Raw genomic sequence first — 81,566 nt, 5'->3', positions numbered from 1 at the left:
CGCGCATCCGACAACCGCTCCAGCACCACCACCCCCACACCCTCAGCCCACCCCGTACCATCCGCCGCATCCGAGAACGCCCTGCACCGCCCGTCCGGGGAGAGCCCGCCCTGCCGGGCGAACTCGACGAACATCCCGGCGGTCGACATCACCGTGGCCCCGCCGGTGAGGGCCAGCGAGCACTCCCCCGAACGCAGCGACTGCACCGCCAGGTGCAGAGACACCAACGACGACGAACACGCCGTGTCCACCGTCACCGCCGGCCCCTCGAACCCGAAGGTGTACGAGATCCGCCCCGACGCCACACCCGGCGTGCCTCCGGTCAGGGCGTAGCCGCCGAAGCTCTCCGTGGTCCGGTCCAGCGGGGGGACGTAGTCCTGGTTCATGACGCCCATGAAGACGGCCGTCCGGCTGCCGCGCAGCGAGGCCGGGGCGATGCCCGCGCGCTCCAGCGCCTCCCAGGAGACTTCGAGCAGGAGCCGCTGCTGCGGGTCCATCGCCCGCGCCTCGCGCGGGCTGATCCGGAAGAAGTCTGCGTCGAGGTCCAGGGCTCCGGCGAGGAAGCCGCCGCTGCGGACCTCACCGGTGCGCTCCGGGTCGAGGCTCCAGCCGCGGTCCTCGGGGAACGCCGTGACGGCGTCCACCTCCTCGTGGACCAGGCGCCACAGGTCCTCGGGCGAGGCCACGCCGCCCGGGAAGCGGCAGCCCATGCCCACGATCGCGATCGGGTCGTCGTCCGGGGCGGGGCCGGCGGCGGCCGGCTGCTCCTCCGGGGCCGACCCGGAAAGCTCCTCGTGGAGGTGGCCGACCAGCGCGGTGATCGTCGGGTGGTCGTACAGCAGGGTGACGGGCAGTCGCAGCCCGGTCGCCTTCCCGAGCCGGACGCTGAACTCCACGGAGGTCACGGAGTCGAAGCCGAGCTCCGGGAACGCGTGGTCGGCCGCCAGCGCGCCCGGGTCGGTGCGGCCGAGCACGGCCGCCGCCTGGGCCCGGACCAGGGCCTGCAGGTCCGCCGGCCCCCGCGCCGCCCGCCGCGGCGGGGCGACGGGTTCGGCCCCGGACACCGACGACGGCACGGGCGGTGCGGGCAGCGCGGCGCCGGTACCGGAGAGCCAGTAGGGCCGGCGCTGGAAGGCGTAGCCGGGCAGCTCCACGGTACGAGCGCCGGTACCTTCGAACATCGGCCGCCAGTCCAGCTCGACGCCCTGGACGTACAGTTCGGCCATGGACAGCAGCAGCCGCCGCAGCCCGCCCTCGCCGCGGCGCAGGGTGCCCTGGACCGCCGCGCCCGAGTCCTCGCCCAGGGTCTCCCGGACGGCCGTGGTCAGCACCGGGTGCGGGCTGGCCTCCACGAACACCCCGTGTCCGTCCGCGGCCAGCGCCCGGACGGCCGTCATCCAGCTCACCCGCTCGCGCAGGTTGCGGTACCAGTACCCGGCGTCCAGGTCGTCCGCGTCGAGGAGGCCGCCGGTGACGGTCGAGTAGAACGCGGTGTCGCCGGCCCGGGTGGTGACTCCGGCGGCCGCCCGCAGGACCTCCTCGCGGACGGGTTCGACGTGCAGCGAGTGCGAGGCGTAGTCGATCGGGACCGTACGGGCCCGGACCCCCCTGGCCTCGCACTCGGCCATCACCGCTCGCACGACCTCGACCGGGCCGGAGACGACGACCGAGTTCGGCCCGTTCACCGCGCCGATCGCGACCCGCTCCTGGTCCACCTCCTCGGCCGGCATCGCCAGCAGGGCCATCGCGCCGTGGCCGGACAGCCGGGTGGCGATGGCCCGACTGCGCTCGACCATCAGCCGCAGGCCGTCCTCGAGCGGGACGATCCCCGCCGCGCAGGCCGCGGTGATCTCCCCCTGGGAGTGGCCGACCACGGCGGACGGCCGCAGGCCGACGGCCCGCCACACCTCGGCGAGCGACACCTGCACCGCGAAGAGCGCGGGCTGCATGACGTCCATCCGCCGCAGCGCCGCCTCGTCCGCGAGCACCTCCCGCAGCGACCAGTCGACCTGACCGTCCAGCAGCCGCGCGCACTCGGCCATCCCGGCGGCGAACACCGGCGAGGAGTCCCACAGCTCCAGGGCCATCCCGGCCCACTGCGGGCCCTGTCCGGGGAACATCCACACGGCCTTGGCGTGCGGGCCGGCCACGCCGGCCGCCACGTGCGGGGACGGCTCGCCCTGCGCCAACGCCTCGAGTCCGGCCAGGAGTTCGGCCCGGTTCGCGGCGACGACGACCCCGCGGTGCGCCAGGACCGTACGGGTGGTGGCGCCGGCGTACCCGACGTCGCGCGGGCGCAGGCCCGGGTCGGCCTCGAGGTGTTCCAGCAGCCGGCGGGCCTGGGCGCGCAGTGCCGCCTCGCTCCGGCCGGACACCAGCACCGGCACGGCCGGCCCGGTCTCGTTCCCGCTCTCGGTCTCCACCTCGGTCCCGGCCGACTCGGACGCACCGGGGGCATCGCCGACCACGACGTGGCAGTTGGTGCCGCCGATGCCGAAGGAGCTGACGCCGGCCAGCCGGGCGCCTTCGGGCCAGGGGCCGACGGTGTCGTTGACCCGGAGCGCGAGCCGCTCGAACCGGATCGACGGGTTGGGCTCGGCGTAGTTGAGGCTGGCCGGCAGGACCCGGTGCCCGAGGGAGAGCGCGACCTTGATCAGCCCGACCACGCCGGAGGCCCCGTCGAGGTGCCCGATGTTGGTCTTCACCGAGCCGACCAGCAGCGGCCGGTCGGCGGGCCGGTCCCGGCCGAGGACCTCGCCGAGCGCCGCCGCCTCGATCGGGTCGCCCGTCCTGGTCCCGGTTCCGTGCAGTTCGACGTACCCCACCTGCGCTGCGGGCGTCCCGGCCCGCTCGTAGGCCTCGCGCAGCAGTTCCTGCTGGGCCGCGCCGTCCGGGGTGGTGAAGGAGTCGCCCCCGCCGTCGTTGTTGACCGCGCTGCCGAGCAGGACGCAGTGGATCCGGTCGCCGTCGGCGACGGCGTCGGCCAGGCGCTTGAGCACGACCAGACCGCCGCCCTCGCCGCGGACGGTGCCGTTGGCGCGCGCGTCGAAGGTGTAGCAGCGGCCGTCCGGGGAGAGGGCTCCGGCCCGGGCGAAGGCGAGCGCGCCGTCCGGGGTCAGGTTGAGGTGGACGCCGCCGGCCAGCGCCAGGTCGGTGGCGCCGGAGCGCAGGCTCTCGCAGGCGAGGTGTACGGCGACCAGCGAGGAGGACTGAGCGGCGTCGACGGTGAGGCTCGGACCGCGCAGGCCGAGGTGGTAGGAGATCCGGTTGGCGATCACGCCCCGGCTCAGGCCGGTCAGCGTGTAGGGGGAGACGGCCTCCTCGCCGTGCCGGTGGACGATGGTGGCGTAGTCGTCGCCGGTGGCGCCGAGGAACACCGCTGTGGAGCCGCCGCGCAGGCTCCCGGGCACCACGCCCGCGTGCTCCAGGGCAGTCCAGCCCAGCTCCAGGGCGAGCCGCTGGCGAGGGTCCATCGCCACGGCCTCGCGTGCGGTGATGCCGAAGAACTCCGGGTCGAAGTCGGCGACCCGGTCGAGGAATCCGCCGCGCCCGAACCCGGCCGGCCGGAGGTCCGCCGGGACGGCGCCGAGGTCCCAGCGCCCCTCGGGGAGGTCGCCGATCGCGTCGATGCCGTCGCGCAGCAGCCGCCAGAAGGCACCGAGGTCCTCCGCCCCGGGAACGCGACAGGCCATGCCGACGACGGCGATCTCGGACCGGCTCGGGTGACGCGTGGGCATGAGGGGGTGTTCCTTTCTGGCGGCTCTGCTCCGGGCGGCCGGGTACGCGGACCCGCCTCGTCCCGGGCAGCCGGAGACGAGCGGGACCGTCGGCGAAACGTCCGGACGGACCCGCGGCGGCTCCCGCGAAAACGACCGACGTGACTCCGCGCGAGCGGAATGGAATGCACGCAACAAGAACGTGCACGGAGAATGAACATTCGGCGTGCACTGGAAACCGGGGGCGACGAGCGCTACACCCGCGAAATACCTTCACATCCGACACACCGCCGGCGAATACGCCCGGCGGATGTCACCGTCGCAGAACCCCCAGAAGAGACCCCCGTCACTTCCGCTCCCCTCGTGATCATCCGTCACACTATAGGACTCCCATAGCGAGATCAATGCACAGAGAGTCATCAGCCAACGGGTCCGGCAAGCAGAGCGTGACATTCGCCGGGTGTTCCCCGGGCGCCTTCGGCCGGGTCCGGCCGATCGGGTCACCCCGCTCCGCCGGACCCGGCCGAACCGGCCGCCGCCTCAGACGCCGAGGCGCTCCTTGACTTCCGCGAAGAACGGAATGTGCCGGTAGTCCTTGGCGTCCTCGTCGTAGTCCGTGTACTCGTTGGTGAATTCCAGCAGCCGCTGCTTGACGTCGTCGACCGGAACGCCGGTCGTTACCTCCCGTTCGATCCGCTGGATGGCGCCGAGGAATTCGGCCAGGACCTCGGGGAGTTCGTCGTGGAGCCGGATCCGGTCCCCGCGCAGTTCGATTCCGCCGTGCTTGACGAGGTAGTTGAAGAGCAGTTGGGAGGCGACCGCGTCGTAGTTGGGGCGCGGAATCCCCTCCACCGCGTAGCGGAGCAGCCGCTCGGACAGGATGTATTCGTACGCCAGCCGCGCCTCCCGGCCGGGCAGCTGCGGGTCGTTCAGGCACACCAGCATCGCGGAGACATCGACCCGCAACTCCTCCAGGCCGGCCAGCGGCTTCAGCTTCTTGACCGGCAGGTAGTCCGGGATGGGCATGTCGCCCTGCCGGTGGTGGTACTCGTGCAGCCGCACCCACCACGAGGAGGCCTGCTCGACCGTCTTGTCGTCGACGCCCCGGAGCAGCGGGAAAGCGTCCTCGGCCATCACCGCGTCGATCATCTTCCGGGTGATCCGGTTGTGCCGCTCGACGAACTTGTTGATGAAGTAGAAGATCAGGTCGTCGCCGTGCTGGATGCCGTCGACGTGGTTCTCCGGGAACAGCGCCACGACGACCCGCGACTCGAACCCCTTCGAGCTGCCCGTGATGTTCACCGGCATGGTGTTGCTGGCGTACCGGGTGGCCAGGTGCGGGTCGGTGGGCAGCGTCTCGTACGTCAAGTACTCCAGCGACAGGGCGGGGAAGTACGAGGCATCGAACAGCGAGAAGACATGGTTGTCGCTCTTCTCGTTGATGTGCGTCTTGACGGCGTCCAGGCGGGCTCCGGGCGTGTAGGTCCGGAGGTCCTCGATCAGGGCCCGGGCGGCCGGCTGCCGGCCCAGGGTCGGAGCGTCGGCGATTCGCTGCGCCAACTCGTCCAGGAATTCGCGGTCCCGGAATGCGTCGCGCGATCCCCGGACCTTCTCACGGATTTCGTCGACCTCGCCGAAGACCGCCGACGGCATGCTGTTCGACATTGCTCACCTTCTTTACAGGCGTGGTTTCGTTGCTTCACCGGGGCCGGGGCCGCAGTGGCCGTCTGCGCCCCGCCCCGGAATGTACGGATTCGGATCTTCTTCGCGCTTTCCGGCCGGACCGGCCGAATTCTCCGCAACAGCGCTTGCGCCTTTACGGCCGAGCTGGCTAGCGTGACGGCCGGGGCTTTTGCAGGAATGTCCGCGAGCCTTTCGGGCGCCTGGTTCCCCCGGTGCGCCGGCCGACAGAACTGGAGCAGCACGTGCGAATAGAAGGAAGCGTTGCGCTGGTCACCGGCGGAACGTCCGGCCTCGGCCTGGCAACGGTACGGAAACTGCGCGAGCGGGGTGCTTCCGTGGTCATCCTGAACCGGCCTTCCGTGCGGAGTGAAAAGGTCGCGGCGGAACTGGGCGAGGGAGTCGTCCTCTCCCCCGGCGACGTCACCAGCGAGGCGGACGTCACCGCCGCCGTCGACCGCGCCATGGAACTCGGCCGGCTGCGGATCGTGGTCAACTGCGCGGGGATCGGCAACGCCCACCGGACGGCCGGCCGCAGCGGCCCGTTCCCACTCGAGGCCTTCAGCGAAGTCGTCCGGACCAATCTGATCGGCAGTTTCAACGTGATCCGCCTCGCCGCGGCCCGGATGCTCCGGCTGGAGGAGGACGGCGACGAACGCGGAGTCATCGTCAACACCGCCTCGATCGCCGCCTTCGACGGCCAGATCGGGCAGGCCGCCTACGCGGCCGCCAAGGGCGGCATCGTCGGCATGACCCTGCCGATCGCCCGCGACCTCGCCCAGTCGCGGATCCGCGTGGTCACCATCGCCCCGGGTCTCTTCCGCACCCCGATGTTCGACGGCTTCCCGCCGTCCGCGATCGAGGCACTCGGCCGGCAGGTGCCGCATCCGCAACGCCTCGGCGAGGCCGAGGAGTTCGCCTCGCTCGTGGCCCACGTCGTGGACAATCCGATGCTCAACGGCGAGACGATCCGGCTCGACGGCGCCCTGCGGATGGGGCCGAGGTGACGGTCCGCCCGCCCCGGTGAGCCGGTCGGCCCGCCCCGCCGGAGCGGGCGGGCCGACCGGGCACGTGCCACGCCGACCCACCCGGCCCCCGGTCACGGCGAACCGTCAGGCCGACTGCGGGGCGACCCAGGAGAGGCCGTCCGCCGAGGGGATCAGGCCGCCCTCGAAGAGCGGCAGCTCCTCCTCGGCGTCCTCCCCCAGCGCCACGTGCATCTGCATCTTCGAGCTCTCGGTCATCGCCTCGCGCGCCACCGACGAGCCCAGCAGCGGGGCCCAGTTCTCGTTGCCGCCCGCCGAGATGGTCTCGACCGCGGCGGCGAACTCCTCGGTCTGCGCGTGCAGGCGTGCGGCGACCGACTCGGCGTCCGTGAGCGCCGCCTCCCCGGAGGAGACACCGCCCACCAGCTCCACGAACGACTCCAGTTCGGAGTTGCTGTTCCGGGTGAGCTTCTTGGCCTCCCAGAAGTAGGAGCCCTCGACGCGGTGCATGTCGTAGAAGGACATCAGGAACTCGTAGAACACGCCGTACTCGCGGCGGTAGCGCGCCTCGAACTCCTTCATCGCCACCTCCTCCTCGACCTCGCCGGCCAGCGTGCTGTTGATCGACCTCGCGGCCAGCAACGCGCTGTAGGTGGCCAGATGGACGCCAGAGGAGAAGACCGGGTCGACGAAGCATGCGGCGTCGCCGACGAGCATCATGCCCGGCCGCCAGAAGGCGGTGTGGTGGTACGAGTAGTCCTTGCGGACCCGGATCTGGCCGTACTGGCCCTCGGTGACCCGGGTGGCGGGGGCGAGGAAGTCCGAGATCATCGGGCACTCGTCGATCAGCGCCTGGAGCGCCTTCTCCGGATCGCCCTGGACCTTCTCGGCCAGCTCCCGCCGGACCACGGCGCCGACGCTGGTCAGGGTGTCGCTCAGCGGGATGTACCAGAACCAGCCACTCTCGAAGGCGACGCACAGGATGTTGTAGCGGGTCGGCTCCGGCAGCCGCTTGCCGCCCTCGAAGTAGCCGAACAGCGCCAGGTTGCGGAAGAAGTCCGAGTACTCCCGGCGGCCGCCTATGCTCTGGTTGAGTCGGCTCTGGTTGCCGGAGGCGTCCACCACGAACCGGGCCGACACCTCCCGCTGCACCCCCTGGTCGTCGGTGTAGCGCACGCCCGTGACCCGATCGCCGTCCTCCACGATCTCCGACACCGCACTGCCCTCACGGACCACGGCGCCGACCCGGCGGGCGTTGTCCAGCAGGATCTTGTCGAACTTGGAGCGCTCCACCTGGTAGGCGGTGGAGGTCGGGCCGGCCATCTGGGGGGAGACCGAGAAGGAGAAGGTCCACGGCTCCGGGTTGGCGCCCCAGCGGAAGGTTCCGCCGCGCTTCAGCGGGAAGCCCGCCTTCGCCAGCTCGTCCGCCGCGCCGGTCAGCCGGCAGACGCCGTGGATCGTGGACGGCAGCAGCGACTCCCCGATCTGGTAGCGCGGGAAGAACTCCTTCTCCAGAACGAGCACCGAGTGCCCCTTCTTGGCGACGAGTGCGGCCAGCGTCGAGCCGCCAGGGCCGCCGCCGACAACCACGACATCGAATGCTTCGGTGTTGCTCACGCTGATTTCTCTCCCGCTTCCTCGCCGCCGACGCCGACGGTCTGTACTGGATGTGCAGTTGGTGCAGTAGGTGAAGTTGGTGCAGTGGGGGACGTACCGGTCCCGATGCGGCCCGCCCGCCGCCCGCCCTTGGGGCCGTCGCCGATCAGCTGGAGCAGCGGGCCCGTCATCACGGTGGTGACCAGCGCCACCAGGACCAGGACGGCGTAGAGTTTCTGGCCGATGAGTCCCGCGGACTTGCCGACCTCCAGCACGATGAGCTCGGTCAGACCGCGGGTGTTCACCATGACGGCGACCAGGGCGGACTGCCGGGGTTCCATGCCGTGCAGGCGGGCCACGCCGTAGGTGGGGACGATCTTGCCGGCGATCGCCACCAGCAGGAGCAGGCCGAGCAGGGCCAGACCGTCCGCCCCCACCGTGGCGAGGTTGACGGACAGTCCGGTGGTGACGAAGAACAGCGGCAGGAGCAGGTTGGCGGTCTGCTCCATCGGCCCCAGGACGTCGGCGTCCGGGGCGCCGTCGCGCCGCGGCATGGCCATCCCGGCGAGGAACCCGCCGAAGACGGCGTGCAGCCCGAGCGACTCGGTGACCCAGGCACTGCCCAGGGCGAGGACCAGCGCCACCGGCACCGGGTTGCTCAGCAGGGTGGCCGGCCGGGCCAGCCACCAGCACAGCACGGGCCGGACGCACCCGAACAGGAACACCGCGAACGCCACCAGCAGCGCCAGGGCCACCGGCCAGGACCAGCGGGTGGCGTGGCCCGAGTCGCTGAGCACCGCGGCCAGTACCAGCCAGGCGGCCACGTCCATGAGTCCGGCCGCCGCGATCGCCACCGTTCCGGCCCTGGTGCCCGCCGCGCGCTCGCGCACGACGGCCGCCAGGACCGGCAGCGCCGTGATCGAGATCGCCACCGCCAGGAACACCGCGAACGACCTCCGGCCCGCGTGCGCCGGGTCCACCGCGGAGAAGACCCCGCCGCACAGGGAGACGGTCGCCAGGGCCAGCCCCATCGGGACCAGGAGGGCCGCCAGCGCGACGTTCACCGCGGTGCGTCCCGCCCGGAAGGTGCGAAAGTCGATCTCGTAGCCCGCTACGAAGAGGAACAGGACGATCGCGACCTGGGCAAGCACCGAGAGGAACGGCCGGGCCGCGGCGGGGAAGAGGAAGGTGGTCGGATCGCCCGGAAGCCGGCCCAGCAGGGTCGGCCCCAGGGCGATGCCGCCCAGGATCTGACCGATCACCGTGGGCTGGTTGAGCCTGCGGGCGAGGCCGCCGGACAGCCAGGACACCAGGACCACCAGGGCCACGTCGCCGAGGACGACGGCCGTCGGAGCACTCATGAGCACTCCTCCTCGCGCCACTCGCCGGCCTCGGCGCGCAGCCCGGCCAGGTCCGCCTCCGGGCGCCGGACGATCCGCTCCAGCAGGCGCAGGTAGTCCCCGGACAGCCGCTCGGCGGTCCCGCGGGCGAACAGGTCGGTGCTGTACTCCAGGTAGCCCTCCAGGCCCTTGTCCGTCTCACGCAGCGACAGGTTCAGGTCGAAGGTCGCCGTCCCGGGAGCGGTGGAGAGCGTTTCCCCGGTCAGGCCGTCGACGTGGTCGGTGTCCTGCGCCGCACCGCCCGTCGCCAGGGCCGGCGCCAGGTTGAACATCACCTGGAACAGCGGAGAGTGGGCCGGATCGGGGCGCGGGACCAGGGTGCGGACGAGGTCCGCGAAGGGCAGGTCCCGGTGCGCCTGCGCCTCGGCCACCACCTCCCTGGCCTGGGCCAGCAATGCGGTGAAGGCCTGCCGCGGCGCCACGTCCAGGCGCATCACCAGCGCGTTCACGAAGTAGCCGACCACGTCGTCCAGTTCGGCGGCCGGCCGGTTGGTCACCGGCGAGCCGATCGCCAGCTCGCGGTCGTCGGTGCGCCCGCCCAGGAGCGCCGCGTAGGCCGCCAGCATGGTCATGTAGAGCGAGGCGCCGTGCTGCGCGGCGAGCGTGCGCAGCCGCTCCACCAGATCGGCCGGGACGGCGAACTCCACCGCCGCGCCCTGGTAGGACTTCACCGGGCAGCGCGGGTAGTCGGTGCGCAGGGCGAGGCACTCGGGCAGTCCGTCGAGCCGCTTGCGCCAGAAGTCGCGCTGCCGGTCGAGCTCGGCGGCGTCCACGGTGCGGCGCTGCCAGCGGGCGAAGTCGGCGTACTGCAGCGGCAGCGGCGCCTGGCCCGGCCGGCCCACGCCCGACCCGCGGTAGGTCTCGACCAGTTCCCGCATCAGGATGCCGGTGGACCAGCCGTCCACGACGCCCCACGGGCGGGTGAGGACGAGGACGTGCTCCTCCTCGCCGACGACCAGCAGGTGGGCGCGGAGCATGTGCCGGTCCTGCGGCGCGAAGGGCCGCAGCCGCTCGGCCCGCAGCCATTCGGCGAGCGCACTCTCGCCGCCGGTGGACTCCGGGAGCTCCAGGACGGCCGTCTCGAAGCCGTCGGCGCCGTTCACGCGCTGGACGACGGTCCCGTCGCGGTCCGGGTAGCTGGTGCGCAGGATCGCGTGCCGCGCCACCAGGGCGTGCACGGCCCGCGCCAGGGCGTCCGGGTCGAGCCGGCCGCGCAGCCGTACGGCCAGTTGGGCGTTGTCGTGCGCGGTGCCCAGGTGCGCGGGGGCGCGCAGGAACCACAGGTCTTGCTGGGCGAGGGACAGCGGTGCCTCGTCGCCCTCCGCCGCGGGCGCGGCAGGCAGCAGGTCGGCGGACGGCTGCGGCTGCGGCTGCGGCTGTGCGGCCTCACCCCCGTCGCGCTCCGCCCCGGCTGCCGGGGACGCGTCGGCTCCGTCGCCTGGGTCGCCGGGCTCGCCGGCCACGGCGGCGGCCGGCTCCGCCTTCCGGGTACCCGCTTCCAGGGCCGCCGCCAGGTCCTCGACGGTGGCAGCCGTGAGGATGAGCTGCAGCGGCAGGTCCGCGCCGGTCTCCTTCTTGACTCGCAGGTTGAGGCGGGTGGCGAGCAGGGAGTGGCCGCCCAGGTTGAAGAAGTTGTCCTGGAGGCCGACCCGGTCGAGCCCGAGGATCGCACCGATGTGCCGGCACAGGAGGTGCTGGGCCTCGGTGCGGGGCGCGACGTAGACCTCTATGGCGAGGTCCTCCTCGTCCGGTGCCGGCAGCGCCCGCTTGTCGACCTTGCCCTGCGGGGTGACCGGCAGTTCCTCCAGGACGACGAAGGCACCGGGGACCATGTAGTCCGGCAGCCGGCCGGAGAGGTGGTCCCGCAGCTCCCGGACCAGGCCGGGGCCGACCCGGTCGATCTGCGGCGCGTTGGCCAGGCGCCGGGCCCGGTACGGGCTGCGGGCCAGCACCTGGGGCCGCTCGCCCCAGCCCAGCACCAGGTCGAGGCCGTCCGGCCGGTCCTGGGACCAGGTCGCCGCAATGCGGTAGCCGAGCTCCTCGGCGTGCCGCAGCACCGCCTCCAGCTCGCGCACCTCCTCCCGGGCCCGCGCCGAGAGGCGCTCGCCGCCGGGCAGCGGCTCGACCTGGCGGGACGGGGCCAGCCGGGCCAGCGAGGCGAGGACGCGCACGTCCTCCGCGATCCGGGGGTTGGTCAGTCCGGTGACGCCGAACCGCTCGGGGACGTCGCCGACCAGCAGGGCGCGCAGCTCGGCCGGGCCGGAGACCTCCAGCCAGGGCAGGTCGGGCGTCGTGGCGGCCCGGCCCTTCGTCAGGACCACGTCGTAGCGGTAGGCGAGCATCTCGTTGCCGCCGGTCCCTTGCTTGACCACGATGTCGACGGCGCCCAGGTCCTCGAACCGCTCCGGGAGCCGGGCGAAGAAGCTTGGGCTGACCAGGAGTTCGGTCTCCTGCCGGCGGCGGCGCTGCACCTGCGCGGCCAGCGCGCCGGCCGTGCTCGGGACGCCGGAGCGGCTGCGCTCGATGGCGCAGACGTGCTCGGAGAACAGGTCCAGGTTCCGGATGTCGCCCAGCAGGATCCGGCCGCCGTCCTCGAGCCGGGGCAGGATCCGGGCGATCACCTCCTGGAGGTAGTGGCGGCTCGGGAAGTACTGCGCCACGGAGTTGAGCACGACCACGTCGAAGGTCTCGTCGCCGAGGTCCGCCACCGACAGCGCGTCGCCCTGCCGCAGGGTGACGTGGGACCAGCCGCGGCGCTCGGCGCCCCGGCGCACGTCCGCGAGGGCCGCGGCGGAGATGTCGATGCCGTGTACCCGCTCGCACTCCTGGGCGTAGCGGAAGAGCAGCAGTCCGGTGCCGCAGCCGATCTCCAGCAGCCGCTTGGGCCGCAGCGCGTGGATCCGCTCGACGGTGCCGTCGATCCACTCCCGCATCTCGGCCTCGGGGATCGGCTCCCCGCTGTAACTGCTCTGCCAGCCCGCCAGGTTGAGGTCGTCGGGGACGGCCTCCTCGGTTTCCCGGGAGTACTGGTCCTCGAAGAGCTGGCGCCACTGGACCAGGTGCTCGGCGGTCTGTTCCGCGGCGGCCTGCTCCAGCCACTCCTCGGCCGGGCGCACGTAGGCGCTCAGAGTACCGGCCTCGCCGTCGGCGCGGGGCACGACCACCGCGCTGTGCACGGACGGGTGCGCGTTCAGCGCCGCCTCGATCTCGCCGGGCTCGACCCGGAAGCCGCGGACCTTGACCTGCTCGTCCACCCGGCCGCGGAACTCCAGGGTGCCATCGGGCAGCCGGCGCACAAGGTCGCCGGTGCGGTACAGGCGGCAGCCGGGGCCGTCGCCGAAGGGGTCGTCGACGAACCGCCGGGCCGTCAGCTCCGGGTCGCCGAGGTAGCCGCGGGCGACGCCGGCGCCGCCCAGGCAGAGCTCTCCGATCACCCCGTCCGGAACCAGCCGCAGCCGCTCGTCGGTGACGTAGGCGGTGGTGTGCGGGACGGGCACGCCGATCGGCACCCGGCTGTCCTCGGCGAGACCGCGCGGGATCACGTGGTAGGTGGAGGCGATGCTGTTCTCGGTCGGGCCGTAGCCGTTGGTCACGGTCAGCCTCGGGTGGGCCGCGTACAGGCGCCGGACGTCCCGGGCCGAGAAGGTGTCGCCGACGACCGCGAGTTCGCGCAGCGGCAGCTCGCTGCGGGTCTCGGCGGCTTCGGCGAAGGCCGGCAGGAAGGCGGCCGACAGCAGCATCGTGGTGACGCCGGCCCGTTCGACGCAGTCGAGCAGCTGGGCCGGGTCCTTGGAGTCGCCGTCGTGCAGCACCAGGAGGCCGCCGCAGACGAGCGGGGTGAGCACCTCCTGGGAGCCGGCGTCGAAGGAGATCGAGGAGTGGTGCAGCACCGCCGTGGACTCGTCGGCGGCGAAGTAGTCCGGGTTGCGCACCAGTCGGACCACACCGCGCTGCTCCACCAGCACGCCCTTGGGGCGGCCGGTGGACCCGGAGGTGAAGACGGCGTAGGCGAGGTGGTCCGGTGTCAGGCCCTGCCCGGCGCGGTCGGGATCGTGCGTGGGCAGGGTCTCGAGCACCTGGGTCCGGTCGCCGGCGCGCTCGCCGGTGTCGAGGTTGAGCACCTCGTCGACCTGTTCGAAGAGCGCGCCCGGCAGCCCGGACTGGCCCAGCACGATGCGCACTCCGGAGCCGTCGAGCAGGGCCTGGATACGCTGCTCGGGGTAGCCGGGGTCGATAGGGACGTAGGCGCCGCCCGCCTTGAGGACGCCCAGCAGTCCGACCACCAGCTCCGGCGACCGGTCGGCGCACACGCCGACCAGGACGTCGGGGCCGACCCCGAGGCCGCGCAGGTGGTGGGCGACCTGGTTCGCCCGCGCGTTGAGCTGCGCGTAGGTCAGCCGGCGTTCGCCGTGGCGCACCGCGGGCGCCTCGGGGCGATCGGCCGCCTGCTGCTCGAACAGCTCGGCGAGGCAGGAGTCCTGCGGGTACGGGGGGCGGGCACCGCGGGCCACGGTGAGCAGCCGCTCCCGCTCGGCCGGGGGCAGCACGTCGATGTCGAGTGCCCGGGTGCCGTGTCCGTCGTCGGCGGCGAGTGCGTCGACGATGCCCGCGAGCGCGGTCTCCACGTAGGAGAGCAGGGTCTCGGGTTCGACCGTGTCCTCGATCTGGACGGTGAGGGAGAGTTCGTCGCCGAGGTCGTCGAGCGACATGCCCATGGGGTAGTTGGTGCGGTCCATGACGGCCAGCCAGCGGATGCCCTGCTCCTCCAAGGCCGGCGCCGGGGCGTCGTCCCGCGCGGGCTCGAAGTGCCGAAAGTTGATCGCCGCGCTGAACAACGGGGTGTCGCCGTCCAGTCCGCTGCACCGCTGGGCCAGGCTCAGCGAGGACTGCTCGCGGACGATCAGCTCGCGCAGGTCGCCGGCGACGTCGTCGACCAGCTCCCGTACGGTGCGGCCGGCCAGTCGCACCCGCAGCGGGAGGGTGTTGATGAAGTTGCCCAGCATCCGCTCCACTCCGGGCACGCCCTGGAGGCGCCCGGACATGACGGTGCCGAAGACCACGTCGTCGCGCCCGCTGCCGGCGGCCACCACGCGGGCGCAGGCCGCGTGGAAGAGCCACGCCGGGCTGAGGCCGAGCCGCCCGGCCTCGGCCCGCAGCCGCCGGGTGAGGTCGGCGGGCAGCGAGCGGCGCGGCTTGCGGGTGCGGCGGCCGTCGCCGTGCACGTCGTTCAGGCCGAACGGCACCGTCGGTTCGGTGACGTCGCCGAAGGTGGCGCGGAAGTACTGCTCCACGTCGCCGGTGGCCAGCTGGTGCAGCGTGTGGGCGACGAAGTCGCGGTAGGGCGCGGGCTGGGTGAGCAGGTCGGCGCGCCCGGCCATGTGGGCAGCCAGCTCGTCGGCGATCAGACGCATCGAGGTGGCGTCCTCGATGAGGTGGTGGAAGTTCATCAGAACGAAGCGCCGGGGCGATCCGGGGTCCCGCGCGATCCGGACGCTGAGCATCGGCGCCCGGTCCGGCGGCAGCTCGGCCGGCAGGCCGGCCAGTGCGCGGGCCCGCTCCTCGGCGTCCGCGCCGGTCCCGGGCGCCTCGGTCCCGGGCAGGTCGATGTGCTCCACCGGGAGCGTCGCCGAGCGGTACACCACCTGCACCGGCTCAGGCAGGCCTTCGGTGAGGACGGCGGTGCGCATCACGTCATGGCGGTCGATCAGGGCCTGGAGTGCGTCGAGGAACGCCGTGCACGCGGCTTCGTCGTCCGCGGCGAACACCGCGGACATCACGTACGGGTCGTTCTCCGGGTCCATCAGGTGGTGGAAGAGGATGCCTTCCTGGGAGGGCACCAGGGGGTAGACGTCCTGGACGTTGGGGGCGCCGCCGGGGACCCGGTCGGCGATGGCGTCCAGGTGCTCCTGGCCCAGCCGGACCAGCGGCAGCAGCTCGGGGGTGAGCCGCTCGCAGCCCTTGGGGACGGCGTGGGGCGGCACCGAGTAGCCGGGCTCGGCCGGCTCGCCCGCCGGGTCCTCGCCGGTGCCGGTGCCGCCCGTGCCGACGGTGGCCGCGTCGATGCGCGCCGCCAGGCCGCTCAGGGTGGCGTCGTCGAACAGGTCGCGCACGGTGAGTCGCAGCCCGGCAGCCCGCAGCCGGGCCACCAGGACCGTGATGAGCAGGGAGTGGCCGCCCAGGGTGAAGAAGTTGTCGTTCGCGCCGATCCGGTCTGCCTCGAAGCCGAGCAGGTCGGCCCAGACCTCGGCCAGCGCCCGCTCGGTGCCGTCGGCCGGGGCCACGTACGCGTGGTCCTGACGCTGGGCGTAGGCGTCGATGCCGGGGGCCGGGAGCGCGGCGCGGTCGAGCTTTCCGTTGGTGGTCAGCGGCAGGTCCGGCAGAAGCACGTAGGCGCCAGGGAGCATGTACTCGGGCAGGACGCGGCGGGCGAGCCGGTCCAGTTCGGCGCGCAGCCCCGCCTCGTCCTGGTCGACCGCCGGCACCACGTAGGCGACGAGCTGCCGGTTGCCGGGCCGGTCCTCGCGCACCACGACGGCGCACGAGCGCACCCCGGGGTGCTCGTTGAGGCGGGCGGAGACCTCGCCCGGTTCGATGCGGTAGCCGCGGATCTTGACCTGGTCATCGTTGCGCCCGCGGTACTCCAGCGAGCCGTCCGCCAGCTGCCGGGCGAGGTCCCCGGTTCGGTACATCCGGGCACCGGGCACCCCCCGGAACGGGTCGTCGAGGAAGCGCTCGGCGGTCAGCTCCGGCCGGTTCAGGTAGCCGCGGGCGACGCCCTCGCCGCCCACGTACATCTCGCCGACCGCCCCGGTCGGCACCGGGTTGAGGTGCCGGTCCAGCACGTAGACGTTCAGGTCCGGCAGCGGCCCGCCGATCGGGCTGACGGCGGAGGCGGTGTCGGCCTCGGTGACCACCCGGTGGGTCACGTGCACCGTCGTCTCGGTGATGCCGTACATGTTCACCAGCTCGGTCGCCGCGTTGAGCGGCCGGGCGAACCAGGGGCGCAGCGCCGTGGGGTCCAGGGCCTCGCCGCCGAACACCACGGTGCGCAGCCGGTGCCGGGCGCCGTCCTCGCCCTGGGCCGCGATCAGCTGCCCGAAGGCGCTGGGCGTCTGGTTCAGGACGGTCACGCCCTCCGCGCACAGCAGCGCGTAGAACTCCCGGGGGCTGCGGGCCACTTCGTGCGGGACGACGACGAGCCGGCCGCCGTGCAGCAGGGCGCCCCACGTCTCCCAGACGGTGAAGTCGAAGGCGAAGGAGTGGAACAGCGTCCACACGTCCTCGGGGCCGAAGCCGAAGGACTCCCGGGTCGTGGTGAACAGCCGGGTCGCGTTGCGGTGTTCGACCAGGACGCCCTTGGGCAGGCCGGTCGAGCCCGAGGTGTAGATGACGTAGGCGAGGTCCTTCGGTGAGGCGCCGGTCACCGGCTCCAGGTCGTCGGCGGGCAGCCACTCCCAGTTGCCCCGCACGTCCACCACCTGGGCGCCGCCGGCGTTGAGCCCCTCGGGCAGCGCGCCGTCCACCAGCACCACCTTCGGGGCGCTGTCCGACAGCACGTGGGCGAGCCGCTCGACCGGCGCGGTCAGGTCCAGCGGCACGTACGCGCCGCCCGCCTTCAGCACCGCCAGCGCGCCCACCACCAGCCACTCGCCGCGCGGCAGGCAGAGCGCCGCCGGGGTGTCCCGGACCACGCCCGAGGCGCGCAGGTACCGGGCCAGGCGGTTCGCCCGTGCGTTCAGCTCGGCGTAGGTCAGGGAGCGGCCCTCGCAGGTCACCGCCACCGCGTTCGGCGTGCGGCGCACCACCTCCTGGAACCAGTCGTCGATCCGGCGGGCCGGCTCGGGCGCCGGGCCCGACGGGGCCCGCCACTGCCGGGTCACGGCGCCGAGCTCGGCGTCGTCCAGCAGGGCCAGCCGGGAGACCGGCTCCTGCGGCGCCTCGACGACGGCGGCGAGGAGGGTGGTGAAGTGGCGCACGAAGCGCTGGACGGTCTCCCGGTCGAACAGGGCGGTGCTGTACTCCACGGCGCCGGCCAGGCCCTGCGGGGTCTCCCGCAGGTCGAGGGTGAGGTCGAACTTGGCGATGGTGAAGTCGACGTCGACCGGGGTCACCTCCAGCCCGCCCAGGGTGAGCCGGGGCTCCGCCTGCTCCTCCTGGAGCACCAGCACGGTCTGGAAGACCGGTGAGTGGCTGAGGGCGCGCTCGACCTGGAGGGCGTCCACCACCGCCTCGAAGGGCACGTCCTGGTGGTCGTAGGCCTCCAGCGCGGTCCGCTTCACCCGGGCCAGCAGCTCCGTGAAGGCCGGGTCGCCGTCCAGGCTGTTGCGCATCACCAGGGTGTTGGCGAACAGGCCGATGAGCCCCTCCGTCTCGACCCGGTTGCGGTTGGCGATGACGGTGCCGACGGCGATGTCGGTCTGCTGCGTGTAGCGGTGCAGCACGACGGAGTAGGCGGCCAGCAGCGTCATGTACAGCGTGGCGCCGTGCCGCTCGCCGAGCTCGCGGAGCCGCTCCAGCAGCTCCGGCGGGCACTGGAAGAACTCCCGGGTGCCCTCGTAGCCGCGCACCGGCGGGCGCGGGCGGTCCGCTGGCAGCGTCAGGCCCGTGTCAACCCCGGCGAGCCGGCCCTTCCAGTAGTCGACCTGACGGGCCTGCACCTCGCCGGCCAGCCACTGGCGCTGCCAGTGCGCGAAGTCGGCGTACTGCACCGGCAGCGGCTCCAGGGCGGCGTCCCGGCCCTGGCGGGCCGCCTCGTACAGCTCGGTCGCCTCGCGGAAGAACACCCCGACCGACCAGCCGTCCGAGACGGTGTGGTGCATCGTCACCATCAGGACGTGCTCGGTCTCCGACACCCGCAGCAACAGCGCCCGGATCAGCGCGTCCTTCGCCAGGTCGAAGGGCGTGAGCATCTCCTGCTGGCAGATCCCGGCCACCTGCGCCGGGTCTGCGACGTCCTGCTCGCGCACCGTGAAGCCGGTGCCGTCGTCGATGCACTGGTACGGGACGCCGTCGCGCTCCTCGAACCGGGTGCGCAGGGCCTCGTGCCGCAGCACCAGCCCGGTCAGCGCCCGGCGCATCGCCGCGCGGTCCAGCGGACCGTGCAGCCGCATCGCCATCGGGACGTTGTAGTAGGCGCTGGTGCCCTCCAGCTGGGCGAGGAACCAGAGCCGCTGCTGGGCGAAGGAGAGCGGGAGCGGCTGGTCCTGGGAGCGGGGCAGGCGCGGGATGATGTCCAGCGCGGAGAGGTCGACGCCCCGCTTGGTCAGCAGCGCGATCACGGCGCGCTGCCGCTTGGCGGGCATCGCCTGGATCTTGCGGATCAGTTCCGGTCCGCTGTCCGGGTACGGCGTGCTCATCGTCGGCCTCTCTAGCTCTCGATGCCGGGAACGGCGTCGTCGATGTCCAGGGCGTCCAGCTCGGCGTCGGTCAGGCTCTCGATCAGGCTGATGCTCTCCGTGATCGCGTCCAGGTCGAGTGCGGCGGCGGCCCCGGGGTCGGGCAGGGCGCGTTCCAGCGCGGCCGCCAGGTCGCCCAGCCGGTTCGCCTCGAAGACCGTCTGGACCGTCAGCTCGACGCCCGTACGCTGCTTGATCAGGTTGATCAGCCGGGTCACCAGCAGCGAGTTGCCGCCGAACTCGAAGAAGCCGCTCTGCGCGTCGAGCACTCCCGCGTCGGTGTGCAGCAGTTCGGCCCACACCTCGGAGACGATCCGCTCGGTGTCGGTGAGCGCGGCCGCCGGCCCGCTGCGCGCGGAGCGCACCGGGGCCTCGGGCTCGGGCAGCGCGGCGGTGTCGAGCTTGCCGTTGCCGGTCAGCGGCAGCGCGTCCAGCAGGACGTAGGCGGAGGGCACCATGTACGGCGGGAGCGCGGCCCGCAGCGCGGTGTCCAGCTGCTCCCGCAGCTCGTGCTCCCGCGGCCCGCCGGGCTCGCCCTGGCGGCCGTTCGCCGGGACGACGTAGCCGACCAGGCACCGTCCGTCGCCCTGGCCGCGGACCACCACGCGGGCCTCCGCGACGGCGGGGTGCTCGTTGAGCCGGGTGGAGATCTCGCCCAGTTCGATCCGGTAGCCGCGGATCTTGACCTGGCCGTCGTTGCGCCCGAGGAACTCCAGCGAGCCGTCCGCCAGTCGGCGTCCCAGGTCGCCGGTGCGGTACATCCGGGCGCCCGGCGCCCCGACGAACGGGTCCGCGACGAAGCGCCGGGCGGTCAGCTCCGCACGGTTCAGGTAGCCGCGCGAGACCGCCTCGCCGCCGATCACCAGCTCGCCCACCGCCCCGGTCGGCATCGGGTTGCCGTGCCGGTCCAGCACGTACACGCTCATGCCCGGCATCGCGCCGCCGATCGGCCTGGTGGTCAGGCGGGTGTCCGGCTCGGTGACCACGCGGTAGGTGGTGACCACCGTCGTCTCGGTGGTCCCCCACATGTTCACCAGCTCGGTCCCGTCGTTGACGGCCCGGGTGAACCACGGCGCCAGCGGCGCGGCGTCCAGCTCCTCGCCGCCGAGCAGCACCACGCGCACCCGGTGCGGGGCACCGTCGTCGCCCTGCGCCGCGATCAACTGCCCGAAGCCGGTGGGCGTCTGGCCGAGCACGGTGACGCCCTCGGCGCACAGCAGGCGGTAGAAGTCGCGCGGGCTGCGCGCCACGTCCCGCGTCACCACGACCAGCCGGCCCCGGTGCAGCAGCGCGCCCCACATCTCCCACACCGTGAAGTCGAAGGCGAAGGAGTGGAACAGCGTCCACACGTCGCCCTCCCGGTAGCGGAACCACTCCTGGGCCGCGACGAAGAACCGGGCGACGTTGCGGTGCTCGACCATCACCCCCTTGGGCAGGCCGGTCGAACCGGAGGTGTAGATCACGTACGCCAGGTCCTTCGGCGAGGCGCCGGCCACCGGCTCCAGGTCGCCGTCCGACAGCGCCCCCCAGCGGGCCGTGTGCCCCGGGACGTCCACCACCTGGGCGCCGCCGATGTCGAGCCCCTCCGGCACCGCGCCGTCCACCAGCACCACCGTCGGGGCGCTGTCCGACAGCACGTGGCCGAGCCGCTCGACCGGCGCCGACGGGTCCAGCGGCACGTACGCGCCGCCCGCCTTCAGCACCGCCAGCGCGCCCACCACCAGCCACTCGCTGCGCGGCAGGCAGAGCGCGACCAACGACTCGTGCCCCACGCCCAGCGCCCGCAGGTACCGGGCCAGGCGGTTCGCCCGCGCGTTCAGCTCGGCGTAGGTCAGGGAGCGGTCCTCGCAGGTCACCGCCACCGCGTTCGGAACGGCCCGGGCCTCCTGCTCGAACCACTCGTGCAGGTGGCGCTCCGACCTGGCGTCGGCCGCCTCCGCCGTCACCGGCTCCCAGGCGTACCCGACCAGTTCGCGCTGCCGCATCGCGGCCGGCAGCACGGACAGGTCGAGCGCCGGGGCGAGCGCGCGCTCCTCGTCGCGCAGCGCCTCGACCAGGGAGGCCATGGCGGCCTCCAGGCAGTCGATCACGACGTCGGCGTCCTGGGCCCGGTGGATCAGCGCGTCGATCCGGAACGCGCGGCCGAGGTCGTCGACCGAGACGGTCACCGGGAAGTTGCTGCGCTCGAAGACGTCCGACAGCGGCGTGACGCCCACCCGCTGCAGCCGGGCGGCGATGCCGTCGTCGCTCGGCAGGTGGCGGTAGTTGAAGATCGCGTTGAACAGCGGCAGTTCGCGGCCGGGCAGGCCGCTGTGCGCCCTGGCCTCGGTGAGCGGCAGCTGCTCGTGGCGGACCAGCTCGTGCAGCAGCTCCCCGGTCCGCCGGACCAGGTCGCGCACGCTCCGGCCGGCCAGGTCGAGCCGCAGGGGCAGGGTGTTGATGAAGCTGCCGAGCATCCGGTCCGTGCCCGCGGGCCCCTGGAGGCGGCCCGACAGCACCGTGCCGAACACCACGTCGTCGCGGTCCGCGCAGGCCGCCACGGTCAGCGCCCAGCCGACGTGGAACAGCGTCGCGGGGCTGGTCCGCAGCTCGGCCGCCAGCTCGCGGACGCGTCGGCCCAGGCCGTCGTCCAGCGACCGGCGCGCCTCGACGACCTGCCGCCCGTCACCGTGCACGTCGTGCAGGCCGAACACCACGGTCGGCTCCGTGACGTCACCGAGCAGCTCGGTGAAGAAGGCCGCGGCCTCGGGCCCGGCGGGCCGCCGACGGGTGTGGGCGACGAAGTCGCGGTACTGCGCCGGCTCCGGCAGGGCGTCCGCCCGGCCGTCCATGTGCGCCGCGAGCTCGGCGAACAGCAGACCGAGCGACGACGCGTCGTGCAGCACATTGTGCAGGCTCAGCGCCGCGTGCCACACCCCGGTGTCCGGCTCCAGACCGGTCTGGAGCCGGATCAGCGGGCCCCGGTCCAGCGGCATCCGCGGGGCGTTGCGCACCAGCTCGGCCAGCTGGTCCACGGCCGGCGTTCCGGCCCGGAGCTCCGTTTCCGCCGGCTCGAACTCCACGTGGCGCAGCACGGCCTGGACCGGCTCGCCGAGGCCGTCGGAGAGGATCACGGTGCGCAGCGCGTCGTGCCGGGCGATCACCGCCCGCAGTGCCTCGGTGAACCGGTCCAGGTGGTCGCGGTCCGCGAAGGAGAGCAGGCCCGAGGAGACGTACGGGTCGTGCGCGCCGTCCCGTACGTGGTGGAAGAGCATGCCCTCCTGCATCCCGGCGAGGGGGTACACGTCCTGGAGGTTCGCGGCCCCGCCGGGCACGGCGGCGACGACCGTGGCGAGCTCCTGCTCGGTCAGGGTGATCAGGGGCAGCAGGTCGGAGGTGATCCGGGTGGTACCGGCCGGGATCCCGGCCGGTACGGGTGAGGTGCCGGAGCGGGCGGGGACGGGGGTCACCGGGGCGGGTTCGATGGGGGTGGGCTCGGTGAGCGCGGGCGTCTGCATCGGCTGGGCCGCCCGGGCGATGGCCGCGAGGTCGCGGGCGCGCAGGATGCTCGGCGGGTCGCAGAGCAGGCCGCGTTCGCGCAGCCGGTCGGCGAAGTGGTGGGCGAGCAGCGAGTGGCCGCCCAGGGCGAAGAAGCTTTCCTCAGGGCCGAGTTCACCTGCGGGGAAGCCGAGCAGCTCGGCGCAGACCTCGATGACCACGCGCTCAGGGCCGACCAGTGCCCGGACGGGCTCAGGGGCCGGGGTCGCGACTGCCGAAACGAGTACGGTGTCGGCGGACGCGGGCTCCGCGGACGCGGGCTCCGGGCTCGCCTGGGCAGGGGCCACGGGCGTGGGCCGGGCCGGCGTCCCGCCGAGCCAGTGGCTCGCCCGCTCGAAGACGGTGGCCGGCAGCGCCACCAGGCGCCTGCGCCGTGTGTACAGCCCGCTCCACGGGATCCTGGCGCCGCACACCCACAGCTCGGCGAGCCGCTCCAGATCGCGGTCGGCGACCAGCGCGGAGACGAAGGCCTCGCCCCGGGCCCCGTCGAGCACCGCCATGAGGGGCAGCGACCCGTCGTCGGTGTTGCCCGTGTGCAGCACGGTCCCCGACGATGCCTCAGTTTCCGTGGCACCGTCCGCCCCGGCCAGGAAGGCGGCGAGCGACGCCCGCAGCTCCTGCACGCTCGCGGCCACCACGGCGAGCCGCGCCGACATCGCCTCACGGCCCAGCTGCAGGGTGTGCGCGACGTCCGCCAGACTCACCGCGTCGCGTCGGCCGAGGAACTCCAGCAGTCGGCCTGCGGCCGTCCGCAGCCGCGCCGGGTCGGCGGCCGACACGACCAGCAGCTGCGGCCCGGCGTCCTCCGGTTCCGCCCGCCCGACCGCCGCCCGCGGCGGCGCCTCGACCACCAGGCTGACGTGGCTTCCGCCCGCCGCAACGGAGTTGATCAGCGCGCGCCGGGCCAGCGGGCGCCCGTCCGCGTCCTCGCGCTCCTCCCAGAGGATCAGCCGCTCGCAGAGCGTCAGCGGCCCGCTGTCCAGGGCGAGGTTGGGGTTGGTCTCGCCGGCGGCGACGAGCGGGGCCAGCTCCCGGTGCCGGAACTGGAGGGCGACCTTGGTGAGCTGCGCGACGCCCGAGGCCGCCTCCGGGTGCCCGAGGTTGGACTTCACCGAGCCGACCACCACGGGCTCGGCCACCCCGTCGAACACCTCCCGCAGGGCGCTCACCTCGATCTCGTCGGACAGCGCCGTGCCGTTCGCCGACGCCTCGACGTACCCGACCGACGCGGCCTCGACACCGGAGCGCTCCAACGCCCGGCGCATGACCGTCACTTGGGCCCGACGGCTCGGCGTGAGGAAGCCGTTGGCGCGACCGCTGTGCAGCGTGGCGGTCCCCTTGATGACGGCGTGCACCTCGTCCCCGTCATGCAGTGCGGCATCCAGCGGCTTGAGCAGGACCGCGCCCACGGCCTCGGCGGGGAGGTAGCCGTCCCCGTCGCGGAAGCTCCGGCTGTCCGGGCCGCTGCCCAGCATCCGCATCTCGGACAGCCCGAGGAACTTGTCCGGACGGGGGGCCAGGTTCACCCCGCCGGCGACGGCGACCTCGCACTCCCCGCGCTGGAGGTCCACGCAGGCCAGGTGGATGGCCATGGCCGAGGAGGTGCACATGCTGTCGACCGCCAGGCTCGGCCCCTCCAGCCCGAAGAAGTGCGAGACCCGGTTGGCGATCATGTTGTACGACGCCGTCGAGGTGAGCGCCGCGAGCGCGGGGTCGGAGGCGTCCGCCCGGTACTGCAGGTAGGAGGCGCCGACGTAGACGCCGACGCTCCGCCGGTACCGGCGCTCGATCACCTCCTGGGTGACGCCGCAGCCCTCCAGCAGTTCCCAGACCGTCTCCAGGAACAGCCGCTGCTGCGGGTCCATCGCCGCCGCCTCGCGGGGCGACACGCCGAACAGCGCCGCGTCGAACCCGTCGATGCCGTCGAGGAATCCGCCCCAGAGCCCCGACCGCGCCGCCTCGTCCCAGCGGTCGGCGGGCGGCTCGGTGACGCAGTCCTTCCCGTCCCGCAGGTGCGTCCACAGCGTGTCCAGGTCCGCCGACTGCGGATAGCGGCCGGCGATGCCGATGACGGCGACGTCCATGAACTTCCCTCTGGGCTCGGTGGACCGGAGCGCTGCGCGGTCCGGTGCGGGTGTGGTCTTCGCGTCCCCGGCGGGGTCGGCTCCCGGTTCGGGTTCGAGCCGGCGCTCGGGTTCGCGGCGGGGTTTGGATTCGGGTTCGCGAACGGGGTGGGGTACGGGGTGGAGCTCGCCCAGCAGGGCGCGCAGGGCCGCCGGGTGCTCGGCCGCGAAGTACCGCGCCAGCTCCCGCAGGGTCGGCAGTTCCAGCAGCAGGGTCCTGGCCAGCGGGCCGAACGCCTTCTCCAGCCGGGTCACGGCCTCGACCGCCAGGACGGAGTCCATGCCGTACCGCTCCAGCTCGGCGTCCGGGTGCAGCCGCTCCGGACCGAGCTTGAGGACCTCGGCGAGCAGCCTCCTCAGGTAGCCGACGGCCCGGTCCTCCAGCAGCCGGTCGCCGTCCCGCCCAGCCTCGGGCGCCGGGGCCCGATCCCCATCCCGCGCGGCCCCGGACGCCGGGTCTGCCGCGGCCGTCGCGCCCGGACTGATCGCCCCGCCGGTGATCCGGGCCAGCGCCTCGCGCCGACCCGCGAGCACGGTCAGCCGGCCGTCCCCGGTGGCGTCCGGGTCGGTCAGCGCCCACCGCAGCACGGCGAGCCCCTGGGCGGATTCGAGCGGGACCAGGTCCAGGTCGCGCAGCCGCTGCGCGACGGCCCGGTCCGCTCCCATCCCGCCGTCGGCCCAGAGCGGCCAGCCGACGGAAACGGCCCTGCCGGTCCGCTCCCCCGCCGCGACCAGGCGGTTGCGGTACACCGTGTAGGCGTCCAGGAAGGCGTTGGCGGCGGCGTAGTCGGCCTGGCCGACGTTGCCGAAGGCGCCACTGGCCGAGGAGAAGCAGACGAAGAACTCCAGCGGCTGGTCACGGGTCAGCTCGTCGAGGTGTACCAGCCCCTCGACCTTCGGCGCCAGGACCCGCGCCAGCTCGTCCGGTACCTTGCCGACGACGAGCCGGTCCGCGAGGACGCCGGCACCGTGCAGGACGCCGGTCAGCGGCCCGTGCTCGCGGACCACGTCGGCCAGCAGCCGGGCGGCGGCCGCCCGGTCGGCGATGTCCGCACGCCGGTACTCCACGGTCAGCCCCGCGGCGCACAGCTCGTCCACCGCGGCCTGCTGCTCCCCGGAGAGGGCGGAACGGCCGACCAGGACCACCGTGGCCCGGCGGACCGAGGCCGCGATGTCCCCCGCCACGATCCGGCCCAGCGCACCGGCGCCACCGGTGACGAGGTAGACGCCGTCCTCCCGCCAGGGCGCGGTGGCGGCGCCGCCGAGCTCTGTCTCCTGCAGCACCGCCGTGTACCGGCGGCCGTCGCGGTACCGCACCTCGGGCTCGGGCCCGGGTCCGGTCTCGGCCGTCAGCCGGGCGCCGACAGCGGCGGGGGAGGCTCCGTCGAGGCAGTCCACGAGCTGCGCGTGCAGCCGGGGGTTCTCCAGGCCGGCCGTCCGCAGCAGCCCGGACAGGCCGCCCAGGCAGGCGAGCCGGTCCCGCTCCGGGCCGGTGGCCGCCGGCCGGGCCAGCGCGACCTGGAACAGCGCCGGGCCCGGCAGGCCGGGCCGCAGGACCTCCTGGAGCCGCGCGAGCACCTCCCGGGCGGCCTCGGTGTACTGCCGGTCCAGCGGACCGTCCGCCAGAGCGACGAACCGGCACTCGGCGCCCAGCGGCAGGGCGGCTCGCAGCTCCTCGCGCTCGGCCGCGGAGAGGGTGCCGATCACCGTCACGTGGTGAGCGGTGAACCCGTTCGCTCCGCCGGCCCCGCCGGCCTTCTCGCCGGGCGCCCAGCCCGGAACCAGCAACACCTCGCCGTCCGGCCCGTTCCCGTCCCGACCGCTCGCCGCCAACGGGGTCCGGTCCGGCAGGTTCCCGCCGGGCGCCGGCCCGCCGAGCTCGATCCAGCAGCGCTCGCGGGCGAACGGGTAGCCGGGCAGCGGCACCCGGCGCGGCCTCGGTTCCGGAGCGCCCGGGTGGCCGGGGCCGTTCGTCCGGGAGCCCGTCGGCAGCGTCTCCCACGGCACCGGGGTGCCCGCGGCCCACCGCCTCAGCAGCCGGTCGCCCGCGCCCTCCCGGGTCCAGTCGTCGAGGGCGCCCGCCAGCTCCGCCTCGTCCGGTGCGACCTCCGTGAGCACCGTGCCGCGTACCCAGTCGCCCGGCCGGTCCGGCTCGGCCGCGAACCGCGCGAGCACGGCCCTGGCCTGGGCCAGCGATTCCGCCGCGAACGCCAGACGTTCCTCCAGGACCACCCGGCCGGTCTGCAGCGTCCAGGCGACGCCGGGCAGCTCGGCCTCGGTCAGCTCGGCCAGTCGCACCTCCAGCCGCCGTGCCTGCTCGACCAGTTGGGCCTCTGTCCGGGCCGAGAGCACGAGCAACGCGGGCCGGTCGACCGGGCCCGGTTGCGGCTGCGGCAGCTCGTACTCGGTGAGGACGACGTGCGCGTTCGAGCCGCCCGCGCCGAAGCTGGACACCCCCGCCGTCCGGGGAAGGGAGTGGCTCCGCCCGCCGTCCACCACCGTGGGCCGCTGCCACGGTTCCAGGCTCCGCTGCACGCGCAGCGGCGTCCGCGGGAAGTCGATGTGCGGGTTGAGCGTGGTCGCGTGCAAGCTGGGCACGAGCTCGCGGTGCCGCAGCTGGAGCAGCACCTTGGTGACGCCGGCGATGCCGGCCGCGCTCTCGGCGTGCCCGATGTTGGACTTGACCGAGCCGATCGCGCACTGCTCCGGTTCTGCGCCGGCGTCCTGGAAGGCCTTGACCAGCCCGGCGATCTCGATCGGGTCGCCCAACGCGGTGCCCGTGCCGTGAGCCTCGATGTAGCCGAGCGACCGGGGGTCGACACCGGACGCGGCCAGCGCGCGGCCCACGACCCTGCCCTGGGCCGCCGGGCTGGGCACCGTGTAGCCGTTGGTCCGCCCGCCGTGGTTCAGCGCGGTGCCCTTGATCACGGCATGGATGTGGTCGCCGTCCGCCAGCGCCCGGTCCAGCGGCTTGAGCAGGACGGCGCCGACCCCCTCGCCGGGCACGTAGCCGTCGCCGCCGGCCCCGAAGCTGCGGCAACGACCGTCGCTGGAGAGGTAGTTGCGCTGCTCCAGCATCAGGTACTTGTTGGGGTGCGCGGTGACGTTGACGCCGCCCGCGAGCGCCACCCCGCACTGGCCGCCGCGGATCGCCTCACAGGCCAGGTGGATCGCGGTCAGCGAGGACGAGCACATGGTGTCCACGCTCATGCTCGGCCCGGTGAACCCGTGGACGAAGGACACCCGGTTCGCGACCGACGACGCGCTCCCGGACAGCGCCACCGCCTGACCCCGGTCCTGGGCCTGCGCGCCGTAGAGCTGGTAGTCCTGGTACATCACACCGGTGAAGACGCCGACGCCGCCACTGGTGCGCTCCAGCAGGTCCCCGGTGTACCCGGCGTCCTCCAGGACGTGGTGCGCGCACTCCAGGAACAGCCGCTCGTGGGGGTCGAGGTGCTCGGCCTCCCGCTGCGAGATCCGGAAGAACAGCGGGTCGAACAGGTCGATGCCGTCGAGGAAGCCACCCCAGAGGTCGGCCTCCGCCGCCCACTGCGGCCGCGTCCACCGCTCGGCCGGGGCCCGGCGCACCGAGTCGCGGCCGGACCTGAGGTTCTCCCAGAACTCGTCCAGGTCCGCCGCCTCCGGGTAGCGGCCGGCGACGCCGATGACGGCGATGTCGATCCCGGCGCCCGCGTCGGACGACTCCTGCGGGGGCGCGGCCGGAAGCTCGGGCAGGGCGCGCGTGCTCAGACCGGACAGCTCGGCGCACACCCGGCCCCGCTCGTCGAAGACCGTGACGTCCAGCAGCGGCCGCGCCGCTGCCGGACCGCTGCCCGACCGGTACCGGACCCAGGCGGAGCCCCGAGCGGGGGTCGCGCGGCGCACGTCCACCCGCTCGATCGCGAACGGCAGGGCGGGCTTGGCCGACCGGTCCGCCTCCCCGTCCGCCCCGAGCCAGAGCCCCGCGGTGGCCTGCAGTGCCCCGTCCAGGACGGCCGGGTGCAGCAGGCACCCGGCGAGCGGGTCGGCGGAGGCCGGGAGCCGAAGCTCGGCCAGCGCCTGCGGGCGCCCCGCCGCGTCGGTGCCGGTCCGCAGGCCGGTCAGCGAGCGCTGGGCGGGGCCGTACTCCTGGCCGAAACGGGCGAAGAGCTCGTAGATCCGCGCCGCCGGCACCTCCGCTCCGGTGCAGCCGGCCCGCGCCGCCTCCAGGGCGTCCGGCTCGTCCTCGCCGCCGCCGTCGCGGTCTTCGACCACGCTCGCCCGGCCCTGGCAGCACGGCCTGTCGCCGTCGTTCGGGGCCGTGATCTCGAACTCCGCACCGCTGACCGCCTGCCGCACGGTGACCCGCAGTTCCAGCCCGTCGGGTCCGCAGGACGCGGGGCGCAGCCAGACGACGTCCTCCAGCCGCACCCGCTGTGCGGTCGGCGCGTCGAACCAGGCGGCCGCGGCCGCCCGCGCCAGCTCCAGGTGGGCGACCCCGGGCAGCACGCGGGCGCCGCGCACCAGGTGGTCCCTCAGGTACGGCTCGCGCCCGTCGAATCGGGTCTCGTACGCCGCGCCGAACTCGAGCGGGACGGCCCGGTGCAACATCGGGTGCGGGTCCGTCTCCGCCTTCGCCGCTGGGGCGTTCGGCTGTTCGCCCGGTCGGGCGAGGACGTGCTCGGCCAGCTCCCGCACGGTTGGCCGCGCGACCAGCACGGCCGTGGTGAGCGCCAGGCCGTAGCGGTCGTTCAGACGCTCCACGAGAGCGGCCAGGGTGACCGGATCGAACCCGAGCTCCGTCCAGTCGGCTTCCGGGGCGACCTGCCAGGCCGGCACACCGAGCAGCGCCCCGATCTCGTCCGCCAGTTCGCCGCACAGGACGGCTGTCGAATCGGCCGGCCCGTCGCCGACCCGCGCGGGAGCGTCAGCGGAGGGCGCGGCCCCCGCCGGGCGGCCGGCCTGCGCGAGGCGTTCGTCCAGCCAGGCCGCCAGCTCCGCGATCGTGGTGTACTCGAAGACGACGATCGGGGAGAGTTCGATGCCGAACCGGTCCTCCAACTCCCCCACCAGAGCGACCAGGGAGGCGGAGGTCAGCCCGAGCTGGTAGTAGCCGGTGTGCGACCCGACCTCGGCCGGCGGTACTCCGAGCCGCGCGGCGACCAGTTCGCGCAGCACGGCCACCACGTCCCGCCCCGCTGCGGCGTTCCGGGTCACGGCGGCCTGCGGGACGGCGGCCTGCGGGGCGGGCTCGCCCCGGACGTCGAGGGCCGCCACGGTCCGGACTCGCTTGGCCGCGAGTCGGCCGACCTCGGCGATCTTCACCCCGCTCGCGTCGTAGAACTCGGCTCCCAACCGGATTAGTTCGTCGTCCCTGCTGGTCGAGTCGGCCGAGACCCTGACGAAGCAGTGCGGGCCCAGCGGAGCGGTCGCCCGGAACGACTCGAGCACGATCGGCAGGTAGAGGGCTTCGCCCGGGTCGCCCCCGCTGCCCTCGTGCAGCATGTGGCTGTTCACGCTGCCGCCGAGCAGCCCCGCCTCGAACAGCGCCGGATGGAAGAGGAAGCCGTCCGCGCCGGCCTGCGACGCCGGGGGGAGTTCCAGCTCCACGACCAGGTCCTCATGGCGGTGGTGCACCACGCCGTCGACCCTCATCAGCCCCGAGTGGACCAGTTCGTGCTCGCGGAGCCAGCCGTAGATGTCGGCGAGCGACGTCTGCCGTTCCACTCCGGCGAGCGGCATCGACAGCCGCTCCGGGAAGGCGCCCGGCCGAGCTTGACGCACCGTCACCGACGCGTGCAGCACGTCCGCTTCCCGCCCGCGCCGACTGCGGACCTCGATCCGCCAGCCTCCCGCGGGCGCGGGACGCCCCTCGACGGTGGCCAGGACCTGCTCGCCCGGCTCCGCGACGAGCGGCGCCAGGATGGTCAGGTTCCGGAACTCGACGTCAGCCATGGCGTGGCCGTGCCTGGCCAGCACCTGGAGCACCAGATCCACGTAACCGACACCCGGCAGCAGGGTCCGACCATAGACGACGTGGCCCCGCAGCAACGGGTTCTCGGACGTAATGGTGAATGTCTCGCTAAACATCAAGGATTCAGCCATCGGTATCCACCCCAGGGCAGCGTCGAACCGGCATTGGCACCCGACCTGGGTCCAATCATGGAAATTGCCAGGCTCTTATGGAAAAGCCCGGATCAATACACGTCGCAAATTCACAGGACGAAAATCAAACGGACGACAAGATCCGTCCGACCGCATGGCAGTACGGACACCCCTCGCTGCAGCAAGGGGTGTCGAAAAGCCGCACCGGACAGGTGTGAAGACGGCGGCCTCGCACCGTCAGAATTCGGAAAGCATCAATGCCAGGCCCGTCGAGGACCGGCAGATTCCTTGCGCCACCGCCATCTTCGGCCAGCCGACTCAGCAGTCACATTCACCTCAGAAGAGACCCCCGTCACTCCTGCCCCCTTCGTGATCATCCGTCACGCTATAGGACACGCACAACGAACGCAATGAACGCAGCGTCACCGTCCCGCCGCCCCGCCGGACGGAGCGTAACAATTACCCGGTACGGGCTGCGCAGGATCCGGTCAATCGCCGCCGATCCGTTCCTGTGGTGAGATCGTGAATCCACGGCCCCCCTTTCGGTAACCTTTCGGCCCCGCGAATGGCCGTCCACACCGGCCCGACCCGGCCCTGCTGCCGTCGGGGGCTACCGGCCGTTGCGGAGGGTCTTCACCAGGGGCGGCCGCTCGGACAAACTCGCGCAGCCGCGGCCGCACTCCCAGTCCCGCGAGGGCGAGCGCGGCCACCAGAGCCGCCGCGCCCAGGCCCGCGGCGGTGGCGTCCAGATCGTCGTCGATGGTGGCGACCGCACTTTCGAAGGCACGCTGGTTGATGGCCTGGTTGCCATCGAGGGCGGCACTGAGCACGCCGAAGTCGGCGTTGGACCGGCCCGGGTGCCGGCGGTCGTTCCGGTGCGCGGCCGTTGGGGGTTGGTGGGGAGGTCGGCGATGCGGCGGATGCGCCGGACGAGGGCCTCGGCCGAGCCCCAAAGACCTGACGGACTCTGAGGGACGCCCGGAGCACACCGGCCAGCACGCGCCAGAATAGTCCCGCGAGCGGCGTCTCCGCAGGTCAGCGCACCCGCCCACGCGCCTTCAGCGGGATCGACGGGACCTCTGGGGCCCGCAACCGGGCGCCGTCGTAGCCGTGCACCTCGCCGAATCGCGAGCTCTTCTCCCAGTCGTTCCGCGCCTGTACGATCTCCTCGCCGGATCGGCCGGTGAAGTTCCACCACATATCACGCGATCCACGGTTCTTCCCAGGTCAGGGGCCTGGTGGACCATCTGCGGTCAGCAAATCGTCAGCATTGGACGGGACGGAGACCGCACGCGATGGCACCCAGGACCCTGGCCCACGGCATGGGCACCTTCTTCAAGGACTGCGAGCACCCGCAGGCGCGGTGGTCGAAGTGCCCCCACGAGTACAAGATCCGCTACCGCAGCACGACCGGCAAGCAGACCGAGGAGTCCGGCTTCTCCGCCCAGGAGAAGGCGATCGAGCGGCTCACCGAGATCTACCGGGCGAAGCGCAACTCTTGATCCGCGCCACTCCTGCACTGCGCAGTTCGGTGATTCGCCCAGACATTCGCGGTACATCGACGGCAGTGTGAGCCTCGCGTAGACGCGCTACGCAGGCTCGGCCGCGCGCCGTCAGAGTGACGGTTCGCACGTCGCCGTCGGATGCAAGCCGAGCCGTTCAAACCAGTCTGAGGCTCCACCTGTCGCTCTCGCACAACCCGCACCTCCTGCGCCCCTTCGCCCCCCATCCGGCAGGCACTGCGGTCATCGAGCAGGCAGCAGGCGCGTGGGCCGCTTCGTTCGGTGACCCACTGGCCGGGGTCAAGCCTTCGAGGTAGGCCAGGACGGCCAGTACCCGGCGACTGTCGTCCTCGGGCCGTTTGAGTCCGAGCTTGGCGAAGATGCGGGTGCCGTGGTTGCGAACGGCCCTCGCCGCCGGGCTTCGTGCGGCTCACGCACCGTACGCTCCGTCCGCGACCGAGCCGGGAGCGTCAGCGGCCGGAAGTCCCACCAGGGCCGCGGTCCGGCGCTGCTCGCGGACGTAGCGGTCCGCCTGTTGGTCCGTCACGTTCAGGCCGCCCCGCAGGACGGCGTGCAGGTTGGACCTGACCAGCGCGCAGTGCACCCAGAGCAGGAGGTCGGGGGCGTCCAGCCGGTGGCTCTTGCCGCTCTTCGGATCGCGGATGCGCAGCCGCTCGTGCACGGCCCGGACCCGGGCGCCGGCCCGCTCCGCCTGGTCCCGGGTGCCCCACGTGGTCGCGACGATGAAGGAACCGGTGCCCACGAGTCGACCGAACGGATCTTCCTCGAAGGAGGAGTTCTGCGCTATGCCCAGCGCCGCGATCGGATGCAGGGCCTGGAGATGCAGCGCGCTGATACCGCCGATCCACATCGCAGGGTCCGCGTGGAGGTGCCAGGTGACCGAGGACGGACCGAAAAGCCCTGCATCGGTGGGGTTCTGGCCACCGGGGTGGATGAGGGCACGCATGGCCGGCCTTTCCTGCTCTGCTACGGCGTGGACTTCCTGCAAGGCGGACGAACACGGCGATGTCCGGGTCGATGTCCTGCAGCACATGCAGGGCACTGAAGTGCTCATTGACACCGCGAATCGACACCAACGTCATCGCCGCCCCGCTTCCAAGGTCGCCGCTTCCTGATCCTGTGCCCCCTTACGGCCCCGGCGACGGGTTGGTTCACGTCCGAGTCGTACGTTCCCGGCGGGCGCGGACTGCCGGTCGCCCCGACTACGGCGCCGGCTGGCGGACCGCGCTGCACGGTCTGCTGCGGACGGTCCGAAAATCGCTGACGCCGGGTTGAACCTCAGCGAGCGGTCAGCCGTAAACGCGGTCGGTCCGGCCGGATCACACTGTGAGGGCCCGGCCGGACCGAATCCGACCCGAACTGCCCGGAGGCTGCCCGCATGTCGTCAGAAGTCCCTTGGATGGAAAGGGAGTCGGGCTCGCAACCGGTGCCTCAGCTCACGCCGGAGCGCTTCCTCGCAGGCCTCGCGCTGGCCGTACCCGTGGTCGCGTTGCTGTGGGTCCCCTCGTACAGCAAGTCCGCACCGGCGCTCGGCGGAGTGCCGTTCTTCTACTGGTACCAGCTGATGTGGGTACCGCTGTCCGCCCTCTTCACCGTTGCCGCTCATCTGCTGCTCTCCCGGGACGAGAAGCACCGCGCGGCACTGAACGGCGGTGACGCCCGATGACCCGCCTCGCCGACGGGGTGAACGCCCCCGCGCTCACGGTGTTCCTGCTGCTGCTCGCCCTGGTGACCGTGCTCGGGTTCCTGGCCGCACGCTGGCGACGCGCGGACAACGCTCTCGACCTGCACGAATGGGGCCTCGGCGGCCGATCGTTCGGCACCTGGGTGACCTGGTTCCTGCTCGGCGGCGACGTGTACACCGCCTACACCTTCATCGCGGTGCCGGCGGCCGTGTATGCCACCGGGTCGGCCGGCTTCTGGTCGGTGCCGTACGCGGCCGTGGTCTACCCGTTGGTGTTCCTGCTGCTGCCCAGGCTGTGGTCGGTGGCCCGGGTGCACGGCTACGTCACCCCGGCCGACTTCGTGCGGGGCCGCTACGGCTCCCGGGCGCTGAGCCTGGCCGTGGCACTCACCGGCATTCTCGCCACCATGCCCTACATCGCCCTGCAACTGGTAGGCCTGGAAACGGTGTTGGACGTGCTGGGGATCGGCGGCAGCCAAGCCGCCAACCCACTGGTCCGGGATCTGCCACTGCTGATCGCCTTCGCGGTGCTGGCCGCGTACACCTATTCCTCCGGCTTGCGGGCGCCGGCCGTGATCGCCTTCGTCAAGGACACCCTGGTCTATCTCGTCATCATCGTCGCGGTGGTCTACCTCCCGATGCGGCTGGGCGGCTACGGGCACATCTTCGACACTGCCGCGGCCAAGTTCCAGGCGGTGAACCCCGTCACCCACCAGCCGACCGGCTCGCTGGTGCCGGGGCCCAAGGCCCAGTGGGCCTACGCCACGCTGGCACTCGGCTCGGCGCTCGGCCTGTTCCTGTACCCGCACACCCTCACCGGCGTGCTCGCCGCGAAGTCCCGGAGGACGGTGCGGCGCAACATGGCCATCCTGCCGGCCTACTCACTGATGCTCGGCCTGCTGGCGCTGCTCGGCTTCCTGGCCGTCACCGCCGGCATCGGTCAGGGCGTGAAGGGCTACAACGCCCAGCTGGCCATTCCCCAGTTGTTCGACAAGTTCTTCCCCGGCTGGTTCGCCGGCGTGGCCTTCGCGGCCATCGGCATCGGTGCGCTCGTCCCGGCGGCGATCATGTCCATCGGCGCGGCCAACCTCTTCACCCGCAACGTCTACAAGGAGTTCCTGAAGCCGGACGCCACGCCGGAGCAGCAGACCAAGGTCGCCAAACTCGCCTCCCTGTTGGTCAAGTTCGGCGCACTGGCGTTCGTCGTCGGCATGGACAAGCAGTTCGCGATCAACCTGCAGCTGCTGGGCGGCCTGTGGATCCTGCAGACCCTGCCGACCGTCGCGGCGGGCCTGTTCACCCGTTGGTTCCACCGGTGGGCGCTGCTGGCGGGCTGGGCCGTGGGCATGGCGTACGGCACCTGGCAGGCGTACGGGATCGCCACCCCGGCCACCAGGCACTTCGGCGGCAGCACCGCGGTGATCCCGTTCATCGGCCAGACCGGGTACCTCGGCCTGACCGCCCTCGTCCTCAACCTGCTCGTCGCGCTCGCCCTCACCGTGCTGCTGCGGGCCCTCGGCGCCCCGCAGGGCAAGGACGAGACCAGCCCGGAGGACTACCGTGCCGAGGCCGAGGAAGAGGTAGCGGCGGACACCCTCGAGCCCGCGCCGGTCCCGGCGCTGACCGCTGCGAGCTGACGCCCCCTGACGGCCGGAAGGGGTGGCGCCGTTCGGCGCCGCCCCTCGAACCGGGCGGAGAACGCCCGGACGAGCTCAGGCGCGTGGGCCGGGCGGTGGCGAAATCCGCACACCCGGTTGGTACTTGGGGATCCGTACGGTGATCTTCATGCCGGCATCCACCCCGGTCTCGATCACCAGGCCGTATCCGTCGCCGTAGACATGGCGCAGGCGCTCGTCCACGTTGCCCAGGCCGATGCCGTGGGACGGCCCGCCCTCGCCGCGCAGGATCGCCCGCAGCCGGTCCGGGTCCATGCCCACGCCGTCGTCCTCGATCACCACCCGCGCCTCCGCGCCCGCGTCGTCGGCCGCGATGGTGATCCGGCCGCGTTCCGGGCGTCCTTCGATGCCGTGCTTGACCGCGTTCTCCACCAGTGGCTGGAGGCAGAGGAAGGGCAGCGCGACCGGCAGCACCTCGGGTGCCACCCGCAGGGCGACCTCCAGCCGGTCGCCGAACCGCGCCCGGACCAGGTTGAGGTACTGGTCGATGGAGCGCAGTTCGTCGGCGAGGCTCGTGAAGTCACCGTGCTGGCGGAACGAGTACCGGGTGAACTCGGCAAACTCCAACAACAGTTCACGGGCCCGGTCGGGGTCGGTGCGGACGAAGGAGGCGATGGCGGCCAGCGAGTTGAAGATGAAGTGCGGGGAGATCTGTGCCCGCAGGGTGCGGATCTCCGCCTCGATCAGGTCCCGGCGCGAGCGGTCGAGCTCGGCCAGCTCCAGCTGCACGGCCACCCAGCGCGCGACCTCGCCGGTGGCCCGCACCAGCACCGGCGAGTCCTCCGGTCCGTAGGCCGCCAGCGTGCCGAGCACCCGGCCGTCGACCTCCAGCGCTGCGACGGCGGCCCAGCGGACCGGGCAGGAGGGATCCGGGCAGTCGACCTCGACGAGCTGTGGGCGGCCGCTCGCCAGCACCTGGGCCGCCTTGCTCATCGCCTCGGGCCGGTGGTGCTCGCCCGCGCCGTCCCAGGCGAGCGCGGTGTGCTCGTCGGTGAGACACATCGCCGGGGTACCGAGCAGCGGGCGCAGTCGGCGGACGGCCTTGCGGGCGGTGTCCTCGGTCAGCCCGGCGCGCAGCGGCGGGGCGGCCAGCGAGGCGGTGTGCAGGGTCCGGAAGGTGGCCAGTTCGACGTCCGTGCCCCGGTGGCGCTCCCGGCGCGAGCGGCGGGCCAGGGCCCAGTGTGCTCCCGCGCCGAGCGGCACACCGGCGAGGAGGGTGAGGAGTTGCACCATCAACTGGCATCTCCTCGGGCAGGGGTCGCGGCGACGGTCTCCGGCAGGTGCAGCCGGGCCAGGACGACGGCCGTACCGGGCGGTATCCGACCGGGTGTCGCGAGCGAGACCGCGACCATCACCAGGAAGCCGAGCGGCACGCTCCAGACTGCCGGCCAGGCGAGCAGGACGTGCGGCCAGCCGTTCGGGAAGACGTCGGCCATGGTGAGCAGGGCGGCGGCCAGCGCGGTACCACCACCGGTGAGCGCCCCGGCGATGGCGCCGGGCGGGGTGAGCCGGGGCCACCAGATGCCCAGCACCAGCAGCGGGCAGAGCGATGAGGCAGCCACGGCGAAGGCCAGCCCCACCGCGTCCGCCACCGGCAGGTCGGCGGCCACCAGGGTGCAGACGGTCGGCGTGGCGACCGCCAGCACGGCGGCCTGGCGGAAGCCGCGGATGCCCATCGGGGGCAGCACGTCCTGGTGCAGCACACCGGCCACCGAGACGGCCAGGCCGGAGCAGGTGGAGAGGAAGGCGGCGAACGCGCCGCCCGCCAGCAGTGCCCCGAGCAGGGCGCCAGCCGTGCCGCCGACCAGCCGCTCGGGCAGCACCAGCACGGCCACGTCGGTGTCGCCCGTGAGCACCAGGTCGGGGGCGTAGATCCGGGCGAGCGCACCGTACAGCGACGGGAGCAGGTAGAACGTGCCGAGCAGGCCGAGCACCACCAGCGTGGTCCGGCGGGCGGCGCGGCCCTGCGGGCTGGTGTAGAAGCGGACCACCACGTGCGGCAGGCCCATCGCGCCGAGGAAGGTGGCCAGGATCAGCCCGTACACGGTGTAGAGCGGATGGGGCTGGGTGCGGTCGGACAGCGGGCGGCCCCAGGCCGAGCCCGTCGGGTCGTCCGCCTTCGCCGGGACCTCCGCGCCGGGCGGGAAGTCCAGCGTGGTGGCGGTGTCGAGCGCGTGGATGCCCGGGGCGAGCGCGAGCGGCGCCGCCGCGTACGTACGGCCGTCGACCGTACCGCTCACGGTGACCCGCTCGGGAGTGCCGATGGCGATGCGGACCGCGGTGTCGGTCCGCACGACGGTCGAGCGGTGGAAGACCGGGCGCGCGGCGTCGGCGCCGGGCGAGCCGTCCGAATGCCAGGCGAGCCCGAGGAAGAGCAGCGGGACGAGCAGCGCGGTCAGCTTCAGCCAGTACTGGAACGCCTGCACGAAGGTGATGCTGCGCATGCCGCCAGCCGTGACGTTGGCGGTGACCACCAGGGCGACCACCACGCCGCCGACCCAGCGCGGCGCGCCGGTGACGGTCTGCAGGGTCAGCCCGGCGCCCTGGAGCTGGGGCAGTAGATAGAGCCAGCCGATGCCGGCCACCAGCGCGCCGGCGGTCCGCCGCACGGCCCGGGACTCCAACCGGGCCTCGGCGAAGTCCGGCACCGTGTACGCCCCCGAGCGGCGCAGCGGAGCCGCGACGAAGAGCAGCAGGACCAGGAACCCGGCGGTGTACCCCACCGGGTACCAGAGCGTGTCCACGCCGTGCGCCAGGATCAGCCCGGCGATGCCGAGGAAGGAGGCGGCCGACAGGTACTCGCCGCTGATCGCCGCGCCGTTCAGCCGGGCGTCGACGGTCCGGGAGGCGACGTAGAAGTCCGAGGTGGTCCGGGAGACCCGCAGGCCGAGCGCGCCGATCAGTACGGTCGCCAGCGCCACCACGATCACCGCGCCGATCGCGTACGGGTGGCTCACGGCCGGTCTCCAGTTCCCGGGAGCCGCGCCTCGTTCCGTTCGACCTGGCGTACGTACCAACGGCCGATCAGCCACATCACGGGGTACGCCGCCACGCCGAGCAGCAGCCAGACCAGACCGAGGCCACCGATCCGGGCCGTGGCCGCGCCGGGCACGAAGGCCATGACCAGCGGTAGCGTGCCGATCAGCAGCACCAGCGCTCCCGCGGCGCGCAGCGCCACGGACAGCTGGCGGCGGATCAGCCCGGCAGCCTCGGGATCGAGCGGTGCGGGCGGCCGGGCCGCGGGCGGGACGGGGGGCGCCGGACGCGCCGTCCGGGTACGCGGCTCGCCGGTGACCACCTCACGGCGTGGCCGGGGCTGTGCCGCCGTCACCGCACCACTCCCTCCGACCTCACCGGGCACCCCCGCGGCGGCCCGGACTGCTGTTCGCGGGGCAGTCTACGGAGATCGGGCCGAACGGGTTATCCGGTGGTCCCGCGGGCGTGGTCCATGGCCTGCCGCACCAGCAGGTCGCGTACCTCGCGCGCGTTGCGCCGGCTCACGGCGAGCAGTTCCCCGCCGACCCGGACGCTCAGCGCGCCCGCGTCCAGCCGGAGCTCCTCGACGGCGCCGAGGGCGACCAGGTACCGGCGGTGGATCCGTACGAAACCCCGGCCCTGCCAGCGCTCCTCCAGTGCGGAGATCGGGATCCGCACCAGGTGGTCCGCTCCGCCGACGGTGTGCAGGCGGGCGTAGTCGCCCTGCGCCTCGACATGGGTGACCTGGTCCGCCCCGAGGAAACGGACCGCTCCCCCGGTGTCGACCGGCACTGCGTCCCGGCCCGAGGGCTCCGGCGCCTCGGCGGATCCGGCCGGCGGCGCGGTTCGGCTCACCCGCTCCGCCTCGACCAACGCTCGGACCCGCCGGACGGCCTCCGCCAGGCGCTCCCGGCGCACCGGCTTGAGCACGTAGTCGACCGCCCGCAGGTCGAACGCCTGGACGGCGAAGCCCTCGTGCGCGGTGACGAAGACCACGGCCGGCGGTCTGGCGAACCCGGCCAGCAGGCGGGCCGTGTCCAGACCGCTGAGCCCGGGCATGTTGATGTCCAGGAACACCACGTCGAGCCGGTCCTCGCCGTCCGGCCCGGCCTCCAGCGCCCGGCCGATCCGCCGCAGCGCCTCGGTCGCGTCGGCGGCACCCTCGGCCCGCTCCACCCCGGGGTCGGAGCGGAGCAGGTACAGCAGTTCCTCCAGGGCCGGCGGCTCGTCGTCCACCGCCAATACGCGCAGCATGGCGAAGGAGTCTAGCCAGGCCGTCCGGACCGGCCCCGCGGGCGGGCCGGCCGGCAGCCGCCGGGCGCGGTGTCGACCACAGCGGCCCGGCCGGCGGGTACGGTGCGGCAGCGGGGTGCCACCGAGCAGCAGGGCCACGGCGGCAGCTGCCGCGGCCTTCATGGCTGCTGTCACGGTCAGGCTCCCGTCGATCAGGCTGTCGTCACGCCCTCGGGCGCACGCCCTGACTCACGGAGCGGGGGTGCCAAAGCCCGCCCGTGCCGTCAGGCGGCGCGCGGCAGTTCCCCGGGCATCCGGCGCCACCGGTCGGCGGCCCGGTCCGCGCGCCGGCCGGGGTCCACACCGAGGTGCTCAGCGGGTTCCAGCGGTACCGGGGTCGGTCCGCCCACCAGGTCGAGCACCCAGAGCACCTGACGGGCCGTGTGCAGCGCGGCCCGGATGGCGGTCGGGTCGAGACACAGGGCGCGGCAGATCCGCTGCTCGCTCCAGCCGGCCCGGGCGAGCAGGGCGACGACGGCGGGCCGGTCCCGGATTCTCACCTCCACCGGATCGCCGTGCTGGATCCGGGCCGGCACGCCCGAGGGCAGGTTGCGGAAGTGCTGGACCTGCTTCCGCAGGGCGCGTCGCTCCGGTGCGGTCAGCCCGCCCCAGACGCCGTACTGCTCACCGTCCTGGACAGCGCGGCGCAGGCACTCCCGGCGGGCCGGGCAGGCCCGGCAGACCGACTTGGCCTGGATCGCCCGGGATTCGGCGGCAGTCCCACCACCACGGTTGTCGGGGAAGAACAGCTCCGGGTCGACGTAGCGGCAGGCCGCGTCGACCATCGGCTCGTCGAGGCCGGCCCAGTCGTTCGGCCCGGCCTCCAGTGCAGCTGCGGACATCGAACACACCCTTTCCTGAGGACTCCCGGTCGGAGGGTGCGGCGCCGTTCGCTCGCGCGCACCCGCAGCCCTGCTTACGGCCGGGATGGCTCCGGGATTCAATCCGGCTCGGAAATTCCTGCTCCGAAGTCGCGACCGCGGTCAGGCGTCAGGGCACCAGGCCGTGCTCGCGCAGCGCCAGGCGCAGCGCACGGATGGCGTAGAAGCAGCGGGACTTGACGGTTCCTTCGGGCACGCCGAGCAGTTCGGCGGTCTCGGAGAGCGGGCGGTGGTTGAAGTAGATCTCGGTGAGCACCGCCCGGTGCGCCTCGGTCAGCGAGGACAGTGCCTGGCGCACCGACCAGTTGTTGAGCAGCCGGTCGATCTCGTTGCCGAGCGCGGGCTCCTCGGCGAAGACCGTGAGGTCGGGTGAGCCCACCTCGGTGGGCCGGCTGCCGCGCGCCCGCAGATGGTCGATCAGCAGGTTGCGGGCGACGCGGTAGAGCCAGGGCAGCGGCGTGCCCTGCTGGGCGGAGAGGATCTCCGGGTGGTGCCAGGCACGCACGAAGGTCTCCTGGGTGAGATCCTCCGCGAGCTGAGCGTCGCCAAGGGTGCGCTTGGCGAGATAGCCGTGCACGGCCCGGCGGTGTGTGGTGAGCAGGCTCCAGAACTCTGCGTCGGCCATCCGCGGCCGGTCGGCGGGGGCGGATGGGGTCTGGGTGGCGGAGTCCTGGGCGTGCTCGGTCATGAGGGTCCTCTGGTCGGGTGAAGGCGTCGCTGCTCTGACGAGGTGATCCGAGCCTCTCGGCCGGCCAGGTCACGGACATCCGCCAACTGGCTCCGGACCTGCGCGGATCCGGCACTGCCCGCCGGCAACCGGGCCATTCGTCGTGCCGACGCCGCACCGCCGGCGCCGGAAGGTGCGACGAACGGTCGAATTCACCGGTCGAACGGTCGAGCGGCGACCGTCTCCGACCCGCCACCGATCCACCGCCACGCCGCTGACCTGCGGGTTCTCGCCAGTTGGCGGGTGTTCGTGACAGCGCGGACGGGCGGCCGGCCGCACTGCGCCGAACGGCGGGCCGAGAAAGACGGAAACGGCCCGGTCAGCATGACCGGGCCGTCCCCTTCCGCGAGGTCGGAGGTGATCAGACGGGTACCGAAACCAGCTCCCGCCCGTCCGCGGTGCGCACCTCGAAGTGGTCGAGCTGCTGCCGGGACAGCGAGGTGCCGCCGTGCACCAGCAGCGGATCCGGGTGCCCGGGCACGCCGTACCCGGCGGCCGGCACGGACCAACTGGTCACCGACTCCCGTTGCCCGCTCTTGGAGACCGCCACCAGCGAGCAGACCAGCGGCCCGTCGACACCACCGAGCTGGAGCGCGACATGCGTGCCCCAGGCCTTGTCCTCCAGCCCGACCACCCCGGCCACGCCGGTCGCCGGGTCGGTGGCGCCGTGCTGCTCACCGGTCATCATCAGCATGGCGGCCGGGCTCGGCGTGGGGCCGGCGGGCCTGCTCGCCACCGCCCGGCCTGAGCCCAGGCGCAGCGAGACGAAGGGCGCGGCCACCAGCAGCGCGGCGGCAGCGGTCAGCGCCGCCGCCGTCCGCCAGGTGCGGCGGTGCCGGTCCCGGGCCACGTCCCGGAGCAGTTGGTCCAGCAGTTCGTCGTCCGCTCCGGCGGTGGAGCGGACGTCATCCGCCTCCGGCGGCTCCCCCACGAGCGGGAGCAGCAGCTCGCGGACCGACTGGAAGGAACCGATCTCGCTCAGGCACTGGTCGCATTCGAGCAGGTGCTCCTCGAACCGGTCGGACTCCGGACCGTCCAGTCCGCCGAGCACGTAGGCGCCGAGGTCGGCACAGTCGGGGCTACGGTTCACCAGGCCGATTCCTGTTCTTCGATGGCGAGGGCCAGGCGGTGCAGCCCGTAGTAGAGACGGGACTTCACCGCCTCGGGCGGAAGACCGAGGACCTCGGCCGCCTGCTGAACCGTCCGGCCCTTCAGGAACGTTTCGACCAGCGCCGCCCGGTGCTCGGGCGGCAGTCCGGCCAGCTTATCGGCGATGGGCAGCTCGTTGCCGGGCCGGGCCGGCGGCTGGCCGGGCGCCGGTGCGGCCGCGACGCCGCGCCACCGACGCCGCAGGCCGAAACGCGGACGCCTGACCGACAGTCGGCGCATCTCGTCGGCCAGCCAACCCGTCAGGTCGGCACCGACCGGACCGGCCGGCCGGCGGACGGCGTTCAGCAGCGCGGTGCGGAGCAAGGCATGAGCCCGCGTCCGGTCGCCGCCCGTGAGGGTGAGGGCATGCGGATACACCCCGGCTGCGTGCCGCGCGTACAGCTCACGCGCCAGCCGCTCCTGCACACGCTTCGTCAACCCACGATCTCCCCGCCTCGGCTCCCCACTCCACGTACGGAGCGACCCGCAGGTTCAGCGTGATCCACGCCACAGCCCGAGGGTCCAGGTCCGCCATCGGGTAGCCTCCTGACCGGAATCGGGAGCGATCGGCCGATCGGCTCCTTTCCTGGTCAGCGGGGGCGAAACGGGCGGATGACGGGCGGCGGGCAGAAGACGATGACGGCAACCGACGAGCCGCTGTTCGGCCGTGACGCGGAGTTGGCCCGCCTGGCGGACCTGCTGTCCGAGGCCCGCCGGGGCTACGGCGCGGCCGTGCTGGTCGAGGGCGAGCCCGGGAGCGGCAAGACCTCGCTGGTGGGGGCGCTGGAAGCGCAGGCGCTGGCGGCCGGCTGCACGGTGCTGCGCGGCTGCTGCGACGAGGCCGCCAGCGACTTTCCGCTGCTGCCGGTGCTCGACGCGCTGGGCGTACACCGCCGCGGCGAGGACGTCGCCCGCGCGGAGATCCGCCAGTTGCTGCGCCTGGGTGCGGGAGCGAACCAGGACGCCATCCCCGCGCTGATCGAGCGGCTGCTCGACCTGGTGGAGACCGCCTGCGCCGCCGGGCCGGTGGTGCTCACGGTCGACGACCTCCAGTGGGCCGACGACACCACCGCCGTCTGGTGGCAGCGGCTGGCGCGCTGTGCCGACGAGCTGCCGCTGCTGCTGATCGGCGCGGTGCGCGCCCGGAGCGACTCCCCCGCCGTGGACGTGCTGCGCCGCAGCCACGCCAGGCGTCAGAGCCCGACGCTGCGGCTGGGCCCGCTCGACCCGGCCGCGCTGACCGCACTCGCCGCCCACCGGCTGGGCGCCGTCCCCGGCCCGAAGCTCTCCCAGTTGCTGCTCAGTACGGGCGGCAGCCCGTTGTGCGCGGTCGAGTTCCTCGCCCACGTCAGGCGGGAGCGCCTGCTCCAGCCGGCCGTGGACGGCCGGGCCCTCGACCTCGCCGAGGAGCTGGTCGGCGCCACCCTGGCCGGCGCGGTCCGCAACCGGATCAGCCATCTCAGCCCGGAGCAGCGCGAGTTCCTGCAGGCCCTCAGCGTGCTCGGCCCGGAGTTCGGCACCGAGCAGGCGCTGGCCGTGCTGGACGGCTCGGCCCGCGAGCTGGCCCCGCTGTTCGCCGAGACGCAGGCCGCCGGCCTGCTCGCCCAGCACGGCACCGTGACCGCGTTCCGCAACCCGCTGCTCCAGGAGCAGCTGTACGAGGAGATCCCGCTCCCGCTGCGGGCTCCCCTGCACACCCGGGCGGCCGAGCGGCTGGAGGCGGCCGGCGCCCCGCTCGACCGCGTGCTGCAACAGCTGACCAAGGCCGCCGCCGGGTCGGACTCCTTCGCCCCGCAGGGCAGTTGGGCCTACGGCTGGCTGCACGAGCACACCGAGGCGCTGGTCAACCGCACCCCCGCGGTCGCCGTCGAGCTGCTCTCGCCGCTGGTCGATCCGGCGGCACCGGGCGGCACCGTGCACCTGGCCGTCCTCACGGCGCTGCAACGCCTCCAGCGGCACGACGAGGTGGAGGCGCACTGCCGACGGCTGCTGGACTCCGGTACCGACCCCGAGACGATCGGCCAGGCCGGCTACCAGCTCGCGGTCTGCCTTCAGCGCGGGGCGCGATTCGCCGAGGCGAACGACCTCACCGACCGGCTCTTCGCCCGCAGCGACCTCCCGCCGAAGTGGCGCGCGGCGCTCCACGCCGTCCGCAGCACGACCGAGGACAACGTGGGCCACCAGGAGGCGGCGGAGCGCCACGCCGAGCTGGCGATCTCGCTGGGCCGGTCCTGCGAGGCCTGGTTCGCCGTCGGTCTCGGCGGCTGGTACAGCGCGCAGTTCGCGGTATCGGCCGACCCGCACCTGGCGCTGCGCCGGTTCGACGAAGCCGTCGACGCGCTGCGCCGCGACCCGTCGCAGCGGTTCATGCTGACCATCGCGCTGGGCGGCCGGCTCGGTGTGCTCCACGGGCTCGACCGCACCGCCGATCTCGCCGACACCGTCGACTCGATGCGCCGCCTGATCGGTGCCAACGGCGGCGTCGCGCCGTTCGTCACCACCATGGTCCTGGCCGAACTCCGGTACCACCAAGGCCGCTGGGACGAACTCCAGGCGGACACCGAGCACCTGACCGAGCAGAGCCCGGCCGAGAACTGGCAGCTCTACACGCTGCACGGGATGCTGGCCGTGGTCGCGGCCCACCGCGGCGACGAGGCGGCGCTGCGCAGGCACCTCGACAAGTGCGCGGACATGCCGCAGGAGGAGGGCTACCTGCTCGACTTCGGGCAGTGGACGAGGCTGGCGCGGGCGGTGGCGGCGGACCGGGCCGGAGAGCCCGGCCGGGCGGTGGCCGCTCTGCTGGAGTTCCACCACCCCGAGCTGATGCACCGCCAGCGACTGCGTTTCCACCTGCTGCCCCACCTGGTGCGGTTCGCGCTGGCCGCCGGAGACCGGGCCACCGCCGCCGAGGCCGCCCGGCTGTGCCGGGCCCAGGCGGAGCCCCGCCCGGTCACGCACTGGGACCAGGCCGCCGCGCACTGCGCGGCCATGCTCGCCGACGACGCGGCCGCCCTGCTCGACGTGGCGGCGTACTACCAGCGCACCGAGCGGCCGTTGGAACACACCCAGACCCTGCACGACGCGGCGCGCGCGTTCACGGCCGCCGGCGACCACCAGGCGGCCGAGGCCGCCACGGCCCAGGCGGTCGCCGCCTGCCACCGGCTCGGCATCCCGGGCGGCGCGGACACCCCGGCGCAGCAGCCCGACCGCGGCTGGGAGTCCCTGACCGCCACCGAGCAGCGGATCGCCCGGCTGGCCGCGCAGGCCAGGTCGAACCCGCAGATCGCGGCGGAGCTCAACCTGCCGCGCCGGACCGTCCAGACCCACGTCTCTCGGATCCTCGCCAAGCTCCAGCTGCGCTCGCGGGTGGAGATCCCGTTGCACGTCCCGGCCGACGCCCGGTAGTCAGCCGACGCCCGGGTCCTCGGACCGGCGGGCGAGTTCCTGGGCGATGGCGACCCGGGAGGTGGCACCGAGCTTCGCCAGGATGCTGGACACGTGGGTCTGCACCGTCCGCACGGAGATGCCCAGCCGGGCCGCGGTCTCCGGGTTGGACAGCCCCTGGCCGACCAGCCGGGCCACCGTCAGCTCGGCGGGCGTCAGCGCCTCCCAGCCGCTCGCGGCCCGCCGGCGGCCGGCACGGCGCCGGACGAGCGCGTCGACGCCTGCCGCGCGCAGCCGCTGCTCCGTCCGCCGGGCCTCGGCCAGGGCGCCCATCCCCCGGTACAGCTCCAGTGCCTCGGCCAGGACCGGCCGCGCCTCGGCCATCCGTCCGGCGGCCGCCTCAGCCGCCGCCAGATCCTCCAGCACCCAGGCCAGTTGAGTTCGCCGCTGCACCGACCGGAAGTACTTCGTGACGGCGCCCAGCCCGGTCGTGTCCGCCGCGAGCAGTGCCTCGCACCAGGCCAGCACCCAGGCCCGGTGCGGCACCGGCTGCACGGCCGCCGCCTGCCGGGCGAACTCGACGAACCGCTCGGCGAGTTCGCGATGGCCGCAGTCGAGCGCGTGCCGTACCGCCCGGGGGCACCAGATCAGCCGGTACGCCGCCCCCTGGACGCGCTCCGCGGTCAGCTCACCCTCCAGCGCCCGCAGTGCCCGGTCGGGTGCGCCCGCGCGCTCGGCCGCCATCGCCTCGGCCACCCGGAGCAGCGTGGCGGCCCGGCCCACCGCCCGGCCGCCGGCGAGCTGCTGGGCCCGGCGCAGCTGCTCGGACGCGGGCTCCGGCTCGGCGCAGACGGCCTGCTGCACGGCGAAGGCGCAGTGCGCGCTGAGCATCGGCTGCGGCTCGTCCGGGCGGCACAGCTCGGCGAGCTCGTCCCCGCCGAGGGACCAGTCGCCGTTGCGCAGGTGGAGGGCGAAGCCTGCCACCGCCGTCCACCGCCCGTCATGGGTGCGTGAGCGGGCCGCCGAGGCCTTGGCGCGTGCCTGGGCTGCGTCCGAGTCGGTCCGCCGGTCCAGCTCGCCCAGCAGGTCGGCCAGTTCGGAGAGCACCACCGCGTGCAGCTCGGGCCGGCCACCCGCGATGCCGCCCAGCAGACCACTGGCCTCCTCCAGCAGCGCCAGGGCACGCTCGGCCGCGCCGCCCGCCCGGGCCGCGACGGCCCGGCACAGCGCCAGCCCGGCCAGCGCCCACTGGTCGCCGGACTCGCGCGCCGCAGCCTCGGCAGCGGCCTCGGCCGTGGCGAGCCGGGCCCGGACGGGTTCACCGAGCACCACCAGCGCGTAGACCAGGCAGGCCCCGAGTCGGGCGCGCAGCGCGAGCGGAACGCCGTCCCTGGCGAGCTGCTCCTCGCACAGGCGGCCCGCCTCGGTGTGGCCGCCGACCAGGTGGAGGCTGCGAGCGAGGTCCCAGGCCAGCTCGGAGGTCAGCACCGGGTCGTCGGTCGAGGCGAGGATGTTCCGGGCCAGCTCCAGCGCCTGGGTGTAGCGCCGGGTGCGCAGCATGGCCCGGGCCAGCGCGGCCTGCAGCGCCTTGTCCCGGCCGTCGAGCTGCTCCCCGCCGGCCGCCGCGCGCAGCACCGGTACGGCGAGCTTCGGCGCCTGCTCGACCAGCGCGGACGCCTGCTGCCGGACCCAGCCAACAGCCCACCGGCTCAGCACCGGCCCGGCCTGCTCCAGGTGTTCGGCGACCTGGACGGCGTCGGCGCCGGACTCCGCCAGCCGGTGCGCCGCGTCGGCGTGCATCGACCAGCGCAGCACCGCCGGGACGCTCTCCCGGATGCCACGCCAGAGCACCGGGTGACAGAAGCTCAGGCCGGTCTCGGTCTCCGCCAGCAGCCCGGTCGAGACGGCCTCCCGTACGCCGGCCAGCAGGGCGGTGGCAGGCTGCCCGGTGACGGTTGCGAGGTCCGGGACCCGGAAACGCTGCCCGAGCAGCGCCGCCTCCCGGACGGCCTGCGCGGCGCCCGGCGACAGCTCCGCGAGCCGAAGTTCGGCCAGCTCGGTGAAGGCCGGCTCGGCCGCGCCCTCGGCGACCTCGACCGCGGTGTCGGTGCGGCGCAGCAGGCCCTGCCGGTCCAGCACGTCGAGGAGTTCCAGCAGATAGCGGGGGTTGCCGCCGACCTGCGACAGCAGCCGTACGAGGCTCTCGCCGGACGGGGCACCCAGCCGGTGACGGGCCAGCGCCAGGGTGGCGTCCGGCGCGAGCGGGCCGAGTTCGATCACCTCGTCGTCCAGCCGGCCCGCCACCACCAGGGACTCCACCGGCCGGGACCACTGCCCGTACCGCACGCACGCCAGCAGTAGCAGCGGCAGGTCCACGGCCGCCCGGGCCAGCCGGCGCCAGAGCGCGACCGAGGCGTCGTCCAGCCACTGCGCGTGGTCGATCACCAGGACCAGCGGCCCTTGGGCGCACTGCTCCTCGACCGCTTCCAGCAGCAGCCCGCTGGTCGCGGCCACCGACACCGCGCCGCCCGCGCTGCGGGCCAGCTCGGCCAGGTCCGGGCTGGAGCGGTAGAGCGCCTGGCCGCTCGACGTACGGCACTCCAGGAAAGGCAGCAGCGGCAGCCGCCGACCGAGCTCGTCCGCCTCGCCGCGCCAGACCTGCAGGCCGGCCCGGACCGGCTCGGCCAGGCAGTGCTCCACCAGACCGGTCACGCCCGCGCCGGCCTCGCCGGTCACGAGCACTCCTCCGCCTGCGCCGTTCCGGGCCCGGGTCAGCCGGTCCCGCAGACCGGCCGTCTCGTGCTCACGACCGAACAGGGCGGCGACGTCGGCTGCGCTGCCCGGCCGGCGCCCCGAGGCGGTGAAGACGGCATCCAAGCGGAACTCCTCAGCGGTACGGTGGTCGGTCCGGCGCGCCATCGGTCGTCAGGTGCGATCCGGTTTCCCGGGCCTCATTCTCCGCTGGAGGACGGCCCGCCCACATCCGGGAAAACACGTAACCGGCGCCCGCCGGACTACGTGGTCAGCCGTCCCGGCGGACCACCCAGACCGCGAGCTGGGCCCGCGAGCCGAGGTCCAGCTTGGTCATGATCCGGCTGACATGGGTCTCGACCGTGCGCTGCGAGAGCACCAGCCGGTCGGCGATCTCCCGGTTGGTGAGTCCTTCCGCCACCAGGCCGGCGACCTGCTGCTCGCGCCGGCTCAGCTCCGACCGGCCGGCGGCCGGCGGCTGCTCGGCGCTCAGGGCGAGCCGGACGGACTCCTCCAGATCCAACCGGGTGCCCGCGTGGAACGCCTCGGCGAACCGCCGCTCGCCCAGCTGGGCGCGCGAGCACCGGACCGCCTCCTCGTAGTACGCGACCATGTCCTGGAACCCGAACTCCAGCGCGCCGACGGACTGCCAGATCGGCTCGGTGGAGCCCAGCAGCCGGGCCGCGAACTCCGCCGGCGTCCGACGAAGCTGGTGAGGTCCGCCGGAAGATTGCCGTTCATACGTTCGCCGTGCGCTTCCATACAGCAGAGTTATCCCGCCTGTCGACCGTCTGTCCAATCTCGCCGGCCGACACCCGTCAGGAGGCGGTGCACTCGGCCCGGACGGCCGCCGCCGCGTGGTGCGCGTGGCTCTTCCCGCCGCCGGGAGGAGCATCCTGCGGGCTGGGCCCGACCGCGTTGAACCGGACGGGCCGTCGATACGTCAGGTTCTCCGTGCGTCGGCGCGGCCGCCCGTGGCGGCGCACCGTGTCGGTACCGCGAGCCGGGCCTGCCCGAGATCCGGCCGTTCCACCTGTCCTCAGGAGCTGATTGCCGTGACGACGAACCCCGCCACCGAGCGCTACCGAGCCGCGCGGGACGTGTTGTTGCAGATGTCGGGAGACCACCGGACCGCGCTGGAGGAGTTCCGCTGGCCGGTGATCGACGGACCGTTCAACTGGGCGGTGGACTGGTTCGACGTGATCGCGCGGGGCAACCGGCGGACCGCGCTGTGGATCGCGGAGGAGGACGGCGGCGAGGCGAAGTACAGCTTCGACGAGCTGGCCCGGCGCTCGGACCGGGTCGCGCACTGGCTGGCCGATCAGGGAGTGCGGAAGGGCGACCGGGTGCTGCTGATGCTCGGCAACCAGGTCGAGCTGTGGGAGGCCATGCTCGCGGTGATGAAGCTCGGCGCGGTCATCATGCCCACCACCACCGCGCTGGGCGGCGCCGACCTGGTGGACCGGATCGAGCGCGGCGGCGCCCGGCACGTGCTCGCGAACTCCGCCGACACCGGCAAGTTCGCCGAGGTGCCCGGCGACTACACCCGCGTGGTGATCGGCGAGCCGGTGGCGGGCTGGGCCTCGTACACCGACGCCTACCGGTTCGAGGCGCCGAAGCCGTTCACCGCGGTGACCGCCGCCGATGACCCGCTGCTGGTCTACTTCACCTCCGGCACCACCAGCCGCCCGAAGATGGTCGAGCACACCCAGCTGTCCTACCCGGTGGGGCACCTGACCACCATGTACTGGACCGGGCTGCGGCCGGGGGACGTGCACTGCAACATCAGCTCGCCCGGCTGGGCGAAGCACGCATGGAGCTGCTTCTTCGCGCCGTGGATCGCCGAGGCGACGATCTTCGTCCACAACTACTCGCGGTTCGACGCCACCCGGCTGGTGGAGCAGCTGCACCGGGCCGAGGTCACCACCTTCTGCGCGCCGCCGACGGTCTGGCGGATGCTGATCCAGACCGACCTGTCGGCCGGCCCCGGCGCGCTGCGCGAACTGCTCGCTGCCGGGGAGCCGCTCAACCCCGAGGTGATCGCGCAGATCGAGCGGGCCTGGGGGCGGACCATCCGGGACGGCTTCGGGCAGACCGAGACCACCCTGCTGGTCGGTAACACGCCTGGCTCCCCGCTCAAGCCCGGATCCATGGGACGGCCGCTGCCCGGCGTACCGGTGGTGCTGGTCGACCCGGTCACCGGCAGGCTCGCCGACGAGGGCGAGATCTGCCTCGACCTGGCCGGGCGCCCCGTGAACCTGATGACCGGCTATCTCGGCGACCCCGAACGCAACGCCGAGGTGACGGCCGGCGGCTACTACCGGACCGGCGATGTCGCGGTCCGCGACTCCGACGGGCACATCACCTACATCGGGCGCAGCGACGACGTCTTCAAGGCCTCCGACTACAAGGTCTCCCCGTTCGAGCTGGAGAGCGTCCTGATCGAGCACCCGGCCGTGGCCGAGGCCGCCGTGGTGCCCGCGCCGGACCCGGTCCGGCTCGCCGTCCCCAAGGCGTACATCGCCCTCGCCCCCGGCTGGGCACCCGACCGCGACACCGCCCTGGCCATCCTGCGGCACGCCCGCGAGCACCTCCCGCCGTACCTCCGGGTCCGCCGGGTCGAGTTCTTCCCGTTGCCCAAGACCATCTCCGGCAAGATCCGCCGCGTCGAGCTGCGCGAGCGCGAACAGCGGGCGGCCGGGTCCGAACACGATTGGCGCGACGAGCAGTTCCCGGAACTCCGCGGCCCGGCACGCTGAACTCGGCGTCCACGACGTGCGTAAGACGCTGCGTCAGGACGACACCAACAGAAGGAGAGAACCGTGCGCGCAGCGTACATCGAGGCGTTCGGTGCCATTGAGGACGTCGTGCGGGTCGGCGTCCGGCCGGACCCGGCCATCCGCGCCACCGAGGTGGTCATCCGGGTCCGCAGCGCCAGCGTGAATCCGATCGACCACATCGTGGCGTCCGGGGCTCTGCAGACGGTGCACCCGGTCGCGCTGCCCCTGACGCTGGGCAACGACGCGGCCGGAGTCGTCGTCGGGAAGGGCGCGGCGGTGACCCGGTTCAACGTCGGCGACGAGGTCTACACCCGGGTCGACCCGGCCACCTCCGGGGCGTTCGCCGACTACGTCGCGGTCGATCAGAACCTCGTCGCGCTGAAGCCCGAGACCATCGGCTTCGACGCCGCCGCGTCGCTCCCGCTGGTCGCCCTGACCGCCTGGCAGGGCCTGGTGGAGCGCGCGGGCCTGAGCGAGGGCCAGAAGGTGCTGATCCACGCCGGCTCGGGCGGAGTGGGCTCCATCGCCATCCAGCTGGCCCGGCACCTGGGAGCGCACATCACCACCACGGTGTCCGCCGACGGCGCGGCACAGGCCCGTGAGCACGGCGCCCACCAGGTCGTGGACTACCGGACCGAGAAGTTCGAGGACGTCGACGGCGACTTCGACGTGGTGCTGGACACCCTGGGCGGTGAGGTGCAGGAGCGCTCCTACGGCGTGCTGAAGCCCGGCGGCGTCCTGGTCTCCACCGTGTGGGTCCCCGCGGCCCAGGAGGCGGCCGAGCGCCACGGCATCCGGGTCGAGCCGTTCTTCATGCACCCCAGCGGCAAGCAGCTGGAGACGCTCGCGCGCCTCGTCGACGCCGGCACGGTCCGGCCCTTCATCGACCGTGCGTACGGCCTCGACGAGACCGCCGACGCCCTGCGCCACAGCGCTTCGAAGCACGCCAAGGGGAAGATCGTCATCCGCGTCTCCTGACCAGCCCACGGCTCCCCTGCAACGACCGCCCGGCACCACGCCGGGCGGTCGTCCGCATTCGCCCACTGCCGCTCGGCCCGTGCCCATGCGGAACGCCCGTCGGCTCTCGGGGAGAACCGACGGGCGTCGGTGCCCTCGCGGCGGAGATCAGAGCTCGCCGGCCTTCTGCCTGCCGGGGATCAGTGCCGCCCGGCGATCGGTACCTGGAAAGCCGAGCGGGACCCCGGCCGGGCCACAAGGCCCGTTGCCGGAGTCCCGCTCGATCGGCCCGCCGGGGCCCCGGTGCTCGGGACCACTCAGTCCCCGAAGCGGATTGAGGCGATCTTCATGGCGAAGCCGATCACACTGAGATCCGGGATGCTGGCGGTCACCACCGCCGAGGTGCCGGTGCAGTCGGGGCCCGTCCAGATCTTGACCGGCCCGCCGCTGAGGTCCAGCGAGGCAGCCTGGCTCCCCTTCTGGACGTTCTTGCAGCCGGGACCGCTGACGGCCTCCGAACCGTTCGGCTCGCTGAACTTGACGCCGGTGTCGATCGTGACCACCCCGTTGCCGAGGGCCACCGGGGTCCCGGGTGCGCTCGGCGCGGTGGCGGACGCGCTCGGCGAAGCGGGTGCGCTCGGCGCGGTGGCGGCGGCCGAGGCCGTCGGCGCGGCGGACGCGGTGGACGCGGTGGACGCGGTGGGCGCACCGCTCCCGGCGGCCGGGCGCAGCACCTTCCCGCCGTGCGGCGACACCGCGAACCAGGTACCGCCGACCCCCTCACCGTTCGTCTGCCCCGGGGCGGTGTCCTTGCCGAAGCGGTACACCGGCCAGCCGCCGACGGTCACCTGACGCGTGCCGTCGGCCCGGGTCACGATGCCGATCTCCGAGGTCGGCACACCGGCGACGAAGATCCGCGAGCCGGGCTGGACCAGGACCGGCGGCCACGTCGTGGCACAGGCGTCATTGCAGGTGGACTTCGACGGCTTCGCCGTGTCCCTGTCGAACCGGTACAGCGTGAACCCGGCGCCGTCGTGCACGATCGGGGTCAGGCCGCCGGCCGAACCCGCCGTCAGTTGCACCCACTTCATCGCCTCCGGGCTGTTGCGCGGCCCCGAGTACTGGTCGCCGGTGTTCGGCGGCGCGTTGTTCTCCTTCGCGGTGCCGTTCTTGTAGTCCAGGCCGGTATCGGCGTCCGTACCCTGCTGGGACTGGCCCGCCTTGCCGCCCTCCGGTGTCACGGCGAACCAAGTGCCGCCCACGCCCTGGCCGTTGGCCTGCCCGGAGGCGGTGTCCTTGCTGAACCGGTAGACCGGCCAGCCGCCGACGGTCGCCTGGAGCGTTCCGTCGTCGCGCTTGACGACACCCACGTCGGCCTGCGCCACGCCGTCCAGGAAGATCCGCGAGCCTGGCTGGACCAGGACCGGCGGCCACGTCGCGGCACAGGCGTCATTGCAGGTGGACTTCGACGGCTTCGCCGTGTCCTTGTCGAACCGGTACAGCGTGAACCCGGCGGCGTTGCGGACGACCGGATTGAGCGGACCGGCCGCGCCCACGCTGAGCTGCACCCACTTCATCGCAGCCTGCGTGTTCGTCGCACCGGCGGCGAAGTCCCCGGTGTCGGCAGGCGCGTTGTTCTCCTGCGCCGTGCCGGGCACATAACTGACGGGCGAGGACGCCGTCGTGCTCTCGGAGGGCTTGGGCTCCGCCTCCGTGCCGCTCGGAGAGCAACCCGTCAATGCCGCCAGCCCCGTGGCCAGGGCGGCCGAAAGTATCGCGGTGCGTGCTCGGATCATGTCGATTCCCCAGATGGTTCCACCGGCTGCCCGTTCCTCCGTCAGCCGTCCGACCCCCTTGACGGACCGAACCGGTGAACTCCTCAACCCCGCCCCGATCAACGCGCGTGATTCGCCTCACACCCCGCTCACGGAAGCCACCCGCCCTCGACCGCCTCTCCAGAGCTGCTCGGGGCGGTGCCTCCCTCGACAGCAGCGAAACCCGGTCCGAACGCGACTGAACCGGGCACCGCGATCACCCGTGAAGCGGGCCGACGGCTTCCCTGTCCGCACTCTCCCTCCCCGCCGCGAAAGGCAGTCTCATGAGCACCTCGGAAACCTACTCCCGCGTCGCCGTCGTCGGCGCCGGCACCATCGGCGCATCCTGGGCCGCCCTCTTCCTCGCCCACGGCCTGCACGTGACGGTCAGCGACCCGCGCCCAGACCTGGAGGAGTACGTCACCGCCCAACTCGCCGCATTCACCCCGACGCTGGCCGCGCTCGGCCTGCCGACCGAGGACCTCACCGCGCGACTCGTCTTCGAGCCGGAGTTGGAGAAGGCCGTCGCCGACGCCGACGTGGTCCAGGAGAGCGGCCCGGACGACCTGAACCTCAAGCAGGAGCTGTTCGCCCGGCTGGGGGCGGCCACCCGCCCCGGCACCCTTCTGCTCTCCTCCACCTCCGGCATCCGCGCCACCGACTTCACCGCGCGGATGGCCGCCCCCGGCCGAGTCGCGGTCGGCCACCCGTTCAACCCGCCGCACCTGATCCCGCTGGTCGAGATCGTGCCCGGCGAACAGACCGAGGCCGGCGCCCTGGAGGACGCCGCCGCGTTCTACCGCCAGGTCGGCAAGCAGCCGCTGATCCTGCGCCGGGAGATTCCAGGCTTCGTCGCCAACCGCCTGCAGTCCGCGCTGTTCCGCGAGGCCGTCCACCTGGTCACCGCCGGGGTCGTCAGCCTCAAGGACCTGGACACCATCGTCACCAGCTCGATCGGCCCGCGCTGGGCGGCCGGTGGCCCGTTCCTCACCTTCAACCTCGGCGGCGGCCCCGGCGGCTTGGAGCACTTCCTGAAGCACCTCGGCCCCGGCATGGAGATGCTGTGGCAGCTGCTTGGCAAGCCGTCCTTCGACGAGACCACCATCGCCACCCTGGACGCCCAAGTGCGCGAGGCCTACGGCGACCGGACCTACGACCAGCTGAGCACGGTCCGCGACCGCAACCAGCTGGCCCTGATGGCCACCCTGCACAACGCCGACTGAACGACCCGAACTCGACCACGCGATGGCGCTCGGCACCGCCTCGCTGCGGATGACCAATCCGGTGAGAAGGCGTTTTCAGTTCCCGACGGCCGCCCCGGCTCGCTGCCGTCGGTGTTGCGCTCCGGTGGTGCGGCTGTTACGCCCCCGGGACGGAACGCGGTGAACTGGGGAGCGAGAAGGGACGTCATCTGGGGTGATCGGACGCACGACCTGGTGCCGTCCGCAAAACCGGAGGGGTGGAACATGCGGGTTGGTAGGGGAGTGGCAGCGGCCGCGACGGTGCTGGCGCTGGGGCTGGGGGCGGCGGCGTGCAACGACGACGTGTCGTCGGCGCCCGCGTCCGCGTCCTCGTCCTCGTCGGCAACCCCGGGGGGTGTCGGGGCCGCAGCGTCCGGCACTTCCGCCTCCGGCGGCACGGTCTCCACCCGCTGTCACACCGCCGATCTCAAGGCCGACGTCCAACTGCAGCCGGATCACCCCGGGTCCGCGATGGTCATGCTCACCAACAAGAGCCCGCGCACCTGCACGGTCCACGGCTACCTCGGCTACGGCGGGCTTCAGGCCGACAACAGCCCGGTGATAACCGGCAGTTCGCGGGTCGCGCACCCCGGGAAGCCGGTCGAGGTCAGCCTCAAGCCGGGCGTCTCGGCGTTCTCCGGCCTCAAGTGGACGTCCTGCGACAAGGCCGACCCGACGTGCAAGGTACTGGCCGGCATCACGATCACCCCGCCCGACGAGACCACCCAGCTCACCGCGAACCTCCTCGGTGTCGACGCCAAGCCGGTCCTGCAACTGACCGTCTCGCATGCCGGTTTCACGGTCGGCTCTCTCCAACCGGTCAGCCAGGGCGTGGTCTTCACCTCCTGAGGCCTCCACGGATCGAAGGCCTCAGGTCGGACTCCCCGGCTCAGGCCTGCTGGTGCACGGGAGCGGACGTGCGCGCCGGGTTTCGGTCACAGCGGTAGAAGACCTGCCGACCGCATCGGCTCGGCCAGGTGCGGGTTGGCGCCGTAGAGCGGCCGGCCCGTCCCGGTCCGGCACTCCAGGAACGGCAGCAGCGGCATCCGCCGCCCCAACTCGGCCGCAACGCCGCGGCAGACCTGCGCGTCGGCGCGAGCCGCCTCCGCCATGCCGAGCCTCAGCAGGCTGGTCACCCCCGAGCTGTCCTCGCCGACCACGAGCATGCTGCCACCGCGCCCGGCCGGCGTGCGGTCCAGCCGCTCCCGCAGCCAGGCCGCCTCGCGGCCGGCGGAACGGACGACTTCGGTGCGCCGACGGGTCAAATCCCGAAGTTCCCGGATCTCCCGGTCCGGGCCGAAGGAGCCCAGCGCCATACCGGACGCGCCGGCACGGGCCAGGAACGCCGCATCGCTCGGGTCGCTCTTACGGCCACGTATCCCCTTGAGATGCGCGGGGTTGACCAGGCGCAAGTTCAGATGCGGCTGAAGCATGTGGTAGACGCTCCGCCAGTAGTCCGAGGTTGCCTCCATGACGACCACTTCGACTCGAGCATCCGTCAGCCAGGCCAGCAGGGATCGCCACCCCGACCACCCGGCACTTCGGCGGCAGCACCGCCGTGATCCCGTTCATCGGCCAGACCGGGTACATCGGCCTGACCGCCTTCGTCCTCAACCTGCTCGTCGCGCTCGCCCTCACCGTGCTGCTGCGGGCCCTCGGCGCCCCGCAGGGCAAGGACGAGACCAGCCCGGAGGACTACCGCGCCGAGGCAGCAGAAGAGGCAGCGGGCGCCCCCGAGTCCGCGCCGGCCCCGGCGCTGACCGCTGCGAGCTGACGCCCGAGGAGACGACAGAGGGGGCGGCGTCGTACGGCGTCGCCCCCTTCAGCATTCGATACCGCCGGCCACCACCCTCGCAGCCTCGGCCGGATATCCGCCAGCTGACACATAACTGCAGGTCAGAGGGCCCGTACGACCGGAAATCCTCGCATACGGCAACGCCCTGGGCGGCCGACCGGGGGCGGCGATCCCCGTCTCCGGGCCGCCCGAACGTACTCAGCTAACGGATATTCCCCTCCCGCCCCCCGTGCAAACCTCGATCGTCGGCCCGACCGGCACAGCCACCCCTCATCGAAATCGAACGCGCGAGGATCCTCATGAGAACACTCACCCCGACCGTGCCGACGCAGGTGACCGACTCCCCCGCCGCCGCCCGGATGTCCGAGGCCAAGTTCCGCCGCCTGAGCGCCATGCACCGCCCTGCGGTCCTGTCCTACCTCGCCAAGCGGACCTTCGGAGATCCGCAGCTCGCCGAGGACCTCACGCAGGAGACCTTCATACGCGCCCTGCACCACCCCGAGATCCTGTCCGCCGACCACCGGACGGCGCTGCCCTGGCTCTACCGGGTGGCCCGGAACCTGCTCATCGACCAGTTGCGCTCACGCGGGCGCAGGCCCGTCGAGGTCGGCTCCGACGACCTCGACCTGCTCTTCGGCGAGAGTGCGGTCGCGGACGAGACCGACGCGCTCCTGACGAGCTGGTCGGTCCGCTCGGCGCTGGAGTCCCTGAGTGATCGTCATCGCGCTGTGGTCACCCAGGTCTACTTCGAGAACCGCTCCATCAACGCCGCCGCCGAGATCCTCGGCGTGCCCCCGGGCACCGTCAAATCCCGGTGCCACTACGCCCTCCGCTCGCTGAGGTCGACCTTGCGCGAGCACCAGCTGGTCGCGTAGTCGACGCGCTCCGTCCGGCGTCGCGACCGGCCCCCCCTGCCCACAGCTGCCACCCTTGGAGACCCGCATGACAACGAATGATCACCTTCACGCTCCGCACGACGGCCCGGCGGTGTCCGGGAATCCCCGCGAAACAGAGGGCGGGCCTGGGAGCCGTCGTCCCGAACGGAACGGACCGCCAGGCCTGCTGGGCCGTCTCGGCCTCTGGGCGGCGGGCCGACTGCGGCTGGTCACCGTGCTCTGGCTCGTCGTGGTCGCCGGGCTCGGCGCCTTCGCCCCGCAAGTGACCTCCTCGCTGGCCGGCGCGGGCTGGCAGGCCAACGGCTCGGAGTCGGTTCGCGTCCGCGAGCTCGCTCGGCAGCACTTCGACGGCAACGCCTCCTCCGCTCTTCAGGTCGTCATCGCCGCCGACCGGCCGGTGACCGACCCCGCCGTCCAGCAGGTCATCGGCCAGGTGACGGCACTGCTGAAGGCCGACCCTCGCATCGGCGAGGTGGTGTCGCCTCAACCCGGCGCCACGATAAGCCTCGACGGGCGCACCGCAGTCGTGCTGGCCGGTGCGAAGGCCGACACCAACGCCATGGTCCGTGCGGCAGACGACCTGAAGGGCCCGCTCAGGGCGCTGTCCGGAGCCGGTGTCCAGGTGAGCGCCACGGGCGCCTCCGTCCTGTGGAGCGACTTCAATGCCGCCAACCACGACGCGATGATGCAGTCGGAAATGCTGTCCTGGCCGGTGACGCTCGCGATCCTGGTGCTGGCGTTCGGGTCGCTGATCGCCGCCGGGCTGCCGCTGCTGCTCACCATGGCAGGGCTGGCGGCCTCGGCCGGCGCGCTGGTGCTGCTCAACCACCTGACGCCGACGTCGATCTGGGCGATGAACTTCGCGATGATGTTCGCCCTCGCCCTGGGCATCGACTATGCCCTGTTCATCGTCGTCCGGTTCCGTGGGGCGCTCACCCACCACGGCGACGCCCGGCGCGCGGTCGGCGAGACCATGGACACCGCCGGCAAGGCCGTCGCGCTGTCCGGTGCCACGGTCCTGGTCAGCCTCTCGGCCGTCCTGCTCGTCCCGTCACCCGCGTTCCGGTCGATGGCGCTGGGCATCATGATCGCGGTCACCTTCGTCCTGGCGGCAACCCTGACGCTGCTGCCCGCCGTCCTCGGCAAGCTCGGCGCCCGGGTCGACGCGGCGGCGCTGCCGTTCACCCGCCGCCAGGACGCCGCCGGCTCGCCCCGCTTCGCCGCCTGGGCCGACCGGCTGTGGGCGCACCCGCTGCGGTACGGCCTCCCCGCCCTGCTCGCCCTGCTGGCACTGGCCACGCCCGTGATCGGGCTCCGGACCGCCATGCCGTCGATCACCGTCATCCCGGCGGACTCCTCCGCCCGGACGGGCTACGTCTCCGTTCAGAAGGCGTTCGGCGCCGGTGCTCCCGGCGCCCTCCAGATCGTCACGCCCCTGGCCCAGGCCGGGGACGCCGCCGCCGTCCTCAAGCACACCCCAGGGATCGCGGTTGTGCTGCCGACTGCGAACGCGGCCGACCGGTCCGGCCTGGCTCTCATCCAGGCAGTCCCGGCCGCCGACCCCTCGGACCCCGCCCTGCGGACAACCGTTGCCGAACTGCGCGAGCACCTGCCCGGGCAGACGCTGGTCGGTGGCGCGGCCGTCGAGAACATCGACCTGCAGGACGTCCTGAACGCCAAGACCCCCCTGGTCGTCGGAGTCATCCTGGCGCTCGGTTTCGTCCTGCTCCTGCTGGCCCTGCAGGCGCCGCTGGTCGCCCTGCTCGGCACCGTCACCAACCTGCTCGCCACTGCCGCTGCCTTCGGCGCGGCCCGGCTCGTCTTCCAGGACGGGCACGGAGCAGGACTGATCGGTTTCACTCCGCAGGGCTTCCTCGACGGGTGGGCCCCGGTCTTCTTCTTCGCGATGATCTTCGCGATCGCGATGGACTACACCGTCTTCCTGCTCGCCTCGGCCAAGGAGCACTACGAACGCAGCGGTGACCCGCGCACGGCCGTGACCGCCGCGCTCACCCACTCGGGCCGGGTCGTTCTCGCGGCCGCCGCGGTCATGGTCGCGGTCTTCTTCACCTTCGCGCTCTCCGGCCCGCTGCCACCCAAGGAGATGGGCATCGTCCTGGGCCTGGCCGTGCTGCTCGACGCGGCCCTCGTCCGCCTGGTCCTGCTGCCCGTCCTGCTGCGGCTGACCGGACGCGCCGCCTGGTGGACTCCGGCCTGGCTCGGCCGGCTGCTGCCGACTCTCCGGTTCTCCCACGACTAGCGACGGAGGCGGCGGGTGCAGCGCCGACGCCCCCGACCGGGACACCCCGGCGCTGCACCCCGGGGCTCACCCCTGCGGCAGCAGAGTCGCCGTCACGGCGAGCCCCACCCGCGAGGACTCGCCCAGCTTGGCCATGATGCGCGACACGTGCAACTGCGCCGTCCGCCGGGAGATGTACAGGCGCTCGGCGATCTGCGGGTTGGAGCAGCCCTCCGCGACCATGGCCAGCACCGCGCGCTCGGTCTCGCTCAGCGCCTCCCAGCCCGTCGCGCTCTTGGCGGCTGCCTTCCGGCTTCGGATGGTGACCCCCTCCGCCCGCAGGCGCTGCCGGGTACGGCGGGCGTCCCACGAGGCGCCGAGTGCGAGGTAGCCGTCGACGGCCTCGGCCGAGGCGGCGGCGGCCCGGTCCACCGAGCCGGCGCGGGCCAGCAGGACAGCCTCGTTCTCGCGGGCGAACGCCAGGAACAGCGGGCGCCCCGCCACCTGGTACGCCGTGGCGGACTCGGCCAGCAGAGCGCTGTCCGCCTCGGCCAGCCCCCGGCAGAGCGCGGCGGTGCCGAGCTTGTTCGGGGACGGCTGGAACTCGGCGAGCTCCTGCGCGGACGCGGCGAGCGCGGCCAGCCGGTCCGAGCGGCCCAGGCTGAAGGCCATCCGGGCGGCGTCCGGAAAGAGGTGATCGAGGGTCACCACCTCACGTAGCTCGCCCGTCTTCCACAGAAACGGTTCGAGGAGGCCGAAGGCCCGTCCTAGGTCGCCCTCGGCGTCCAACACCATGGCTCGCACCCACCAGTGCAGGTACTCCGTGTAGGAGTGCGCGCGCAGGTCATCAGCCTCGGCCATGATCACGTCGGTGTGTTCGCTCCGCTGCTCTCGGCGCACGTGGATCAGCGCGGCGATCGCGCGCAGATCGGGTCCCACATCCAAGGGATCGACGGTGTCCAACCCACTCTGGACGGCGACCAGGGCGTCGTCCCAGTTTCCGCGCAAGAACTCGAGGTTGGCCATGGCGGACTGGTACCAGGGCAGCAGCGCCACTCCGGCCTGCTCGCTCTCCCTGGCCCCTGCGCGGAAGTCCGCGTGGGCCTCTGCCATTCGGTCGAGTTCGGCCAGACAGTAGCCCCGGGCCAGGAGCGGGGAGAGTTGGACATCGGATGAGGTCCCGGCCTCCCCCAACCGGTCAAGGGCTTCGGTGGCAAGGACAAGGGCCTCATCGACTCGCCTGGTGACCAGCAGGACCGCGGCCTGGGTCGTGAGACCGTATGCCGTCGCGAAGCCGTCGCCGCTCTCCCGCCCGTTCTGCACCGCGAGGAGGGCGGCACGTTCGGCCTCCGCCGGGCGGATCATGAGGTGAAGAGTCTGAGCCTCCAGGGCATGGAGGAGTGCAGCCTGGTTCAGGGGGAGACTTTTCAGGGCAAGCGCCGAACGCACCTCGGCCACCATCTCCTCCAGCCGCCCCTGCTGCAGGAGCGCCTGCGCGAGCCAACCACGCACCATGCCCTCCCACTCGACCGGGACGGGGTGCGCGAGTACGGCTCTGGCGGCGTGTTCGGCTTCGGCCGGCAGTCCGGCCCAGAGCAGGGCCCGGACAAGTTCGAGGTCCAGGTCCTGGAAGCCGGCGCTCGCGGTGGCACTGGCCCGGCGCAGCAGCTCGACCGCGAGCACCGGCGCTCGCACCAGCAGCGGATCCAGCGAGGCGCGCAGCCAGGCCAGGTCCCGCGGTCCCAGCCGGCCGGCCTCCAGCACGTGCTCCGCGACCCGTTCGACGGGCGCGCCCGCGCCGGCCAGCGAGACCCCGATCTGCTCGTGCAGAGCCGTGCGAACCGCCTGGGAGTGGCTCTCCACCACAGCTCGGCGGATCAGGTCATGCCGGAAGGCGAAGCCGCCGCCGCGCTCCTCCAACACTCCTGCCGCGAGCGCCTCCAGCACCGGCTCCACCAGGTCGGTGGCCGGGAGTTGGAGGACGGTGGTCATCTCGGCCGCACTGAATGCGCGGCCGAGCAGTGCCACCAGACGGAGCATCTCGCGGGTGGGCGCACTCAGGGCGTCGACCCGGTGGAGGATGGTGGCGCTCAGCGGAGCCGGCATGAGGGAGGTCTCCGGGCCGATCTCGGCCGTCGCTCCCTGCAGCTCGATCCGGCCCTCGCCCGACAGTGCCCGGACCAGCTCCGCCACGTAGAGCGGGTTGCCGGCCGCACCCGCGATCAGAGACCGCAGCCGCTTGCCCGGCCGGCCACCGGCGAGGTCGGCGACCAGCGCGGCGATCTCGGCCTCGGCCAGCGGCGCGAGGTCCGTGATCGGCACACCGGACTCGGCCAGGTCACGCAACAGCCCGGTGACGGTGGCGGTGTCCGGCGCGGGCCGACAGGTGACCACCACGAGCAGGGGCAGTTGGTCCAGTGCGCGTGCCAGCCGGCGGAGAACCGCCAGGCTGGCCGGATCCGCCCAGTGCAGGTCGTCCACCAGCAGCGCCAGCGGCCCGGCCGAGCACCAGTCGTCGAGGGTCGACAGGATGGCCTCGGCGATCAGGAACTCCTGGCCCACAGCCCCCGCCGGTGCCCCGACCCGCTCGTCACCACGCAGCAGACCACGGATCCGGATGACTCCCGGGTGTTCGGCGGCACCCGCCTCAAGGCACTCGCTGAGGACGGCGAACGGCACCGACCGGTCGATCTCATCCGCCGCACCGCGCAGGACCGTAATTCCGGCGGACCGGCACAGGGCCTCGACGACGTCGAGCACCGCCGACTTCCCGATACCCGGCTCACCGCGGAGCACCATCGCCTGGCCTCGGCCCCCCGTCAGTTGCCGAACCATGAGTTCAAGGTGCGCCCGCTCGGTCTCACGGCCCTGCACTGTTACTACCATCAAGATCCACTTCACCATCGCCCGACCATCACAGCTGCTCAGCGCCTCGGGCTCACGCCTGCCGGGCTGTCTCGGCACTCGGGCCAGTCTCCCAGACCCACGGATACGGGTTTTCGGGTACTGACACTCGAAACTGGATGAAAGGTTGCCAATGCGATAATTGCCAGAATGAGAACCAGCCGAGCGACCGCAACTCTGATCGGTCGGACGGCCGAGTCCTCGCAGCTCAACGACGTCCTGTCCACCGCCGCAGCCGGCCGAGGGGGCGCTGTCCTGCTCCGGGGTGAAGCCGGGATCGGGAAGTCCACCCTGCTGAGGGCCTGCGCCGACCGGGCCCAGGAGTCGGGCTTCGCGGTGCTCTGGAGCACGGCGAACGAGTCGGAGCGGCATTTCCCGCTCGGGACGTTCCTGGATCTGCTGGAACGTGACCAGCCGTGCTCCGGGCAGCTGCGGGCGGAGTACCGAGCCGCCGTAGAAGCCTCGGCCCGGCACACGGCCGCAGACATGACCGACCCGATGTCGGCCACCGCCGAGCGGCTCTTCCAGGTGGTAGAGCAGCAGTGCGCCAGCAGCCCGGTGCTCGTCGTGGTGGACGACCTCCACCGGGCGGACGAGGCTTCGGCGACGCTCTGGCTGCGTCTGGCCCGCCAAGCCGAGCAGTTTCCGCTCATGGTGGCGGCGTCCGTGACGCCCGGCACCGGCGCCGGCACCGAGGCCCTCGTGCTGCACACGCTGCAGCGCGGCGGTGGCCTCGTGATGGATCTGGAACCGCTGGCCCCGCCCGAGGCGGCCGCTCTGGTGGCCGCCTCGCTGGGCGGCCCGGTGGGGCCGTCCCTGCTGGGGGCGCTCGACCGGGCCAGCGGCAATCCGCTCCACCTCACCGAGCTGACGGCTCTGCTCCGCCGGCAGGGCGGACTGACGAAGGGGCAGCACGGGTTCGAGGTCACCCCCGGCCGTCACGACCTCTCGCTCGGGGCGGCGATCACCGACCGGGTCCAGCGGCTGTCCGCCGAGCTCCGCGCGGCCCTTCGGATCGCCGCCGTGCTGGGCATCGAGTTCCGGCCCGCCGATCTCGCCGCGGTGTCGCGCCGTTCGCTGATCGCTCTCGTTCCGGTGCTCGAGGAGGCACTCGCCGCCGCCGTACTGGACCCGGCCGGCGAGCGGCTCAGATTCCGTCACCACATGATGTGGCAGGCGCTCGTGGAGAGCACCCCCAAGGCCATGCGCGGTGCGCTGCACCGGCAGACGGCGGAGGCGCTCGATCTGGCCGGTGCGCCGCTCGACCAGGTGGCCGGCCATCTGATCCGGGCGGTCCCCATGGCCACCGACGCGTGGCTGCACGGCTGGGTCACCCGGCACGCCCGCGAACTGGTCACCCGCTCACCGGCCGTAGCGCTGGAGCTGCTGACGCAGGCCGTCGACGGGGACCGTCAGGCAACAGATCGGACCGGCCTGCAGCTGCGCACGGTCGAGGCACTCAACGCGCTGGGCCGGCCCGACGAAGCCGAGGTGACCGCACGTCAGCTGCTGGCCGCGCCGTCCTGCGCGCCCGATGTCGCGGCCGAGGCATCCTGGCTGCTCAGCGAGACGCTCTACGGCCGTTCCTCCACCGGTGCCGGGGCTCGGGAGGCCGCCGAGCTGCTTACCGCCGCTACCGCGATCGAGGGCATCAGCGAGCGGTCAAGGGCACGGTTGCAGGCCGAGAAGTCCTTCTACCTGTTCCGGTCGGGCCGACCCGACCGGGCCGCCGAGGCGGCAGCCGACGCGGTGGCCGGTGGTGAACGCTCGTGCGAGACCTTCGCCGTCGCCTACGCCTCCTGGATGCAGGCAGTGCTGGCCCGGATCGAGGACGGCGACCTGGGCTGCGCCTTCGAACTGAGCAGTCGCGGCCTGGCGCTCTCCGCCGGTGGCGCGCATCCCCGGGTCGAGACTCTGCTCCGGACCCAACGGCTGGTGATCACGGGCCTTCAGGACAGGCTCCCCGAGGCTGAGCAGGAGATCACCGAGCTCCGCCGCTTCGGCGAACCCACCCAGACGTACGGCCAGGGCGCGGCGCTCGCGATCGCGGCCCACCGCTTCCGCACCGGGCAGTGGAACGAGGCCCTCGCCGAGATCGAGCACCTGGGCGGGGAGGAGTTCCAGCACGCGGCCATCCAGGCGCGCGGCCTGGCCGCGCTGGTGGCCGGCCTCCAGGACGACGCGTCCGCGTGCGAGGCGCAGCTGGGGCTCCTGCGGGACCACCCGCTGCGGACTCCCGCCGACGGTGGAGCCGCTCACTGGCTCCTGATGGCGCGTGCGATCTCCTCGGAACGCGCCGGGCGACCGGACCAGGCTCTGGCTGCCCTGCTGCCTGTCCTCGACCAGCAGCTCGCGGCCGGCCCGGAGGACCCGTTCGAATGGCTGCCCGCGGTCGTCCGGCTGGCCCTGACGGTCGGTGACCACGCGACCGCCGAGGCCGCCGCCGCCCTCGCCGGCACTGCGCCGTCCCAAGGGCCCGGCATCGCCTCCTGGCAGCACACCGCCCTGCACGCCGCCGCGCTGCTCGAAGCCGATCCGGCACCGCTGCTGGCGGCCGCCGACCACTACGCGGCCTCGGCCCGTCCGCTGCGACAGGCGAACGCCTTGGAGGACGCGGCCGAGCTGCTCGCCCGGCAGGGGCGTCCGGCGGAGGCCAGACGCCGGCTGGAGCAGGCGGCGACCGCCTACACCGCGCTCGGTGCCGGCTGGGGGCTCCGCCGAGCCCAGGCCCGACTGCGAGCGGCCGGGGTCCGCCTCGGCGCGCGTGGCCCCCGGGCGCGGGCCACCTCCGGCTGGCAGAGCCTGACCCCGACGGAGCTGCGCGTCGCCCGCCGGATCGCCGACAGCCGGTCCAACCCGGAGATCGCCGCAGAACTGATGCTCTCCACCCGGACGGTCCAGACCCACGTCTCCCACATCCTCGCCAAGCTCTCCTTCCGGTCGAGGGTCGAGATCGCCGCCGAGGCCGCCCGGCAGGACCGCGTCCATGAGGAAGGCCGGTGATCGCGGCCGTGTGTGACCACGGTCACGCTGAACCTTCGCCCGGCACTCGTCGTAAGGCGGTCCGTGGAAGAAAGCACGGAAGCAGGCGCTGTCCTCACGACCCTCAGGAAGCCGTTCGGACTGATCCGTCAGCCCCGCCCCGGCACCCGGGCCACCAGCCCGGCCACGGCACTGCTGGCCCGGATCCGGGGCGGCCTCATCGGTGACGGCGACGTACTGCAGGGCCCGTACGGGCCCCGGCGGATCACCTACGCCGACTACACGGCTTCCGGGCGTTCGCTGGACTTCGTCGAGGACTGGCTCCGCTCGGCGGTCCTCCCCCACTACGCCAACACACACACCGAGAGCTCCGCCACCGGGCTGCAGACCTCCCGCCTGCGCGAGGACGCCCGCCGGCTGATCCACCGCGCGGTCGGCGGCACCGACGACCACGTCGTGCTCTTCTGCGGGTCGGGGACCACGGCGGCCGTGAACAAGCTCATCGGCCTCCTGGAGCTGCAGAGCCCGGTCGGGCTGGCCGAGTTGTACGGCCCGGTGCACGCCATTCCCGCGGATCAGCGGCCGGTCGTCTTCGTCGGCCCCTACGAACACCACTCGAACGAACTGCCCTGGCGGGAGTCGATCGCCGACGTCGTGGTCATCAAGCTGGATGCGGACGGCCGGATCGACGAGGACGATCTGCGCACCCAGCTCGCCCGCTACGCGGACCGGCCACTGCTCATCGGCAGCTTCTCGGCCGCCTCCAACGTGACCGGCGTCCTCACCGACACCGACCGCATCGCCTCCCTGCTGCATGCTCACGGAGCGCTGTCCTTCTGGGACTTCGCCACGGCCGGGCCGTACGTGCCCATCCGGGTCGCCGAGTCGGCGCCGGGCCGTATCGATCACAAGGACGCCGTCTTCCTGTCACCCCACAAGTTCGTCGGAGGCCCGCAGTCCCCGGGCGTGCTCATCGTCCGGCGGAGCCTCGTCCGCAATCGCGTACCCACCGTGCCGGGCGGCGGCACCGTGGCCTTCGTGGACCCCCAGCACCAGTACTACCTGGACGACGTGGTCGCCCGGGAGGAGGGCGGTACCCCCGCCATCGTCGAGTCGATCCGTGCCGGTCTCGCCTTCGGGGTCAAGGAGGCGGTCGGCACCGAGCTGATCCACGCGCGGGAGGAGCGAGCCCGGGAGGCGGTGCTGGCCCGCTGGCAGCAGAACCCGAACATCGTCATCCTCGGCCCAACCCACGTACGACGCCTGCCACTGGTCTCGTTCCTGATCCGGCACCAGGACCGCTACCTGCACCACAACTTCGTGGTCGCGCTGCTCAACGACCTGTTCGGCATCCAGGCCCGCGGCGGCTGCTCGTGCGCCGGCCCGTACGGGCACCGGCTGCTGGACATCGGTGACGACCATTCGGCGGCCCTGCGCGAGGAGATCGTCGAGCAGGGGCACGAAGGCATCAAGCCCGGCTGGACCCGGGTCAGCTTCCCGTACTTCATGTCCGAGACCGTCCGGGATTTCGTCATCGAGGCGGTCGATCTCATCGCCACGCACGGTCATCGCCTGCTTACCGACTACCGCTTCACCCCCGACGCCGGCCTCTGGCGCCACCGACTCGCCCCGCTGGACCCCCCGTTGAGCCTGGCCGACTGCCGCTTCGACACCCCGAACGACCCCGGCGGCAAGGTCCACCACGGCGAGGAGGCTCTGGCCGGCTACCTCGCCCACGCACGTCGCCTGTTCGCCGAACGCCCCGAACACATCGCCGGAGGCCGCCTCGACTTTCCCGAGAACTTCGAGGCGCTCCGCCACTTCGCCATCGCCGAGGTCTGCTTGCTGGCCGACGAGAGTGCGGCCCGATGACGACCGCGCAACCGCCGGTGACCGCCCGTCAGTTCACCCGCCTCGCTCGCCCGGCGGACGAATTCGCAGGCGAGCTCCTGCTGCTCGCCCTGCGCACCGGTGAAGTGCTGCTGGCCAACGGCGCGCCGGCCGCCGACGTGGTGGCGACGACGACCGCGATGGCGGCGGGCCTGGGGCTCCACGGCTGCACGGCGGACGTCACCGCCGGCGCGCTCTCGCTGTCCTACCGCAGCGGGCCGCGCGCGGTGCCCATGACCGAGTTCCGGGTTGTGCGCACCGCCACCCTGGACTACTCGCGCATCGACGCCGTCCACGGCCTCGTCGAGCAGGTCGCGCGGCGTCGTCTGGACGTCCGCTTGGCGCGGTACCGCCTGGCGCGGATCGAGGCCGCCCGACCGGCCCACCCCGCCTGGCAGGTCACACTGTCCTGGGCGGGCCTGGGCGGTTTCTTCACCGTGATGCTGGGCGGGGGGCCGACGGTGTTCGTCGCCGCCGCCGTGGTGGCCGCCTTCATCGACCGTGCCAACATCTACCTGTCGCGCCGCGGCGTGCCCAACTTCCACCAGGTGGTCCTGGGGGGAGCGGTCGCCACCACCACCGCGACGGGGCTCTTCCTCACCGGCACGACCACCCAGGCACCGCTCGTCGTAGCGGGTGGAATCGCGATGCTGCTGCCGGGCCTGGCCTTCGTCAGCGGGGTACAGGACGCCATCGCGGGGTACCTGGTCACCGCCGCGGCGCGCGCCCTGGAGGTGGCGATGACTGTCGCGGCGATCGTCGCCGGCGTGGGAGTGGCCCTCTACGCTGCGGCGCACTCCGGGCTGCGGGCCCCGCAGGTCCAGCCGGAGGGCTTCGCCCTGCACGGCTGGGCCGCACTCCCCCTGGAGATCCTGGCCGCGACGATGGTCTGCGTCTGCCTGGCCTTCTGCCTCCAGGGGACTCGGTGGAACCTGCTCACGGCCGGCCTGGCCGGCGCGATGGCCTGGACCGTCCACCTCGTGCTCTGGCAGGAATTCCGCCTCCCGCCGCCACTGGCCGCAGCAGTCGCGGCCACTCTCGTCGGCCTCGCCACCCAGACCCTCGCGCACCGCACCAACACCACTGCACTGCTGCTCACCATCGCGGGCATCGCACCGCTCGCTCCCGGCTACACCATTTACCAAGGCATGCTCCACCTCAGCCACGGCCAGCTCGCCCCTGGGCTCCTGACCATCGGCCAAGCCGCGGCCATCGGCCTGGCCACCGCAGGCGGCCTCACACTCGGACACACCGCCGCCGACCAAGTCACCCCCAGAACGGCCCACCAGAGGGCAGTCCGGCGGTTCCCGAACCCGGCCTCCATTTCAGTCACCCACAGTGACGACAACCGGAACCCGTAGACGGCTCCTGCCCCTCCAACACCCCAGGGCCGGCGAACGGTGGTGCGAAAAGGGCCCGGCGGCGCCGACGTGCCCACCCGGCGCGACCACCGCGCGATCACCAACGGCCGATCCCTGCGCCAGACAACCACGACCGCGCCGTTCTTCTCGGTACAGCGTCACAACTTGCCGCAGCCGTTCATCCACGAGTGCGTGCGGCTCCCTCGACAACCCTTCGCCCACCATACGAAACCCCAGGTCAGCGCACCCTTCCGCGCGCCTTCAGCGGCATGGCGGGGAGTCCGGGGGCGGGCAGCCGGTCGCCGCCGTAGCCGTGGACCTCACCAAAACGGTTGGTACTCATCCATTCCTCGCGAGCCTGTGCAATATCAGCAGTTGACCGCCCGATGAAGTTCCACCACATGACGATCCGCTCCTCGAAGGGCTCGCCCCCGAGGAGCAGCACCGAGGCGTCGGAGCGGGCGAGGAGGGGGAGTTCGGGGCGGCCGCAGCCGAGGTAGAGCATCGAGCCGGGTTCGACCGGGACGCCGTCGACGTCGATGCGGCCCGTCATGGCGAGGACGGCGTACTCGAACTCGGGGACCAGCGGGAGGTTGAGGTCCGCGCCCTCGGTGAGGGCCAGGTCGGCGCCGACCAGCGGGCTGTAGGTGGTGCCGGGCGAGGTGGCGGTGTCCAGGGTGCCGAGGATGACGGTCGCGCGCAGGCCCGGGGCGGTGACCACGGGCAGGTCGGGGTGGTGCTCGAAGGTGGGGGCGGCGTGCCGGTGCGCGTCCGGCAGGGCGACCCAGAGCTGGGCGCCGTGCAGGTAGCGGGCGTGGGGGCGCGGGGACTCCTCGGAGTGGGAGATCGCCCGGCCCGAGGTCATCAGGCCCAGTTCGTACGGGCGGACGGTCTGCAGGCTGCCCAGGCTGTCGCGGTGCAGCACCTCGCCCTGGTGCAGCCAGCTGACCGTCTGCAGGCCCATGTGCGGGTGCGGCGGGACCTGCATGCCCGGCTGGTCGGCGATGTCGTCGGGGCCGTAGTGGTCCACGAAGCACCAGGCGCCGACCATCCGGCGGCCCAGGTTGGGCAGCAGTCGGCGGACCACCATGCTCTCGCCGAGCGGGACTTGACGGCCCGCCAGCAGATCCTTCACCGGGCCGTGACTGGCCTCGCGACCGCAGCTGGTCGGGGCCGGCTTGAGGTCGAGGTTGCTCATCGCGGTTCCACCACCGTACGAGGAGGGCCGGGCGGAGAGGGGTGCGTCGTCACCGATCATCCATCACGGCGCGACGTTCCTCCACCCGCGCCCGGCCGTCCGGCGGTGCCGCAGTCAGCGGTGTCGCAAAGAAGCGGGACCTCAGTGCGCGCAGGCCCACCAGGCGTCCGCGCTCGCCTTGGCGGCCAGCTCGCGCAGGCTCCGGACGGCCTCGGCCGGGTCCTCGGCTCCGTACACCGCCGAACCGGCCACGAAGACGTCGGCGCCGGCCTCGGCGCAGCGCTCGATGGTGGACGCGGACACGCCGCCGTCGACCTGCAGCCACAGCTCCAGGTCGTGCTTGGCGATCAGCTCCCGGGTGCGGCGGATCTTCGGCAGCATGATGTCCAGGAACGCCTGGCCGCCGAAGCCGGGCTCGACCGTCATGATCAGCAGCATGTCGAGCTCGGGCAGCAGGTCCTCGTACGGCTCGATCGGGGTGCCCGGCTTGAGTGCCATCGAGGCGCGGGCGCCCTTGGCGCGGATCTCCCGGGCCAGCCGGACGGGCGCGGCGGCGGCCTCGACGTGGAAGGTGATCGAGCCGGCCCCGGCCTCCACGAACTGCGGGGCCCAGCGGTCCGGGTCCTCGATCATCAGGTGACAGTCGAGCGGGATGTCGGTGGCACGGGCGAGCGACTCGACCACCGGGACGCCCAGGGTCAGGTTGGGCACGAAGTGGTTGTCCATGACGTCCACGTGCAGCCAGTCGGAGCCCCGGACGGCCTCGGCCTCGTCGGCGAGCCGAGCGAAGTCGGCGGAGAGGATGCTGGGGCTGATCTGGGGCATGGCCGACTACCTTCGTGCGAGGGGCTTGCGCGGGCGGGGCGCCCGGTCGGCGGGCACCTCGTCCCATCATCTCGCGCCGCGCTGCCGGCGACCGCACCCCGCGGCCCCCGCGTGACCGTCATCACACGCCGCCCGTGGCTACCGGGGCCACCGCCGTGGCCATCAGCACCTGAGCGGCCCCCAGTGCGCCCCGTGCCCACCGGGCCGCCCCGTCCAGCCGGCAAGCTCCCCCCGAGGAAGGCCTCCCGATGTCCGATCCCGTCCACTCCGCCCGCACGCTGTGGTGGCTCTTCGAGCCGGTGTACGCCGTCACCTTCCTCCAGCCCGAGAGCCGGGCGGCCTTCGAGGCGGCCGGGCTGGACGGCGGCTGGCGCGGCTACTTCGCCGGCCGCTCGGCCCCACTGGGCGCGGTGGACGCACCGCCGGTGATCGCCGCGTTCTTCAGCTTCGCCCCGGCGACGGTGGAGCGGGCCCTGCCCGAGGTGTGGACGCACGCGAGCCCCGAGCAGGCGCTGACCGCCCGGACCGAGGGCTCGGCGGCGGCGCTGGCCCGGCTGCTGGCGCCGGTGGAGCCCGAGCAGGTCGAGTCCGCGGCGACCGCGCTGGAGGAGGCGGTGGCCCGGCTGGACTGCGCCGGCCGGGTGCTGGCCGCCGCCAACGCCGCGCTCCCCCGGCCGGCGGACGTGTACGGGCGGCTGTGGCAGGCCGCGGCCGTGCTGCGCGAGCACCGCGGCGACGGCCACGTCGCCGCGCTGGTCGCCGCCGGGCTGGACGGCTGCGAGGCGCCGGTGCTCCATTGCGCGCTGGACGCCAGCCGCGAGGTGCTCCAGCCGCTGCGCGGCTGGACGGACGCCGAGTGGGCGGCCGCCGCGGCGCGGCTGGTCGAGCGGGGCTGGCTGACAGCGGAGGGGGCGGTCACCGAGCTCGGCCGGGTCCGGCACCGGTCCGTCGAGGCCGCCACCGACCTGGCCGCCGGCCGGGTGTGGGAGGGCCTGCCGCACGACGAACTCGACCGCCTGACTACCGCCTTGAAGCCGATCGCGGCGCTCTGTCGCGAGCAGATGCCGATCAACCCGCTCGCGATGCCGCCGGTGAACCGGTAGCCGGCCGGACGCGGGGGCCGAGATCGACCCCCGTCCCGTGTGACTGCCATCACACGCCGTGCGGGGTTACCGGGCCCGCCACCGTGGTCATCAGCACTTGAGCGGCCCGCGCGTCCGCCCGAGCGGCACCGGCACCGCGCCGTCCGGGCGTCCGCCGGACCGTCCCGACCAGTCGAGCTCCCCGCGCCCGCCCGGAGCTCTGTCCGAGGAAGGCTCCCGATGGCCGATCTCGTCCACCCCGCCCGCGCGCTCTGGTGGCTCTTCGAGCCGGTGCACGCCGTCACCTACTTCCAGCCCGAGGCTCAGGAGACCTTCGAGGGGGCCGGGCTGCGCGGCTTCTGGCGCGGCTACTTCGCCGGCCGCTCGGCCCCGCTGGGCGCGGTGGACGCTCCGCCGGTGATCGCCGCGTTCTTCAACTTCGCCCCGGCGATGGTGGAGCGGGCGCTGCCCGCGGTGTGGTCGCTGGCGAGCCCGGAGGAGACGCTGACCGCCCGGCTGAAGGGCTCGGGGGCGGCGCTGGCCCGGCTGCTGGAGCACGTGAACCGGGAGCAGGTCGAACGGGCGGTCGAGACGCTGGAGCAGGCCGCGGCCCGGCTGGACTGCGCCGGCCGGGTGCTGGCCGCCGCCAACGCCGTGCTCCCCCGGCCGACCTGGCTGTACGAGCGGCTCTGGCAGGCCGCCACCGTGATGCGCGAGCACCGCGGCGACGGCCATGTGGCCGCGCTGGTGGCCTCCGGGCTGGACGGCTGCGAGGCGCTGGTGATCCGCTGTGCGATGGACATGCGGCGCGAGCAGCTCCAGCCGGTGCGCGGCTGGACGGACGCCGAGTGGGAGGCGGCCGCCGAGCGCCTGGTCGAGCGCGGCTGGCTGACCGCGGCCGGCACGGTGACCGAGCTCGGCCGGATCCGCCACCAGGCCCTGGAGGCGGCCACCGACCTGGCCGCCGCCCGGGTCTGGGAGGACTACCCCCGCGCCGAACTGGACGAGCTGGCCGCCGCGTTGAAGCCGATCTCGGCGCTCTGTCGGAGCAGCGCGCCGTTCTACCCGGTCGGGCTGCCGGACAACACCTGACGCTCCCCCGCGCCGGGCGGGCCGAGCACGATCCCCCGCCCGGCGTAGAACAGCCCGAACGAGCGCCACGGCACCCGCGCGAAGGCCTGCGACTCCTCCGGGAAGCCGGAGGGGTTGTGGATCAGCAGCGCGGTGTCCGTGGCGCCCACCGCCAGCACCAGGTGGCCGCCGCGCCGGACCGGCTCCGGCCCGTGCGGCTCCCGGATCGTCGGGTGCACCGAGAGCATCACCAGCCGCCCGTCGGCCACCTCGGCCGCCACCTCCCCGGGCGTCAACTCCCTTGCGTACGCGACCAGTCCCCAGCGCCGCCGGACGTAGTCGGCGAACGGCGCGTGGACCAGCCCGCGCAGGCTCTCGCCGTCCTTCACGTACGCGCCCGCCGCCACGCACTCGGCGGCCAGCGCCATCGTCGTCGGGGTCACCCCCCACCAGTGCTCCAGCGCCATCCGCAGACAGGCCACCCCGCACAGCCGCCAGGACCACCAGGCGTACTCCTCCGGGCTGGCCGCCCCGGACTGCCCCCACCGCGGGTCCCGCGCCGCGTCCAGCTGCCCGTCCACGATCGCCCGCGCCAGCTCCGCGGACTCCCACTGCGCCCGGTACGGCACCTCGTGCACCACCCGCGCCGGCCGCGCGGCGCCGCCCTGTTCGACCATCCCCCGACGCTCTCACGCCAGGGTGGCCGGACGACTCACGACACTCCCTGAGGGCCCTCGCCCTCCCCCGACCGGTAGGCCAGGCGCTGGGCGGCGTGCCGGCCGCGGTCCTCCACCGGCAGCGCGCCGGTGGCGCCGGCCAGGCCGAACGGCGGCATGTCGAAGTAGATCGACTCGTAGCCGCCCTCGGGGGCGATGTACGTCTCGTGCCAGAGCCCGACGTGCTGACGGGTCCTGCCCTCGCGCACCTTGCGGTTGGCGATGCCCCACACGGTGTGGTGGAGGCCGTCCGGCGCGCTCGCGTAGCCGTACAGCTTCTCCTTCGACTCCCAGTACTGGACGACGTAGTAGGTGCGCGGCGAGGCGGTGAGCAGGATCCGGCCGCGCAGCCCCCGCTCGGGGCTGCGGCGCAGCTCGCGCAGCATCCGGAGCATCGCGAACATCACCGGGCCCCAGTGGTGCACGGCCCAGAAGCGGTTGATCCGCATGCCGATCAGCAGCACCACGGTGTCGCCGGTGGCGCCGGCGGTGGTGTAGCCGGGCAGCGGCCTGGCGAACATCGAGCGGACGAACGTGGTTCCCCTGGACATCCCGACCTCCCGCACCCGGCCCCGCACCTCATGTAATCGGCGATTACATCAAGGCCCGGAAGGCCGGTCAAGGCTCACCACAGCCACAATTGCGTTACTGCGATGGCCTGTTGGCGATCCCGTAGCGGAAGGTGTCCAGCACCTGGACGGCCAGCTCCTCCGCCTTCTCGGCCGGCAGGTAGCCGTCCACGATCATCTGCGCCAGCCCGTACACCAGCGCCTGCCCGGACAGCAGCACCAGATCCGGATCACCGGGCCCCAGCCGTCCCGCCTGCTGGTCCGCCAGGATCAGTCCGGTGAACGCCCGGTCCATCCCGTCCAGCCGCTCGCGCAGCTCCGGATCCGGCGAGGCCGCGAACACCCGCGAGCGCACCAGCTCGAACCGCCGCGGGTGACGCAGCGCGTACCGGACGAATCCCAGCCCGAGCGCCCGCATCCCCGACCCGCCGACCGCCTCCGCGGCCGCCACCTGCGCCTCCTGCCAGTGCTCGAAGTCCGCCAGCACCCGGTCCGCCAGCGCGGTCAGCAGGGCCTGCCGGTCGGCGAAGTGCCGGAACGGCGCGCCCGCCGACACCCCCGCCCGGCGCGCCACCTCCCGCACGCTCACCTTCTCCTGGCCCTGCTCGTCCAGCACCTCGAAGGCCGCCGTCACCAGCGCCTCCGGCAACGCCCCGTGGTGGTACGCCTCCCGCTCGCTCATGGCTGCCTTGCTACCACAATCCGGGCCGTCGACGGACGGGCGAACGGCTGTTCACCGGGGGCCGACCCCCGGGGCCAACCCCCCCGCGGGTCGGCGCCCCGGGGGTCGGCGCCGTAGGCCCAGGCCTACCAGGCGTAGTCCTCCGGGGCGGGCCGGTGCCCGGGGAAGAGGTCGTCGAGGTGGTCGAGGGTCTTCTGGTCGAGCTTCAGGTCGAGGGCCGCGAGGGCGGCGTCGAGGTGGGCCGGGGTGCGCGGGCCGATGATGGGGGCCGTGACGGCCGGGCGGGAGAGCAGCCAGGCGAGGGCGAGGTCGGCGGGGTCGGTGCCGAGTTCGTCGGCGAAGTCCTCGTAGGCCTGGATCCGCTCGCGGTACTTCTCCAGGAGCTCACTCGCGTAGCCCAGCGCGCTGCGGCCGCGGGTGCCCTCGCGCTCCTTGCGCAGGACGCCGCCGAGCAGGCCACTGCGCAGCGGGGACCAGGGGATCAGTCCGAGGCCGTAGTGCTGGAGGGCGGGGATGACCTCGAGTTCGACGGTGCGGTCGAGCAGGTTGTAGAGCGACTGCTCGCTGACCAGGCCGAGGAAGTGCCGGGAGCGGGCGGCCTCCTGGGCCTGGGCGATGTGCCAGCCGGCGAAGTTGCTGGAGCCGACATAGATGATCTTGCCCTGGGCGACCAGGACCTCCATCGCCTGCCAGATCTCCTCCCAGGGCGTGTCCCGGTCGATGTGGTGCATCTGGTAGAGGTCGATGTGGTCGGTCTGCAGCCTGCGCAGGCTGGCCTCGACGGCCTTGCGGATGGCGAGCGCGGAGAGCCGGCCCTCGTTGGGCCAGTCGCTCATCTCGGCGTAGGCCTTGGTGGCGAGCACGGTGCGCTCGCGACGCCCGCCGCCCTCGGCGAACCAGCGGCCGATGATCTCCTCGGTGCGGCCCTTGAGGTTGCCCTCGCTGTCGCGGCCGTAGGCGTTGGCGGTGTCGAAGAAGTTGATGCCGCGCTCGTGGGCGGTGTCCATGAGGCGGTGGGCCTCGGCCTCCTCGGTGTGGGGGCCGAAGTTCATGGTGCCGAGGCAGAGACGGGACACGGTCAGGCCGGTGCGGCCGAGGTGGGTGTACTCCATGGCGCCCCACCCAAGACCACACCGGCACGAGTGTCCAGCACATTTCAGGACCCGGTGGGTCACCGTCCGTGGGTGGCGAACTTCCGTACGGCCAGCGGCCGGCAGAGCGCGAGCAGCAACGCGCTCCAGAGCAGCGAGGCGAGCACCGCGTGCTGCATCGGCCAGGCGCCGCCGGGCGCGGACGGGTTGTCGAAGAGTTCACGGCAGGCCTGGACGACGGAGCTGATCGGGTTCCAGTCCGCGACCACCCGAAGCCGGCCGGGCATCCCGCCGGTGGGCACGTAGGCATTGGTGATCATCGCCAACGGGAAGACGACGAGGGAGAGTTGGCCGGCCGACCCGGACCAGGCCTTCGACCGCACCCTGGACCGGGTCGTCCACGCCATCCTGGCGCCCGCGGCGGGACAGGGCCGGTCCGACCGGATCCGCCGGACGGGCCCCCTGTCGGCTACCGGATGAGCGCGGCCCGGGTCAGCACCCCGGCCGCCTTCCCGTCCACCAGCACCACCACCCCCGGCTGCCCGCCCGCCAGCAGCTCGGCCCGCGCCTCGGCGGCCGGCTGCCCGACCCCGAACGTCGGCAGGGCCGGACCGAGCAGCGGGCGCACCGGGTCGTCGCCCTTGGCGTCGCCGTTCGCGAGCGCCACCTCCAGCACCTCCCGGGACACCGAGCCGAGCACCTCCGCGTCGGCCACCCCGTACGGCCGCGCCGCCCGCGGCAGTACGGCCGGGGCGACCCCGCCGGGCGCGGTCCGCATCGCCTCCAGCGCCTCGCCGACGGTCGCGTCCGCGCCGACCGTCACCAGCGGGCCGGCCGCCGCCAGCGCGGCGCGCAGCTCCGTCTCCCCCGGCTCCTCCAGGAAGCCCCAGCGCCGCATCCACCCGTCGCTGTGCACCTTGGACAGGTAGGAGCGGCCCGAGTCCGGCAGCAGCACGACGACCAGGTCCTCCGGCCCCAGCCCGCGCGCCACCCGCAGGGCCGCCGCCACCGCCGTGCCGGACGACGGACCGGCCAGGATGCCCTCCTCGCGGGCGAGCCGACGGGCCGTCAGCAGCGATTCGCGGTCCGGGATCCGCTCGAAGGAGTCGATCACCTCCGAGCGGTAGGCCTGCGGCCAGCGGTCCTCGACCGTCTCGGGGTGCAGGAAGTGCCCGATGCTCTCGACGAACCACGGGCTGCCGTCCCCGCCGCCGTACGAGGAGGACTCCGGGTCCGCGCCGATGACGGTCACCGAGCCGCCGGACACCTGCTTGAGATGGCCGCCGGTGCCGGTGACGGTGCCGCCGGTGCCGACGCCCGCCACGAAGTGGGTCACCCGGCCGCCGGTCTGCTCCCAGATCTCGGGACCGGTGGTGCGGACATGGGCGTCCGGATTGGCCAGGTTGTCGTACTGATTGGCGAGCCAGGCACCGGGGATCTCCTCGGTGAGCCGCCGGACCACGTTGAACAGGTGCCGGGGATCCTCCTGCGGCACCGAGGTCGTCGCGAGCACCACCTCGGCGCCGTACGCCCGCAGGATGTCCGACTTCTCCGGCGACGACTTGTCCGACACCCCGGCGATCACCCGGTAGCCGCGCTGACGGCCCACGATGGCCAGCCCGATGCCGGTGTTGCCGGAGGTCGCCTCGATGATCGTCCCACCAGGCTTCAGCAGACCCTCCCGCTCGGCGGCCAGGATCATCGACAGTGCGGCGCGGTCCTTGACGCTGCCGCCGACGTTGAGGAACTCGGCCTTGGCATAGATCGGCGCGGCGATCCCGGCACCCAGCCGGGCGAGGCGGAACAGCGGCGTCCCGCCGATCGCGTCGAGGACGGATTCGTGCACTGCGGTCATCATGCGCTCCTTCATCCGGTGCAACGTGTGCATACGTGTCCGAGCGAGCCTGCCCACACCCGCGCCCGGCTAGCCGTCCCGACACCCACCTCCCCCGCCCGAGGGAGCCGGCCCGTACCAGCGCAGGACGCCCACCGGGGCCCGCTCCGCGAGGCTGGGACCACCGACGACGAGGAGTGCACACCATGACCCGACACCATCAGCGCCTGGTCGCCCTGACCGGCAGCCTCGCCCTGCCCTACATCGCGCTGAAGACCTACTGGGCAGCGGGCGGCCGGGCCGGGATGACCGACAGCTTCGACATGGCGGACGAGTTCCGACGCAACGGCGGCCCCGCCGCCCTGATCTGGCTGGAACGGCACGGCGTCGACTTCACCGCCGCCCTGGCACTGACGGGCGTGGCCCTAGCCCTGCTACTCGCCCACCGACCGCCGGCCCGCCCGCTGCCCCGGCGCCTGCTGCTCGTCCCCGCCTGGGCGGGCACCCTGCTGATCCCGTACGGCCTGCTCACCGCCCTGCTCGGCGCACTCGGCAGCGGCTCCGGCAACGCCCCGCTGACCGGCTGGGTGATCCCGGCCGGCGCGGCGGCCTTCGTCGGCATCGGCACCGCGCTCGCGCTCAGCGCCTGGCCGCACCGGTTCTCCCGTCGGACCGCGACCGCCCGCTAGGGTCCCCGGCATGACACGCTTGAAGATCGAGATATCCGTCCCGGAGAGCCACGTCGAGCAGGTCGTCGATGCCCTCCACGCCGCCGGCGCGGGCCGGGCCGGCGAGTACGCCCGGTGCACCAGCGTCTGGCGAATCACCGGCAGTTGGCTGCCCCTGCCCGCCGCGCAGCCCTACCAGGGCACGCCGGGCGAGGTGCAGCGGGCGGAGGAGTGCCGGGTGGAGTCCTTCTGCGAGCGGGAGCAGGCCGCGGCCGTCCTGAAGGCCGTCCGCGCGGTCCACCCGTACGAGGAGGCAGTGGTGCACTTCCTGCCGCTGTACGACCCGGCCGTCGACTGAGCGCACCGGGCCCGCAAAGCCCCGGCGGGTGCGCTGACAGCCAGCCGGCGTGCCGCTTCCACGGCCCGGTCAACTCCGTCAGCTCCAACCCGGTCACCCTCCCGTGGCGAGCGCGTCCGCCCCACCCGCCCCATCCGTCCCGACGCGGCCAAAACCGTTCGTCGCAACCCTCCCAACCCCGTACCGTGGTCCGGTCGATGATCTTGGCTCAGGCCACACGAGCAGAACGGGGCAGCACGAATGCGGCAGTATCAGGGGTGGGCGGACGAGCACTACGGCGCCGTCGCGGACGTCTTCGCCGCCAACTTCGAGGAGTTCCCCGAGCTCGGCGCCGCGGTCACGGTGTACGTCGGCGGCCGCAAGGTGGTCGAGCTGTGGGGCGGCACCGCCGACGAGCGCACCGGCCGGGCCTGGACGCGGGACACCCTGGTGCCGGTGTTCTCCTGCGCCAAGGGCGCGGTCGCCATCAGCGCCCTGCTCCTCGCCCAGCGGGGCCCGCTCGACCTGGACGCCCCGATCGCCCGCTACTGGCCCGAGTTCGCGCGCCACGGCAAGCGGGACATCACCACCCGGATGATCCTCGGCCACCGGGCCGGCCTCCCGGCGCTGGACACGGTGCTCTCCTTCGAGGAGATCGCCGCCTGGGAGCCGGTGGTCCGCGCGATCGAGGAGCAGGAGCCGCTCTGGGAGCCGGGGACGACCTACGAGTACCACGGCCATGTGCTCGGCTTCGCGGTCGGCGAGGTGATCCGCCGGATCACCGGCCTGACCCCGGGCGCGTTCCTGCGCAAGGAGCTCGCCGAACCGCTCGGCCTACCGCTCTGGATCGGCCTGCCGGAGACCGAACTCCCGCACGTGGCACGGCTGGTGGAGGCCGAAGGCCGCCGCCCGATGCCCGGCCCGGAGCACCTGCTCACCCGGATCGTGACCATGAACGGCGCCCTGGTCTTCCCCGGACTGGACGTGCCGCACGGCTGGAACGACCCGGCCCTGCACGCGATCGAGCTGCCCGGCGCGGGCGCCGTCGGCTCCGCCACCGGCCTGGCCGGCCTGTACGCGGCAGCGGTCACCGGCCTGGACGGCGGCGAGCGGCTGCTCTCGTCCGACACGGTGACCGACGCGGTGCGCGAACTCTCCGCCGGCCAGGGCTTCCTGGGCTTCGACATGGGCGCCCGCTGGGGCTCAGGCATGCTGCTCGACTCGCCCGCCTTCCGCCGGCTGCTCGGCCCGCGCAGTTTCGGCAACGACGGCGCCGGCGGCCAGTTCGCCTTCGGCGACGACGAGTTCGGCGTCGGCTTCGCGTACGTCGCCAACCGGATGATCGGCCACGGCGACGCCCGCGCCAACCGGCTGGTCGAGGCGGTGCGCGGATGCCTGTCGTGATGAACTTCCCGCGCCAGCTCGCCGCACTCGCCGTCACCGGCGGGTTCGGCGATCTGCGCTACGACGCCTCGCTGCCCGAACTCGCCGCCCGGTACGGCGATCCGTGGGACGCCGGGCGCGTCCACAAGGACTCGCGCTGGCCCCACGCCTTCGGCTGGGGCGACGCCTGGACGGTGTTCTGCCGCTGCCGCCGGCTTCGCTCGTTCTCCCTGCCCGCCTGGCACGGGGAACTGGAACTCCCGCAGCCCTACGGCGAGCTGGACACCATCGACACCCGGGTCACCGAGTCCGGGCTGGCCGCCGCACTGACCGAGGCCGGCTGCTCCTGGGAGACGGTGACGTACGAGAACATCCCCGGCCAGCGCACCCTGGAGGTGGCACCGGCCGCCGAACTGCGGGTGGCCTTCGTCCTGGTCGACCGGCTCGACCACGACCAACCCCCTTTGACGGACTGGCTGTTGCACAAGGTCGGCCTCTGGGGCTACGACCACCCGGACTGCCCCGAGCCGGACCCCACCCGGCCGGACGACGGCTGGGGCGCCGAACGCTGAAGCGGGGGGGGGGCGGGGGCCCCCCCCCCCCGCCCCCCGGGGGCCCCCCCCCCGCGAGACGGGTGATGAGGACGCCCTAGGAATAACCCCCCCCCCCCCCCCGGGGGTAACCCCCCGG

Annotated in this window: 50 protein-coding genes and 2 pseudogenes; 21 read left to right on the top strand and 31 right to left on the bottom strand. The window is 73.2% G+C overall.

The genetic code is table 11. The features are described 5' to 3' along the window. The coding region (locus ACIRYZ_RS32660; RefSeq protein WP_402951375.1) for a type I polyketide synthase at window positions 1-3,737 on the bottom strand (3,737 nt) is incomplete at its 3' end. 519 nt (window positions 3,738-4,256) lie between these two features. After that, window positions 4,257-5,381, bottom strand: a complete 1,125-nt coding sequence (locus tag ACIRYZ_RS32655; protein ID WP_402951372.1) for a DUF6421 family protein — start codon at window positions 5,379-5,381, stop codon at window positions 4,257-4,259. Between the two features lie 260 nt (window positions 5,382-5,641). Here ACIRYZ_RS32655 and ACIRYZ_RS32650 point away from each other — a divergent pair, with 260 nt between their 5' ends. Continuing rightward, window positions 5,642-6,403 (top strand): SDR family NAD(P)-dependent oxidoreductase, encoded by a 762-nt coding sequence (locus tag ACIRYZ_RS32650; RefSeq protein WP_402951370.1) that lies wholly within the window; start codon window positions 5,642-5,644, stop codon window positions 6,401-6,403. A gap of 105 nt (window positions 6,404-6,508) precedes the next feature. Here ACIRYZ_RS32650 and ACIRYZ_RS32645 read toward each other — a convergent pair whose 3' ends face one another. From ACIRYZ_RS32645 to ACIRYZ_RS32620, 6 genes and pseudogenes are all read right to left on the bottom strand, one after another. Next, complete coding sequence (locus ACIRYZ_RS32645) at window positions 6,509-7,999, bottom strand: tryptophan 7-halogenase (protein ID WP_402951367.1); 1,491 nt, start codon at window positions 7,997-7,999, stop codon at window positions 6,509-6,511. Further along, a complete protein-coding gene (locus ACIRYZ_RS32640; RefSeq protein WP_402951364.1) occupies window positions 7,996-9,339 on the bottom strand; it encodes a cation:proton antiporter in 1,344 nt (447 codons plus the stop codon). Before ACIRYZ_RS32640 ends, ACIRYZ_RS32645 begins: the two co-directional genes overlap by 4 nt. Next, a complete protein-coding gene (locus tag ACIRYZ_RS32635) occupies window positions 9,336-18,734 on the bottom strand; it encodes an amino acid adenylation domain-containing protein (protein WP_402951361.1) in 9,399 nt (3,132 codons plus the stop codon). Before ACIRYZ_RS32635 ends, ACIRYZ_RS32640 begins: the two co-directional genes overlap by 4 nt. Window positions 18,735-18,745: 11 nt before the next feature. Next, entirely contained in the window at window positions 18,746-30,502 is an 11,757-nt protein-coding gene (locus ACIRYZ_RS32630) for an amino acid adenylation domain-containing protein (protein ID WP_402951359.1), read from the bottom strand. A gap of 503 nt (window positions 30,503-31,005) precedes the next feature. Continuing rightward, on the bottom strand, window positions 31,006-31,347 hold the full coding sequence (locus ACIRYZ_RS32625; RefSeq protein WP_402951356.1) for a hypothetical protein: 342 nt from the start codon (window positions 31,345-31,347) through the stop codon (window positions 31,006-31,008). Window positions 31,348-31,552: 205 nt separating this feature from the next. Beyond that, window positions 31,553-31,717: pseudogene (locus ACIRYZ_RS32620) on the bottom strand (pirin family protein); the annotation flags it as partial. 95 nt (window positions 31,718-31,812) lie between these two features. On the opposite strand from ACIRYZ_RS32620, the gene ACIRYZ_RS32615 reads away from it, so the two are divergent. Continuing rightward, on the top strand, window positions 31,813-32,019 hold the full coding sequence (locus ACIRYZ_RS32615; RefSeq protein ID WP_402951353.1) for a hypothetical protein: 207 nt from the start codon (window positions 31,813-31,815) through the stop codon (window positions 32,017-32,019). Window positions 32,020-32,326: 307 nt separating this feature from the next. On the opposite strand, the pseudogene ACIRYZ_RS32610 reads toward ACIRYZ_RS32615, so the two are convergent. Next, window positions 32,327-32,428 (bottom strand): annotated as a pseudogene (locus tag ACIRYZ_RS32610) (DNA-binding response regulator); the annotation flags it as partial. Between the two features lie 21 nt (window positions 32,429-32,449). Beyond that, window positions 32,450-32,986, bottom strand: coding sequence for an oxygenase MpaB family protein (locus ACIRYZ_RS32605; RefSeq protein ID WP_402951351.1), 537 nt, complete (start codon window positions 32,984-32,986; stop codon window positions 32,450-32,452). A 480-nt stretch (window positions 32,987-33,466) separates the two neighbouring features. On the opposite strand from ACIRYZ_RS32605, the gene ACIRYZ_RS32600 reads away from it, so the two are divergent. After that, complete coding sequence (locus ACIRYZ_RS32600; RefSeq protein WP_402951348.1) at window positions 33,467-33,706, top strand: DUF3311 domain-containing protein; 240 nt, start codon at window positions 33,467-33,469, stop codon at window positions 33,704-33,706. Beyond that, window positions 33,703-35,361 (top strand): monocarboxylate uptake permease MctP, encoded by a 1,659-nt coding sequence (gene mctP, locus ACIRYZ_RS32595; RefSeq protein ID WP_402951345.1) that lies wholly within the window; start codon window positions 33,703-33,705, stop codon window positions 35,359-35,361. Before ACIRYZ_RS32600 ends, mctP begins: the two co-directional genes overlap by 4 nt. A 75-nt stretch (window positions 35,362-35,436) precedes the next feature. Here the strand turns inward: mctP and ACIRYZ_RS32590 are convergent, their stop codons facing one another. From ACIRYZ_RS32590 to ACIRYZ_RS32555, 8 genes are all read right to left on the bottom strand, one after another. Beyond that, on the bottom strand, window positions 35,437-36,633 hold the full coding sequence (locus ACIRYZ_RS32590; RefSeq protein WP_402951342.1) for a histidine kinase: 1,197 nt from the start codon (window positions 36,631-36,633) through the stop codon (window positions 35,437-35,439). Further along, window positions 36,633-38,357 carry a cation acetate symporter gene (locus ACIRYZ_RS32585; protein ID WP_402951339.1) on the bottom strand — a complete coding sequence of 575 codons (1,725 nt, stop codon included), beginning with the start codon at window positions 38,355-38,357 and terminating at the stop codon, window positions 36,633-36,635. Before ACIRYZ_RS32585 ends, ACIRYZ_RS32590 begins: the two co-directional genes overlap by 1 nt. After that, on the bottom strand, window positions 38,354-38,731 hold the full coding sequence (locus ACIRYZ_RS32580) for a hypothetical protein (RefSeq protein WP_402951336.1): 378 nt from the start codon (window positions 38,729-38,731) through the stop codon (window positions 38,354-38,356). Before ACIRYZ_RS32580 ends, ACIRYZ_RS32585 begins: the two co-directional genes overlap by 4 nt. An 89-nt stretch (window positions 38,732-38,820) precedes the next feature. Then, a complete protein-coding gene (locus ACIRYZ_RS32575) occupies window positions 38,821-39,630 on the bottom strand; it encodes a LytR/AlgR family response regulator transcription factor (RefSeq protein ID WP_402951380.1) in 810 nt (269 codons plus the stop codon). 263 nt (window positions 39,631-39,893) lie between these two features. Further along, complete coding sequence (locus tag ACIRYZ_RS32570; protein ID WP_402951334.1) at window positions 39,894-40,511, bottom strand: WhiB family transcriptional regulator; 618 nt, start codon at window positions 40,509-40,511, stop codon at window positions 39,894-39,896. A gap of 148 nt (window positions 40,512-40,659) precedes the next feature. Then, the gene (locus ACIRYZ_RS32565; protein ID WP_402951331.1) at window positions 40,660-41,238 is read right to left on the bottom strand and encodes a sigma-70 family RNA polymerase sigma factor; all 579 of its coding nucleotides are present in this window, start codon (window positions 41,236-41,238) and stop codon (window positions 40,660-40,662) included. A gap of 400 nt (window positions 41,239-41,638) precedes the next feature. Continuing rightward, window positions 41,639-42,367: an anti-sigma factor family protein gene (locus ACIRYZ_RS32560; RefSeq protein WP_402951328.1), complete on the bottom strand. Its 729-nt coding sequence runs from the start codon at window positions 42,365-42,367 to the stop codon at window positions 41,639-41,641. After that, window positions 42,364-42,864, bottom strand: a complete 501-nt coding sequence (locus ACIRYZ_RS32555) for a sigma factor-like helix-turn-helix DNA-binding protein (protein WP_402951326.1) — start codon at window positions 42,862-42,864, stop codon at window positions 42,364-42,366. Before ACIRYZ_RS32555 ends, ACIRYZ_RS32560 begins: the two co-directional genes overlap by 4 nt. 198 nt (window positions 42,865-43,062) lie before the next feature. On the opposite strand from ACIRYZ_RS32555, the gene ACIRYZ_RS32550 reads away from it, so the two are divergent. Next, on the top strand, window positions 43,063-45,831 hold the full coding sequence (locus ACIRYZ_RS32550; protein ID WP_402951323.1) for an ATP-binding protein: 2,769 nt from the start codon (window positions 43,063-43,065) through the stop codon (window positions 45,829-45,831). Here the strand turns inward: ACIRYZ_RS32550 and ACIRYZ_RS32545 are convergent, their stop codons facing one another. Continuing rightward, complete coding sequence (locus ACIRYZ_RS32545; protein WP_402951320.1) at window positions 45,832-48,687, bottom strand: ATP-binding protein; 2,856 nt, start codon at window positions 48,685-48,687, stop codon at window positions 45,832-45,834. A gap of 145 nt (window positions 48,688-48,832) precedes the next feature. Continuing rightward, on the bottom strand, window positions 48,833-49,174 hold the full coding sequence (locus ACIRYZ_RS32540; RefSeq protein ID WP_402951317.1) for a response regulator transcription factor: 342 nt from the start codon (window positions 49,172-49,174) through the stop codon (window positions 48,833-48,835). Window positions 49,175-49,616: 442 nt separating this feature from the next. Between ACIRYZ_RS32540 and ACIRYZ_RS32535 the strand changes: the two genes are divergently transcribed. After that, window positions 49,617-51,320, top strand: coding sequence for an AMP-binding protein (locus ACIRYZ_RS32535; protein ID WP_402951315.1), 1,704 nt, complete (start codon window positions 49,617-49,619; stop codon window positions 51,318-51,320). A gap of 63 nt (window positions 51,321-51,383) precedes the next feature. Beyond that, on the top strand, window positions 51,384-52,319 hold the full coding sequence (locus tag ACIRYZ_RS32530; RefSeq protein WP_402951312.1) for an NADP-dependent oxidoreductase: 936 nt from the start codon (window positions 51,384-51,386) through the stop codon (window positions 52,317-52,319). A gap of 296 nt (window positions 52,320-52,615) precedes the next feature. On the opposite strand, the gene ACIRYZ_RS32525 is transcribed toward ACIRYZ_RS32530, so the two are convergent. Then, window positions 52,616-54,094, bottom strand: coding sequence for a hypothetical protein (locus tag ACIRYZ_RS32525; RefSeq protein WP_402951309.1), 1,479 nt, complete (start codon window positions 54,092-54,094; stop codon window positions 52,616-52,618). A gap of 302 nt (window positions 54,095-54,396) precedes the next feature. Between ACIRYZ_RS32525 and ACIRYZ_RS32520 the strand changes: the two genes are divergently transcribed. Further along, complete coding sequence (locus ACIRYZ_RS32520; RefSeq protein ID WP_402951306.1) at window positions 54,397-55,335, top strand: 3-hydroxyacyl-CoA dehydrogenase NAD-binding domain-containing protein; 939 nt, start codon at window positions 54,397-54,399, stop codon at window positions 55,333-55,335. A 243-nt stretch (window positions 55,336-55,578) separates the two neighbouring features. Further along, a complete protein-coding gene (locus ACIRYZ_RS32515; RefSeq protein ID WP_402951303.1) occupies window positions 55,579-56,202 on the top strand; it encodes a DUF4232 domain-containing protein in 624 nt (207 codons plus the stop codon). A gap of 86 nt (window positions 56,203-56,288) precedes the next feature. Here ACIRYZ_RS32515 and ACIRYZ_RS32510 read toward each other — a convergent pair whose 3' ends face one another. Beyond that, on the bottom strand, window positions 56,289-56,825 hold the full coding sequence (locus tag ACIRYZ_RS32510; protein WP_402951300.1) for a transposase: 537 nt from the start codon (window positions 56,823-56,825) through the stop codon (window positions 56,289-56,291). A gap of 86 nt (window positions 56,826-56,911) precedes the next feature. Here ACIRYZ_RS32510 and ACIRYZ_RS32505 point away from each other — a divergent pair, with 86 nt between their 5' ends. The 3 genes from ACIRYZ_RS32505 to ACIRYZ_RS32495 all read left to right on the top strand — a co-directional run bounded on the left by ACIRYZ_RS32505 (window position 56,912) and on the right by ACIRYZ_RS32495 (window position 60,304). After that, the gene (locus ACIRYZ_RS32505) at window positions 56,912-57,127 is read left to right on the top strand and encodes a hypothetical protein (RefSeq protein WP_402951297.1); all 216 of its coding nucleotides are present in this window, start codon (window positions 56,912-56,914) and stop codon (window positions 57,125-57,127) included. A 320-nt stretch (window positions 57,128-57,447) separates the two neighbouring features. Further along, window positions 57,448-58,023, top strand: a complete 576-nt coding sequence (locus tag ACIRYZ_RS32500) for a sigma-70 family RNA polymerase sigma factor (RefSeq protein WP_402951294.1) — start codon at window positions 57,448-57,450, stop codon at window positions 58,021-58,023. Window positions 58,024-58,090: 67 nt separating this feature from the next. Then, window positions 58,091-60,304, top strand: a complete 2,214-nt coding sequence (locus tag ACIRYZ_RS32495; RefSeq protein ID WP_402951291.1) for an MMPL family transporter — start codon at window positions 58,091-58,093, stop codon at window positions 60,302-60,304. Between the two features lie 66 nt (window positions 60,305-60,370). Here the strand turns inward: ACIRYZ_RS32495 and ACIRYZ_RS32490 are convergent, their stop codons facing one another. Further along, window positions 60,371-63,169, bottom strand: coding sequence for an AAA family ATPase (locus ACIRYZ_RS32490; RefSeq protein ID WP_402951377.1), 2,799 nt, complete (start codon window positions 63,167-63,169; stop codon window positions 60,371-60,373). Between the two features lie 168 nt (window positions 63,170-63,337). Here ACIRYZ_RS32490 and ACIRYZ_RS32485 point away from each other — a divergent pair, with 168 nt between their 5' ends. From ACIRYZ_RS32485 to ACIRYZ_RS32475, 3 genes are all read left to right on the top strand, one after another. Beyond that, on the top strand, window positions 63,338-66,190 hold the full coding sequence (locus ACIRYZ_RS32485) for an ATP-binding protein (protein WP_402951288.1): 2,853 nt from the start codon (window positions 63,338-63,340) through the stop codon (window positions 66,188-66,190). Between the two features lie 63 nt (window positions 66,191-66,253). Next, entirely contained in the window at window positions 66,254-68,041 is a 1,788-nt protein-coding gene (locus ACIRYZ_RS32480; RefSeq protein WP_402951286.1) for an aminotransferase class V-fold PLP-dependent enzyme, read from the top strand. Then, complete coding sequence (locus ACIRYZ_RS32475) at window positions 68,038-69,420, top strand: threonine/serine exporter ThrE family protein (protein ID WP_402951283.1); 1,383 nt, start codon at window positions 68,038-68,040, stop codon at window positions 69,418-69,420. The genes ACIRYZ_RS32480 and ACIRYZ_RS32475 overlap by 4 nt, the downstream gene beginning before the upstream one ends. A 238-nt stretch (window positions 69,421-69,658) precedes the next feature. Here ACIRYZ_RS32475 and ACIRYZ_RS32470 read toward each other — a convergent pair whose 3' ends face one another. Further along, window positions 69,659-70,618: a pirin family protein gene (locus ACIRYZ_RS32470; protein WP_402951280.1), complete on the bottom strand. Its 960-nt coding sequence runs from the start codon at window positions 70,616-70,618 to the stop codon at window positions 69,659-69,661. A 141-nt stretch (window positions 70,619-70,759) separates the two neighbouring features. Then, entirely contained in the window at window positions 70,760-71,443 is a 684-nt protein-coding gene (gene rpe / locus ACIRYZ_RS32465; protein ID WP_402951278.1) for a ribulose-phosphate 3-epimerase, read from the bottom strand. Window positions 71,444-71,691: 248 nt separating this feature from the next. Between rpe and ACIRYZ_RS32460 the strand changes: the two genes are divergently transcribed. Then, the gene (locus ACIRYZ_RS32460) at window positions 71,692-72,546 is read left to right on the top strand and encodes a hypothetical protein (RefSeq protein WP_402951275.1); all 855 of its coding nucleotides are present in this window, start codon (window positions 71,692-71,694) and stop codon (window positions 72,544-72,546) included. A gap of 219 nt (window positions 72,547-72,765) precedes the next feature. After that, on the top strand, window positions 72,766-73,617 hold the full coding sequence (locus ACIRYZ_RS32455) for a hypothetical protein (RefSeq protein WP_402951273.1): 852 nt from the start codon (window positions 72,766-72,768) through the stop codon (window positions 73,615-73,617). Here ACIRYZ_RS32455 and ACIRYZ_RS32450 read toward each other — a convergent pair. The 6 genes from ACIRYZ_RS32450 to ACIRYZ_RS32425 all read right to left on the bottom strand — a co-directional run bounded on the left by ACIRYZ_RS32450 (window position 73,587) and on the right by ACIRYZ_RS32425 (window position 78,509). Then, a complete protein-coding gene (locus ACIRYZ_RS32450) occupies window positions 73,587-74,273 on the bottom strand; it encodes a C39 family peptidase (protein ID WP_402951271.1) in 687 nt (228 codons plus the stop codon). The two genes, ACIRYZ_RS32455 and ACIRYZ_RS32450, sit on opposite strands and share 31 nt — an antisense overlap. Before the next feature lie 35 nt (window positions 74,274-74,308). Then, the gene (locus ACIRYZ_RS32445; protein ID WP_393036804.1) at window positions 74,309-74,833 is read right to left on the bottom strand and encodes a DUF4188 domain-containing protein; all 525 of its coding nucleotides are present in this window, start codon (window positions 74,831-74,833) and stop codon (window positions 74,309-74,311) included. A gap of 124 nt (window positions 74,834-74,957) precedes the next feature. After that, the gene (locus ACIRYZ_RS32440) at window positions 74,958-75,563 is read right to left on the bottom strand and encodes a TetR/AcrR family transcriptional regulator (RefSeq protein WP_402951269.1); all 606 of its coding nucleotides are present in this window, start codon (window positions 75,561-75,563) and stop codon (window positions 74,958-74,960) included. Window positions 75,564-75,688: 125 nt separating this feature from the next. Beyond that, complete coding sequence (locus ACIRYZ_RS32435) at window positions 75,689-76,675, bottom strand: aldo/keto reductase (RefSeq protein ID WP_393036742.1); 987 nt, start codon at window positions 76,673-76,675, stop codon at window positions 75,689-75,691. Between the two features lie 59 nt (window positions 76,676-76,734). Beyond that, entirely contained in the window at window positions 76,735-77,037 is a 303-nt protein-coding gene (locus ACIRYZ_RS32430) for a hypothetical protein (protein ID WP_402951267.1), read from the bottom strand. A gap of 86 nt (window positions 77,038-77,123) precedes the next feature. Next, window positions 77,124-78,509: a pyridoxal-phosphate dependent enzyme gene (locus tag ACIRYZ_RS32425; RefSeq protein WP_402951265.1), complete on the bottom strand. Its 1,386-nt coding sequence runs from the start codon at window positions 78,507-78,509 to the stop codon at window positions 77,124-77,126. 185 nt (window positions 78,510-78,694) lie between these two features. Between ACIRYZ_RS32425 and ACIRYZ_RS32420 the strand changes: the two genes are divergently transcribed. From ACIRYZ_RS32420 to ACIRYZ_RS32405, 4 genes are all read left to right on the top strand, one after another. Then, on the top strand, window positions 78,695-79,177 hold the full coding sequence (locus ACIRYZ_RS32420; protein WP_402951263.1) for a hypothetical protein: 483 nt from the start codon (window positions 78,695-78,697) through the stop codon (window positions 79,175-79,177). Window positions 79,178-79,187: 10 nt separating this feature from the next. Continuing rightward, a complete protein-coding gene (locus ACIRYZ_RS32415; protein WP_402951260.1) occupies window positions 79,188-79,514 on the top strand; it encodes a hypothetical protein in 327 nt (108 codons plus the stop codon). A gap of 240 nt (window positions 79,515-79,754) precedes the next feature. Then, window positions 79,755-80,897, top strand: a complete 1,143-nt coding sequence (locus tag ACIRYZ_RS32410) for a serine hydrolase domain-containing protein (protein WP_402951258.1) — start codon at window positions 79,755-79,757, stop codon at window positions 80,895-80,897. Continuing rightward, window positions 80,885-81,448 (top strand): hypothetical protein, encoded by a 564-nt coding sequence (locus ACIRYZ_RS32405; RefSeq protein WP_402951256.1) that lies wholly within the window; start codon window positions 80,885-80,887, stop codon window positions 81,446-81,448. The genes ACIRYZ_RS32410 and ACIRYZ_RS32405 overlap by 13 nt, the downstream gene beginning before the upstream one ends. The last annotated feature ends 118 nt before the right edge of the window (window positions 81,449-81,566 follow it).

This window comes from Kitasatospora sp. NPDC101155, from assembly GCF_044768305.1.
GTDB lineage: Bacteria > Actinomycetota > Actinomycetes > Streptomycetales > Streptomycetaceae > Kitasatospora.
This window is presented reverse-complemented; position numbering and strand designations above follow the sequence as displayed.

Coding starts and splice junctions, on each gene's coding strand:
- ACIRYZ_RS32655 (WP_402951372.1), bottom strand. CDS start 5,381: ATGTCGAACAGCATGCCGTCGGCGGTCTTCGGCGAGGTCGACGAAATC.
- ACIRYZ_RS32640 (WP_402951364.1), bottom strand. CDS start 9,339: ATGAGTGCTCCGACGGCCGTCGTCCTCGGCGACGTGGCCCTGGTGGTC.
- ACIRYZ_RS32635 (WP_402951361.1), bottom strand. CDS start 18,734: ATGAGCACGCCGTACCCGGACAGCGGACCGGAACTGATCCGCAAGATC.
- ACIRYZ_RS32630 (WP_402951359.1), bottom strand. CDS start 30,502: ATGTTTAGCGAGACATTCACCATTACGTCCGAGAACCCGTTGCTGCGG.
- ACIRYZ_RS32615 (WP_402951353.1), top strand. CDS start 31,813: ATGGCACCCAGGACCCTGGCCCACGGCATGGGCACCTTCTTCAAGGAC.
- ACIRYZ_RS32605 (WP_402951351.1), bottom strand. CDS start 32,986: ATGCGTGCCCTCATCCACCCCGGTGGCCAGAACCCCACCGATGCAGGG.
- mctP (WP_402951345.1), top strand. CDS start 33,703: ATGACCCGCCTCGCCGACGGGGTGAACGCCCCCGCGCTCACGGTGTTC.
- ACIRYZ_RS32590 (WP_402951342.1), bottom strand. CDS start 36,633: ATGGTGCAACTCCTCACCCTCCTCGCCGGTGTGCCGCTCGGCGCGGGA.
- ACIRYZ_RS32575 (WP_402951380.1), bottom strand. CDS start 39,630: ATGCTGCGCGTATTGGCGGTGGACGACGAGCCGCCGGCCCTGGAGGAA.
- ACIRYZ_RS32570 (WP_402951334.1), bottom strand. CDS start 40,511: ATGTCCGCAGCTGCACTGGAGGCCGGGCCGAACGACTGGGCCGGCCTC.
- ACIRYZ_RS32565 (WP_402951331.1), bottom strand. CDS start 41,238: ATGACCGAGCACGCCCAGGACTCCGCCACCCAGACCCCATCCGCCCCC.
- ACIRYZ_RS32550 (WP_402951323.1), top strand. CDS start 43,063: ATGACGGCAACCGACGAGCCGCTGTTCGGCCGTGACGCGGAGTTGGCC.
- ACIRYZ_RS32540 (WP_402951317.1), bottom strand. CDS start 49,174: ATGGTCGCGTACTACGAGGAGGCGGTCCGGTGCTCGCGCGCCCAGCTG.
- ACIRYZ_RS32525 (WP_402951309.1), bottom strand. CDS start 54,094: ATGATCCGAGCACGCACCGCGATACTTTCGGCCGCCCTGGCCACGGGG.
- ACIRYZ_RS32520 (WP_402951306.1), top strand. CDS start 54,397: ATGAGCACCTCGGAAACCTACTCCCGCGTCGCCGTCGTCGGCGCCGGC.
- ACIRYZ_RS32515 (WP_402951303.1), top strand. CDS start 55,579: ATGCGGGTTGGTAGGGGAGTGGCAGCGGCCGCGACGGTGCTGGCGCTG.
- ACIRYZ_RS32510 (WP_402951300.1), bottom strand. CDS start 56,825: ATGGAGGCAACCTCGGACTACTGGCGGAGCGTCTACCACATGCTTCAG.
- ACIRYZ_RS32500 (WP_402951294.1), top strand. CDS start 57,448: ATGAGAACACTCACCCCGACCGTGCCGACGCAGGTGACCGACTCCCCC.
- ACIRYZ_RS32495 (WP_402951291.1), top strand. CDS start 58,091: ATGACAACGAATGATCACCTTCACGCTCCGCACGACGGCCCGGCGGTG.
- ACIRYZ_RS32490 (WP_402951377.1), bottom strand. CDS start 63,169: ATGGTAGTAACAGTGCAGGGCCGTGAGACCGAGCGGGCGCACCTTGAA.
- ACIRYZ_RS32485 (WP_402951288.1), top strand. CDS start 63,338: ATGAGAACCAGCCGAGCGACCGCAACTCTGATCGGTCGGACGGCCGAG.
- ACIRYZ_RS32475 (WP_402951283.1), top strand. CDS start 68,038: ATGACGACCGCGCAACCGCCGGTGACCGCCCGTCAGTTCACCCGCCTC.
- ACIRYZ_RS32470 (WP_402951280.1), bottom strand. CDS start 70,618: ATGAGCAACCTCGACCTCAAGCCGGCCCCGACCAGCTGCGGTCGCGAG.
- rpe (WP_402951278.1), bottom strand. CDS start 71,443: ATGCCCCAGATCAGCCCCAGCATCCTCTCCGCCGACTTCGCTCGGCTC.
- ACIRYZ_RS32460 (WP_402951275.1), top strand. CDS start 71,692: ATGTCCGATCCCGTCCACTCCGCCCGCACGCTGTGGTGGCTCTTCGAG.
- ACIRYZ_RS32455 (WP_402951273.1), top strand. CDS start 72,766: ATGGCCGATCTCGTCCACCCCGCCCGCGCGCTCTGGTGGCTCTTCGAG.
- ACIRYZ_RS32450 (WP_402951271.1), bottom strand. CDS start 74,273: ATGGTCGAACAGGGCGGCGCCGCGCGGCCGGCGCGGGTGGTGCACGAG.
- ACIRYZ_RS32445 (WP_393036804.1), bottom strand. CDS start 74,833: ATGTTCGCCAGGCCGCTGCCCGGCTACACCACCGCCGGCGCCACCGGC.
- ACIRYZ_RS32440 (WP_402951269.1), bottom strand. CDS start 75,563: ATGAGCGAGCGGGAGGCGTACCACCACGGGGCGTTGCCGGAGGCGCTG.
- ACIRYZ_RS32435 (WP_393036742.1), bottom strand. CDS start 76,675: ATGGAGTACACCCACCTCGGCCGCACCGGCCTGACCGTGTCCCGTCTC.
- ACIRYZ_RS32425 (WP_402951265.1), bottom strand. CDS start 78,509: ATGACCGCAGTGCACGAATCCGTCCTCGACGCGATCGGCGGGACGCCG.
- ACIRYZ_RS32420 (WP_402951263.1), top strand. CDS start 78,695: ATGACCCGACACCATCAGCGCCTGGTCGCCCTGACCGGCAGCCTCGCC.
- ACIRYZ_RS32415 (WP_402951260.1), top strand. CDS start 79,188: ATGACACGCTTGAAGATCGAGATATCCGTCCCGGAGAGCCACGTCGAG.
- ACIRYZ_RS32410 (WP_402951258.1), top strand. CDS start 79,755: ATGCGGCAGTATCAGGGGTGGGCGGACGAGCACTACGGCGCCGTCGCG.
- ACIRYZ_RS32405 (WP_402951256.1), top strand. CDS start 80,885: ATGCCTGTCGTGATGAACTTCCCGCGCCAGCTCGCCGCACTCGCCGTC.